This is a genomic window from uncultured Shewanella sp., from assembly GCF_947495455.1.
GTDB lineage: Bacteria > Pseudomonadota > Gammaproteobacteria > Enterobacterales > Shewanellaceae > Shewanella.
Window position 1 is genome coordinate 1 of record NZ_CANLZC010000010.1, and the last position, 84,710, is coordinate 84,710.

At 40.6% G+C, this 84,710-nt stretch carries 92 protein-coding genes and 1 pseudogene; 61 read left to right on the forward strand and 32 right to left on the reverse strand.

Translation table 11 applies throughout. The features are described from left to right. A partial coding sequence (locus tag Q0791_RS04610; protein WP_299003488.1) for a hypothetical protein occupies window positions 1-87 on the forward strand: 87 nt, incomplete at its 5' end. A gap of 72 nt (window positions 88-159) precedes the next feature. Here Q0791_RS04610 and Q0791_RS04615 read toward each other — a convergent pair. Continuing rightward, window positions 160-1,551 carry a hypothetical protein gene (locus Q0791_RS04615; RefSeq protein ID WP_299003294.1) on the reverse strand — a complete coding sequence of 464 codons (1,392 nt, stop codon included), beginning with the start codon at window positions 1,549-1,551 and terminating at the stop codon, window positions 160-162. A 339-nt stretch (window positions 1,552-1,890) separates the two neighbouring features. Between Q0791_RS04615 and rpsJ the strand changes: the two genes are divergently transcribed. The 28 genes from rpsJ (at window position 1,891) to rplQ (ending at window position 15,487) form a co-directional block, all read left to right on the forward strand. Beyond that, window positions 1,891-2,202 (forward strand): 30S ribosomal protein S10, encoded by a 312-nt coding sequence (gene rpsJ, locus Q0791_RS04620; RefSeq protein ID WP_005503530.1) that lies wholly within the window; start codon window positions 1,891-1,893, stop codon window positions 2,200-2,202. A 27-nt stretch (window positions 2,203-2,229) separates the two neighbouring features. After that, window positions 2,230-2,868: a 50S ribosomal protein L3 gene (rplC, locus tag Q0791_RS04625; protein WP_299003296.1), complete on the forward strand. Its 639-nt coding sequence runs from the start codon at window positions 2,230-2,232 to the stop codon at window positions 2,866-2,868. Window positions 2,869-2,884: 16 nt separating this feature from the next. After that, entirely contained in the window at window positions 2,885-3,490 is a 606-nt protein-coding gene (gene rplD, locus Q0791_RS04630) for a 50S ribosomal protein L4 (protein ID WP_299003298.1), read from the forward strand. Further along, on the forward strand, window positions 3,487-3,789 hold the full coding sequence (rplW, locus tag Q0791_RS04635; RefSeq protein ID WP_299003300.1) for a 50S ribosomal protein L23: 303 nt from the start codon (window positions 3,487-3,489) through the stop codon (window positions 3,787-3,789). Before rplD ends, rplW begins: the two co-directional genes overlap by 4 nt. A gap of 16 nt (window positions 3,790-3,805) precedes the next feature. Further along, the gene (gene rplB, locus Q0791_RS04640; RefSeq protein ID WP_299003302.1) at window positions 3,806-4,633 is read left to right on the forward strand and encodes a 50S ribosomal protein L2; all 828 of its coding nucleotides are present in this window, start codon (window positions 3,806-3,808) and stop codon (window positions 4,631-4,633) included. Between the two features lie 11 nt (window positions 4,634-4,644). Further along, window positions 4,645-4,923: a 30S ribosomal protein S19 gene (gene rpsS, locus Q0791_RS04645; RefSeq protein WP_299003305.1), complete on the forward strand. Its 279-nt coding sequence runs from the start codon at window positions 4,645-4,647 to the stop codon at window positions 4,921-4,923. A gap of 15 nt (window positions 4,924-4,938) precedes the next feature. Beyond that, window positions 4,939-5,271, forward strand: a complete 333-nt coding sequence (rplV, locus tag Q0791_RS04650; RefSeq protein ID WP_248942525.1) for a 50S ribosomal protein L22 — start codon at window positions 4,939-4,941, stop codon at window positions 5,269-5,271. A gap of 9 nt (window positions 5,272-5,280) precedes the next feature. Further along, window positions 5,281-5,970, forward strand: a complete 690-nt coding sequence (gene rpsC / locus Q0791_RS04655) for a 30S ribosomal protein S3 (protein WP_298773406.1) — start codon at window positions 5,281-5,283, stop codon at window positions 5,968-5,970. An 11-nt stretch (window positions 5,971-5,981) separates the two neighbouring features. Beyond that, on the forward strand, window positions 5,982-6,392 hold the full coding sequence (gene rplP / locus Q0791_RS04660) for a 50S ribosomal protein L16 (protein WP_299003307.1): 411 nt from the start codon (window positions 5,982-5,984) through the stop codon (window positions 6,390-6,392). Continuing rightward, the gene (rpmC, locus tag Q0791_RS04665) at window positions 6,392-6,583 is read left to right on the forward strand and encodes a 50S ribosomal protein L29 (protein WP_012144642.1); all 192 of its coding nucleotides are present in this window, start codon (window positions 6,392-6,394) and stop codon (window positions 6,581-6,583) included. Before rplP ends, rpmC begins: the two co-directional genes overlap by 1 nt. After that, window positions 6,583-6,831, forward strand: a complete 249-nt coding sequence (gene rpsQ, locus Q0791_RS04670) for a 30S ribosomal protein S17 (RefSeq protein ID WP_028767969.1) — start codon at window positions 6,583-6,585, stop codon at window positions 6,829-6,831. Before rpmC ends, rpsQ begins: the two co-directional genes overlap by 1 nt. Before the next feature lie 180 nt (window positions 6,832-7,011). Continuing rightward, complete coding sequence (gene rplN, locus Q0791_RS04675) at window positions 7,012-7,380, forward strand: 50S ribosomal protein L14 (protein ID WP_299003320.1); 369 nt, start codon at window positions 7,012-7,014, stop codon at window positions 7,378-7,380. A gap of 11 nt (window positions 7,381-7,391) precedes the next feature. Further along, complete coding sequence (gene rplX / locus Q0791_RS04680) at window positions 7,392-7,706, forward strand: 50S ribosomal protein L24 (RefSeq protein ID WP_299003323.1); 315 nt, start codon at window positions 7,392-7,394, stop codon at window positions 7,704-7,706. Window positions 7,707-7,718: 12 nt separating this feature from the next. Continuing rightward, window positions 7,719-8,258: a 50S ribosomal protein L5 gene (gene rplE / locus Q0791_RS04685; RefSeq protein WP_299003326.1), complete on the forward strand. Its 540-nt coding sequence runs from the start codon at window positions 7,719-7,721 to the stop codon at window positions 8,256-8,258. Window positions 8,259-8,268: 10 nt separating this feature from the next. Further along, on the forward strand, window positions 8,269-8,574 hold the full coding sequence (gene rpsN / locus Q0791_RS04690; RefSeq protein WP_299003329.1) for a 30S ribosomal protein S14: 306 nt from the start codon (window positions 8,269-8,271) through the stop codon (window positions 8,572-8,574). Between the two features lie 24 nt (window positions 8,575-8,598). Further along, a complete protein-coding gene (gene rpsH / locus Q0791_RS04695) occupies window positions 8,599-8,991 on the forward strand; it encodes a 30S ribosomal protein S8 (protein ID WP_299003332.1) in 393 nt (130 codons plus the stop codon). A 10-nt stretch (window positions 8,992-9,001) separates the two neighbouring features. Then, window positions 9,002-9,535, forward strand: coding sequence for a 50S ribosomal protein L6 (rplF, locus tag Q0791_RS04700; RefSeq protein ID WP_299003335.1), 534 nt, complete (start codon window positions 9,002-9,004; stop codon window positions 9,533-9,535). Between the two features lie 10 nt (window positions 9,536-9,545). Continuing rightward, window positions 9,546-9,896 carry a 50S ribosomal protein L18 gene (gene rplR, locus Q0791_RS04705; RefSeq protein ID WP_299003337.1) on the forward strand — a complete coding sequence of 117 codons (351 nt, stop codon included), beginning with the start codon at window positions 9,546-9,548 and terminating at the stop codon, window positions 9,894-9,896. A 12-nt stretch (window positions 9,897-9,908) separates the two neighbouring features. Then, window positions 9,909-10,412, forward strand: coding sequence for a 30S ribosomal protein S5 (gene rpsE, locus Q0791_RS04710; protein WP_298773389.1), 504 nt, complete (start codon window positions 9,909-9,911; stop codon window positions 10,410-10,412). Between the two features lie 6 nt (window positions 10,413-10,418). After that, window positions 10,419-10,601, forward strand: a complete 183-nt coding sequence (gene rpmD, locus Q0791_RS04715) for a 50S ribosomal protein L30 (RefSeq protein ID WP_299003342.1) — start codon at window positions 10,419-10,421, stop codon at window positions 10,599-10,601. 1 nt (window position 10,602) lies between these two features. Further along, window positions 10,603-11,037 carry a 50S ribosomal protein L15 gene (rplO, locus tag Q0791_RS04720; protein ID WP_299003344.1) on the forward strand — a complete coding sequence of 145 codons (435 nt, stop codon included), beginning with the start codon at window positions 10,603-10,605 and terminating at the stop codon, window positions 11,035-11,037. A 7-nt stretch (window positions 11,038-11,044) separates the two neighbouring features. Next, the gene (gene secY, locus Q0791_RS04725; RefSeq protein ID WP_299003347.1) at window positions 11,045-12,385 is read left to right on the forward strand and encodes a preprotein translocase subunit SecY; all 1,341 of its coding nucleotides are present in this window, start codon (window positions 11,045-11,047) and stop codon (window positions 12,383-12,385) included. Window positions 12,386-12,408: 23 nt separating this feature from the next. Then, window positions 12,409-12,522 (forward strand): 50S ribosomal protein L36, encoded by a 114-nt coding sequence (gene rpmJ, locus Q0791_RS04730; RefSeq protein WP_006083579.1) that lies wholly within the window; start codon window positions 12,409-12,411, stop codon window positions 12,520-12,522. Window positions 12,523-12,632: 110 nt separating this feature from the next. Continuing rightward, window positions 12,633-12,989: a 30S ribosomal protein S13 gene (rpsM, locus tag Q0791_RS04735; RefSeq protein ID WP_299003349.1), complete on the forward strand. Its 357-nt coding sequence runs from the start codon at window positions 12,633-12,635 to the stop codon at window positions 12,987-12,989. A 17-nt stretch (window positions 12,990-13,006) separates the two neighbouring features. Continuing rightward, window positions 13,007-13,399, forward strand: coding sequence for a 30S ribosomal protein S11 (gene rpsK / locus Q0791_RS04740; RefSeq protein WP_012153476.1), 393 nt, complete (start codon window positions 13,007-13,009; stop codon window positions 13,397-13,399). 21 nt (window positions 13,400-13,420) lie between these two features. Then, entirely contained in the window at window positions 13,421-14,041 is a 621-nt protein-coding gene (gene rpsD, locus Q0791_RS04745) for a 30S ribosomal protein S4 (RefSeq protein WP_299003350.1), read from the forward strand. A gap of 24 nt (window positions 14,042-14,065) precedes the next feature. Then, on the forward strand, window positions 14,066-15,055 hold the full coding sequence (gene rpoA, locus Q0791_RS04750) for a DNA-directed RNA polymerase subunit alpha (RefSeq protein WP_299003353.1): 990 nt from the start codon (window positions 14,066-14,068) through the stop codon (window positions 15,053-15,055). A gap of 39 nt (window positions 15,056-15,094) precedes the next feature. Then, window positions 15,095-15,487 carry a 50S ribosomal protein L17 gene (gene rplQ / locus Q0791_RS04755; RefSeq protein WP_298773372.1) on the forward strand — a complete coding sequence of 131 codons (393 nt, stop codon included), beginning with the start codon at window positions 15,095-15,097 and terminating at the stop codon, window positions 15,485-15,487. A 498-nt stretch (window positions 15,488-15,985) separates the two neighbouring features. Here rplQ and Q0791_RS04760 read toward each other — a convergent pair whose 3' ends face one another. Both Q0791_RS04760 and Q0791_RS04765 read right to left on the reverse strand, forming a co-directional pair. Beyond that, window positions 15,986-16,270, reverse strand: coding sequence for a type II toxin-antitoxin system RelE/ParE family toxin (locus Q0791_RS04760; protein ID WP_299003356.1), 285 nt, complete (start codon window positions 16,268-16,270; stop codon window positions 15,986-15,988). Beyond that, window positions 16,260-16,508, reverse strand: coding sequence for a type II toxin-antitoxin system Phd/YefM family antitoxin (locus Q0791_RS04765; protein ID WP_299003359.1), 249 nt, complete (start codon window positions 16,506-16,508; stop codon window positions 16,260-16,262). The genes Q0791_RS04760 and Q0791_RS04765 overlap by 11 nt, the downstream gene beginning before the upstream one ends. A gap of 798 nt (window positions 16,509-17,306) precedes the next feature. Here Q0791_RS04765 and Q0791_RS04770 point away from each other — a divergent pair. The 5 genes from Q0791_RS04770 (at window position 17,307) to Q0791_RS04790 (ending at window position 21,955) form a co-directional block, all read left to right on the forward strand. Next, window positions 17,307-18,284: a transposase gene (locus tag Q0791_RS04770; protein ID WP_299003362.1), complete on the forward strand. Its 978-nt coding sequence runs from the start codon at window positions 17,307-17,309 to the stop codon at window positions 18,282-18,284. Between the two features lie 551 nt (window positions 18,285-18,835). After that, window positions 18,836-19,627, forward strand: coding sequence for a protein kinase (locus Q0791_RS04775; RefSeq protein WP_299003366.1), 792 nt, complete (start codon window positions 18,836-18,838; stop codon window positions 19,625-19,627). 1 nt (window position 19,628) lies between these two features. Then, window positions 19,629-20,372 carry a protein phosphatase 2C domain-containing protein gene (locus Q0791_RS04780; RefSeq protein WP_299003369.1) on the forward strand — a complete coding sequence of 248 codons (744 nt, stop codon included), beginning with the start codon at window positions 19,629-19,631 and terminating at the stop codon, window positions 20,370-20,372. A 479-nt stretch (window positions 20,373-20,851) separates the two neighbouring features. After that, window positions 20,852-21,178 (forward strand): hypothetical protein, encoded by a 327-nt coding sequence (locus Q0791_RS04785; RefSeq protein ID WP_299003372.1) that lies wholly within the window; start codon window positions 20,852-20,854, stop codon window positions 21,176-21,178. Between the two features lie 81 nt (window positions 21,179-21,259). Beyond that, window positions 21,260-21,955 (forward strand): YafY family protein, encoded by a 696-nt coding sequence (locus Q0791_RS04790; RefSeq protein WP_299003375.1) that lies wholly within the window; start codon window positions 21,260-21,262, stop codon window positions 21,953-21,955. A gap of 165 nt (window positions 21,956-22,120) precedes the next feature. On the opposite strand, the gene Q0791_RS04795 is transcribed toward Q0791_RS04790, so the two are convergent. The 3 genes and pseudogenes from Q0791_RS04795 to Q0791_RS04805 form a co-directional block, all read right to left on the reverse strand. Next, window positions 22,121-22,591: a hypothetical protein gene (locus tag Q0791_RS04795; RefSeq protein WP_299003377.1), complete on the reverse strand. Its 471-nt coding sequence runs from the start codon at window positions 22,589-22,591 to the stop codon at window positions 22,121-22,123. Window positions 22,592-22,653: 62 nt separating this feature from the next. Further along, on the reverse strand, window positions 22,654-24,612 hold the full coding sequence (locus Q0791_RS04800) for a S8 family serine peptidase (protein WP_299003379.1): 1,959 nt from the start codon (window positions 24,610-24,612) through the stop codon (window positions 22,654-22,656). A 525-nt stretch (window positions 24,613-25,137) separates the two neighbouring features. Next, a pseudogene (locus Q0791_RS04805) lies at window positions 25,138-25,700 on the reverse strand (transposase); the annotation flags it as partial. A gap of 329 nt (window positions 25,701-26,029) precedes the next feature. Between Q0791_RS04805 and Q0791_RS04810 the strand changes: the two are divergent. Next, a complete protein-coding gene (locus Q0791_RS04810; RefSeq protein ID WP_299003382.1) occupies window positions 26,030-26,707 on the forward strand; it encodes a hypothetical protein in 678 nt (225 codons plus the stop codon). 344 nt (window positions 26,708-27,051) lie between these two features. On the opposite strand, the gene Q0791_RS04815 is transcribed toward Q0791_RS04810, so the two are convergent. The 3 genes from Q0791_RS04815 to Q0791_RS04825 all read right to left on the reverse strand — a co-directional run bounded on the left by Q0791_RS04815 (window position 27,052) and on the right by Q0791_RS04825 (window position 31,171). Continuing rightward, on the reverse strand, window positions 27,052-28,245 hold the full coding sequence (locus Q0791_RS04815; RefSeq protein ID WP_299003384.1) for a YbfB/YjiJ family MFS transporter: 1,194 nt from the start codon (window positions 28,243-28,245) through the stop codon (window positions 27,052-27,054). Window positions 28,246-28,421: 176 nt separating this feature from the next. Beyond that, window positions 28,422-29,417 carry a hypothetical protein gene (locus Q0791_RS04820; protein WP_299003386.1) on the reverse strand — a complete coding sequence of 332 codons (996 nt, stop codon included), beginning with the start codon at window positions 29,415-29,417 and terminating at the stop codon, window positions 28,422-28,424. Window positions 29,418-29,881: 464 nt separating this feature from the next. After that, window positions 29,882-31,171, reverse strand: a complete 1,290-nt coding sequence (locus Q0791_RS04825; protein ID WP_299003388.1) for a DEAD/DEAH box helicase — start codon at window positions 31,169-31,171, stop codon at window positions 29,882-29,884. A 356-nt stretch (window positions 31,172-31,527) separates the two neighbouring features. Between Q0791_RS04825 and rarD the strand changes: the two genes are divergently transcribed. After that, window positions 31,528-32,454 carry an EamA family transporter RarD gene (gene rarD, locus Q0791_RS04830; RefSeq protein WP_299003391.1) on the forward strand — a complete coding sequence of 309 codons (927 nt, stop codon included), beginning with the start codon at window positions 31,528-31,530 and terminating at the stop codon, window positions 32,452-32,454. Here the strand turns inward: rarD and Q0791_RS04835 are convergent. Then, on the reverse strand, window positions 32,437-33,381 hold the full coding sequence (locus tag Q0791_RS04835; RefSeq protein WP_299003394.1) for a carbohydrate kinase: 945 nt from the start codon (window positions 33,379-33,381) through the stop codon (window positions 32,437-32,439). The two genes, rarD and Q0791_RS04835, sit on opposite strands and share 18 nt — an antisense overlap. Beyond that, a complete protein-coding gene (locus tag Q0791_RS04840) occupies window positions 33,378-34,610 on the reverse strand; it encodes an AGE family epimerase/isomerase (RefSeq protein WP_299003397.1) in 1,233 nt (410 codons plus the stop codon). Before Q0791_RS04840 ends, Q0791_RS04835 begins: the two co-directional genes overlap by 4 nt. A 189-nt stretch (window positions 34,611-34,799) precedes the next feature. Here Q0791_RS04840 and Q0791_RS04845 point away from each other — a divergent pair, with 189 nt between their 5' ends. The 5 genes from Q0791_RS04845 (at window position 34,800) to Q0791_RS04865 (ending at window position 41,464) form a co-directional block, all read left to right on the forward strand. Next, a complete protein-coding gene (locus tag Q0791_RS04845; protein WP_299003400.1) occupies window positions 34,800-36,065 on the forward strand; it encodes a sugar MFS transporter in 1,266 nt (421 codons plus the stop codon). A gap of 98 nt (window positions 36,066-36,163) precedes the next feature. Then, window positions 36,164-37,720 carry an MFS transporter gene (locus tag Q0791_RS04850; protein ID WP_299003403.1) on the forward strand — a complete coding sequence of 519 codons (1,557 nt, stop codon included), beginning with the start codon at window positions 36,164-36,166 and terminating at the stop codon, window positions 37,718-37,720. Window positions 37,721-38,060: 340 nt separating this feature from the next. Further along, on the forward strand, window positions 38,061-38,519 hold the full coding sequence (locus tag Q0791_RS04855) for a hypothetical protein (protein WP_299003406.1): 459 nt from the start codon (window positions 38,061-38,063) through the stop codon (window positions 38,517-38,519). Window positions 38,520-38,543: 24 nt separating this feature from the next. After that, window positions 38,544-40,433 (forward strand): hypothetical protein, encoded by a 1,890-nt coding sequence (locus tag Q0791_RS04860; RefSeq protein ID WP_299003409.1) that lies wholly within the window; start codon window positions 38,544-38,546, stop codon window positions 40,431-40,433. Between the two features lie 191 nt (window positions 40,434-40,624). Then, window positions 40,625-41,464, forward strand: a complete 840-nt coding sequence (locus Q0791_RS04865; RefSeq protein WP_299003411.1) for a fumarylacetoacetate hydrolase family protein — start codon at window positions 40,625-40,627, stop codon at window positions 41,462-41,464. A gap of 75 nt (window positions 41,465-41,539) precedes the next feature. On the opposite strand, the gene ccmE is transcribed toward Q0791_RS04865, so the two are convergent. Genes ccmE through ccmA form a run of 5 tightly spaced genes read right to left on the reverse strand, consistent with a single transcriptional unit; the run spans window position 41,540 to window position 44,316 of the window. Beyond that, window positions 41,540-42,025 carry a cytochrome c maturation protein CcmE gene (gene ccmE, locus Q0791_RS04870; protein WP_299003414.1) on the reverse strand — a complete coding sequence of 162 codons (486 nt, stop codon included), beginning with the start codon at window positions 42,023-42,025 and terminating at the stop codon, window positions 41,540-41,542. Further along, on the reverse strand, window positions 42,022-42,222 hold the full coding sequence (ccmD, locus tag Q0791_RS04875; protein WP_299003417.1) for a heme exporter protein CcmD: 201 nt from the start codon (window positions 42,220-42,222) through the stop codon (window positions 42,022-42,024). The genes ccmE and ccmD overlap by 4 nt, the downstream gene beginning before the upstream one ends. Beyond that, window positions 42,223-42,969, reverse strand: coding sequence for a heme ABC transporter permease (locus Q0791_RS04880; protein WP_299003421.1), 747 nt, complete (start codon window positions 42,967-42,969; stop codon window positions 42,223-42,225). 1 nt (window position 42,970) lies between these two features. Next, window positions 42,971-43,657 (reverse strand): heme exporter protein CcmB, encoded by a 687-nt coding sequence (ccmB, locus tag Q0791_RS04885; RefSeq protein WP_299003424.1) that lies wholly within the window; start codon window positions 43,655-43,657, stop codon window positions 42,971-42,973. 8 nt (window positions 43,658-43,665) lie between these two features. Beyond that, window positions 43,666-44,316 (reverse strand): cytochrome c biogenesis heme-transporting ATPase CcmA, encoded by a 651-nt coding sequence (gene ccmA, locus Q0791_RS04890; protein ID WP_299003427.1) that lies wholly within the window; start codon window positions 44,314-44,316, stop codon window positions 43,666-43,668. A 527-nt stretch (window positions 44,317-44,843) separates the two neighbouring features. Here ccmA and Q0791_RS04895 point away from each other — a divergent pair. After that, the gene (locus Q0791_RS04895; RefSeq protein WP_299003430.1) at window positions 44,844-45,143 is read left to right on the forward strand and encodes a c-type cytochrome; all 300 of its coding nucleotides are present in this window, start codon (window positions 44,844-44,846) and stop codon (window positions 45,141-45,143) included. A 58-nt stretch (window positions 45,144-45,201) separates the two neighbouring features. Here the strand turns inward: Q0791_RS04895 and ccmI are convergent, their stop codons facing one another. Beyond that, a complete protein-coding gene (ccmI, locus tag Q0791_RS04900) occupies window positions 45,202-46,422 on the reverse strand; it encodes a c-type cytochrome biogenesis protein CcmI (RefSeq protein WP_299003432.1) in 1,221 nt (406 codons plus the stop codon). 423 nt (window positions 46,423-46,845) lie between these two features. Here ccmI and Q0791_RS04905 point away from each other — a divergent pair, with 423 nt between their 5' ends. The 3 genes from Q0791_RS04905 to nrfF are packed head-to-tail and all read left to right on the forward strand — an operon-like array spanning window position 46,846 to window position 49,881. Beyond that, entirely contained in the window at window positions 46,846-48,828 is a 1,983-nt protein-coding gene (locus tag Q0791_RS04905) for a heme lyase CcmF/NrfE family subunit (RefSeq protein WP_299003433.1), read from the forward strand. A gap of 13 nt (window positions 48,829-48,841) precedes the next feature. Further along, window positions 48,842-49,396, forward strand: a complete 555-nt coding sequence (locus tag Q0791_RS04910) for a DsbE family thiol:disulfide interchange protein (RefSeq protein ID WP_299003435.1) — start codon at window positions 48,842-48,844, stop codon at window positions 49,394-49,396. Window positions 49,397-49,431: 35 nt separating this feature from the next. After that, window positions 49,432-49,881 carry a heme lyase NrfEFG subunit NrfF gene (gene nrfF, locus Q0791_RS04915; RefSeq protein ID WP_299003490.1) on the forward strand — a complete coding sequence of 150 codons (450 nt, stop codon included), beginning with the start codon at window positions 49,432-49,434 and terminating at the stop codon, window positions 49,879-49,881. A 160-nt stretch (window positions 49,882-50,041) separates the two neighbouring features. Here nrfF and trmL read toward each other — a convergent pair whose 3' ends face one another. From trmL to Q0791_RS04930, 3 genes are all read right to left on the reverse strand, one after another. Beyond that, complete coding sequence (trmL, locus tag Q0791_RS04920; protein WP_299003437.1) at window positions 50,042-50,503, reverse strand: tRNA (uridine(34)/cytosine(34)/5-carboxymethylaminomethyluridine(34)-2'-O)-methyltransferase TrmL; 462 nt, start codon at window positions 50,501-50,503, stop codon at window positions 50,042-50,044. Between the two features lie 207 nt (window positions 50,504-50,710). After that, on the reverse strand, window positions 50,711-52,078 hold the full coding sequence (locus Q0791_RS04925) for an ATP-binding protein (RefSeq protein WP_299003438.1): 1,368 nt from the start codon (window positions 52,076-52,078) through the stop codon (window positions 50,711-50,713). Continuing rightward, complete coding sequence (locus Q0791_RS04930) at window positions 52,078-52,761, reverse strand: response regulator (RefSeq protein ID WP_299003440.1); 684 nt, start codon at window positions 52,759-52,761, stop codon at window positions 52,078-52,080. The genes Q0791_RS04925 and Q0791_RS04930 overlap by 1 nt, the downstream gene beginning before the upstream one ends. 287 nt (window positions 52,762-53,048) lie before the next feature. Between Q0791_RS04930 and Q0791_RS04935 the strand changes: the two genes are divergently transcribed. From Q0791_RS04935 to Q0791_RS04945, 3 genes are all read left to right on the forward strand, one after another. Then, the gene (locus Q0791_RS04935; protein ID WP_299003441.1) at window positions 53,049-53,531 is read left to right on the forward strand and encodes a Spy/CpxP family protein refolding chaperone; all 483 of its coding nucleotides are present in this window, start codon (window positions 53,049-53,051) and stop codon (window positions 53,529-53,531) included. Window positions 53,532-53,949: 418 nt separating this feature from the next. After that, window positions 53,950-54,591 carry a porin family protein gene (locus Q0791_RS04940; RefSeq protein ID WP_299003443.1) on the forward strand — a complete coding sequence of 214 codons (642 nt, stop codon included), beginning with the start codon at window positions 53,950-53,952 and terminating at the stop codon, window positions 54,589-54,591. A 265-nt stretch (window positions 54,592-54,856) separates the two neighbouring features. Further along, window positions 54,857-55,432, forward strand: coding sequence for an outer membrane beta-barrel protein (locus tag Q0791_RS04945; protein WP_299003444.1), 576 nt, complete (start codon window positions 54,857-54,859; stop codon window positions 55,430-55,432). A 146-nt stretch (window positions 55,433-55,578) separates the two neighbouring features. Here the strand turns inward: Q0791_RS04945 and glnG are convergent, their stop codons facing one another. From glnG to Q0791_RS04965, 4 genes are all read right to left on the reverse strand, one after another. Next, window positions 55,579-56,985, reverse strand: coding sequence for a nitrogen regulation protein NR(I) (glnG, locus tag Q0791_RS04950; RefSeq protein ID WP_299003446.1), 1,407 nt, complete (start codon window positions 56,983-56,985; stop codon window positions 55,579-55,581). 69 nt (window positions 56,986-57,054) lie between these two features. Further along, on the reverse strand, window positions 57,055-58,107 hold the full coding sequence (glnL, locus tag Q0791_RS04955) for a nitrogen regulation protein NR(II) (protein WP_299003450.1): 1,053 nt from the start codon (window positions 58,105-58,107) through the stop codon (window positions 57,055-57,057). 160 nt (window positions 58,108-58,267) lie between these two features. Next, on the reverse strand, window positions 58,268-58,786 hold the full coding sequence (locus Q0791_RS04960) for a DUF4124 domain-containing protein (RefSeq protein ID WP_299003453.1): 519 nt from the start codon (window positions 58,784-58,786) through the stop codon (window positions 58,268-58,270). A 184-nt stretch (window positions 58,787-58,970) separates the two neighbouring features. Continuing rightward, on the reverse strand, window positions 58,971-60,128 hold the full coding sequence (locus Q0791_RS04965) for an iron-containing alcohol dehydrogenase (protein ID WP_299003455.1): 1,158 nt from the start codon (window positions 60,126-60,128) through the stop codon (window positions 58,971-58,973). A gap of 309 nt (window positions 60,129-60,437) precedes the next feature. On the opposite strand from Q0791_RS04965, the gene Q0791_RS04970 reads away from it, so the two are divergent. After that, window positions 60,438-62,060 (forward strand): diguanylate cyclase, encoded by a 1,623-nt coding sequence (locus Q0791_RS04970; RefSeq protein WP_299003456.1) that lies wholly within the window; start codon window positions 60,438-60,440, stop codon window positions 62,058-62,060. 14 nt (window positions 62,061-62,074) lie between these two features. Here Q0791_RS04970 and Q0791_RS04975 read toward each other — a convergent pair whose 3' ends face one another. Next, window positions 62,075-64,234 carry a carbohydrate-binding family V/XII gene (locus Q0791_RS04975; protein ID WP_299003457.1) on the reverse strand — a complete coding sequence of 720 codons (2,160 nt, stop codon included), beginning with the start codon at window positions 64,232-64,234 and terminating at the stop codon, window positions 62,075-62,077. Window positions 64,235-64,480: 246 nt separating this feature from the next. After that, complete coding sequence (glnA, locus tag Q0791_RS04980; protein ID WP_299003459.1) at window positions 64,481-65,890, reverse strand: glutamate--ammonia ligase; 1,410 nt, start codon at window positions 65,888-65,890, stop codon at window positions 64,481-64,483. A gap of 952 nt (window positions 65,891-66,842) precedes the next feature. On the opposite strand from glnA, the gene typA reads away from it, so the two are divergent. Continuing rightward, on the forward strand, window positions 66,843-68,660 hold the full coding sequence (typA, locus tag Q0791_RS04985; RefSeq protein WP_299003461.1) for a translational GTPase TypA: 1,818 nt from the start codon (window positions 66,843-66,845) through the stop codon (window positions 68,658-68,660). A 124-nt stretch (window positions 68,661-68,784) separates the two neighbouring features. On the opposite strand, the gene Q0791_RS04990 is transcribed toward typA, so the two are convergent. Continuing rightward, window positions 68,785-69,003: a hypothetical protein gene (locus tag Q0791_RS04990; RefSeq protein WP_299003463.1), complete on the reverse strand. Its 219-nt coding sequence runs from the start codon at window positions 69,001-69,003 to the stop codon at window positions 68,785-68,787. Window positions 69,004-69,085: 82 nt separating this feature from the next. On the opposite strand from Q0791_RS04990, the gene Q0791_RS04995 reads away from it, so the two are divergent. The 6 genes from Q0791_RS04995 to Q0791_RS05020 all read left to right on the forward strand — a co-directional run bounded on the left by Q0791_RS04995 (window position 69,086) and on the right by Q0791_RS05020 (window position 74,549). Beyond that, entirely contained in the window at window positions 69,086-69,964 is an 879-nt protein-coding gene (locus Q0791_RS04995; RefSeq protein WP_299003465.1) for a virulence factor BrkB family protein, read from the forward strand. Between the two features lie 70 nt (window positions 69,965-70,034). After that, window positions 70,035-70,472 carry a D-aminoacyl-tRNA deacylase gene (gene dtd / locus Q0791_RS05000; protein ID WP_299003467.1) on the forward strand — a complete coding sequence of 146 codons (438 nt, stop codon included), beginning with the start codon at window positions 70,035-70,037 and terminating at the stop codon, window positions 70,470-70,472. Between the two features lie 34 nt (window positions 70,473-70,506). Further along, complete coding sequence (locus Q0791_RS05005; RefSeq protein WP_299003469.1) at window positions 70,507-70,689, forward strand: hypothetical protein; 183 nt, start codon at window positions 70,507-70,509, stop codon at window positions 70,687-70,689. Between the two features lie 42 nt (window positions 70,690-70,731). Then, window positions 70,732-71,325 carry an FMN-dependent NADH-azoreductase gene (locus tag Q0791_RS05010; protein ID WP_299003492.1) on the forward strand — a complete coding sequence of 198 codons (594 nt, stop codon included), beginning with the start codon at window positions 70,732-70,734 and terminating at the stop codon, window positions 71,323-71,325. 294 nt (window positions 71,326-71,619) lie between these two features. Then, window positions 71,620-73,764, forward strand: coding sequence for an LruC domain-containing protein (locus Q0791_RS05015; protein ID WP_299003471.1), 2,145 nt, complete (start codon window positions 71,620-71,622; stop codon window positions 73,762-73,764). Window positions 73,765-73,775: 11 nt separating this feature from the next. Continuing rightward, complete coding sequence (locus Q0791_RS05020) at window positions 73,776-74,549, forward strand: hypothetical protein (RefSeq protein ID WP_299003473.1); 774 nt, start codon at window positions 73,776-73,778, stop codon at window positions 74,547-74,549. Between the two features lie 47 nt (window positions 74,550-74,596). Here the strand turns inward: Q0791_RS05020 and Q0791_RS05025 are convergent, their stop codons facing one another. Next, window positions 74,597-75,595, reverse strand: a complete 999-nt coding sequence (locus Q0791_RS05025) for a glycosyltransferase (RefSeq protein ID WP_299003475.1) — start codon at window positions 75,593-75,595, stop codon at window positions 74,597-74,599. 55 nt (window positions 75,596-75,650) lie between these two features. Continuing rightward, window positions 75,651-76,238 carry a 16S rRNA (guanine(966)-N(2))-methyltransferase RsmD gene (rsmD, locus tag Q0791_RS05030; protein ID WP_299003477.1) on the reverse strand — a complete coding sequence of 196 codons (588 nt, stop codon included), beginning with the start codon at window positions 76,236-76,238 and terminating at the stop codon, window positions 75,651-75,653. Window positions 76,239-76,449: 211 nt separating this feature from the next. On the opposite strand from rsmD, the gene ftsY reads away from it, so the two are divergent. From ftsY to rpoH, 4 genes are all read left to right on the forward strand, one after another. Then, entirely contained in the window at window positions 76,450-78,306 is a 1,857-nt protein-coding gene (ftsY, locus tag Q0791_RS05035; RefSeq protein WP_299003478.1) for a signal recognition particle-docking protein FtsY, read from the forward strand. Window positions 78,307-78,354: 48 nt separating this feature from the next. Further along, complete coding sequence (gene ftsE / locus Q0791_RS05040; protein ID WP_299003479.1) at window positions 78,355-79,029, forward strand: cell division ATP-binding protein FtsE; 675 nt, start codon at window positions 78,355-78,357, stop codon at window positions 79,027-79,029. A 60-nt stretch (window positions 79,030-79,089) separates the two neighbouring features. Next, complete coding sequence (gene ftsX, locus Q0791_RS05045) at window positions 79,090-80,061, forward strand: permease-like cell division protein FtsX (protein ID WP_299003480.1); 972 nt, start codon at window positions 79,090-79,092, stop codon at window positions 80,059-80,061. Window positions 80,062-80,371: 310 nt separating this feature from the next. Beyond that, on the forward strand, window positions 80,372-81,229 hold the full coding sequence (gene rpoH, locus Q0791_RS05050; RefSeq protein ID WP_299003481.1) for an RNA polymerase sigma factor RpoH: 858 nt from the start codon (window positions 80,372-80,374) through the stop codon (window positions 81,227-81,229). A gap of 49 nt (window positions 81,230-81,278) precedes the next feature. Here the strand turns inward: rpoH and Q0791_RS05055 are convergent, their stop codons facing one another. Beyond that, window positions 81,279-81,707 carry an Lrp/AsnC family transcriptional regulator gene (locus tag Q0791_RS05055; RefSeq protein ID WP_299003482.1) on the reverse strand — a complete coding sequence of 143 codons (429 nt, stop codon included), beginning with the start codon at window positions 81,705-81,707 and terminating at the stop codon, window positions 81,279-81,281. A gap of 152 nt (window positions 81,708-81,859) precedes the next feature. Between Q0791_RS05055 and yjeH the strand changes: the two genes are divergently transcribed. Beyond that, window positions 81,860-83,101, forward strand: a complete 1,242-nt coding sequence (gene yjeH / locus Q0791_RS05060; RefSeq protein WP_299003483.1) for an L-methionine/branched-chain amino acid transporter — start codon at window positions 81,860-81,862, stop codon at window positions 83,099-83,101. 387 nt (window positions 83,102-83,488) lie between these two features. Here yjeH and Q0791_RS05065 read toward each other — a convergent pair whose 3' ends face one another. Further along, window positions 83,489-83,956 (reverse strand): TerB family tellurite resistance protein, encoded by a 468-nt coding sequence (locus tag Q0791_RS05065; protein ID WP_299003484.1) that lies wholly within the window; start codon window positions 83,954-83,956, stop codon window positions 83,489-83,491. Between the two features lie 43 nt (window positions 83,957-83,999). Next, window positions 84,000-84,554: a DUF2780 domain-containing protein gene (locus Q0791_RS05070; protein WP_299003486.1), complete on the reverse strand. Its 555-nt coding sequence runs from the start codon at window positions 84,552-84,554 to the stop codon at window positions 84,000-84,002. Window positions 84,555-84,710: the final 156 nt, after the last annotated feature.

Consider the following 84,710-nt stretch of genomic DNA (forward strand, 5'->3'; position numbering starts at 1 on the left):
ATCGCGATGGACGAAGGTTTACGCTTCGCTATCCGTGAAGGTGGTCGTACAGTAGGTGCGGGTGTTGTAGCTAAGATTGTTGCTTAATCGCGACTCATCTTACTGAACAAAAAAGGCAGCTTAGGCTGCCTTTTTTGTTTTTATGCTTTTTACGATGCGTTATTCGACTGGCTGAGTTAAAGCAAAATCAATTCTGATGGATTGACCTTCTTGATAGATAAGCTCATTTTCTGGCTCAGCCGAGCGGCTTTCTTTAGCGATTTGTCCTCGCCACTCGGGTAATGTTAAATAACGATCCACTTTCGCTAATCTGATACTGACTTTTTTGTGTTCTATGGCATCAAATTTCGCTTGAATGTCATGAGGCAGTTGTAGTGAGGGAATAAGGCCTGCACGTCCAGCATGGATAGACCAAATGTTATCACTGTCAGAGGCAAACATAGTACCATCATGCAGCTGCAATTTAGTGGATGATATAGTGCTGCCATAAGCACTAAAATCAAAATCAATTGTATCCGCATCTAATTTTAATTGCAGTGCTATATGCTCCACCTCCTGCAAAAAGTTCTCATTGGCCGTTAATAATTCAATAGGCTGAGTATCACCGCTACTGTCGATAGATTGATGTGAAGCGATATTAATATTAGCGTGGGAATCTAAAATGCTCGATGCTTGACCATCATGGGTATAGAGCATCGACGTGAGATTTAACTCTGGATAGATGTAGATAGGCTTGTCATGACTGGAGCTATGTTGGCTAGTGTTCCATGAATAATTACCGAATTGATAAAAGCCAGTGTAAGCCACAAGAAAGCTGGACTCGGTTGGGGGTGTAGTTTTAACTTCAATGCCTTGGGTAAAGTCATCTAAGGTTAAGGCTTGATCATCGTCTTGTGAGAATGACACATGAGCTACATGGGTACTAAGGCCATGGTTATCGATGAGTGTGAGTTCGGTCGGTGAATTGGCACACCAACTGACTTTCGTCGCACTGTATTGGGATGTGGGATTGAGTGGCACACTCATGTAATTTCTGTTGGCAGTGAAATCAACGGATTGAAATTCACCGCTGTCATACAGCTCACTAATATCAATTTGAACTTCATTGCACTCACAACCAATATCATTATTAATATAATGAATTTGCTTACCTAAATCACCTGCTGTGACATTGAGATAGCTATTCACTGTAATACCGACATCAAGATCATTAGGATCTGTGTAGGTGAGTTGAGTGATGTGTTTGTTAGCTGCAGTCCATTCAATTTCAAGGTGTCCGTTTGCATCAGTTTGATGTTCACTTAGAATTTTACCATTCGCATCGTGTACCAAGAAAATAGCGCTAGTATTTGGGCTTGTGATATCACATTGATTGGATCTCAGTGCATCTAAGGTTAAATAAACAGGAGAGGGGGAGTTGTCTGTATTGTCTGTTGCATTCTCTGTTGATTGATCATGACTTGAATCGCTGCCACCACAGGCGGTAACAAAGGCTGCTAACAAACTGCAGGCTGCTAACAAACTGCAGGCCGCTAATTTTAACATATACATAGTGTATTTTTTTGTTGTTTTTGTGTAAAAAAGGTTGCGCACTATATAAGGTCAAAGTGATTGATTCAAGCCCTGCTACTGGCTTTTATCATTTGAAGCATTCTGCACAATTTAAGCACAATGCTTAATTATTGACAATTTGCTTGCTCTTAACACAAAACTGCGTATAATGACCGCTCGCCTTAACCATTAGGCGAATTAATCAGTCAAGAAAAGCTTGACGTAAAATACAGCGGCTCCAATTGTGAGTCGAACGGTTAAATCATCTCGCTCTGCTTTTCCAGAAAGGAAGAAGCTAGAGGGTGATTTTTTATGTGTCCATTTTAGGAGCTCTGGTCAATGCAGAACCAAAGAATCCGTATCCGCTTGAAAGGATTTGATCATCGTTTAATTGATCAGTCTACTGCGGAAATCGTTGAAACTGCTAAGCGTACAGGCGCACAGGTACGTGGTCCAATCCCACTACCAACGCGTAAAGAACGTTATACCATTTTGACTTCTCCACACGTTAATAAAGATGCGCGTGATCAGTACGAACTTCGTACTCACAAACGTCTTGTTGACATCGTAGAGCCGACTGAGAAGACTGTAGATGCATTGATGCGTCTAGATCTTGCGGCGGGTGTTGACGTTCAAATTAGCTTAGGTTAATTGAGATCCTTAGAAGAGGTTTGAGAGATGGCTATCGGTCTTATCGGTCGTAAAGTAGGTATGACTCGTATCTTCAATGAAGATGGGGCGTCTATACCTGTTACAGTAATTGAAATCGCTGCTAACCGCGTTACCCAAGTGAAAACTTTGGAAACTGACGGTTACCGTGCACTTCAAGTTACTACTGGTACCAAAAAAGCTAATCGCATCACTAAAGCAGAAGCAGGTCACTTTGCTAAGGCGGGCGTTGAAGCCGGTCGTGGTTTGTGGGAAGTGCGTTTGGCAGATGGTGAAGGCGAAAGCATTGAAGTTGGTGCTGAGCTAAATGTAGATATCTTCGCTGATGTAGCGAAAGTTGACGTAACAGGTCAATCAAAAGGTAAAGGCTTCCAAGGCGGTGTTAAGCGTTGGAACTTTAGAACACAAGATACCACGCATGGTAACTCACTGGCACATAGATCCAATGGTTCTATTGGTCAAAACCAAACACCTGGTCGCGTTTTCAAAGGTAAGAAAATGTCGGGCCACATGGGTGCAGAGCGCGTTACGACACAGAATCTTGAGATTGTTCGTGTTGATGCTGAACGTAACTTGCTTTTGGTTAAGGGTGCGGTTCCAGGTGCCACTAATGGCGACCTGATCATCAAGCCTGCAATTAAAGCTTAGGTCTGAGGAGATAGTAATGGAATTGGTATTGAAAGACGCACAGAGTGCTCTTGAAGTTTCCGAAACTACCTTCGGCCGTGACTTTAATGAAGCACTGGTTCATCAGGTAGTTGTAGCATATGCTGCAAACGCGCGTCAGGGCACTCGTGCTCAAAAAACTCGCGCAGAAGTTGTTGGCTCTGGTAAGAAGCCTTGGCGTCAAAAAGGAACTGGCCGTGCACGTGCTGGTACCGTTAAAGGCCCAATCTGGCGTGGTGGTGGCGTAACATTCGCTGCTAAAACACAAGATCACAGCCAAAAAGTTAACAAAAAGATGTATCGCGGAGCGCTGAAAAGCATTTTCTCTGAATTGGTACGTCAAGAGCGTCTAATTGTTGTTGAGTCATTTGGTGTTGAAGCTCCTAAAACAAAAGAGCTGAAAGCAAAATTAGCCACAATGGACTTACAAGATGTATTAATTGTGACGCCAGAAGTTGATGAGAATTTATTCTTAGCCGCTCGTAACTTATACAAAGTTGACGTTCGCGATGTTGCTGGTATTGATCCAGTTAGCCTTATCGCTTTCGACAAAGTACTTGTTACTGCTGATGCGATTAAGCAAATTGAGGAGATGCTAGGATGATAAGCGAAGAACGTTTGCTAAAAGTTATTCTAGCGCCACACATCTCTGAAAAGAGCACTGTTAGTGCTGAGAAGAACAACACGGTTGTTTTCCGTGTCGCTATCGATGCGACTAAAGCTGAAATTAAAGCTGCAGTAGCCACGTTATTTGAAGTTGAAGTTGATTCAGTTCGCACTTTGGTTAACAAAGGTAAGACTAAGCGTCACGGTGCTCGTATGGGTCGTCGTAGCGATTGGAAAAAAGCCTATGTGACTTTAGCTGAAGGTGCTGACATCGATTTCGTCGGCGGCGCTGAGTAAGCAAAGGAGAATTATCATGGCAGTTATTAAGTGTAAGCCAACCTCTCCAGGTCGTCGCCACGTAGTTAAAGTGGTGAACAGCGATTTGCATAAAGGTAAACCTTTTGCAGGCCTGTTGGCGAAAAAATCAAAAAGTGGTGGCCGTAACAATACCGGTCGTATCACTGTCCGTCACGTAGGTGGTGGTCATAAGCAGCATTACCGTATCATCGATTTCAAGCGTGATAAAGATGGTATTCCTGGTAAAGTTGAGCGTTTGGAATATGATCCAAACCGCACAGCAAACATCGCATTGGTACTTTATGCTGATGGTGAGCGTCGCTACATTCTTGCTGCTAAAGGCATGAAAGCAGGTGATGCAATCCAATCAGGTATTGATGCTGAAATCAAGACTGGTAATGCTCTGCCTCTACGTAATATCCCTGTGGGTAGCGTAGTGCATGCAGTTGAAATGAAGCCTGCTAAAGGTGCTCAAATCGCTCGCTCTGCAGGTGCTTACGTTCAAGTTGTTGCTCGTGATGGCGCATATGCCACTCTACGTCTTCGCTCTGGCGAAATGCGTAAAGTGCCTGTTGATTGCCGCGCGACATTGGGTGAAGTTGGTAATGCCGAGCATATGCTACGCCAGTTAGGTAAAGCAGGTGCTAAACGCTGGAGAGGCGTACGCCCAACAGTTCGTGGTGTTGCAATGAACCCAGTAGATCACCCACATGGTGGTGGTGAAGGCCGTACATCTGGTGGTCGTCATCCTGTGTCTCCATGGGGTCAGCCTACTAAGGGTTATAAGACTCGTAGTAACAAACGCACCGACAAGTACATTGTACGTCGTCGCAATAAAAAGTAAGAGGATTCGCCATGCCACGTTCTCTCAAGAAAGGTCCATTCATTGACCTGCACTTGCTGAAGAAGGTAGAGAAAGCGATGGAAGCGGGAGACAAGAAGCCTATTAAGACTTGGTCTCGTCGCTCTATGATCATCCCTAATATGATTGGGTTGACCATCGCTGTCCATAATGGTCGTCAGCATGTACCTGTGTTCATCACTGACGAAATGATCGGCCACAAGCTTGGTGAATTTTCACCAACTCGCACTTATCGCGGCCATGCTGCTGATAAGAAAGCGAAGAAGCGTTAATACGGGAGGAATAAGATGGAAGTTTTAGCTAAACATCGTTTTGCCCGTACGTCGCCTCAAAAGTGCCGTTTGGTTGCAGATCAAATCCGAGGCCTGCCTGTTGCTAAGGCTCTCGAAATTTTGACTTTCAGCCCTAAGAAAGCCGCTGTACTTGTTAAAAAAGTACTTGACTCTGCTATCGCTAATGCTGAGCACAACGAAGGTGCTGACATTGACGAACTAAGAGTTGGCGCCATCTTAGTTGATGAAGGTCCAACCATGAAGCGTATCATGCCACGTGCTAAAGGCCGTGCTGATCGTATAATCAAGCGTACCAGCCACATTACTGTGGTTGTATCAGATCGCTAGGAGTTAGCAATGGGACAGAAAGTACATCCTAATGGTATCCGTCTGGGTATCACTAAGCCTTGGATCTCGACCTGGTACGCTGATAAATCAGACTATGCCAAGAACTTGAGCAGTGACTGGGAAGTGCGTAAGTTTCTAGAAAAGAAACTTAAGCAAGCTTCGGTCTCTAAAATAGTTATCGAGCGTCCAGCTAAAAGTGTTCGTGTGACTATCCACACAGCCCGTCCAGGTGTTGTGATTGGTAAGAAAGGCGAAGACGTTGAGAAGCTACGCAACCAAGTTGCTAAGTTGACTGGTATTCCAGCTCAAATCAACATCGCTGAAATCCGTAAGCCAGAGCTAGATGCGAAGTTAGTTGCCGAAGGCATCGCTTCTCAACTAGAGCGCCGTGTTATGTTCCGTCGTGCCATGAAGCGCGCTGTACAAAATGCAATGCGTCTTGGTGCTAAAGGTATCAAAGTTGAAGTGAGTGGCCGTCTAGGTGGAGCTGAGATTGCACGTTCTGAGTGGTATCGTGAAGGTCGTGTACCTCTACATACTCTGCGTGCTGATATCGACTATTCGACAGCTGAGAGTCACACTCAATACGGTGTGATCGGCGTTAAAGTTTGGGTCTTCAAAGGTGAAGTTCTAGACGGTATCGTTCCTCAGCACGAAGAGCCGAAACAGCAGCCTAAGCGTAAGTCTCGCGGTAAATAGGAGAGCCGGCAATGCTGCAACCAAAACGAATGAAGTTTCGTAAAATGTTCAAAGGCCGTAACCGCGGTCTAGCGAACGGCACTGAAGTCAGCTTCGGTGAATTCGGTCTGAAAGCCGTTGGTCGTGGTCGACTAACTGCACGTCAGATTGAATCTGCGCGTCGTGCGATGACACGTCACATTAAACGTCAAGGCCAGATCTGGATCCGCGTTTTCCCTGACAAGCCAATTACCTCTAAGCCACTTGAAGTGCGTATGGGTAAAGGTAAGGGTAACGTTGAATATTGGGTTTGTCAGATCCAACCAGGCAAGGTTCTTTATGAAATGAATGGTGTTCCTGAAGCGTTAGCGCGTGAAGCGTTTGCTTTAGCTGCGGCTAAGCTGCCTCTGAAGACCACCTTCGTAACTAAGACGGTGATGTAATGAAAGCGAGCGAACTAACAGAAAAGAGCGTTGAAGAATTGAACGCTGAACTGCTTGGTCTGCTGCGTGAGCAGTTTAATCTGCGTATGCAACACGCCACTGGTCAGTTAACTCAGACTCATCAGCTTAAAATCGTGCGTCGCAACATTGCGCGCGTTAAGACCATTATTACTTCTAAGGCGGGTGCATAATGTCTGATAAAATCCGTACTTTGCAAGGTCGTGTACTTAGCGACAAAATGGACAAGTCCATTACTGTTGCTATTGAGCGTAAAGTGAAACATCCTTTATACGGGAAGTTCATTAAGCGTACTACAAAGATCCATGCACATGACGAACAAAATCAGTGTAATGCTGGCGATATCGTGACTATTCGCGAATGCCGTCCGCTGTCTAAGACTAAGTCTTGGACCCTGGTTGAAGTAGTATCAAAGGCCTAATTTCGATTAGGGAAAATAGTTAAACGGCTCCTTTTCCGGGGTCGTTTATTTTTTAGTACTATCTATTCCTAATTTCGGGTGTTATACTTGCGCGCCTTTTTCAGAAAAATTATTGAAAAAGCGTGTAATAATTAGACCCAATTGTTGGGATTATGAAGTAACGATAGCGGAGCACTTAAAATGATCCAAATGCAATCGGCTCTTGAAGTCGCTGATAACAGTGGCGCTCGTAGAGTTCAGTGTATTAAGGTCTTGGGTGGCTCTCATCGTCGTTATGCCGGAATCGGCGACATCATCAAAGTTTCTGTAAAAGAAGCAATTCCTCGCGGTAAAGCGAAGAAAGGTGATGTGTATAACGCGGTGGTAGTCCGTACTAAGAAAGGCGTACGTCGTCCAGATGGTTCTGTCATTCGCTTCGATCGGAATGCAGCGGTATTGCTTAACGCAAACCTAGCACCGATTGGTACTCGTATCTTTGGACCAGTGACACGTGAATTGCGTACAGAGCAATTTATGAAAATTGTCTCATTGGCACCAGAAGTACTGTAAGGAGCTTCAAAATGGCAGCTAAAATACGTCGCGAAGACGAAGTAATTGTACTAGCAGGTAAAGACAAAGGAAAACGCGGTAAGGTTTCTCAAGTTCTTCCTACTGGTAAGTTGATTGTTGAAGGCATTAACCTTGTTAAGAAACACCAAAAGCCAAACCCACAACTGGGTGTGACTGGTGGTATCATCGAGCAAGAAGCCGCGATACAAGCATCAAATGTTGCGATCTTTAACTCTGCCACTGGCAAAGCGGATCGTATTGGTTTCCGATTTGAAGACGGTAAAAAAGTCCGTTTCTTTAAGTCGAACAGTGAACTCGTTAAGTAATTGGAGTAAACGATGGCGAAACTGCATGATAAATATCAAGAGACTGTTAGTCCTGAACTGATGAAAAAGTTCGGTTTTACCAGTGTCATGCAAGTCCCTCGGATTGAAAAAATCACCCTAAACATGGGTGTTGGCGAAGCTGTAGCAGATAAGAAAGTGATGGAGCATGCGCTTCGTGACATGACTGCTATTGCTGGTCAAAAGCCAGTTGTGACTGTCGCTCGTAAGTCAGTGGCTGGTTTTAAAATCCGTGAAGGCTACCCTATCGGCTGTAAAGTAACTCTGCGTGGCGAACGCATGTGGGAGTTCTTTGAGCGTTTAGTAGATATCGCAATCCCGCGTATTCGTGATTTCCGTGGCCTGAGTGTTAAATCATTCGATGGTCGTGGTAACTATGCGATGGGTGTACGTGAGCAAATCATTTTCCCTGAGATCGATTACGATAAAATCGATAAGATCCGTGGAATGGATATTGTGATCACGACTTCTGCGAAGAATGATGAAGAAGGACGTGCTTTATTAAGCGCATTCAACTTCCCATTCAAGAAATAAGGGTAGCGTAATGGCAAAAAGTTCAATGAAAGCACGTGAAGTAAAACGTGCCAAGCTCGTGGCAAAGTTCGCTGAAAAGCGTGCGGCACTTAAGGCTATCATTAGCAACCCAACAACGTCTGATGAAGATCGTTGGGATGCCGTTCTTAAGCTGCAAGGTCTACCACGTGACTCTAGCGCTGCGCGTCAACGCAATCGTTGTAGTCAAACGGGCCGTCCACATGGTGTTTTACGTAAGTTCGGCTTAAGCCGTATTAAATTACGTGAAGCAACTATGCGCGGTGAGGTTCCTGGCCTTCGCAAGGCTAGTTGGTAAGCACTTGTCACGGAGTAAGCTAATATGAGCATGCAAGATCCTATTGCGGATATGTTAACACGTATTCGTAACGGCCAAGCTGCTAACAAAGTATCTGTGAAGATGCCTTCAGCTAAGTTAAAAGTCGCTATCGCGAAAACACTTAAAGAAGAAGGTTACATCTCAGACTACGCCGTAGCAGATGAAGCTAAGCCTGAACTGGAAATTACGCTTAAGTATTTCCAAGGGCAACCAGTCGTTGAGACTATCCAGCGCGTTAGTCGCCCAGGTCTTCGTATTTACAAAGGTAAAGACGAACTTCCTAAGGTGATGGGCGGTCTAGGTGTCGCAATTGTTTCCACTTCTAAAGGCTTGATGACCGATCGTGCCGCCCGCCAAGCAGGCATGGGTGGTGAGGTTATCTGCTACGTAGCGTAAGGAGTTAGGTATGTCACGTGTTGCAAAAGCACCCGTATCTATTCCAGCTGGCGTAGAGGTGAGCTTGAAAGATCAAGAGATTACCGTTAAAGGCGGCAAATCTACTTTGACTCGAGTGATAAACAGTGCGGTAAACCTTGTTGTTGAAGGTGATAAAATCACATTCAATCCAGTTGAAGGCGTTCAAGGCGCTTGGGCACAAGCAGGTACTGCGCGTGCACTGGTTAACAACATGGTTATAGGTGTGTCTCAAGGTTTCGAGAAGAAATTACAGTTAATTGGTGTTGGTTACCGTGCGAAAATTGCTGGTAAAGGCATTGATTTGACTTTAGGTTTTTCACATCCTTTAGTACATGAACTTCCCGCAGGCGTTACTGCAGAATGTCCAACTCAAACTGAAATCGTACTGAAAGGTGCTGATAAGCAGTTAGTAGGGCAGGTTGCTGCAAACATTCGCGGCTATCGTCCACCAGAGCCTTATAAAGGTAAAGGTGTTCGTTATGCTGACGAACAAGTACGCCGTAAAGAGGCTAAGAAGAAGTAGGTAACGCGATATGGATAAGAAAACATCTCGCTTACGTCGCGCAACTCGCGCTCGTAAGAAGATCCAAGAGCTGGGCGTTAATCGTCTGGTTGTACATCGTACACCACGTCATATCTATGCACAGGTCATTAGTCCTACTGCACAGGTGTTGGCGACAGCTTCTACTGCTGAAAAAGCGGTAACAGAGCAACTAAAGTACACTGGTAACGTTGATGCGGCTAAAGTAGTAGGTAAAGCTATTGCTGAGCGCGCTGTTGAAAAAGGTGTTACTAGCGTCGCTTTCGATCGTTCCGGTTTCAAGTATCATGGTCGTGTAGCAGCTTTAGCTGATGCCGCTCGTGAAGCTGGCCTCCAGTTCTAAGGGGTTATAAGAATGGCTAAATTTGAAGCTCAACAGAAAGACGACCTGCAAGAGAAGTTAGTTGCAGTGAATCGTGTTTCTAAAGTTGTAAAAGGCGGACGTATCTTCAGTTTCACTGCATTAACTGTAGTGGGTGACGGTAACGGTAAAGTCGGTTACGGCTATGGTAAAGCGCGTGAAGTGCCTGCCGCAATTCAAAAAGCAATGGAAAAGGCTCGCCGTAACATTGTTAACGTTGAATTGAATGGTGGAACTTTGCACCACCCTGTTAAAGGGCGTCACACAGGTTCGCGTGTTTACATGCAACCTGCATCTGACGGTACTGGTATTATTGCCGGTGGTGCTATGCGTGCCGTATTGGAAGTAGCAGGCGTTCATAACGTACTGTCGAAAGCATACGGTTCTACTAACCCGATCAACATCGTTCGCGCAACTGTCGATGCGTTGGTGCACATGAAGTCACCATCACAAATCGCAGCTAAGCGTGGCCTGAATGTTGATGAACTTCGAGGTTAATACACCATGGCTACGAAAACGTTAAAAGTAACTCAGACTAAAAGTGCAATTGGACGTTTGCCTAAGCATCGTGCCACATTGACAGGTCTTGGTTTACGCCGTATTAATCATACTGTTGAATTAGAAGATACGCCTTCTGTTCGTGGTATGATCAATAAGGTTTACTACATGGTTTCGGTGGAGGAATAAGATGCGTCTAAATACTCTATCACCTGCAGCAGGTTCTAATAAGACTGCTAAGCGTGTAGGTCGCGGTATTGGTTCTGGCCTAGGTAAGACAGCCGGTCGTGGTCACAAGGGACAGAAGTCTCGCTCAGGTGGCGGCGTTCGTGTCGGTTTTGAGGGTGGTCAAATGCCACTTAAAATCCGTCTGCCTAAATTTGGTTTTACTTCGCGTAAAGCGTTAGTAACATCAGAAATTCGCACGAGCGAATTGGCAAAAGTTAACGGTGATGTTATCGACCTTAATGCGCTGAAAGATGCGAATTTAGTTACTCGCAACATACAGTTTGCTAAAATCGTTCTTTCAGGTACCATTGAACGCCCAGTGACCGTAAAAGGTCTTAAGGTAACTAAAGGTGCTCGTGCAGCGATTGAAGCTGCCGGCGGTAAGATCGAGGAATAATACGTCGATGGCAAAACCAGGACTTGATACAAAAAGCACGAAGGGTGGACTCTCTGAACTGAAAGCTCGCCTCCTGTTCGTGATTGGTGCAATAATCGTCTTCAGGGCGGGATCGTTTGTACCGATTCCTGGTATTGACGCCGCTGTATTAGCAGAGCTGTTCAATCAGCAAAAGGGAACCATCCTAGGCATGTTTAACATGTTCTCGGGTGGTGCCCTTGAACGTGCTTCTATCTTTGCATTGGGTATTATGCCGTATATTTCGGCATCGATTATCATGCAATTATTGACTGTGGTTCATCCTGCTCTCGCTGAACTTAAGAAAGAAGGCGAATCTGGGCGAAAGAAAATCAGTCAATATACTAGATACGGCACTTTGGTTCTGGGCACGTTCCAGGCAATTGGTATCGCAACTGGGTTACCTAACTTAGTCCCAGGTTTAGTGGTAAACTTAGGCTTTAGTTTCTACTTTGTTGCTGTTGTGAGTCTAGTCACAGGAACCATGTTCCTGATGTGGTTAGGTGAGCAGATTACCGAGAGAGGCATAGGGAATGGTATCTCGATATTAATTTTCGCAGGTATTGTTGCCGGTCTACCATCTGCTATCGGCCAAACGGCTGAACAGGCGCGTCAAGGCGACTTGAATGTACTAGTATTGTTGTTACTTGCAGTGATTGTTTTTGCTGTAACTTACTTTGTGGTATTCGTTGAGCGTGGACAACGTCGTATCGTTGTTAACTACGCCAAACGTCAGCAAGGCCGTAAGGTGTTTGCCGCACAAAGTACGCATTTACCACTGAAATTAAATATGGCGGGTGTGATCCCTCCTATTTTTGCGTCCAGCATCATTTTGTTTCCAGGCACACTGGCTCAGTGGTTTGGTCAAAGTGAGTCCATGTCATGGTTAAGTGATTTTTCACTGGCTGTGTCACCAGGACAACCGCTGTACTCATTATTATATGCGACAGCAATTATTTTCTTCTGTTTCTTCTATACTGCGTTGGTATTTAACCCGCGCGAAACAGCAGATAACTTGAAGAAGAGTGGTGCATTCATTCCCGGGATACGTCCTGGAGAACAGACTTCGCGTTACATTGATAAAGTGATGACTCGTTTGACATTAGCAGGCGCGTTATACATTACCTTTATCTGTTTAATTCCGGAGTTCATGTTAATTGCGTGGAAAGTACAGTTCTATTTTGGCGGTACTTCACTACTGATTATGGTAGTCGTAATCATGGACTTCATGGCTCAAGTTCAGACTCATATGATGTCTCATCAATATGATTCTGTAATGAAGAAAGCTAACCTAGTGAACAAAGCGAATCTCGATCGCTTTGGTCGATAAGCTAGCTTTTACGGAGTGATGTAATGAAAGTTCGAGCTTCCGTGAAGAAGATCTGCCGTAATTGCAAGATCGTAAAGCGTAGTGGCGTTGTTCGCGTGATTTGTGTTGAACCTAAACACAAACAGCGTCAAGGCTAACAAAATTGGTCAGCCCCGTTCGGGCTGATCAAATATTATTTGCTAAATAGTCGTCTGTCGAGTATCCTACCGGGCTTTTCACAGATGACCTTTAACTTAAGGAGTGCATAGTGGCCCGTATCGCTGGCATTAACATTCCTGATCAAAAGCACGCAGTCATTGCATTGACTGCTATCTACGGCATTGGTCGTACTCGCGCACAAGCTATTTGCGCGGCTACTTCAATCGCTGAAGATGCTAAGATCAAGGAATTGAGCGAAGCTCAAATTGATACTCTACGCGAAGAAGTTGCCAACTACATCGTAGAAGGTGATTTACGTCGTGAAGTTTCCATGAACATCAAGCGTCTTATGGACCTTGGTTGTTACCGTGGCCTTCGCCATCGTCGTAGCCTGCCCCTTCGTGGGCAACGTACTAAGACCAATGCGCGTACGCGTAAAGGTCCACGTAAACCTATTAGAAAGTAACGGGAAGGTAAACCAATATGGCTAAAGTTCCGTCACGTTCTCCGCGTAAGCGCGTACGTAAACAGGTTGCTGATGGCATGGCGCATATCCATGCGTCTTTCAACAACACAATCATCACTATTACCGATCGTCAAGGTAATGCACTGTCTTGGGCAACATCAGGTGGTTCAGGTTTCCGTGGTTCACGTAAATCTACTCCGTTTGCTGCACAGGTTGCTGCTGAGCGCGCAGGTACTGCTGCTCAGGACTACGGTGTGAAAAACCTAGAGGTTTTTGTGAAGGGTCCAGGTCCAGGGCGTGAATCAGCGATTCGTGCACTAAACTCGGTTGGTTATAAAATTACCAATATTACCGATGTGACGCCTATCCCTCATAATGGTTGTCGTCCTCCTAAGAAACGTCGCGTTTAATAGGATAGTTGGAGAAAGAACATGGCAAGATACTTGGGTCCCAAGCTCAAGCTCAGCCGCAGAGAAGGTACAGACCTTTTCCTAAAAAGCGGTGTGAGAGCAATTGATTCGAAGTGTAAGCTTGAAACTGCACCTGGACAACACGGCGCTCGTAAGACCCGTTTGTCTGAGTATGGCGTTCAGCTACGCGAGAAACAAAAAGTTCGTCGTACTTACGGTGTGCTAGAGAAGCAATTCCGTAATTACTACAAAGATGCTGCACGTATTAAAGGCAATACAGGTGAAAACCTGTTACAACTTTTGGAAACTCGTCTAGATAACGTTGTTTATCGTATGGGTTTCGGTGCTACACGTGCTGAATCACGTCAGCTAGTTAGTCATAAGTCAGTTATGGTTAACGGCAAGGTTGTGAACATTCCATCATTCAAAGTGTCTGCGAATGATGTCGTGAGCATTCGCGAGAAGTCACAGAAGCAAGCCCGCATTAAGGCTGCTTTAGAAGTGTCGGCTCAGCGCGAAAAGCCAACATGGGTTGAAGTAGATACCACTAAGATGGAAGGTGCTTTCAAGCGCATTCCTGAGCGTAGTGATTTGTCTGCGGATATTAACGAACAGCTGATCGTCGAACTTTACTCTAAGTAAAGTTAACACAAAAGAGAGGACACAATGCAGGGTTCTGTTACAGAATTTCTTAAACCGCGTCTCGTTGATATCGAGCAGGTTAATCCAACACGTGCCAAAGTGACACTGGAGCCTCTAGAACGCGGCTTTGGACACACTTTAGGTAACGCGTTGCGTCGTATCCTATTGTCGTCAATGCCAGGCTGCGCGGTTACCGAAGTAGAGATAGATGGTGTACTGCACGAATATAGCAGCAAGGAAGGCGTACAAGAGGATATCCTTGAGATCCTTCTAAATCTAAAAGGTTTAGCTGTAGTGATCGAAGGGAAAGACGAGGCTATGCTTACGTTAAGTAAGTCAGGCGCAGGCCCTGTTACTGCAGCAGATATCACGCATGATGGTGATGTCACTATCATGAATCCTGACCATGTTATCTGTCATTTAACAGGTAATAATGATGTCAACATGCGGATCCGTGTCGAACGTGGTCGCGGTTATGTGCCAGCATCAGCTCGCGCACAAACTGAAGACGATGATCGTCCTATTGGCCGTTTGTTGGTGGATTCTTCGTTTTCTCCTGTTGCACGTATCGCCTACAATGTAGAAGCGGCTCGTGTTGAACAGCGTACTGACTTAGACAAGCTTGTGATCGACATGACTACCAATGGTACTCTTGATCCTGAAGAAGCTATTCGTCGCTCAGCCACTATTTTAGCTGAACAGCTAGATGCGTTCGTTGAACTTCGTGATGTCACTGAGGTAGTTGAGAAGGAAGAGAAGCCGGAATTCGATCCGATTCTGTTGCGTCCTGTCGACGATTTAGAGCTAACTGTACGTTCGGCTAACTGTTTGAAAGCCGAGGCGATTCATTACATCGGAGATCTGGTACAGCGCACTGAAGTTGAGTTGCTGAAAACACCTAACTTGGGTAAGAAATCACTTACCGAAATTAAGGATGTATTAGCGTCTCGCGGACTGTCGTTAGGTATGCGTCTAGAAAACTGGCCTCCAGCCAGTTTAGCAGACGACCTTTAAGTCCAGATTTGTACAGATTTAGGTAATAAGGATTAGGTCATGCGCCATCGTAAGAGTGGTCGTCAACTAAACCGTAACAGCAGTCATCGCCAAGCTATGTTCCGTAACATGGCAAGCTCATTAGTTCGTCACGAAGTGATCAAAACTACTGTAGCTAAAGCGAAAGAACTGCGTCGCGTAGTTGAGCCTCTGATAACACTTGCTAAAAGTGATAGCGTTGCAAATCGTCGTTTGGCGTTTGCTCGTACTCGCGACGCAGAAGTCGTAGGTAAGCTATTTAATGAATTGGGTCCACGCTTCCAGGAACGTCCTGGTGGTTACACCCGTATCCTTAAGTGCGGTTTACGTACTGGTGATAAAGCGCCTATGGCGTATATTGAACTAGTAGGTCGTGCTGATGTTGCTGAAGCTGACGTTGAAGTCGCTGAGTAACTAAGGATTTCCTATAAAAAAGGTCGAGCTATGCTCGGCCTTTTTTTATGCCAAAAATTTATCATTGCTTCGAATGAAGGCAAGGGACATTTTTATTCCATTAAGTGAAGCTTAATGGAAGATCGTGAGTTTGCCGTTAACCATAACCTCATTGGTATTAATTGCTACCACAGGTTAAGGTCGTGAGTTCCCACTCACACTGGGGCAAGAAGGACTGCTCGTCCTATCCTCCTTGCATCCACCATGACGCCCGACGAAGTTAAGCACCTCTATATTGTATTAAAGTCATCGTTATCGCCTCATATTCGTCGTCCTGACTCAACTAAGGCTATTTCGGGATCCCTCCCTCAATCACACGATGACTGATAAAATATCTTCGGCAACTTCGATGGGGGATCTTAAAGCGAAAATCAAAATCAGGGTGTTGCTTCGATTTAGCTATGATTTGGAAGAGAAGGTTGGTATTGGGTGAGGAAAATAATATAGGAATGATCTGCCCTATAAGCGTTTTATCGCTTTTAGATACACATCACTTCGCTCGCGTTTGCCGACAGCGAGTACGGTAACAATGATGCGTTTATCTTGAACTTGGTATACCAGACGATAGCCTGATTGTTTTAGTTTTATCTTATACAGATTATCACCACCTGAAAGCTTAGCGGCAGGGATATGGGGGTTGATTAAGCGCTGGGCTAATTTTTTCTTAAATTGTTGTTGTAAAGTCGGGCCAAGTTTTTGCCATTCTTTGAGTGCACTCTTTCTGAATTCGAGATCATAGCTCATCAATATTGACCGCAATACTTTCTTCAGATTGACGCTCTTTTGCAATAATAAGCAGCTCAAGATCTTCGATTTTATCCATCATCATTTCATAAGCTTCAGCGGGCACACAATAGAATGCTGGCTCATTTCTATTTAGCACTGCCACAGGCTCGCCATAAGCGCTTGTCGCCACTTTCATTGGATTGGCTTTTAATTCGGTAATGCTGGCAGCCACATCAGCTAAAATTCGAGTGGTCATTAAGTCGCTCCTTTAATGGTGCTTTAAATCAATCTTTAAATCGGTCTTTGTCTCGGTCTTTATATTGTTCATTTTAGCGGCAAGTTAATAGGAGCACAAGGGGGACTTAGGTGGAGGGTTAGCCAGCGCTGCGGCCTTCTGTCAAAGATCACTGAAGGCTGATGACACTTTTTATGGCGTTAGTGGGTATGGGTTAGGTGTGTTGTTAGTCGAAGTTTCATTGCCATTAATCGCTTGCAGCGGGCTTATGTGCAGATACATCTGTAGCACGCTATAAACTCATCCCTGAGCGCTCTACGACTTCATCCTTGAAGCCGAAGGCGTACAGCTGCATCTACACGGGGTTGAACAGCAAAGATCAAAGCTGAGGGGGGCTTCGGTGACAGGTGTAGAGTGTGTTGTTAGTCGAAGTTTCATTGTTATTAATCGCTTGCAGCGGGCTAAAGTCGTGGATTCCCATCCCTTCTTGTAATCGAGAGTGGGATTAGGAGGACTGCTCGTCCTAATGAATATCCTTATTCAAAAACCAGTTCGACAAAATATGTCCCTATACTATAGCCAGTTCAACATCCGTGTTTCTCATTCATTGATTCATGGCGTTGCCATATTCACCCTGTCTCCCGCTCAGAGGAATTAGCAACGGGAATTAGCAAAGACAGCCATTGTTAATAGTATATTTCAAGATCTCTGACTAAGCTTAAGAATTAGCAACAAGAATTAGCAAAGACAGCCATTGTTAATAGTATATTTCAAGATCTCTGACTAAGCTTAATGGACTAGTGGATGTTGGAGGTTACTATGCCCCGCCCAAGAAGAACGTTAATTAGTATTGAGGATACCCCTTACTACCATTGCTGTAGCCGTGTCGTTCGACGAGCTTTTCTATGCGGTGATGATAAATACACTGGCAAAAACTATGATCATCGCCGCAGTTGGGTGGAATCTCAATTACTTAAATTGGTAGATATTTTTGCAATTGATATTGCGGCTTTTGCAGTAATGAGTAATCATTTACATGTGGTGCTATATATTGATATAGACAAAGCCAGTAACTGGTCAGATAGAGAAATCGTTGAGCAGTGGCATCAATTATTTAATGGCACAGCTATCACTCAGAAGTTTGCTAAAGGTGAAGTTATTGAAGCTCATCAAGTCACTCAATTAAAACATCAAATAGCGACATATCGTGCTCGATTAAGCGACATAAGTTGGTTTATGAGGTGCCTTAATGAACCAATAGCAAGGCAAGCTAATATTGAAGATAACTGTACAGGCCACTTTTGGGAAGGACGTTTTAAAAGCCAAGCCTTACTCGATGAAGCGGCACTGCTTGCTTGTATGGCCTATGTAGAGTTAAACCCTATCCGTGCAAAAATGGCGACTACGCCAGAACAATCGAACTACACAAGTTTAAAGCTTCGTATAGAAGCTGCTCTAAAAGGAGAGCAGCCTAAACAACTGCTCCCCTTTATTGGCAATGAACGCCAACTGCAACCTAAAGGTATTGGTTTTGGGCTGAAAGACTATCTCAATCTTGTTGATGAAACTGGCAGAGTGATCCGCTATGATAAGCGAGGAAATATATCAGCTAATGCAGAGCAGATCTTAGATAGACTCAACATTCCAACCGAGAATTGGTTAAAAATCATTACTGAATTCGGCACATTGTTTCATGGACCTGTAGGTACACTGCAAGAACTCAGCCGTTACTGTAAGCATCTAGATAAACGCCGACGGCACTTTTCAAGCAGCTGCCAATATATACAACCAAACTAGGCCATCTGACCTCAAGGCTCCTCAGATAAACATCTGAGTTAACACCTCACATCCTAAAAGTAACCATTTCAGTCTATTGAGTCTATTTCAGCCCAAATTTTCATCATATCTTTTGCTAAGTTAGTCCCAAGATATGATTTTACCCTTCTAATCATTAAGAGCCTCTTTTAAGCCAGTTATCATCTTGATTATTAATGATTATTAATGGCTGGCTTAGTTAAACTACTGGAACCCAGTAATATTAAATTTCCATGATGTTAGATAAAGCCAACCGCACTGAGTTCATTTATGTGTTGTTTGGGAATCCCTGTAGCAAAAGTAAAATCAAATATATCAAGTGCTTTGTTGGCAGGAAAACCCGCGATATGAGCATATACATTACTGGTTTGTTTATCATGATAAGCTTACTCAGTTTTTAGTAAAGCCAATAAAAAATTAAAGTAAATGCAATTTAAAAATATTGTTAATATGAACGGTGTTATTAGTAGTCAATTAGCTGTTTTAGAGTTATGCTGCGAAGCTATAACAATATCTAAATAAAGGCTTTTATAGTGGATGAGTGTGGAAATTACTATCTTAAAGATGGGATAACAAGATTGGGTAGAGGTGGTTTTGGGGAAGTATTTCCAGTTACTGTCTATAACAGAACCAAGACCCACGAGAAAGAGTATGCAAGAAAGTACTTTTCTCCAGTTGCAGAAAATAATACAACTCCTATAAGGCTAATAGCAGATCTTCGAAAAAGATTCTTAGTGGAGATCAAAACTCAATGTTATTTGAACGCTCTTAATTATGATGTTATTGCCCCCATTGTCCTTTTTAATAATCAAGGATCAAAGCCTTATTTTGTGATGGAATTAGCTGAATGCAATTTACAGACTTCGATTGAGCAGGGAATGAGTGATACTGATCAGGTTGACGCTATTCAACAAATATTGAATGGTATAGAGCTAATACACTTAAACCAGTATATACATAGGGACCTTAAACCAGGGAATATCCTTAAATATAGTAATGGTAGATACAAGATTACGGATTTTGGTCTAGTGAAAGATCTTGATGATGTTCGAGCTGAAGTAAAAACGCGATTTGATCCAAAAGGACTTGGAAGTGATGGTTATCGTGCGCCAGAAATTACCGATAATGGTATTTTTTCCGTGCAATCTGATATCTATGCAGTCGGGAAGATCATCAGTGATATTTATGGAAGAACTGCACCAGAGGAGATTAACTTAATCATAAATAAGTGTACGTCATTTCTTCCAGAGTATAGGTATAGTTCTGTTGATGAATTGCGCGAAGATTTTGTTGCCGCAGTAAATCAAGTAGTGGAGGCGGCTTAAAATGTATGATGAGATTGAAGTAGGAAGTTTTAGTCATTCAAAGCCAGGTAAATCTATCAATGAAGATACCTTATTGCTTCCTAGCTATGATTATTTTTCAAATGTTGTGTTTGCAGTGGCTGACGGTGTGGGCTCAACAACTGGTGCAAATCAAGCTTCTGCTTGTGCGATCAATGCAGTATCACAACTTCTTAAAGAGAAAGACTTTTCAGTAGAATCTGCATTATATAGAGTAAAGAGTTCAATTGATAAGCTATCGCTTAACAATGCGAGCTTATCTGACTCTGCAACTACTTTGACTTTAGTTCAGGTTAGGCGAGATAAAGTAATAATAGGACATATTGGTGATTGTCGAGCTTACGTGAAAAAAGAGAGGAAGCTTATTCAACTAACAAAAGATCACACTAGATACCAAGAAGTTCTCGATTTTGGAGAATATACCCCAAAAATGCTGGGACCTCATAAGGAGAGATTATCTAGTGTTATTACAAAAGCTCTTTCACGACAGGTTGATTTAGATTTTGATTTGTTAAAAATACCTATAACTGAATTTATTGATGGTGATTCTATAGTCATTTCTCTCATGTCTGATGGAGCATATGAGCATTGGCATAAGAGAGCTAGGTTTTCAGAATCAACTATGAACTCACCGGCTGCTTTTGTGAATAGCTTAAGAAAGAGAATAGAAAAAAAACCTACTGATGATTATTCTTGCCTGAATGTAAAGTTAAAAGTTAAAAGTTAAAAGTTAAAAGTTAAAAGTTAAAAAATCAGCAATGATATGGACGCTTCCGTTGAGTCAAGCTTGTTTTAACTTTCAGAGAGCTAAAGAAACCTAGCCAAGGTATTAATAGACCTTGGTTATTAAAATTTAATCCATCTTACGAACTCAGTTTTGGTCACAGATCTCGATACTGATGACTTATGCTAGCTTAAAACGATTGTACTGCACCTAGCTAAAGACAGGCTGCAATCACAAAGTACATCTGAGTGAGCATCCCAGTTAACGCTTTTCATTGAGTATAAAACAGATAAAGTTGCCCTAGGTATCAAGGGCTGGCTTTTACTATTCCAATTAGCTATCACTCCTAAAACCCTACTGACACATCCTGACAGTCTTTCTTTGTATGCTGTTTGTAACAGCTGGTTATAACAGCTTTTTATAACAGCTTTTTATAACAACTGGTTTATAAGAAACCACATAAACAATACAAGGAAAGCAAAATGACGAGTGTTATCGAAATCGTGTGTTTTACCGTGATCCCTGGAACGACGGAAGCGGATCTAGTGACTGCGACCCAATGCAGTCAAACTTTTGTTGCGACCCTTGCGGGGTTTCAATATCGATCGTTAAGTTATCATTTAGACTCACAAACGTGGACAGATGTCATTTATTGGGACAGTATGGACAGTGCCAAGCAAGCCTGTGAGCAGTTTAAGGCCCATCCGGATTGCCAAGCCTTTATGGCACTGATCGATCCTAAAACCATTAACATTGAGCATCAAGAGATCAGAATGTCGGCGTTAGCACAAGAGCTAATATCGAATTGATCATCACAATTAATTGATCGTAATCTTAATGATTGACGATCCACTAAAATAACATTCTAAAGAAGGCCGTGGAGCTAAGCTGTGACAAAATCGGAACGATTGTTAGCATTATTGACTTTATTGCGTTCAAAGCGCTATGCGGTCACGGCTGCGACCTTAGCGGCCGAATTAACGGTGAGTGAGCGAACCATTTATCGTGATATTCAATCTTTAGTGAATACTGGCGTGCCCATTGAAGGTGAAGCTGGTGTGGGTTACTTGTTGCAGTCGGGCTCGCACCTGCCGCCTTTGATGTTTACCGATCAAGAGTTAGTGGCATTAGAGCTGGGTATGCGTATGGTGCGAGCTTGGTCTGATGATGAGCTGGCCACTGCCGCTAAGAGTGCGTCCAATAAATTGGTATCAATATTACCGGATAGATTAAAGCAGCAAGTGGAAAGTTTCACCTTTGTGGTGCCTGAGGGGTTTGTCAAATCCAATACTGCGCATATCAGCAAGACCTTACGTCATGCTATTGATGGTTATTTAAAGGTCAAGGTGCATTATATTGATGCGAATGAGCGTGTGACAACTCGATGTTTGCAGCCTTTGGGGCAAATATTTTGGGGGCATTTTTCAGGAGAAAGCATATGGACTTTAGTGGCTTGGTGTGAGCTAAGAGATGCCTATCGCCATTTTCGAGTCGATCGCATTCAGGCTATTGACGTGCTGAATGAGGTGTTTGAGATCAGTGCCACAAAGTCCCTAGAGGATTATACTCAGCAGCAAAAAGGGTGATCCTTTCATTAATTTCGATAACGTGTATTACGATCTGCTTAATTTATGGCAATGATTGTTTAGCCATATAAGAGTCGGGGTTTAGTATATTGTAAAAGCCCAAACGATCCGTTGAGGCTTTTATATTTTGCTTATGTGTGTGATGTTGTTTTCATGAAAGGGTGTTTAATTGGGCGTATTATATTTTCCGGTTTTATCCACTTGTACCCAGATCACATCCTGTTGCTGCTTAATTTCATCTCTGAGTGCAAAAAAATCAACTAAACTGGTGTTCAGCGGCACAGAGATAAGTAGTAGCTGTCGATTATTTTCCCATTCCAGCTCTACCTTAAATTGAGATAGAAAAGCCTGTGCATTTACACCTGATTGCAATTTAACCATTAGCTTTCCTGTGAGCGCTGTTTCAGCCAAGCTTAATGTGGTGTTTTCTGAATTTAGCTCATTTTTGTTGAGTGTATTTAATTCATCATTTTTTTGTGTTGAATAAAATGCGCTGGGGTTGGCTGCTTCATATTGTGCCTTGAGTTTAGCATTTGATAAAAAATTCGCCGAGGCTGTTTGTGTTATTTCATCCGCTGCTGCATTACTCGCTATGGCTATATTGATCAGCATTAGGGTTTTTATTAAATTTTTCATATTTGTCTTTAAATCAATGGATCTTTGATAGGATCGTAAAAGGTTAATGGAAAAAGTAATTGTTAAGTTCCAGTAGTACTGTGACCATGAAAGCGAATCGACCATTGATTGAAGGTACCGTTATCTTCATTTGGAAAATATTCCACAGTACCACCAAAGAGATAGTCCCAAACGTAATCCATCCATCCGGGTTGTTTTTTCTCTACTTTGGTGTATAAATCGCCACTATTGACGTCAATCAATCTAATGATCCAATCACCTTGAGTGGATTCGCCATAAAATGCATTCGATAACATGGGAGTGTCTTCATAACCATTAACAAAGTCATCCCAGTCATAGGGATCACCTTGATAAACATAGCCATTATAAGGTGTCATGAGTACGCTACGTGTGCCTGAAGGTGAGGTCAGTTCCACAGCCAGATCGGGCAGACGCCAATGTTTTGCCGTTAACTCAATTTGCACTCCCTCAATTGACCAATCTTTTGCAACTGTAATGGTGTGACTCACACCTGTGATGTCTCCGTCAGGGATCTTGGCATGAAGGTTTTTAGAGGTGTGCCATTTAGAGACTTTATATTCTCCTAGATTTTCATGGTAGTTGAGTGCCATAGCAACGGCGTCACTAACATTGATGCGGCCAAATCCATAATAATCATGAAAATGGAAACCAGCAGCATTGGTTGTCCAGCCGGGTAAGGCTATGTATTCATCATTACGGCCATTAGGATCAATATGGATTGTTTTTGGCGCAATGTTTATATCTACTTGCGTTGCTGTTGAGGCTAAAATATGACGAATATCACGCCATGTTAGTGAAGGGTTCGCTCCCCAGATGACGGCAATGGCGCCGCTAACGTTAGGAGTAGCAGCTGAGGTGCCATTCATATGGGCGGTATAATTACAGTCACTGTTAAACGGGTGGCTACCATCGTCAAATGAGGTTAATAAATCCAATTTGGCAAATTGATGAGAAAACCCGGTATGACAGCCTTGTCGATCTGTGGTTAAAATGGCAGGCTGTTTAACACCAAACTCTCCGCCAGGAGCGCTAATAAAGACATTGGCTCCAGCACTACTATAACTAGTATGTCTCCCTTCAGCGTTGAGTGCACTTACAACTAGATTATAAAAATTAGCTTTAGCAGGTGACATATTAGTATTATGAAAAGGCAGGCCATAATTGGATGCTTCAGTTGCAGGGCTGAGCTCTGCATCTGACGTATTAATATAATGAAATGAGTTGCCAGCAGATTTGATAAATAGACTTCCCTTACCGTCAAATGATAGCGTTGTTACGTCCTTTAACACTTCATTTTCAGCATGGTTAAAGCGGGTCGGAAAGGGTTGTACTGAACCATAACTTTGATTAAAAACTTGGGCTTTTTTGCTTTCTTTTCCCATACCATGACTGAGTTGAAAGTCGACAAACCCTTGATGGCTATCCATATAGTTAAAGCCAATTAGCTTGGCTTTTGGTGCGACGCCACGGCCACCAATATTATTCCAACCTTCAGCTGCAATGATCCCCGCAACAGCGGTACCATGTGAGCTTGATGTGTCATTTGGAGTTGGATCATTGCTTCCGGTATTAAGATTATAAGAGCCACTCTGTAGGATATTATTTTGTAAATTAGGGTGAGCGATTTCAATGCCATCATCTATAACGGCAACCGTGATCCCTTCCCCGTGAAAGCCTTGTGCAATGGCTTCATTGACATTCATATCTTCACCAATAGAGCCGCCTTTTTTGGCAAAGTTTTTTTGTCCTGTATTATGTAAATGCCATTGCTGCTGATACAAGGGATCGCCCGCGTCGATTTCAATGATTAGGCTATATAAGTGTGTGTGATTATGACTTTCGACTTTATAATTAAGATATTCAGTGCCTTGTGCTTGGGTGGCTAGGTATCTAAATTGTCCAGATTGCTTATTAATAATGGTAAAATTACCATATTTCGCTTGTGAGTTGGCATCAAGTGAAAAAATGACATCTGTTTCTGTGCTATCTCTTTTTAACATTCCATATAAATAAATAGATTGTTTAGCTTTAAAGAAGTCGCCTATTTGATTGTTATTATCGATGCAAGTGTTAGAAAATATCGATCTTGGTTGTTTATTGTCTAATGTACAGCTTGATATTTTATCATTTGCTTCACAAGGGGGAAGTAACAAAATTGAAAGAAGAATAGTGTAGGAACTAATATATGGTTTAATGGACTTGATTAAAGGTTGCATTCAATAAGACTCTGTTATTTATTGTTTTTAAATAAATTAAAAATACCGAAAAGGACATGTACATTAATTGAAAGTTCTATTATTTAGATATTTTCAATTATTTTTGTTGGGATATGACTTATCGTTAATATAATATCGTAAATTTAAAAAAAAGTTCTTTCATTTGAACTTTAGTATTAATCTGGTTATATTTTCTTTTAATGTCATTTTTATTATTGTTTTTTATAAAATCTATCATTTTTATGATTAAAGTAACTTTTTAATTCTTGTTTTGAATTTTATTTTAAATTTGACAGTTTCTTTTTTAGGAAGCTTTTTTATAATATAACGACCAACTTGATAGCCTTCTTTGCGTAATCTCTTCACCATTTCACGGTTCCCTAGACTGCCTCGACTTTTCTTAAATAAATGCCGAACACGGCGATAACGCATTAACGTATCAAGGTTTATCACCTTCGCAGGGCTTTTATACTAATCGTAATAGCCAGATTTACTGACATTCATCACACGGCATAACAGCGCTACAGGAAATTGATTAGCGTGTTTTTTAACAAACTGAAATTTTACTTCATTTCTTTTGCAAAGAAGGCGCTTGCCTCGGTGTGTCCCTTGGGTATTTTTAGGATTTCTTTCTCCATGCGTAATTATTTGTTTTCTTTACGCAATCATTTGAGTTCATCACGCTCAGACTCTTCTAAAGTCAATCCTTGTTGCTTGGATTCATATTTTTCTTTCTAGGTATAAAGCAGACTTGTCCCCACGCCAAGTGACTTGGCAGCATCTGCAACACTGTAGCCTTGCTCTAGCACCATCAAGACTGCTTCATCTTTAAATGCTTGTGGGTAACTCTTATGTGACTTCTTCAAATTCATATAGATCTCTTAATTTATTAACGGTACTGTCTCAAAATTAAGTGTCCGATGGGATTAGACCAGAACAACGATTAGCGTAAGTTTGAGCGAGTACAAGTCAGTGCTAAGGGTTAAGAATGACCAGCTGGATCTATTTTGTTACAGAATGCCTATTCGGTTTTATTTAAAGCATATCCAATGCCACACATAAATGGCCAATATTCATCTTTTCTGTCCATCTTTACAGAATCTTTACTCAATTTTTTATAATGCGATATATATTTGGAATTTTTAACTTGAGCCGCTTGATATAGTGTCACTCAATCGACTTAAGTATATAAGATATCAATATGGAATTTTCCCCAATTCAGTTAACCTCAGGGCAAAGTATCAGTAGCCGTGCGCTTGAGTGGACTGCTAGTGATTCATTAATCAAAAATAGTGCGCAAGCCTTGATTAACGCTTTTGATCAATTTTTAACAAACTATTCTCCTTGGGCACCTCATGATCAAGAATATCATCAGGCGATGTCGGCTTTTACTTATCTGGCTCATCTTAATAAAGACATTGAAAGTCGAGCACTTAACGACGATGATCATAAAAAAGTGATTGACTCTGTTTGTACCTTGGCCGAATTAGGAGTGTTTAAAGGCTCTCATCATGTTTTTAATTCAAATGCGGCGATGAGCTTGTCTTTAAGTACGACATCAGATGGAGATTTGACCTTTCAATTACACGACGCAGATGAACATTATGTGATGGACAATTCTCCATTACTCAATATTTCTGTGCGCTCTGATAGAGGGTTAGTTGCTGACAATGCAGATCAAGAACAGGGAAGTAATTTAACTAAGTTACAAGATCTTATACGACAAGATCGGATTATGTTTTCTCCCAATAACCCAAAGCTAGATGACTTACCTAAGTTTAAGCCGCCTGTTATTGAAATCGATGCGAATGGGCAAGAAGTGGAGATTATTTCAACCGAAACAGCATATAAGCCTTCGCCTATGACACAGTTTGTATAGTATAAGCTGAAATCATGGTGCAACAGATAAGGTTAAAATGATCGGAAAAATAGACCTGTATCTGACTTAGATACTTTTGATATACGAGCTCATGGTTGTTCATTCACATCCATGTGAGCAGGTCATTTTTTCATCCGTAAACATCAGGTGAGGGAGGTAGAGCGACGTTTGAATCCAAGCCGAGAGTCACTATTAACTTCAATCATCAGCGACTGCCATGGATGGTAGGACTGCTTGTTAATGCATGAAGTAATTAATAACCTTGCCTATAGCATGTTGAACTTCCACTCAAAAGATCACTTATATAATTGAATTGGTATTAGAGTGATACGTGAAGAGTGCGCTTATTGTGATGACTCTTGAGTGTTAATTGTTTTAGGCAGGCACAAGTAGCACACTAAAGACAAGGTTAAAGCTAGCGCGCCAATTTTAAATAGGGTGACATAATTAAGATTCAAGCTGAGTCCATAAGAGTAAGTGTAAGTGGCAATAAATTGTGATGAAGCGTAGCTAAGTGTCATCAAGGACCAATATTTTGCATGTAAGCTTATCCCGATGAGTTGACCTACAAACAATGACATTAAGGTGACCATAGCCATTAGGTAATAACCAGAGAAAAAGGTACAAATTACTAACCATGTGACAGATGGGATCCAAATCATCAATAGTATACTGATTATGCCAATGAGGCTTGTGAGTACGACGGCAAAGTAATTATTGAGTTTATGGTGAATTACCCCAGCTGAAATGGCACCCAAAGCACAACCTATACCAAATAGTGAAAAGAGATAACTGCTAATCGCTAAACTGGTGCCAAGTGTGTGATGAGCGTAGACAGAGAGGAAAAGCAAGCTAGGTGTCGAGCCTATGCTGTATAAAAAGTAACCTGTGAGTGCAAGGAGTAAATGTTTTCGTTGGTAGCTTGTCAGTGAATGGTAAGAGTGTAGACTCTTTCTTTTTTGGGGGAGGGCATTCAAACATTTTTTGAGTGATACTAGGCATGAAAATAATGTGAGTATTGCTAATCCTAACCAAATGTCAGAAACTCCGCCCCAAGAAAAAAAGAAAGGGATTAATAAACTGCAAATAAAGGCGCCTGCGCCTATACCAGAAAACATAATACCGCTTGTGATGGCTTTTTGCGATTCTGACAAGTTAGCGAGTATCAGGCTAGGTGTCATTATCATTATGATGCCATTATTAAGCCCTAATATAAAACGCCAGGTTTTTAGCCACCAAAAGCCGAAGTCAAATATACAAGCTGAGGTCGCGATAACATAAAGACATAATAAGCTTACCATGAGAATACGAGGGTGAATTATCTGGTTGAATTTATGAGCAATCAAGGCGCCAACAAAATAGCCTAATAAGTTAGCCCCTGCAACGTAGCCTGCTTGTGAGTGTGTTAGCCAGTGTTCATGAACTAAGAAAGGGATGACTGGCGTGTAGGCAAAACGATTAACGCCCAGCGCCATAAAAAATAAACAAAAACCTGACAGAAGAGTATAAATATTGGCGTTCGGTTGACGGAGTGACATAACTTTTTTGAAAAGGAATAATAGTTGAATATAGTCCCTTAAATAATGTTTCGTATACAAAAGGCGTTAAAAATCGTTGAAAATGAAAAAAGCCCCTCGTTGCCATTAGTAGGAATAGCGAAAAGGGACTTGTGTTTAAGTGACTTTTGTTTAAAAGAGTTTGTTTAAAATGGAGGTTATTGATTAATTAGGCATTCTAAATTATCAATCACGGGGCCGATATTGTGTAGATACAAGCTGTGACTGCTTAAATATTCATACCAATCATTTTGACCTTTACAAAAAGGCAAAGTGTAAATCTCGCCAAGTTGAGCAGGCATGTACCAGCCAAATAAAGAGGTTAATGCTTCACCTTCTAAATTAACGTTGATGATAGATTGATTAGCCGCTTCATCGAATTCATTCTGCGTGCTAAACCCACGAGAAGTCATGATGTCTTCTCGAGTCCCCGAACCTAAGCCTAAGGCATTAAAACCATAAGCTTTAGAATCTGTTAGCATGGCAGCATACTGTGCCAAGCCGCCACCGAGTGAAGTACCTGTAATAATGAGGTCTTTGCTTGGATAAGTACTCTTGATACTGACTGCCAGTGCTTTTGCTTGTTTAAAATCGGCTGGGATTCCACCGTTGACTTGCTCATAAACAGAAGCGCTGTTAATGACACCTCTTTCTGTGCGGCCGTAAATTGACACTCGCGTATCTGATCCTGCAAAGGCCAATATCACACGATTATCATTATTGCTTAAGGGTAATAATACTGTCGCCATTAAACCTGTGTTTTCGTCAATAAACTTGTATTGTTCTTTTCCCTCTGCAGTGACACCCACAAAGGCCGGGAAAACGACATTCTCATTAAGGGGAGAAACACTGGCTAAAATAGCAGCCTCATCGTCATCGATGCGTTTAAAGTCTGTTTCGTTACCTTTAATATTGGCGACGGAAACAAAGGCTGCCTTTGCCATTTTTGCAAAAGCAAGGGCATTCTGAGCCTGTGTTTTATCGATAATTTGTTCTTGTTGAGCAGCTTTGGTATTTTCTATTTGCTCTATGCTAGTGAAGTAGTCTACGTCAGTATAAGTGGAAGTGCTACTCGCAACAGATGAAGTGCTAGCAATAAGGCTAGCCGCGATGAGTGACAATGATGTGCGAAGTTTATATTTATTTAGATTCATTTAATAACTCATAAAGATTAGTGATTAATGAAAATTAAAAATTAATACCTAATGGGTATCAATTTAAAAATGAGATTTCCATTCTCTATTCTCTATTATTTATTACTTATGTTAGAGGTGTTTAATTTTCATTGTTATTGAGTTAGTTAGGATAAATTGCATTGAATGTTTTCAGGTATCAGGTGAAATACTTAGTTGTGTATCATTTAAGGTATTTATATAAAGTTTTTTCGCATCATTGTATTTCATTACAACTTTAGATTAATAATCTTTAGTCTTGTTATTAGTCTTTAGGTTTATAGTCTTTAGTTTTATAATCTTTAGTTTTATAATCTTTAGTTTTATAATCTTTAGTTTTATAATTTTTAGCTTATTATTAAATGTTCATAATGATAGGGATCGATATTATTAATATGACGTTTTAAAAGCACCAATATTATTATTGGTGCTTTTTTAAATATGCCTTAACTTTTTTTACCCCAAGGGTTAATGGGAAGGGGGGGCTGATTGTTTTTTGTCTTTTTCTTTGCTGAAGACGGTCTTTGTTTTGGCGCGGTCTTCTCTTTTTGAGGGGGCACTTTTTTATGCTTTGGCACATAATTTAAAATTGAGATAGGCACCACTTTCTTAGGGGAAAAGCCCTCAATTTCTTTACGCATAATGAGGTGACCTAACTTGCTTTCGATGGCACATAAGTTTTTAAAATCATCTTTTGAGACTAAGGATACGGCTTCTCCTTGATTACCTGCGCGTCCGGTTCGGCCTATGCGATGAATGTAATCATCAGCAGGATAAGGTAAATCATAATTGACAACTCTTGGTAGGTTATCAATATCAATACCTCGCGCTGCAACGCCTGTGGCAATCAGTAGGTTTATCTCACCGCTTTTAAAGTTGGCTAAAATGTTTTCACGTATCCCTTGGCTACGGCCGCTGTGTATGCACTCGGCTTTAATACCACGCTTTTCTAGCTGACTTACCAGTTTTGCCGCGCCTTGTTTAGTTTCAATAAAAATCAGTGTCTGTTGCCAGTTTTGTTCATTGATAAGGTGGCTCAATAAGGCTGATTTTTTATCTTTATCAACGGTGACTAACCATTGATCGATTTGTGGACCCTTGGCTTTATTCACGACTGAAATTTCGACGGGTTTGGCAATAGTGGTTTTGGCAAGGGCCTTAATTTGAGGAGAAAGTGTGGCTGAAAATAATAAATTTTGCCTATTTTGAGGCAGTTTATCCATGATTTTATTGATATCTTCAATAAAGCCCATGTCGAGCATTCTATCGGCTTCATCTAAAACTAAGATTTCCAGCTCGTCAAAATGTATGGCCCTTTGAGTGTACATATCAAGCAGTCGGCCTGGAGTCGCGACTAAAATATCAACCCCTTCAATCAGCGCTTGTTTTTGCGGCTTAGTATCAACACCACCGTACATGGCTAAAGAGGTGAGATTAAGCGTTGAACTGTATTGTTTAATATTGATGTCCACTTGCACAGCAAGCTCCCGTGTGGGAGCGATAATTAATGCACGTACGCGTTTTTTTCGTATTGTTTCTGCATGGCGCAATTTTTCAAGTATAGGTAACACAAAGCTTGCTGTTTTGCCTGTGCCTGTTTGCGCGGCAGCGATGACATTTTTACCCGATAAGATAACAGGAATGGCTTTTTCCTGAATGGGAGTGGGGGCGGTATAGCCCTGTTTAGTAATGGCTGTGATGATTGGATCACTTAATCCCAGTGTAGAAAAAGGCATTTTTATCTCAATAGGTTGTTTAATGATAAGTTTCTAATGCTATTCGCTGTTTGTATCAAAAAAGCGCAAAAGCACGAACCGAGCGTAGCATTATATCTGACTCATTAGTTTTTGATAAATGAATTCATAGGTGATTGGAGTTCGACCCATAAAGCTTCATGAAAGATAACTATGTTTCATTAATGATCGATTAAGTGATTTTTTTGTTACTTATTTAGTATGTGTTTGTGGTTCTAATTCTATGTTTTTTAAATGATTAAAATGATTAAAATGATTAGTAATAAATAATCTATAAATGATGATTTTGTATAAGAATAGACTTGCAATGTCATACCCTAAAGCGTAAAAGCTTTTTTATGTTGTGGTTTTATGGGTTGATGTTTGCTATGAATCGTTCTTTGCAAGGTAATTTGATTGCGATTTCCGCTTTTGCTGTGTGGGGGCTAACACCATTGTTTTATGGCGTGCTCGACGGTCAAAATACGTTTGAATTACTTGCGCATCGCATTATATGGTCTGTTCCTGTGGTTTTTCTGTTCAGCTATTTGATGAATATACGATTTAATTTTAGTCGAATTTTGGCCGACCAAAGGTCTTTATTTTATAGTTTTTTAGCCGCTTCGGTTATGTGTGTGAGTTGGTATGCATTTATTTATGCTGTGACACATAAGCAAGTGTTGACGGCAAGCTTAGGTTTTTTTATTAATCCATTGATCACTATTGCACTTAGTATCCTTTTGCTCAAAGAAAAACCTACAATGGGGCAAGTGTTAGCGATTGTGTTGAGTGTCTTAGGGGTGGGGTATTTGATTTTAACCACAGGGCAACTTCCTATTTTGGCATTGTTGATGGGTGGTTTTTTTGCTTTGTATGGTGTGTTAAAAAAACAGGTTCATTATGATGCTATGACTTCTGTAATGGTGGAATCTGTCGTATTGCTTCCTTTTGCATTAGGCTTTTTTGCATATCAAGTCGCAACTGGATCCAGTGTGTTTATGCACAGCTCGCCGATGACGCAGCTTTATTTCATGTTAACGGCGCCAGTGACTTTAGTGCCTGTTATCTTATTTTCCTTGGCACTAAGGCGAACTTCATTGACGGCCATTGGGTTTATCCAATATTTGGAGCCGAGTTTACAGTTTATTTTAGCCACTTGGATATTTGGCGAAGTATTAGATATGCATAAACTGGTGACATTTGTGTTTATCTGGACTGGGCTTTTGTGCTGCATGATAAAGTGGCCTGTAAGACAGGTTCACGAGTCGTTAAAGATCAGCAAATGATGGTAGTGAAGGAAAGGCGCCTTTTCGAGTGCAGGCGATAGCGCCGCATTGTGTCGCAAACTGCACTATGGAGTGGAGTTTAGTCTCATCTGTGATGATTTCTTTAAAGTTATGCTTTATTAGGTATTGATTAAGCTGATAAAGCATACCACCAACAAATGCATCACCCGCCGCGGTAGTATCGACAACCTTAATTGTCGGTATTTGGCATTCTCCTAGAAAGTTGGCAGTGTAATACCGTACAGGTAGATGACCGTTACTGATCATAATGATGGATACGCCCTGTTTGAAACACTGATCAATAAAGGCTGATTCGTGCTGTTCTTGACTGTGGGACAATAAAAAATCCAGCTCTTCTTGTGACAGTTTTAATACATCACAATGGCAAATGCATTGCGATATTCTTTCAAAAGCTAATGTACTATTTTCCCATAAATTTAAGCGTAAGTTAACATCAAAGCTGCGTAAACACTGATGTGTTTTTGCTAAGGTTAGACCATGTAAGGTTGATCGATAGATATTTTTTTCGGTGAGACTATTTGAACAAATATGAAAAAGCTGGCTTTGAATAAAAGCATTGGTGTCAAAATGTTCCACCTTAAATAAAAGATCGGCAGCTGGGGGGCGGTAAAAATTAAAACGACGTTCACCACTGGCATCCAAAGAGATAAATGCCAGTGCCGTTTTGGCCTGAGCAGTTTGCAGACAATAATCTGTGTTGACCTTGTGTTCATTGAGAGCATGAAGAAGGTAATCGCCAAACATGTCTTGTCCAAACATACCACAGAATGCACTTTTTCCACCTAATTTGGCATAAGTAACAGTGACATTTGCTGGAGCGCCTCCGGGATATTTTGTAAAGGTTTCAGGTGTATCGCCATTCGATAAGAAATCAATTAAGGCTTCTCCAAATGCAAGTAAACTCATAAAGCTGATTCCTTGAGTTTTATGGCTTTGATTACTTCATAACAGGAGCCCATGGTGTGATAGTCTGTTTTGCCTCCAGCTGGGCTTTTTATATCACTATAGTGATTATTTTTCGCATCTAATATGAAATACCAAGCGCCATATTGATGATCGACCATATGTGTCCAACAATAGGACCAAATCTTCTGATACCAGTGCCAGTAGCTGTTTTTACCTGTTGTAAGGGCAAGCAAGGCGGCAGCGGCAAAGCTTTCTGCTTGCACCCAAAAGTATTTGTCGCTGAAGCAAATTTCTTCGTTTGGCGCAAAACCATAAAAAATACCGCCATTGAGATCATCCCAAGCGATTTCCATTGCTTTATTAAATAAGAACTGGGCTCGTTCAATCATCCAGTTTTCAGCTTGGTGCCGATATAAAATGCACAGTAATTTTGCCCATTCGGTTTGGTGGCCGGGTTGGTAACCCCAAGGGCGATATAAATTAGCTGAATCGTCTTGATTATAATGCCAATCAATTTTCCAATTCGAGGTATAGTGTTCCCAGATGAGCCCATCACTCATAAAGGCTTGCCTTACCGTTATGTTGTGAGCGATTAAATAGGCACGTTGTAAAAATTTGGGATCGAGTGTGACTTCAAAGGCAGTGAGCATGGCTTCACACATATGCATATTGGCATTTTGACCTCTATAATCGCTGAGTTGTGTGAAATTTGCATTATATTCATCTCGATATAAACCAAATTTTTCATCCCAAAAATATTTTTCGAGTTGTTGCCAGACTTGTTCTATTTTATCTTTTGAAGCAGTGATACCGGCTTTAAAGGCGAGTGAATGACTTAATAGCACAAAGGCGAGTCCATAACAGTGATTTGTATCGTCAGTGACCTTGTTATTGAATAATTGCCATGCATAGGCTCCAGTTTTGGGGTTTTTATGTGTGGTTTCGATGTAATCAATGCCTTGCTGTATTACCTTTAAATATTCAGTCTGGTTAAATTCAATTGCTGCCATGGCATAGTTAAAAACAAATCGACAGCTTGAAACTAAATGACGGTCTTTTTTGTTGTATATGTTGCCATTATTGTAAAAGTTTTGAAAAAAACCATTATTTATGTCAATACAATTGGGGTGGTAAAAAGCCATGGTTTGTTTAATGTGATCTTGAAGAAAGTGTAAGTTTTTAAAATCAGGAATTGGTACATCTTTATATTTATCTTCTTGTTTATTCATGGTTTTATTCGCTTTTCTAATCAGGGTTAATATGTGTTTTATTGATTAAATTATGTCCACCCTCATTATTTAAACGGTTTTAGATTGACTTGACATCATAGCCTAAATTGCTAGTGTGCGTTAATTAACAAAAACTAATGGCTTCTTATTAAGTCTGATTCTATTATTAATTCATTAACACACTGGAGTATGCTTGTGGCTGGAATTCCTACTTTTTCATCATCTGATCAGTCTCAAGAATCTAGATTGCTTGATTATCGACTTCCTTTAGCTTCTATGTGTGTCTTATTCTTTTTCATTGGCTTTATTACCGTATTAAATGATGTGTTAATTCCACATTTAAAGGAAATGTTCTCGTTAAATTATACTCAAGCCATGCTGATTCAATTTTGTTTTTTTAGTGCTTATTTTATTGTGTCTGTGCCAGCGGGTTTATTAGTACATAAAGTTGGATATAAAAGCAGTATGATTTTTGGTTTATTGACTACCGCGTTAGGGTGCGGGCTTTTTTATCCGGCAGCGTCTTTACATGTTTATGGATTATTTTTATTGGCGCTATTTGTACTCGCCAGTGGGTTGACTATTCTACAAGTGTCCGTTAACCCCTATGTTGCCGCTTTAGGCCCTGAACGCCTAGCTTCGAGTCGGCTTATTTTAGCACAAGCATTGAATTCATTTGGAACGACTATAGGACCATTTTTTGCCGGAATGATGTTGCTGTCGGTTTCAGGGATTGCTGCGGGATCCGAAGCGGTTAAAACACAATATTTGATGTTAGCTGGGGTGCTTATCCTTGCATCTTTTATTGTAAAAAAATTGAAATTACCTGAGATACATGAATCCAGTCATACGGTTGAGGTCAATGATGGCAGAACGATATGGCAAGCAAAGCAAACACTGTTTGGTGCATGTGCTATTTTTTTCTATGTCGGAGCCGAAGTGGGAATAGGCAGCTTTCTTATTAATTACTTTGAGCTACATCATATTGGTAATATGTCTGCAGCCAGTGCAGCACATTTTGTTGGATATTATTGGGGAGGCGCTATGATTGGGCGCTTTATCGGCGCTGTGGTGACTCGAGTGGTTAAGCCGCAACTTGCTCTTATGTTTAATGGCTCTATGGCGATTTTACTCTTGTGTGTGTCAATGAACACTAGTGGTTATCTCGCTATGGGATCCATTTTGGCCGTTGGGTTATTTAATTCTATTATGTTTCCGACTATTTTTTCTTTGGCGATTAAAGGGCTTGAGAGGCATACTAGCCGAGGTTCTGGCTTGGTTTGTTTGGCCATTGTGGGCGGGGCTGTTATGCCTTTGGTTCAAGGGGCGGTCGCAGATATTACCGATGTACAAGCCAGCTTTATTATTCCGGCATTAAGTTATTTAGTGATCATTGGATTTGCGATGAGTGCGCCTAGATTAACGGAAAAATGGCGTCAGTTAAAAGTAAATTAACCTGTTTGGCCATATTTTCATGCATGTCAGTACAGCTTAGCATTTGCCAATCAACTACACTGATAATTATGTAAGTGCTGAGTTTAAGTAGGCGGAATATGACAACACCTGTGACTAATGAAGAAAGAGATCTATTTCGTTACCGTTGGTGGTTGCTTTCAGGTTTAGGCCTGGGATTGATGATCATTAATCTTGATGTCACGATTATTAATTTGGCTTTGCCTGTGATCGGTGATGTTTTTTCAGCGACTTTGTCTCAGTTACAGTGGGTTAATAATATCTATTTAATTGCCATGGGTGGCCTGATGATCACCACTGGCAAGTTGGGTGATCGTTTTGGTCATAAACTGACAATGATGTGGGGTGTGACAATTTTTCTTATTGGCTCCTTGATTGCCAGTGTTGCGCCTAACCTCTGGATGATTATTCTTGGTCGATTTGTACAAGGTGTAGGAATGGCTGGAACCTTTGGAATGGTTTTTGTCCTTGCTACCGGACACTTCCCTAAACACCAACAAGGCTTGGCTGTGAGTATTATGGTTGTATTTACGGCACTAGCTCAGTCATTAGGACCAACGCTTGGTGGATTAATTGTCGAGCATTGGGGCTGGCGTTGGGCTTTTTTGATCAATGTGCCAGTGTGTTTATTGTGTTTGCTAATCGTATTTCTGACAGCAAGAAACGATAAGGGAAACAGACAAGTTAATGTTCATATGCCTTCGAGCTTTCTCGTTTTAGTGGCTTTTTTATCGATTTTATACGCTTTTAATATTGTCTCTTTGACAGGCTTTTTCAGCTTATCTTTTTTAATTCCTTTTATTGTAGGTGGCCTATTGTTGGCAACGACTTTATGTTGGCAACGCTTTTTAGCTCATCCACTGATAAACTTGGTACTTTTTAAACAAAAACTATTTTTAGGGTTACTCATTACTCGAGCTTGTTTTCAAGTCTTATTTGGATCTTTTCTATTTATTTTACCTCTGTATTTAGAAAATATTTTAAACTTTACACCTGCAACAGCGGGACTTGTCATGTTGATCATGACAGGTTGCTTATGTTTGTCATCTATAACAGCAGGCCAGCTTAACAGTCGTTTTGGACCATTACCTTCTATTGTGGTTGCTCAGTTTATCGGGTTTACGGGGTCGATGCTTTTGGTGTTTATGCCTGAAAAACTCTCTTGGTTGTATTTAGCCTCGGGAATGGTGTTTATTGGGATTACTGTGGGTCTCATGTATGCTTCAACCAATTTAGCCGCTGTTCAAGTGGCCCCTAAGAGTGAAAAAGGGGCTTCCTATGGTTTGTTTATTTCTCATACTTATTTGTGGTATGCCTGTGGCATTGCCGGTGCTGGACTCTTAGTGAGTAGTGTTTCTATTAATACATTTATGTCTTTTGCTGCGAGCGAAATGACAAAAACAGGCTCTCCAAGTATAGAGCAAGTGTTACCTTTTATTACGGGAGCTCAGCCATTGGATAAAATATTAGCCCTATTTAGTGATACAAGTGTTCACTCGTCAGTACTTGTGTGGGGGAGAGATGCTTTCCATAGTGGTTTTCATGCTTTGATGTTGGTTTATTTGTTTTTATCTTTTATTGGATTGTGCGCTAGCTTACTTTTTAAAAATACTTCTCATTTATTAAATACCGATTAGTGTATATTTTGTTTTTATGTTTAAATCTTTTGTGAGAAATTGTTTTTAAGTGTTGCTTTTATTTTTATAAATGTATCTTGGTATATAATCAATATTCTGTTAGTTTTTTATTTTTATGGTATCTATTACATTCATATTGTGAACTGTTGGTTTTTTGATGGCCTTTTAGGCCGTTTAATCACAAAAATATCTTGTTAGCCAAGTTGTAAATTTAAGAATAAGGCTAAAGTCTATTTTTAAATGTTAATATCTAATAACAAATACCTTTTCGATTTTTTGATTTTAGTAACCATCTGTTTAATATGGTTATAATGTCTAAACTTCACGATTAATTAACCCTATGTTTGATGCTTTTTTTAAATATTTTTTTAATGTTTATCCTATCTCACCGCCAAAACTTGATTCTAATGGCGGGTTTGTCATTGCATTAGATAATGACATTGACGTTTATATTTCTCCTCATAAGGGGAAAGCGCAATATATTCATTTGGCATGTGAAGTATCAGCAATTGATAAAGAGAATGTAGAAAGAAAGTGGTTAATGGATATTCTGTGTGCGCAGTATGCTAATCAACAGCCTATCGCTTGTTATTTTGGCATCAATGAGCAGCAGGATTCGTTGCTGTTATTGCAACACATTGATCTTTCATTGGGTCAATATGAGCTGGTGTTAGAACAGATCATCATTTTTGCCAAGATGTCTAAATATTGGCAACAGAAACTATTGCAGAATGAAAGTGATATGTCTGCAATAGACAAACCCTCATTGAATACCTTTAATTTAATGAATCTTGCTTAAGTATAAAATAACGAGATATTTTTGATGCCGACAATAACTACTGGGCCCGTTTTAAGTTCAGCGGATCAATTTAATTCCCACAAGACGAATGAGATAAAGTTTGATGATCATACCTTATCAGTTAAGTCCACAGGGGCTGAATTAACCCAAAAAATGAAGAAAAGTGATCTTCCATTGAAGATAGAGAGTGAAAACGATCCCGCTATTTTGAGTGCTTCTACAGGAAAAGTGAAAAGTAAAAAAATCACATTAAAGGAAGATATCACTCAAATTACCGCTGTGGTGGCTAACTTATTTCTTTTGAAAAGTAAGGGATGCAAGCATATTGATGCTGAGTCGAAAAAAGCTTTAATCAATGTGGCTAAAAAATTGCAGTTGGATCCCTTAGACATTAAAAAAACCTTGGAAGGAAAAGTACGCGGTAGTGAATTAGAACAGATTTTATGTAAGTTAGTAAAAAAATCCACTAATCAAGTGGATTTGCGTACTGTTATTACTGATTTATTAAATAAGCCGAGTTTATCTGCAAAAATGACTGGCATAAAATTGCAAGCGTATTTATTAGAGTATCAACACGGACATGAAAAGAAGTATTTTCATAAAAAAGATAAAGCTAAGATTAGCGATATTGATAAAAAGGTGGAAAAACTGAATGATATTAGTATTGAAAATCAAAAGGTTAAAGTCAAAAAAATAACTGAGGCCATGAGGTATGTTGCTGATGAGCTGTTCACTGAGTTAAAAACGCAACAAAAAGATTGGCAAGACTCCAATATACAAAGGATCCGTGAAACCTGTTTTGAAGGTTTCACGAAAAAGGTGTCGGCAGCACTATGGAAGCCTGTTTCATATTCGACAGGGAAAGAGGAATTTGGCGAGATCATGAATGTGCTATTTTTTGCGAGTTTTGCAGGTAGCACCTCGACGAATTTAGTTAATCTTCAATATGGTAATGAACTCAATGCTAATCAATTAGCATTAATGGAAACTCCATTAGCGACATTGAACGAGAGGGGGACACAGCATAAATTAGCCAAGGGAGATTTAGGAGGGCATATGGCCATTTTTAGCCCTCTTGGAACGGGATTAATTAATCAAACTTTTCAACACCAAGTTATTGATGCAATTGGTTATCAAGTCACACGTCCTTCATTACATGTTAAGGCTGATGTCGGTCAAATCACGACACTACAGCAAGCTTGCGAAACCTATTTATCTGATAAGGGGTTGACTGGGTTACCAGGAAAAAAAGCCATTTTGTGGAGCAGTAATAAAGGCTTATTAAAAACAGGTAATGAACAGTTATTCAGTCAGGATAACCTTAGAGGTTTGGCTAGTGCACTTCAAAATAAAGGTTATAAGCATCTGATTATTGTCGGGGATAAAGCCGCCGATCTTGCTAATGGCACAATGCTTGATAAAAAAGGGCAGCCCATGAAAGATAAAAAGGGAGAGCAAGTTAACATTGATCATTTAGGCCTTGGAAAGCATGAAAATAAAACGCCAAATAATCTAATGAATATTCAAGCTGCTATGGGAAAAGAGATAAAGGTTCATGATTTGACTGAGATGTGGAAAGCGCCAGCATTAGCTGCTATCGAGGGACAAAACTATATAAAACAAATTGCAGTGTTTAAGGAGCTTCAAGCGGAAGGCGTGGATTTATCATTTGGCAATCGTTCTGGTGGAATGGATTTAATCATGCTCTCAACCGGTATTGGTGGGGTTGTGTATGATGATGATCCAATGAGTCATCGATATTTTAATATGACGTCAATTGCGCCGCATATGCAGCAAATAGCGATCGATGTTGATCATAGTGATTTTGCTCATAAAGTGAATCAAGCAAGAGCGGGCGATTTAGAAGCTAAAATGGATGCAGCGACTCAAGCCAGTGCTGCATATCAAGTTTAGCGATTTTATAACAAACTAACGCAGTTGGGTTGAGCTGCGTTATGTATTGTTAAGTTTGCCAAATTGAGATTTTTTAGTTATAAGCGTTACTATATTTTTTATAACAGCTTACAAAGCTAAATGAAAATTAACTGTTACCCCGTGCCATGATGAACAATACTTAAGATCAATTTTGGTCGGAGTAAAGCAGAATGAAGTTAATGCGATTTGGCCTTAAAGGTCAAGAAAAGCCAGGTGTGATCATTGATGATAAAGCTTATGATTGCTCACCTTTAGTGGACGACTGGCAAGGTAAAACTTTATCAAAGATTGATCGAGCTGCAATATTACAGCAAGTGAAACAAGGTAAATTGGTTCAGATTGGTGATACAGTGCGCCGCGCTCCTTGTGTTGCAAGGCCGCCAAAATTAATAGGAATAGGATTAAATTATTTAGATCATGCGAAAGAATTAGGCTTAACTCCCCCAGATGAGCCTTTGGTTTTTTTAAAAGCGAGTAATATCACAGCAGGCGCCTTTGATGATCTTTATCTGCCTCCTCATTCAAAGCAGGTGGATTGGGAAGTCGAATTGGGAATTGTCATAGGGCAAGACGCGTTTAATCTTAATAATCTTACCGAGGCTGAAGATGCCATTTTAGGCTATACCATAGTCAATGATATTAGTGATCGGTATTGGCAATTTGATAGGCAAGGCCAGTGGACGAAAGGGAAATCTTATCCGGGTTTTTGTACTGTGGGCCCTTGGATGTCTTTTAAAGAAGATGTGCAAGTTGATAATCTCACGCTTTCATTGTCTGTTAACAATCAGCAAAAACAATCGAGTAATACCAATCAACTGGTGTTTAGTCCTGCTCAAATAGTGCATTATTTGTCGCAATTTATGGCGCTTGAACCGGGGGATTTAATTTGTACTGGTACGCCTGGAGGCATAGGTTATTCTTCGACTCCTCAGCAATTCTTACATGCAGGGGATATCATTACCGCGAGCATTGAAGGTTTAGGCCAGTTAGAGCAACGCTGCTACAGTTAGATGAATAAGTAGATAGTGCTTTTATTTCCGTACTCATTGAAGCCCCCGAGTCTCAAATGAATACGGAGATAGCTATTATTGTTGACTTAACTGCTCACTGCTATAGTCGAGTTTCTTATATTTTTTCCCCATGGCTTCGGCTACTTCTGGTGGCATGTAGTTCTCATCATGCTTAGCTAACACTTCTGTTGCTTCCACGCGATTTGCAGACATTAATACCCCTTGGGCGACAATGCCTTGACCTTCTCTGAATAAATCGGGTAATAAATCATCATAGGTGATAATCACTTCACCACCTGAGCCATCGTGTATGGCAAATTCCACATAGAGGCTATCTGGATCCCTTTTCATCGAGCCTATAGTGACCATGCCGCCAACACGGATCCGTTGACCAAGCTCGGGTTTGATACCAGTATCTTGTTTACCGTGTAAAATTTCTGAAGGGGTGAAAAACAGGTTCATATTACTGTTGAGTGCGTACAGTAATAAAGAGGTGACAGCTGCCACACCAGCAATAAGCGTCACGGCTAATGTGAGTCTTTTTTTGCGTCTTGAATTCACTGTTTATTACTCCGTCTGGCTTTTAATAATTGTTCTCTTTGTATTTTTTGGTTGATATGTTTAAACAACTGTTTCTTTTTGACCTTACTAAAGATGATCAGTAATCCAAAACAAACCAAGGTAACACCATAAGATAACCATACATAAAATGCATAGCCTCCCATGTTGAAAAAATCGCTAATACTATCAAATTGCATTTAATGGGATCCTTCTATTTGAGCAAGTTCTCTGACCCAAGGGCGCATGCTGTTTCTAGTAAGAATTTCAGTACGAAAACGCAGTAATGTGATAGCGCCTAAGAGTAGCCCAAAACCAACAATATTGATGAGTAATGGATAGAGCATATCATTAGATATTGTTGACTCTTCAGTAATTTTAATCGTTGATGGTTGATGTAATGAGCTCCACCAATCGACAGAGTATTTAATAATAGGAATATTGACGACACCGACAATGGCCAAAATACCAGCGGCTCTCGCTGCAAGGATTTTGTCTTCAAATGAAGCGTAAAGTGAAATAACGCCTAAGTACAAGAAGAGTAAAATGAGCTCTGATGTCAGTCTTGCATCCCAAACCCACCAAGTGCCCCACATAGGTTTGCCCCAAGCAGCACCTGTCACTAATGCAATTAACGTCATGACAGCGCCGACGGGGGCGATGGACGCGGCAACCCAATCAGCCGATTTTATTTGCCAGACGATACCGACAAAAGAGGCTGTGGCCATGGCCATATAAGCCGTCATCGACATGGAGGCCGCTGGCACATGGATGAAGATAATACGATAGCTATCACCTTGCTGATAATCGCTGGGTGCGAAAAGTAGACCCCAAATCGTTCCCACACTAACAAACACTATGGCCAAATAACTAAACCAAGGTAGCAGGGTATTTGATAAACGGTATGCCTTTTGAGGATCGGCATATGAATGTAACCATTTCCACATATTAATTAATACTCACTCTTAATGAGGCACCAATTGCAAAAGGGGCCAAAATCAATGATGTTATTAGCATTGCGCCTATGATGGCGAGCTGCCCGTTATAAACTAAATTCATGCTTGCCGCTTCTATTGCGCTGGTTGAAAAAATTAAAACAGGTATATATAAAGGTAAAATCAGTAAGCTGAGCAAAACACCACCCTTAGAAAGTCCTACTGTTAATGCAGCGCCAATGGCACCTAATAGACTTAAAATGGGAGTGCCAAGTGCTAATGTAAGCAATAATGCGCTATAACTATGGGGCTCAAGGTGCAAGAGTAATGCTAATAAAGGGGCGATAATGATGAGCGGCACCCCGGTCAGTATCCAATGAGCAATGACCTTTGCAGAAACCAGTAGTGTTAGAGGGTGAGGGCTAAGTAACATTTGTTCAAGGCTGCCATCAAGGTGATCGGCTTTAAATAGTCGCTCCAGTGATAACATTGAAGATAATAAAGCGGCGACCCAAATGCATCCCGGTGCAATTTTACTTAAAGTTTGTGGTTCTGGGCCTATGGCCAATGGAAACAACACTATGACTAAAATAAAAAATAAGAGAGGATTGAAAATATCATTACGATGACGCACCGCAACGTGTAAATCACGTAAGAGTACGGCTAGAAATGCACGGGAGTAATTCATGTTTTTTTGCATAACATTTCTCATAGCATATGATAATCGAGTTGGATTTTTTTCAATGTCTGCGAGTCGATAAGACTCATATCTTGGTGTGTGGTTAAAATCACGCACCCTCCTCGGTTAGCATGCTCAAGAAACAAGCTTTCTAACTGGCAGACGCCTTTTTTATCAATGGCAGTAAAAGGTTCATCTAAAATCCAAATATTGGCATTATTATGCCATAAGCGCCCTAACGCAGTGCGACGATGTTGTCCTGCCGACAAATGCCCCGTTAAACTGTCCTCAAAACCGAAAAGGCCGACTTTATTCAAAATATCAGCTGAGTCAAAATTCTGATACCCCATCAGGGTGAGGTTAAAGTTGAGGTTTTCTGTTGCAGTCAGTTCATTTTTTACACCGGGTAAATGCCCTAAATAGAGTAAGTCATTTTGGTAGTCTTCTCGACAAGATGAAATGGGTTGCTGTTTAAAAAATACTTCACCGGAATAGGGGCGTGATAGGCCTGCTAAAATGCGTAAAAGACTGGTTTTCCCCGCACCATTTGGGCCTTCGATCTGAACGATATCACCTCTGTTGATATCGAAACTGAGCTCATCAAATAAGATTCGTTCTTCTCGAATACAGGTGAGCTTTGTAGCACTAAGGAGTGTTTTATGTTTTGTCGGTACTACCACGCTATCACCTAATGCAATCATGCTATTTATATTATTATTTCTTTCATAGTCTTAACTCATATCGTGAGTGTAAAACATGAGACGATTTATTGACCTAACGTCCTTATTTCCATTTTATTTATTGTTTCATCGTTGCTTATGGAATCATGCGTGAATCCAATTTAGAGCGATATTAACATAAATAGGCCAAGGGGTTTAGTATTGGTTAACTTTGTGTGTCGAATATTTGATCTGGATATCTTATTGCGCTTTTCATTTTTGATTTTCGGCGTTTTAAAGCAAGATCTCACTCTTCAGTAAGCTCACATCTGTTATTTAGTGATGTCTAATGTGCAATTGTAGCGGTATTTTTGTACTGAAATCGAGATCTAGGTGGCATTTTGGTCACAAAAAGGTGAGATTTGTTACTTTTTATAGTAGGCTTGTCGCGCTAAAAAAGAGTCCGCTTCAATGGGATCGAAAGATCCAAATTTAATATTAAAAGGCGGCGTTGGGCTTTGTATGTATTTGCATTAGGAAGATAAATCATGAAAAAACGGTTAGCTATGACTGCTGTAGCAGCATTAACCTTGTCCGCTAACGTTTTCGCTCAAACAGGCGAAGAAGTGTATAACAAGGCATGCCAAGTATGCCACAGCATGGGTGTTGCTGGCGCACCAAAAGTGAATGACGCTGCTGCATGGGAACCTCGTTTAGCTCAAGGTATTGATACATTAATCGCTACGGTTAAAGCGGGTAAGAATGCGATGCCACCAGGTGGAATGTGCATGGACTGTACAGATGAAGATTATAAAAATGCCATTGAGTTTATGTCTAAGGCAAAATAATCCTTTGATGACTTTTTTAATGTAAAAAACCGGCAATAGCCGGTTTTTTTGTAATTTTCTATTTTACAAGCGTATTCAGTGTGAGCTCTACACTTTCTCCAACTTGTGCATTGAGGATCTGGCCCTTGAGATCGCCGACTTGAGGTTGGAGTTGATTGTGTTTCGATAACACGGCGATAATTTCAAGTGTTTCTCCTTTTGTGAGTGCTCGCTCACCAATTTTATCATCATTGCTTAGTATGACTTGTTTAGGAAGGGAATTGGCTGATATTTTTGTGGCCACTAAGGGCGTTTTAGGTGGTGTTAGAGTACGAGCAAAAATGAAGAGTGTATCATCAGCTTTAACATGGGATCGTAAGGTATCATCCACATTGATATTGATTGTCAGTGACGTATCGGCAGCATTGTCACTTGTGATTGGTGTCGGTGAGTCGTCAAGCTGTATCTTAGCATTATTAATGGCGTTAGTGATGGCTTCTCTATCTATATTGTCTTGATTTGTATCGAGAATAAGCTGCCATGCATCAATGGAAGCTTGGTATTGTCCATTAAGAAATGCATCCATTCCCACCAGTAATAAAGTGGAAGGATCGGTAGGGTCGAGTGTTAACGATTGTTTAATCAATGCTTGAACTTCTGGTGTGAGTTGCTGCTGAGCATCGTAGTACATTGCTGTGGCCTTAGGGCCAAGTAACTCTGCATGAACCCCTGCTAATGCTATGGCTTTATCAAAGGCATTGATTGCATTTTTATATTGATTGATTGCCATGTAAGCATGACCTAAGCTAAACCATAATTGACTGTTATCTGGCTGTATTTTGGCTTGTACTTGCATCATCTCAATACGTTCGACTAAGCTTAAAGGTCCTTTTTTATGGCTTTGAAGAGAATTGGCCCATTCAAGGGTTTGATAGGCACCAATAGAGGAATAAAGGTAACCTGATATACCGATAACTAAGAGGGTCATTAAACTAGGCCAAAACAGGCCTTTAGTTTGAGTATGAGGGAGTAATGCCTCATCCTCCCCTTGCTTAATGTCTTGTAGTAGGCCTATTTCAAGTTCTTGTTTGAGAGAATCAAATTCTTTTTGATCTAATAAGTTATCTTTTAATTCTTGTTCTAATACTTGTATTCTCTGATTAAATAAAGTGAGGTTAGTTTGGTTACGAACGGTTTTTGTTTGTGTTTTCAATAGCGCCGATTGACGAAAATGGGGTAACCAGATCAATAGGATACTGACTAATATGAATAACGCTAAAAAAATCCATAATGTGGTCATTATTTTATTTCGCTTAAATTTGAGTGATCAAAAGGCGGTTGAACCGCTGAACTGGTTGCCGATTATACATCCATTACACACTAATATAACCTTAATTTCTCAGTCTTGAGTTTTGCTTCACACTTTCCAGTGGAAAACCATTGTTATTTCGCCATGGATATGAGACGGAGCACGCAGTTTTTTGCGAAATAAGCAGACATAGGGCGTGACAAACACTAAAATAGCGCAAATTAACACCCACACGAATTCGTTAACGAGCCGATAGAGAGTCGCTGTTTTTGGTTAACAATTGAGTAACTCAATTGTTTGCGCATTGACTCTATTGACTTCGGCATCAATTAGAAAGTGGGAAGCAATAATGATGGATGTCGATTGGTCATCTTTTGTTGAGCAAAGACTATTCAATATGAAAGAGGTAACAGCATGATCCCAGAACTTGGCCACTTTTCGCTGATTTTAGGCTTGGCGTTTGCCTTGCTATTGGCGACGGTTCCATTAGTGGGTGTCGCCCGCAAAGATCAATATCTTGTCGGTTACGCACGTCCTTTAACCTATGGCATGTTTACATTTATTAGCTTTGCTATTTTGGCTTTAGGTTATAGTTTTGCTGTCGATGATTTTTCAGTTGCTTATGTGGCTAATCACTCTAATTCTTTATTGCCTTTTTTCTTTAAATTAGCCGCGGTTTGGGGCGGTCATGAGGGTTCTTTGCTGTTTTGGGTGTTTGCTTTATCGGTTTGGACCGCTGCCGTGGCTTTATTGAGCCGGAATTTAGAGGCCGCTTTTGTCGCTCGAGTGTTGGCAGTTTTAGCCATCATTATCGCCGGTTTTACTTTTTTTATGCTGCTCACATCGAACCCTTTTGAGCGTTTATTTCCCATGCCAATGGAAGGGCGTGACTTAAACCCTATGCTGCAAGATGTGGGACTGATTATTCATCCACCTATGCTGTATTTAGGCTATGTGGGTTTTTCGGTGAGCTTTGCTTTTGCTATTGCAGCTTTGATGAGCGGGCGGCTGGATTCTGCATGGGCTCGCTGGACACGTCCTTGGACGTTAACGGCTTGGGTTTTCTTAACTGCAGGTATTGCGTTAGGATCTTGGTGGGCTTATTACGAACTCGGTTGGGGAGGCTGGTGGTTCTGGGATCCTGTTGAAAATGCATCCTTTATGCCTTGGTTAATTGGTACGGCATTATTACACTCGCTCATTGTGACTGAGAAACGGGGAACCTTTAGAAACTGGACCGTTTTATTGTCTATTTTTGCTTTTTCTTTAAGTTTATTGGGGACCTTTATTGTTCGTTCTGGAGTGTTAACCTCAGTGCATTCCTTTGCCTCCGATCCTAGCCGAGGCATGTTTATTTTACTCTTGCTTGGGATCACTGTGGGCGGCTCATTAACCTTATTTGCGTTGAGAGCGAGTAATATGAAAAGCCCTGCACGCTTTGAGTTAAATTCAAAAGAGACCATGCTATTGGCTTGTAATCTTATTCTCACCGTAGCGTGTGGAACGGTATTATTAGGGACCTTGTATCCACTGATTATTGATGGCTTGGGCATGGGTAAAATTTCTGTGGGCCCACCTTATTTCAATGCCGTATTTGTTCCTATTGTATTGGTACTGTTTGGGATCATGGGAATAGGTCCGATTATTCGCTGGAAAAAATCCAAAGCGGGTGAATTGCAAAAGCAATTATTCCTGCCAGCAGTGATGGCTTTATTGACAGGAACAGCTGTGCCTTTCATGGCCGGTGGAGCGTTTAATTTTTGGGTGATGTTAGGTATTAGCGCTGCGACTTGGGTGACACTTGCCACACTAAAGGCGGGATATAATTTACTGAAAACCAGCCAAGGACACTTGCAATGGAATCGTTTAACCGGTAGCCAATGGGGAATGTTAATTGCTCATATTGGTATCGCGGTATCCATTGTTGGCGCGACTATGGTGTCAAATTATTCCATCGAGAAAAGTGTGCGTATGGGACCTGGGATCACTCAAGAACTTGCGGGATATGAGTTTAGCTATCTTGAAACAAAAGCGGTTCCTGGGCCTAATTATATGGCGCAGCAAGGTCAAATTCGAGTATCGAAAAATGGCAAACCGGTGGCATTATTGCAACCTGAAAGGCGACAATACACGGTTCAGGTCATGAGCATGACTGAAGCGGGGATTGATTGGGGGATATTTCGTGATCTTTATATTACCATGGGCGATCCGATAAACAGCAGTGAGTTTGCGGTTCGTTTAAACTATAAACCTTTTGTTCGTTGGCTATGGTTTGGTGCAATTTTCATGGTGATCGGTGGTTTGTTAGCGGGATTGGATAAGCGCTATCGTCAACGTAAAGCGAAGGTTAAAACAGAAGCTGTGACTCCAGTTGATAATACCTTAGTGACAGTATAATAGGCGAGGCGAGATGAAAAAATTAATATTATTTATTCCATTAGCCGTATTTTTAGTGATGGGTGTTCTTTTGTATCGCGGATTATTTCTCAATCCGCAAAAACTGGATTCTGTGCTGGAAGGTAAGCCCGTTCCTTATTTTCAGTTACAGGATTTATATGACCCTGATAAGTTGATCACTAATGATAATATTAAAGGTCAAGTTGCTTTACTGAACGTGTGGGGAACTTGGTGTCCGTCCTGTATGTATGAACATCCGTTTTTAATGGGCTTAGCAAAGCAAAATATTTTACCGATTTATGGCATTAATTATCGTGATGAGCGAGAGGCGGCGATACAGTTACTAGCAAAAGACGGCAACCCTTATGTATTGAATGTGTATGATGATAAAGGACGCTTAGGTCTAGACTTAGGAGTGTATGGCGCGCCAGAGAGTTTTTTGGTGGATCATAAAGGCATTATTCGTTTTCGCTTTGCAGGGCCTATTGACAATAAGGTTTGGACTGACACTTTATTGCCTATGGTGAAGCAGCTCCAAGCTGAGGCGAAAGGGGCATCGCGCTTATGATAGTATTTAATGTGCGATTCTTATTACTGAGCTTGATGCTGTTTCTAGGTCTGAGCACATTAGCACGGGCGACTCCTGTTGATACTTATCAATTTCAATCAGAGGTGAATCAAGCTCGCGCACTGTCCATTGCCAATGAACTGCGCTGTCCACAGTGCCAAAATCAAAATTTGATCGATTCAAACTCCCCTGTTGCTCAGGATCTGCGTTTAATTGTTTTTGAGATGGTGGATGCAGGTAGAAGCGATCGTGAAATTATTGAATTTATGACCAGTCGTTATGGCGAGTTTGTTCTCTATAAGCCCAAAATGGAGCCTAAAACCTATTTACTTTGGTTGGGCCCTTCTGTTTTGCTGATTATGGCTTTATTGATTGGTTTTCTGTTTATCCGTAGACATAGTGCTAAAGCGAATACTGCTCAAACCATGAGTGAGGATGATCACAAAGAGCTGGACGCGCTGCTTAAGAAAAATAAAGACTCGTAATGGAAAAGAGGAATAAGCTTCCTCTTTTCATATGATGGGTTATATTTACCTAGTGTAACAATGTCAAAACCCCTGAAGGTGCAATTTTTATGATTAATGACATCAGGGGAAGTATGATATCGCGGTATTCAGACTGCGATATCATCTTGTAGGAAAAGTATTATATCCCCTCATAATCTAATTGGCGCCAAGCTTCATAGCTAATGATGGCGACAGAATTAGACAGGTTTAAACTTCGGCTATTTGACATCATAGGGATTCGAAGGCGCTGCTCTAAAGGGGTGGCATTAATAATGTCCATAGGAAGACCACGAGTTTCAGGGCCAAAGAGTAAAACATCGTCTTTTTTAAAGCGAATTTCTGAATGTGGTCGACTGCCTTTGGTGGTGCAAGCCATGATACGCTTACCTGCCATGGCCGTTAAGAAGTCATCGAAATTAGCGTGACGAGTAATATTGGCTAAATCACTGTAATCTAAGCCTGCACGTCTGAGTTTTTTTTCTTCTAAATCAAAACCTAATGGTTCGATCAAGTGTAGCTGGCAACCATTATTAGCGATTAAGCGAATGATATTTCCAGTGTTAGGAGCGATTTCTGGCTCGTATAGCGCAATATGGAACATGACTACTTAGCTTTTAAAAATTGAAAGCTGATTATAGCAATAGCGTCATCAACTTTAAACCAGCCCGTTAAAGCCTCGGCTTCTATCTTGTATCATTCTAAGCATTTCGGCTCTTTATGCCTTTTAAAAAGAGTACGCCTTAAAATCGTGACTTTTACGCACTCAGAAAACAGGTATTTTGAAATATCACTGAGTGCTTGATTGGCCTTATCTGGGAAGTGATATGGTCACTTTTAAACCGTGGGGCTTAATATTTTCAGCTTTTATTTGGCCATCATGGGCGGTCACTCCTGCATGAGCAATCGCTAGACCTAATCCCCACCCACCGGTTTCTCTTTCCCTTGCAGACTGAGGGCGATAGAAAGGTTTAAAAATGGCTTCAAGATCGCTTTCATTGGTGATACCTGGACCATCGTCAAAAATTTCTATATCGACAGTATGGTTATCTTGTTTCGCGCAAATGGTAATGCTGTTTTTGGCGTACCGTATCGCGTTACGCAGTAAATTTTCGACCGCGCGAGATAGAGGTTTAGGATGAAGGGGTAAACGAATTGACTCTGGAATGGCAATGTTTAATTGCTTATGTTGTTGCCCAGCTTCAAATTCGGCATCATCAAGGACTTGCCCCAGTGTTTCAGCTAATTCTAAGGGAATTTTTTGTTCTTGGGTGTTGAGTTTGACACGTGAGAGCTCTAATAATTCCGCAATCATTTTTTCTAATTGCTCAGCTTCATAGCCAATACGGATCATTTCTTGGGTTTCTTGACCTTTTTTTCGATTGAGGGCAAGTGATAACTGTAGTCGAGTCAGTGGAGTACGGAGTTCATGAGAAATATCACTGATGAGCCTTTGTTGTGTTTTTATCATGTCCTCAACGGCGTCAGCCATTCCATTAAAGGCTTTGGCAAGTTGACCAAATTCATCTTGTCGTAGGGTTGTTTCAACATTAACTCGACTGCTTAAATCACCTTTTGCTAATGCATCTGCACTCAATTTTAATGAACGTAAAGGTTTACCTAAATGCCAAGCTAACAGTCCACACAGTAGGCCAGAAAGAAAAATAGCGAGGCTTAAGGTTAATAATTTATTGTCGGTAAAAAAGAAAAACCAAGGGCGCGGTCTATGGTCGGGAGCATGGCCGTAAAGTGAGTATTGCTCCCCAGCAGCATAGAATTGATAAGGGCCAAACATGAGCTCATCTTTAAATTGGTATTGAATGGGACGATCTGAGTTGTCTGCCATCAAGACGAATCGTCTTAACATTTTAGAGTTCTTGGCATTATTTAATAGCTTGCCTTGCTCATTGATAACAAATAAGCGAATGGGCTTGCCTTGAGGATCTCGAAAACGATTAATACCTTGCCAAGCTTGCTGGGAGCTCAATAGTTCAGGATTGTCAATAATTCGGTTGGCGACTGTGGCTAAAATATGATGGAACGGCGGTGGGATCGGTACGCCTGCATCATGTTTTTGCTGAATTAAAGGTAAGATCCCAACAGTTGCTATGATAAGGGAACTGCAGATCCAAAAACTCAGTAACAGTTTGACAAATAAACTATTGGGTATACTTTTCATTAGGGGAGCCAAATATAACCTTTACCACGAATTGTTTTCACCCTAGGTCTTGCATCTTTACGTTCTGGCATTTTTTTACGTAAATTGGATAAATGCATATCAAGGCTTCTATCAAACGGCATTAATTTTTTACCCAGTACGCTTTCGCTTAATGTTTCCTTACTGACAAGTTCTCCAGTGTGCTGAACAAGTTCATAGAGTAAGCTAAATTCTGTTCCTGTGAGTAAGATCAATACATCTTGGCAGTATACTTCCTGCCTCGCTGGATCGAGCTGTAAATCACCGAATTCTTGAATACTTTTTGGGTTATCTTGAGGAAGAGAATGGGTGCGACGAATAATGGCGCGAATTCTAGCCACTAATTCTCTGTCATTAAAAGGTTTGGGTAGATAATCATCTGCGCCTATTTCTAAGCCAACAACACGATCTATCTCATCTCCTCGGGCTGTCAGCATTAGTACTGGAGTTTGTTTTTTCTGGCGTAATGCTCTTAATACTTCAAAACCATTGAGTTTTGGCAGCATAACATCTAATAAAATGAGATCAAAATCTTGTTCGAGAGCCAGATCTAACCCTACTTGTCCATTATGAGCTAGAGTGAGTTGAAAACCTTCTAACTCTAAGAGTTGTGCCAGTAATTCAGATAGACCTAAATCATCATCAATTAATAAAATGCGGTTCATATGCCTCCCTTAATATTGACACTGTTCAAGTGACTGAATGGACTAAGATGCTACTCAGTATACTGTGTTGGGTGTCAATTGTAGTCTTCTTGTGTAAGTCTATGTAAATATTGAGATCAATATCACTTTTATTGATTAAATTTAGTGGTTATTTCCTCCAATTTACAGTCTTTTACCTCAGTTATTCCCATATTGACATAAGCGTTGACTATACTAGGTAACAGATAAATACAGCTCAATTATTAGTTAGTATTTAGTAACAGGACTTAAACTAAGAGGTTATAAACATGAAGTCAAAAACAGTAACAGCAGGTCTATTAGCGGTTTTAGCAACGACTACTTTGATCTCCAGTGTAGTCAATGCAGAAGACAGTAGCAATACACTAACTGAGCAAAAGACAATGAAAGGCGATCATGGCCCTGATCGTAAGTTAAAGGGTATGCTGCGTAACTTGGACTTAACTGATGCACAAAAAGCGCAGGTGAAAAGTTTAGTTCAGGCAAATAAAGCAGCTAAGAAAGAGAACCGTCCTTCAGAAGAAGAGATGAAAGCGAGAAAAGCCGAGGCATATGCGTTAATCACAGCGCCAACTTTTGATGAAGCAAAAGCCAAGCAGTTTGTTGGAGTGGAAGCGACAAAGCGTGAGAATGCGGTTGTCGATATGCTGAAGTTACAAAATCAGGTATATCAAATTCTAACGCCAGAGCAAAAGGTAAAATTTAAAGAAAATTTCGATAAACCTCATAAGATGAAGAAAAAGCATCATTAATCGACTCGATAAGCTGTTATGAAGATCGAACTTGATAGGCCCCATTTTATTTTGTAAATGGGGTTTATTTTATGCAAAGGATTAATTAACACTTGGTATTAATAAAAATTAATGTTTTAAAGTAAACTAAAAGTTGAACTTTAAATATAGTGATTAATTTCATTATGTTATGATTTTCATCTGTTATTTTTTTATTAGTACACCTTTGTTAAGCTCGTATTCAGTTTTATTTTTTATTATTTTAAATCATAATATTAAATTAACTTCGCATTGTTTTAATAATGTTGCTAAATTTGTTTTTTTCATTTTTATTTATGATATACCTCCTAGTACTTTAGTCGATTAAGCCTATTTATTCGTTTTTCTCAGTGCTAATCTCCGCCGCCTTAAAATGAAATTATTTTTTACGGGATGCGTAATGAAAGCTTTCTCAAGTGCTGCAGTATTATTATTAACTTTAGGTTGTACCCATACCGTTATGGCTGATACCAGCGATAGGGGTTTTTATGTGGGTGGAGATATTGGTCGCACTCAACTCAAATTTGGCTCATTTGATGAATCAGCTACTAGTATTGGTGTTTATGGTGGCTATCATTTCAATGAGTGGTTTGCCATTGAAGGTCATGTTTTTGGAACGGGCGATTATGATACTGGCTTTGAAGGAATGAGTGGTACTTATAATGGCAATACTATCACTTTGAATAAAGCAGAGTTGTCGGCTTCAGGATTATCTATTGCGCCTAAAGTGACTTGGCAGATCAATGACACTTTTTCAGCTTATGCCAAAGCGGGTGTTACGTATATGAATATTAGTTCTGAGCTAAGTGGAACGTATAACGGTCATTATGGCAGTATTAGTGCCGATTATGATGGCTGGGGCTATGTATTGGGTGCTGGGGTGACTGCGGCAATTACTCCGCATTTAGTGGTTCGTTTAGGTTATGAGTTTATGGAAGCGGATTTAGACTCTGATGATAGACTTGCTCAAGTTTTTAATGCAACAAAAATGGACGATACTAAATTGTCTCAATTCAGTGTAGGTCTGCATTATCAGTTCTAGAATTATATCGCCTATTATTGAGCGTTAATTGCTAAGTCATAAGCTGTTTTATTTTTAGTGAAATATTAAGTCGAAGAAAAGTGATGTTCTTCGGCTTTTTCATTTTTTGTGAAAAATATTGCCGACTTTAACGAGTGGTTATTTTCATTTTCTTTCTGTATTACTCTCATTTTTATTTCAGTATTTTTTACATAAAACTCGATATTTTATCAAGCTTAATCTATTGTTTCTTGAGTGCTCTTTAGTTATAACACAAGGAATAGTGATGAAAAAAATACTGTTATTAAATTTATATCTATTACCCCTTTTGGTTCTGGCTAAACCTCAATATCCAGGTTTCTATGTGGGTGGGGATATAGGGACAACACGGATCAGTTTTGATGATATCAGTGATGGTAGCGACTCTGCTGTGAGTTTTGGTGCTTACGCTGGCTACAATCTCAATGAGTGGTTTGGTATCGAAGGACATGTATATGGCACAACAGATTTTAGTGACTCGCAAGGGCAGGATATCTATGCTGGAGTCTTCTCTATAACGCCTACTTTCACACTTAATTTTAATGATATGTTTTCAGGTTATTTGAAAGGTGGCATTTCTTTTATTGATATTAGAGTTGAGCAAGACACCCCTTACTGGGGAACATATATTGATGATTTGACTGGGGTGGGCTATGTGCTCGGTGCGGGTGTGGATGCAGCGGTATCGGATTATATTGTGATCCGTTTAGCCTATGAATTTACTTCAGGTGATTTAGAATTCGATGATAATGGCTTTTATTATGATGACAGTTATCAAACGAACCTTTCTCAATTTAGTTTAGGTGTGCATTATCTTTTTTAAATGATGATTCTGTTGGTTATAAAGATGTCGGTACTGATTTATCACAAGTCAGCTTAGGCATGCATTACCAGTTCTAGATTGTTCTTCATTGAGTTGATTATATAAAAATAAAGGGATCGCCATGATCCCTTTTGTGTTGTGCCATTTTATTCTATGGATAACTCTTTTAATTTTCGCGTTAATGTATTTCGGCCCCAGCCTAAGCGTTTGGCGGCTTCTTGTTTGTGGCCATTGGTATGTTTTAAGGCGGTAGTCAGTAATATGCGTTCAAATGTGGGCTGTATTTGAGTGAGTAAATCATTGTCTCCGCGACTTAAGCGTTCATCAATAAGTTGAGTCAACGCCTGCTCCCAATCTTGAGTGAGATTATTTGTCGTATCAGTGCCGGCTTTATCTAACAATTCTGGTGGCAGATCTTGCGGTAATATTTCTTGTCCTGAAGCCATTACCGTCAACCATCGACAGGTGTTTTCCAGTTGCCTGACATTACCAGGCCAAGGAAGTTGTGCTAATTTTGTCGCTGCTTGTTCCGTTAAGGTTTTGGTTTCAACACCCATTTCTTTGGCTGCATTATGGAGGAAGTAATGGGCTAATTGTGGAATATCTTCTCGGCGATGAGATAATGTGGGTAGATGAATACGAATGACATTTAAACGATGAAAGAGATCTTCTCTAAATTCGCCGTTGGCTACTCTTTGTTCTAAATTTTGATGGGTTGCTGCGATAATACGTACATCAACTTTTACGGGGTCATGGCCGCCGACGCGGTAAAATTGGCCGTCGGCAAGCACTCTCAATAGACGTGTCTGAACATCAATTGGCATATCACCGATTTCATCAAGAAACAGAGTGCCAAGATTGGCTTGTTCAAATCGACCTTGACGGATCCCTTGTGCACCAGTGAAAGCGCCTTTTTCGTGGCCAAAGAGTTCAGATTCAATGAGATCTTTGGGGATTGCAGCCATATTGATGGCAATAAAAGGTTGTTTTTTTCTTGGGCTATGCTTATGGAGTGCGCTTGCTATGAGCTCTTTTCCTGTTCCTGATTGGCCATTAATGAGCACACTGATAGATGAGCGAGATAGTCGACCTATGGCGCGATACACTTCTTGCATAGCGGGGGCTTCACCAATAATTTCTGGTGTGTTAATGATAGGCTCTTGCTGTTTTTTATTGTGTTCTTGGTCATTTGAATGGCTTAGAGCCCGTTCGATTAATGCCGTTGCTTCATCAATATCAAAGGGTTTTGGAAGATATTCAAATGCACCTGCTTGATAGGCACTGACCGCACTGTCTAAGTCTGAATGTGCCGTCATGATGATGACTGGAATATGAGGGTAATGGCTTTTAAGCCGTTCGAGTAAGGTTAAGCCATCAGTCCCTGGCATACGAATATCGGAAATAATGACTTGTGGTTGGCTCATTTCCAGAGCTTGCCATAAGGATTCTGCGGCAGCAAAGCTTGCACAAGTCAGTGGAATGCTCTGTATTGCACGCTCAAGAACCCAGCGTATCGAAGTGTCATCATCTAATATCCAGACTTGTTCTGTCATGTTTGTGCCTTAATGTTACAAATTTCTGATGGGGGCTGATAATACAATGGCTCAGTTATATTGCTGTCGCTATACATTACTTTGTTGAAGTACGGGCAGTAATAAAATAAATTGTGTGCCTGAGTGGCTGCTATGGCAGTCAATTCTTCCTCCATGTAGGCGAGCAATATTATGAGCGATAGAGAGGCCAAGGCCTGAGCCATGTTCTTTATCGGTCACCATAGGATAAAAAAGAGTATCGATTAAATTAGGATTGATCCCAGGGCCATTATCGGTAACGCTCAATGCTAAAACTAATTTATGTCGAAGATTGCCTATGGTGACTTGGTGTTGAGTACGAGTCTGAATATGAATGTTTCCTTGCTTATCTTTCAGGGCTTGAACGGCATTTTGAACAATATTCAATAGCGCTTGTTGTAGCTGCTCTGGATCCATGCTGAAACTGGGGATCGAAGGATCATAATCTTGTTGTATTTGAATATTGTTTGGCAGTGTAATTTTAATAAGAGAAAGGACTTTTTGAATGACCTCATGAATATTAAAAATTCCCTGTTCTGTTGGCCGTTGAGGGCCTAATAAACGATCCACTAGATTGCGCAATCTATCAGCTTGTTCAATAATGAGATTGGTAAAGTCATTTTGCGTACTATTGGATAATTCCCTAGATAATAACTGTGCCGCGCCTCTTATTCCTGCAAGTGGGTTTTTGATTTCATGAGCGAGATTGCGTACTAAGAATTGAGCGGCTTGTTGTTGAGCATCTTGGGATAATTGTTGGTGGATCCTTTGCTGTTGATCGACCAGTCTTAATTCTAATAAGGCCGTGTTTTTCTCTTCTTCAAAGGGGCTTAAACTAATATCAAGGGTATGCTGTTTTCCATCAAGTGTTGTGAGTGAGACACTATTAACCGTTAATCCTTGATGATTTGTGATGGCATTTTGCCACAGTTGAGGGTCTATTCCGATAGACTGATAGTGTTCAGTTAACGCGTGTTCAAATAATCGATTATGGCTAATTTTAAATAATTGTTTAGCGGCAGTATTGGCATAGAGGAGTTTTAGTTCTCGATTGATAACAAGGACTGCTGTGACGAGATGATTGAGTAATTTGTGATTATTCATTGAAAGTGCCCAATTCATTGCCCCTATTAAGTGCATTCGGTGTAGATATTTTGATAATGCACCACAGTGGTGCATTCCGCAAGCTCCCTTGCGATGCTTGATATTTGTTTATGTAGATATAATCTATTGAACTAAAATAAATAATAGATTTGTATCAGACTTATGATGGCTTATTTTTAATGCTTCGGTGTAAAAAAAAGGTTCTGGGCAGACTTGAAGCAAGTATTTTGCCGTTTTTATCGATTAATTTAATGATGACTTGATGTTCTCCTCGATTAATGTTGCTAAGTGAAAAGACGGTGGAGGTTTGTGGTTCTCCAAATACCTGATTATCTAGGTAGAGTTGTAATGTCAATGCTGATTGAAGCTTAGGTTTGATTTGAGCGATAACGGATACATTGCCATTGTTATTGCGTATTGTTTCTTCTTCTATGGGTTTGATGATGGTGAGCTGGTATTGAACCGATTTGGATGGAGTGGGTGACGTGTTTGTTGGAATACCAGGAACAGGAGGAAGGCTCACATGGTTTTCGGTATTTTCTTTGAACTTAACAGGATTAGCATTATTAATCGGTTTGTCGGTGTAATGTATTTTTCCATTTTTATCGACCCATTTGTAGACAGTGCTATAAGCCATTGAGCTTAAGCATATCAATAGGAATAGGCTGAATAATCGCATTGAATTAGGTTCTCAAAATAACCGAATATTGAGTAGCTTAGCTTGTTTATTTAAAAAAAGCAGGGTGTTGAAGGTTTTTTACCCTCAATTATCATAATCGAATGATAATTGAGGGTAATATTTATCAGTTAATAATACGTGTGCGCTTTATTTCGGTAAAGTACACACATCACGAGTGTAATGCCTACAAATTACGCTCTAAAATATGGCGACTCTTTTCGAGATCTATGTCTTGGTGTTCGCCTAAAGCGGTCATTCCGTGACGTTCTAATTGCGTAATGATTTCTTCTACGTGAGTGTAGTTGAGATCGTAATCACTTAAACGGGTTTTAATGCCCATGTTCTCAAAAAAGGTGCGAGTTTTGGTAATGGCATCATCAATGCGTTGGTTTTCTGTGCCTTGAGTGATGTTCCAAACACGCTCAGCATACTGTAATAATTTTTCTTTTTTCGATTCCCGTTGGCAATCGAGTAGGCCCGGCAAGATAATAGCGAGTGTTCTTGCATGGTCGATATCATAAAGTGCCGTGAGCTCATGGCCTATCATATGAGTTGCCCAATCATGAGGGACACCTCGGCCAATGAGTCCGTTAAGTGCTAAGGTAGCGACCCACATCAGGTTCGCTCTTATATCATAATCAGTGGGATTGCTGAGGGCTTGAGGTCCTAACTCAATTAAAGTTTGTAATAATCCCTCAGAGAACCTGTCTTGTACTGGTGCGTTAACGGGATAAGTCAGGTATTGCTCGATAATATGAACGAATGCATCAACAACACCATTAGCCACCTGCCTTTCGGGTAAGGTAAAAGTTTTACTCGGGTCTAAAATAGAGAATTGAGGGAAGACATGTTTGCTCATAAAAGAACGTTTAGATTGAATCTCTTTACGTGTGATAACACTACCACTGTTCATTTCAGAGCCTGTAGCCGGTAAGGTTAATACACAACCAAAAGGTAAAGCTTGAGTGATGTTATTGCCCCAGTTGAGCAATATATTCCAAGGCTCTCCGTCAAATAAGGCGGCTGCAGCAACAAACTTAGTGCCATCGATGACAGAACCACCACCTACAGCAAGAAGGAAGTCGATATTTTTTTCTTTGATGATATCAACAGCCTGGATCAGTGTTTCATAGGTCGGATTCGCTTCAATACCACTAAATTCGGTAATATTTCTATTGCCTAAAGCTGTGAGTACTTCATCTAATGTGCCCGTTTTTCTTGCACTATTGCCGCCTAATAGAATCAACACTCGTGCATCACTTGGAACCAGTTTGTCTAATTCTACTATTTTGTTTTTGCCGAAGCTGATATGGGTTGGATTACAATATTCGAAATCTAACATGCTACATCCTTTATTTATAATTTGACTATTGTCTTTTTAGGTGTTGATTATTCTTGTTTTTATGTTGTTTTAGTTCATTCCATCTCTTTCTCTATTTTGAGAGATTAAGGCGTGTTCGAAGTTAATGATTTGCTGTTTTTCCGTGAGGGAGTGTTCTTCATCGAGTGAGGCTAATTCAAAACAGATCAGTCGTCTAGCGTTTTTATTGCCTGTGATGAGGACATAGAGCGTGAAGTTATTCAGAGTAAGTGGAATGAGGCAGCTATACTTTAGTGTGTGACTTGATGAATTAAGAGGAAAGGCTGTCTAATGATGAATAATCAGCAGACTATCAATCATAAATTACCTCATACCGTTACCCATGAAGTCAGAGGGTTATTGCATTGTTGGCGTGAATTTTATTTTTCGCCTAATGATAAAGAAATGACTAATTTAAGTTTGTCACAGCATGAGATCGATACACTTATTGAAAAAGTGCATGGTTTATTTGGTCAAGTCAAACAAATTGAATCCGCTGAATTGCTAGATAAAGTGATAAAAATTCAACTGCAGTTAAATAGTTTGCAGCAGATGAATCGAAATTTAAAGTTTGAAGAGTTGGTTTCTCTAGATTATAACATTAATGTACTGGCTAAACGGGTGCTGCGCCATGATGATACGTTCGATCCTGCGCCTTATATTCCTCACAAGCATCCTATTTTACTTGCATTAAATCAAGAGTTAGCTGAAAAACTGGCTGAGCAGCTTGTTTTTTTTGATGTTTATTGCAAAGTCATTAAAGATAAAAAAGATTTCATTACTCGTTCGCAGCAGTTTACAAAAAGTGCAATTATCATTGATGTTAATTTTGCTGGAGAAGGAGTCGGTATTGAGTTGATGAAAAAGCACCAAGCCAATGTGCCCAAAATTTTTATTACCCATCAAGAAAATGAATCCATCGAATTAAGACTGTCGGCTTGCCAAGTTGGTGGCTCAGGTTTTTATGTTCGCCCTACTGTGGCACAACTATTACGTTCAGTGGAACAATTTTATTCGAGTTCATCATTAAAACCTTATAAGGTGTTGATCATGGATGACTCTCGTACTCAGGCCTTGTTTTGTGAAAACGTATTAAATCGTGCGGGAATGATGACACAGGTTGTGACACAGCCCTTAACAATATTGGAAGTGATGGAGGAATTTGAACCTGAGTTAATTCTAATGGATATGTACATGCCTGGATGTACGGGAGTGGAACTTGCGAGCGTGATTCGGCAACAATCGGCATATTTACGTTTACCTATTTTATTCTTATCCGGTGAGAATAATAAAGATATTCAACTTAACGCAATGAAATTAGGGGGGGATGACTTTCTCACGAAACCCGTAGCGCCGGAACATTTAGTGTCAACGGTGCAAACCCGTTGTGAGAGAGGACGAGTACTTAATGATCTGATTATTCGTGACAGTTTGACTGGATTATTCAATCACACTCATATTCTCGATAAACTCAAACAAGCCTGTCGTTATGCTAAAGAGCAAAAAGAAGCATTATGCTTCGCTATGGTAGACATAGATCATTTTAAGAAAGTGAATGACAGTTATGGCCATACTGTTGGTGATAAAGTGATTTCCACGCTTTCTTTATTTCTTAAGCAAAGATTAAGAGGCAATCATAGTATTGGTCGCTATGGAGGAGAGGAATTTGCTATTGTTTTTCCAAGAACGAGAGAATATGAAGCCTTGTTTGTCATGAATGAAATTAGAGAGGCATTTAATCAGTTGGAGCACAGTAGTGAGCAAGGTGAATTTAAAGTCAGCTTTTCGGCGGGAATTTGTCAGTTTTCGGGAAATAATGAAGACATGATTATTGAGCAGGCGGATGAAGCCCTTTATGCAGCTAAACATAAAGGGCGCAATAACATTCAATGTTATCAATTTGACAATAAATAACTACTTACAAATAACTACTTACGTCCTCGCTGCAATCGTCCTTGGCCTTGAAAATTTTGGCGAATATGGCGAGAGTGATTCAAACTGTTTCTGTCTATTCTTCGATTGTTCATTTGTTGTTTAATATTATGAGATAACCCACTGGGATTATTGGAATGATGTTGAACTTTGTTTATGGCATTATTTTTTTGAGTTTGAGAGAGATGGGGTTGATTGCTTAAGTTTTTCCATTGTTGGTGACTTCTGCTTTGCCATTGACCATTATGATTACGAGCGACGTTTCCGTTTTTGTCTGAAAAAACATTATTTTTTCTGGTTGCACTATGAATCGCTTGAGTAAAGTTTCTATTTAAAGTGGATCGACTGGCATTTCTGACTCTGTTTTGAGGATGATTATAAATATTATTCTTCGCTATATGGTTAGCTCGTATTTGATTGTTGATATTGGTTCTGTTACCAAAGTTGATGTTGTTACCAATATTGATCCTGCCAGTATGAATATTAATATTACCGTTATTGATAAAAACGGGAGAACGATATCCACCTCCGTGATAGCCTCCAGCATAATAACCTCCACCCCATGCGGCGCCCCAAGCAAAGCCTGCCCTGTAGAAACCATAACCCCAAGACATGCCATAATTCCAACCTATTCGAGGGTTATAGCCAACGTAAATGCCCCAAGTGACAGGTCTTGGATAATAATAAGGTCCCCAACGTGGTGGGTAATACCAGCCCGTACCGTACACGGGAACGCCATAGTAAGGATAGGACCAGAGATAGCCTGAGGTATAACCCACATAGACAACATCAGGCGTTGAATCATAAATCTGCACATAGGTGGTGTTATAAACGGGCGAACTGGGGGGAATTTCGGCAATTTCTTCATTGGGAATGTGAGTAGCAACGCTCCATGGGCCTGTGGGTGATGAGGCAGTAAACCAAACGCCATTATTGACAACATAAAATTGATTATTCACCCTTAATACTTGTGAGTCAGTATTAACGGCATAGGCAACTTGAGTGCCTGGGATCATCTCAAATGTAGGCTTCCCGTCATAAGTGACTTTAGTGGTTGTCCCCTTGCGTTTAATGGCTGCAGTTTGAGGGATTTTTGCATTAATGACAGCTTCATTCGCTTCAGTGGTACCAGCAATAGACACTCGAACGCCACTGATATCAGAATCTGGTGGTATGTTGCTAAAACTTTCAGGTAATTTATCTGCTCTTACAAAAGTCCAAGGCCCAGATTCTTTAGCGGCACTATACCAACGACCTGACAGTAATACATACATTTTGTTGTTAGAGGTATCTCGTATCCAAGGCACTTCAGTATTGGTCACATAGAGTAATTGCCCAGAAATTAAGCTTTTCCATTTAGGTTGACCTTGGGTTGAGATGAGCTCAGTTGGCGTTGTCGTTGCATAAATTGCAGGAGGTGTGCCTGTGGTTGATGAGGTCGTTTCGGATTTTGGCATTAATTTGACGAGATCTGCTGGTGGTTTACGGGTAAGTGTCCATGGGCCAAGTGGATCATTGGCCTCATACCAAAAGCTACCGCTGCTAAGGTACAGTTTCTTTGTTTCTTTATTGCGTGCAACGGCAAAAGGAGTATTAATGACTCTTTCGTATTCAGTATCATTAATAGCGCGATAAATCGGTGCACCATCATAGCTTAATAAAATGGTCAGCTCTTGTTTAAAGATAATGTTTGGCGCAGTGTTTTTCAGTTCTTGTAAACTCTTTCTTTCTTGCTTTGAACTCGTCAGGCTTGCGCTTAAGCTTTCCATAGATAGTTGAAAAAGAGTAGATTTAAGAGCGTTTTGTACAATGTTATTGAGTTTTTCGGTATTTTTTATGTCATCTGGCCATTTTATCTGAGTGACGTCAACATCTCTAATTTGAGCGGTTTCTGTGCCAGTATCCACTCTTGCTATAAACCAAAAAGCACCAAAAGTGGGAGTGTTTTGACCCGTTAACTCAAGTGATAATGCCGCTTTTCCTTGAAGTGTATTACCAGATAGCGAATCCGGTTGCAGTTGATAAACGACAATCTTCCCTTCTGGTACTGTGATCTCTTGTGGCCAATCAGTGGCGAAGGCCGTGAGTGGTAATAAGCTGAAAATAAACATGCCTAGTATTGTTGATTTAAAAAAGACTAATCGCTGTTTTATCATGACGACTCCCTGCTGGTATTGGGTTCATTATGATGAAAAATGGCTCTGATATGTCAGTCCGTTTTAAAGAGACGTTTTTGGGCTGGCATGATTATTTTTCATTTGATTAATTGACATAAACTAATTGAATGGCGACTTACTCAAGTGTAGTCAGTGATAGAGGGGAGGACAAAGGAGAGAAGGGGATAAAAAACCGCCTCTTGTTTGAAGGCGGTTGAGGACCCAGTGTTTAAAGCTAGGATTGAACTACAGGCTGTAATAAAGTTCAAATTCTACTGGATGAGTAGTATTGTTAACTTTTTCAACATCTTCTTGCTTCAATTGAATATATGAATCGATGAAATCATTACAGAAAACGTTACCACGCGTTAAAAACTCACGATCAGCATCGAGACAGTCAAGCGCTTCTTGTAACGAGGTGGCGACTTGTGGTATTTCTGCGGCTTCCTCTGCGGGTAAATCATAGAGATCTTTGTCCATTGCTTCCCCTGGATGGATTTTATTTTGAATACCATCTAGACCTGCCATTAACATGGCAGAAAAAGCAAGATATGGATTGGCCATAGGATCGGGAAAGCGGACTTCAATACGGCGTGCTTTTGCACTCGGCACCACCGGAATACGAATCGACGCTGAGCGGTTACGTGCAGAGTACGCTAGCATGACAGGGGCTTCAAAATGCGGAATTAAACGTTTATAAGAGTTCGTTGCTGGGTTTGTAAATGCATTAATGGCTTTTGCATGTTTAATGATCCCACCAATATAAAAAAGAGCTGTTTCACTTAAACCGCCATATTTATCACCAGCAAAAAGGTTGACCCCATCTTTAGCTAACGATTGATGTACGTGCATACCACTACCATTATCACCGACAACCGGTTTTGGCATAAATGTCGCTGTTTTCCCGTAAGCATGTGCAACATTATGAATGACGTATTTTAGTACTTGTACTTCATCAGCTTTTAAGGTCAGTGAATTAAAACGCGTGGCTATTTCATTTTGACCCGCTGTAGCGACTTCATGGTGATGAGCTTCAACGATTTGCCCCATTTCTTCAAGAACAAGACACATTGCACTTCGTAAATCTTGAGATGAATCCACTGGTGCGACAGGGAAATAACCCCCTTTTACGCCTGGGCGATGGCCAGTATTACCTTCTTCATAACTTTTCCCTGAATTCCAGCTGGCTTCTTCAGCATCGACTTTATAGAAGCAACCTGACATATCAGCGCCATATCTAACATCGTCAAATAAGAAAAATTCAGGTTCTGGCCCCACGAGGACAGTGTCAGCAATACCCGTTGAGCGCATGTACTCTTCGGCTTTTTTAGCAATAGAGCGAGGATCGCGATTGTAGCCCGACATGGTCGTGGGTTCTAAAATATCACAGCGTATATTGGCTGTGACATCAGCAGTAAAAGGATCGAGCACAAAGCTACTGGGATCAGGCATTAATACCATGTCAGATTCATTAATGCCTTTCCATCCAGAAATGGATGAGCCATCAAACATTTTGCCGTCTTCAAAAAAATCTTCATCAACTTGATGAGAAGGAATTGAGACATGTTGCTCTTTACCTCGAGTATCGGTAAAACGCAAATCAACAAATTTAACTTCTAATTCTTGTAATTGCTGTAAAACTGATTCAGCTGACATTATATAAAGTCTCCGAGTTGGGTAAAGTCACACTCTAATTTCATTGGCATCATATTTTTGGCTAGATGCGGTTTGAAGGACTAATTGCGAGAGCTATGCCAAGTCTATAACAATATGATTTTAAATAGATATGTAATATTTACCGAGCTAAAGGGGTCATGATTAGCACCATGATGGTGCATTGCTTGCACATTGTTGGTGCTTTAATCGCATCATCTCAGTGCATTAAATAAACTAAGGTAAGGGAATAATAGGAAAGAGTAAATACTCTATAACTCATCATCTTACTCTAATGACTTTTATCGAATAGCGAACGATATCGATGCGGCTGTAAAAAGTTATTTTATCAGACAGGTAAATGATCATGTATTGTGCAACTTATGTGACTTCGTTGTGCAATTGCAAATCATTTTGACTTATACCAATTCCATTATATAAGTGATCTTTTAGCGGGAATTCAACATGCTGTAGGCAAGGCAGATGATTGAAGCTAATAGTTATTCTATATCGAAAGCAGCTAACGTAGCATAAAGTATGTTGAAACCCGCACAAAGTGAGCTGCTCAGACATTCCACTTCTGCGTTGCATTCATTTGAAAGGGAATCACCATTACTGCATAAATGCGCCTTGAATTGAAAAGCCTGAGAAGCTCTGAATTGATCATCTATATAATGGAATTGGTATTAAATATTGTCTGACTTGAATACTGACTTTTCATGAAGTATTACGAGTATTAACAGAGTATAAATAGAAGATTATTGACTCAATGTGCGCTTAGATCAGAATAAAAGCGGCTAAAAAAGCAAGTTTATTGTGATTGGTTAAAAATAATCCTGTGAGATTAGTCTAGCCTAGAGTAGAATAGCACGCTTTTTATCGTAACGAATAAAATGAAGCGCATTTGTTTCGTTATAATAACCCTATATTTATCCCGATGGTAAGAGGTTTAGCCGTGTTAGAGAATTTACGTAACATCGCCATTATTGCACACGTTGATCATGGTAAAACTACCTTGGTTGATAAGCTGCTGGCGCAGTCAGGAACCCTTGAGTCTCGAGGAGAAGCCACTGAGCGGGTGATGGATTCAAATGATCTTGAAAAGGAGCGTGGGATCACGATTCTGGCCAAGAACACTGCCATCAAGTGGAACGATTATCGTATTAATATCGTTGATACGCCAGGTCACGCCGATTTCGGTGGTGAAGTGGAGCGTGTTCTTTCAATGGTTGATTCAGTTTTATTGTTGGTCGATGCTGTCGATGGCCCTATGCCACAAACGCGTTTTGTAACTAAAAAAGCGTTTGCTCAAGGTCTTAAGCCAATTGTTGTTATTAACAAAATCGACCGTCCTGGCGCGCGTCCTGATTGGGTGATTGATCAAGTATTTGACTTATTCGACAACTTAGGTGCGACCGATGAGCAGCTAGATTTCCCTATTGTTTATGCGTCAGCATTAAATGGTTTTGCTTCACTTGACCCAGATGAGACAAGTGAAGATATGACGCCGTTGTTTGAAACTATTGTTGAAAAAGTATCTTCACCTGATGCGGATGCAGAAGGCGATTTCCAAATGCAGATCTCGCAACTGGATTACAACTCATATGTAGGTGTTATCGGTGTTGGCCGCATCAAGCGTGGAAGCGTTAAAACGAATCAGCAAGTGACGATAGTGGGTGCTGATGGTAAGAAACGCAATGGCAAAATGGGCCAAGTACTAGGTTACATGGGGCTTGAGCGTCATGAAGTGGATGTTGCGAATGCGGGTGATATTGTTGCCATTACAGGTCTTGGTCAGCTGCAGATTTCAGATACTGTTTGTGCGACAACTACGGTTGAAGCATTGCCGCCGCTTTCGGTAGATGAGCCAACATTAACCATGACCTTTCAAGTGAATACGTCACCTTTTGCTGGTAAAGAAGGTAAGTACGTGACTTCACGTAATATTCTTGAACGTTTAGAACAAGAACTTGTTCATAACGTCGCACTTCGTGTTGAAGAGACTGACAGCCCAGATCGTTTCCGTGTATCAGGTCGTGGTGAGCTTCACCTTTCTATTTTGATTGAAAACATGCGTCGTGAAGGTTATGAGCTCGCGGTATCTCGTCCAGAAGTTATCGAGAAAGAAATCGATGGCGTACTCTGTGAGCCCTATGAAACATTAACCGTTGATGTTCAAGAAGAACATCAAGGTAGCGTGATTGAAAAATTAGGGATCCGTAAGGGTGACATGAAAGACATGCAGCTTGACGGTAAAGGTCGTGTTCGCATCGACTTTATTATTCCAAGTCGTGGCTTGATTGGCTTTCAAACAGAATTTATGACTTCAACCTCTGGAACGGGCTTAATCTATCACTCTTTTGATCATTATGGTCCTGTTAAAGGTGGAGACATAGGTCAACGTCCACAAGGGGTGCTGATCTCTAATGCTACAGGTAAGGCACTGACCTTTGCCTTGTTTGGCTTGCAAGATCGTGGTCGCCTCTTTATTGGCCATGCAACTGAAGTTTATGAAGGTCAAGTGATTGGTCTACATGCACGCGCCAACGATCTAACGGTTAACTGCTTAAAAGGTAAGCAGCTGACTAACATGCGTGCTTCTGGTACGGATGAGGCGCAAGTATTGACACCGCATATTGAAATGACACTTGAGCAAGCGCTAGAGTTCATCGATGATGACGAGTTAGTTGAAGTGACACCAGAGAATATTCGTGTTCGTAAGCGCTATTTGACCGAAAATGAGCGTAAGCGCCATAATCGTGCCAGCAAATAATCTATCTGTTTATTCTTGTTTTCTTTTATAGGGACAAGAATAGAATCAATAGTTAATAAGCCTAGGGTGGAAACACACTAGGCTTTTTTTTGTCTCTTTTGTAAAAGATAAGCCATTGTGGAATTTAACTTTTATAGGTTGCGGCATCCACAATGCACCAAATATGAAGAAGTACGCCGACGATACCGGGAATAATAAAAAACCACATCGCGTAACCTGCGCCAATAAAGACAAAAAACAATAGGGCGGCCAAAACACGTCCTTGCACGAGTTGTCCAAGTCCGGGAATGAAAAAGCTAGCAATGGCTGCAATGACATTACCTGCTGAACCTTGTTGAGACATAGATCTACCTTTGTAATTTGTTAATATAAACTGATACGGTTAAAGATACTTAAGCAGCTAGGGCAAAAGCAAGAGAAACCTTATGAAAAAAATGACAAATATTAAAAAGCTTATTAGTCTCTTTCGAGGTTTTTGGGACTTTTGTGTACATTTATTTGAAAGATTAAAAACCGATCAAGTCAATATTCGTGCAGGGCACTTAGCTTATGTGACCTTACTGTCATTAGTGCCTTTAGTCGCTGTTATGGTATCCATGCTATCCGCTTTTCCAGTATTTGTTGGTCTTAGAGATGAAATAGAAGGCTTTGTTTATAAAAACTTTTTACCTGCGGCTGGTGATACTGTTCAAGTGTATTTAAATGAATTTGTTGAAAATGCCTCAAAGGGGACAACAGTCGGAATTGCTGTATTAGTGCTGGTGGCTATCCTTCTGATTTCAGCCATTGATAAAGCGCTTAATAGTATTTGGCGAACTAAGGAAAAGAGGCGCAGTGTTGTGTCTTTTTCTATGTATTGGATGGTGTTGACCTTAGGTCCTGTATTAGTGGGGGCAAGTCTAGTGGCCAGTTCCTATATTGTCTCACTTAAAATTTTCAGTGATACGGATCTTGTCAATGTGGCTCCTTTGGTCAAGCGCTTACCTATGTTGTTTTCTATGGCCGCATTTTTATTGTTGTATATGGTGGTTCCTAATCAAAAGGTGAAGTTTATTCATGCGTTGTTTGGTGCGTTTGTTGCAGCTCTTCTTTTTGAATTAAGTAAAAAAGGCTTTACTCTGTATGTCACTCAGTTTCCAACCTATGAAGCCATTTATGGCGCGCTAGCTTCTATTCCTATTTTATTTGTATGGGTTTATTTATCTTGGGTGATTGTATTAATTGGCGCAGAAATTACCGCGGCTTTGCCAGAGCATATTGATCAACAATTGCAGAAACTTATTGCAGAAGGAGATGAAGAATAAGCAGTATCACGGGTATAGATAGTGAGTGAATTTTAAAGTACCAATGTAATAATAGAAGTGAAAAATAACAATGATTGCGTTAATTCAAAGAGTTAAACAGGCAAAAGTGGAAGTTAATGGCACAACTTGTGGTGAAATAAAACAAGGTTTATTAGTGCTGTTAGGTGTAGAGAAAGATGATACTCAAGAAAAAATGCAAAAGCTGGCTAAAAAAGTGATGCAATACCGAGTGTTTTCAGATGAAAATGGCAAGATGAATTTAAATTTACAGCAAGTGTCGGGGGAGCTGTTAGTTGTTTCCCAATTTACGCTTGCAGCGAGTACGCAAAAAGGATTGCGCCCTAGTTTTTCAAGTGCAGCAAGTCCTGAGCTAGCTGAAGCACTTTATAATGATTTTGTTGTATTTTGTCAAAGTGAGGGGGTCAAGACTCAAACGGGACAATTTGCTGCGGATATGCAAGTCTCTTTAGTGAATGATGGGCCGGTAACTTTTAACTTACAAGTATAACGATTTGGCTTTTATGAGTTTATAGGGAGAATGAATGAGCGTCGAAGTCATCGATATTAAAGGATTATTAAAAGCATTAACCTTTCGAATTTTTGAGTTATTCATAGATATTTTATGCGCTTTTATTCGACTTTATTGGTATTTAAAATGGAGCCTGAGTAAAGAGAAGTGGTCTCTTTATAGTCAGTATCACAGGTATTATACCCAAGCTAATTGATTTATGTATTGTCATCTAGCATGAGTATCAATGGAGTCAATGATGTCTAAAGTCTTAGTATTAACTTCAAGCATATTAGGAGAACATTCTCAATCTCATAAACTGATTGATTATGCAATTGAGCAATTATCAGGTCAAAATGTGAATATGACCATTAGAGATTTAACAAACAGTCAGCTACCAGTGTTGGACGGTGAATTGGCGATGGCCTTAAGAGGGGCTGAAAGTTTAAATACTCGGCAACAAGATGTGCTATCTTTGTCAAATAGTTTAGTGAAAGAGTTAAAAGCACATGACAAAGTGATTATTACAGCCCCAATGTATAATTTTACCATTCCTATTCAATTGAAGCAGTGGATTGATCTTGTTGCTAGAGCGGGCGTCACTTTTAAATATACCAATGAAGGGCCCGTCGGATTATTAACGGGTAAAAAAGCCATTGTCATTACCACTCGAGGTGGTGTGCATAAAAATAAGGCCAGCGATCACCTCGCTCCTTATTTGAAAACGGTGCTAGGGTTTATTGGGATCACAGAGCTTGAATTTATTTACGCAGAAGGCTTATCTATGGGAGGAACAATTGCTCAAGAAAGTATAGAAAAAGCCCAATTTGAATTAGATTTATTACTCGCTTAAATTGACATTATGCCTTATGACATTTAAATCAAATAAGGCATAGCAATATAAAGCAAACAGCAGGCACGATATAAGAAAATACGATCTCATAGGTATCAATAAGAAGTCCTTGCACCATAGTGGTTAGGGCACTTTCTAACTTAAGAAAATGAATTTCATAATATGCATTGCAAAATGCAAATAATCAGTTTGCTTATTTTTTCTTTTTACTCATTAACTTGAATTTTAAGGTTTTTATTTTTTGGCATAGCTTTTGCTTTTATGTTGACTAACTGTGTCAGCGAAGGAGTTGCTATGTTATTTTCAAAACAAATTTTATTTACCCTTACTTTGGGGATCACTTGTTCTGGGATCCTATATGCGGCACCTTTTGAGGAGTGCCCAACCAAAGCCTTTATTATTCAAAAGCCCTCATCCTTACCTAAAAATTTTGGTGTTGATTTAGGCACGGGGAGCTATACCATTTTATCTAATGACATGGGAAGCGGTGCTGCATTTAACGGTGTTGGTTTTAATAAATTTGATCGTTATTTATATGGATGGGATTACGCCAGTGGTTCACTGGGTAGAGTGGGGACAGATCATCAAGTTGTGGCATTGGATGTGAGTAAAGATGGTGCTTCAGCCAGTGCAGGCAATTTTTTTGTAGGCGATGTGGCATTAGATGAAAATGCTTGGTATGGATACCGGAAAAATAAAGGGCTATTTAAAGTGACTTTAGATGATCCGGATAATTATGAAATGACGTTAGTTGCAGGCAGTCAATCTAACGCGACTTATAATATTACAGACTTTGCTTTTCATCCTGATAATGGATATTTATACACAGTCACTAATGGTACAAATGCAAAACTATTAAAAATAGACAAAGCTTCGGGGTCAGCTGAGGATTTAGGGACCGTTTTAACAGCCACACAGCGAGGCTTTACATTTGGTGCTCAGTTTTTCGATGTAAATGGCAATCTGTATATTAGTAACAATTCTGATGGCAATATTTACAAAGTCTCTGATTTAGATGGTGAGCCCAGTGTGAGTGGCATTTTTGCTTATGGGCCCTCTTCTACCAGTAATGATGGCGCAAGGTGTGCATTAGCCGACGTGCCTGTTGGAGATTCTGTTGATTTTGGTGATGCGCCAGACTCTTATGGCAGTAATATTGCGAGCAACGGTGCTCGCCACAAGATTGTTTCAGGTATTCAGTTAGGTTCATTAATTGATAATGAAGGTGACGCTTATGCTTATCCTCTTTCTGATGATGTCAGTGATAATAGTGATGATGACGATGGTATTACTATGCCTACGGGGTTTGAAGTGGGTGAAGATACGGTATTAGTTGTTGATGTCGTAGGGAATGAAGGTTATCTCAATGCTTGGATTGACTTGAATCATGATGGAGACTTCGATAGTGACGAACAAGTTATCGCCTCTGAATATATGGACGAAGGTGAGAATATTGTCATTATTCAAATACCAAGCTGGGTTGAGGCAGGTGAGACTTGGGCACGCTTTCGTTTGAGTACTACGCAAAGTTTAGGGGCGACAGGTGGTGCAGCAGATGGTGAAGTCGAAGATTATCCTATCACGATAACAGAAACTGGAGTCACAACGGGTTATTATCCTGTTGGAACGCAAGGTGTGGCGACGATTGTCTATGAAGATCTCTATCCACTTGAAGGGGATTATGATTTTAACGATGTGGTAATGGAAGTTAAAATTAATGAGTTTGAAAAAGACGGGAAGGTTAGACGAGTTAAAATAGAAGTCAAAGTATTAGCTGTGGGAGCAACATTTCATAATGGTTTTGGTATTCAATTGCCCGGTATTCCACGCTCTGCGATAAAAGAGTCTGCGATCCGCTGGGATTTAGATGGCGTAAATCAATCCCATGCAATTCTTGAAGAAGGGCAAACTAATGCCGTCTTTATTTTTACCGAGGATGTCCATTCTTACACTACCGTTCCCTTTGGCTGTGAATTTCTAGGTACACAATTAGGTTGTACTCAAACTGAGCATCCGACTTGGACTCTGACGATTCCTTTTGAAACGCCAATAGACAGTAATGACATGCCTGAATTGCCATACGATCCGTTTATTTTTGCTAATCCTAATCTTCCACATGGTTGGTTACCAGAAGCGGTACTGGGTGGTAATCCTGGTCGTGCTTTAGAGGTGCATCTTAAAAATAAAGCGCCTACGGATAAGTTTGATACGCGGTTATTTGGTACTGGAGATGATGCATCAAACCCCAGTGAAGGACTTTATTTTCAAAATGCGAATGGCATGCCTTGGGCATTAATTATTCCAGAAAGATGGTCATACCCAGTTGAAAGAATACCGTTAAATGAAGCCTATCCAGAATTTGTTGATTATGCATTGGGTAACGGTAATGCCAATTGGTATCAAAATGCTGACACAGGTTTAATTATTCCAAACAAGTAGAGGGAATGACGATGAATAATTCAATGTATAAAAGAGTATGTATTGTAGGCTTATTTTCCCTACTGGTTGCTTGTGGAGGCGGAGGAGGCGGGGATGATTCTAGTTCTTCCAGTTCTTCAACTACGGCGAGTGATAATGGCTCTGCAGCGGCAAGTTCCACAGGTGATACTAGTACAACTAGCGCGACTGATGATAGCTCAACAAGCACAACCGTGGCTACTGATACCAGTACAACTAGCGCGACTGATGATAGCTCAACAAGTACAACTATGGCTACTGATACCAGTACAACTAGCGCGACTGATGATAGCTCAACAAGTACAACCATGGCTACTGATACCAGTACAACTAGCGCGACTGATGATAGTTCAACAATTACAACGGTGGCTGCAGATCTTGTCGAAGAAGAGCCTGCAGAGGTGACTAATGATGAGCAAGCTGCGGTCGATATGACATCATTAAGCGAGTTGGTTGTTGATTCGAGTAATGAGTTGCTCTCTGAGTATACTTTGTTTGTAGGTATAGATACGGGAAATACTGATAGAGCCTATGTCTCTATTTGTGAGGAGTTTGTGACCAAGGATGAAGGTGGTTATAAGGTTGATTACGATACTTGCCTATTAAGAGGGCCATTAAATGAAGGCGTATTGGCTGCGAACCTTGTATTGGGGAGTGCGCAACAGGAATTGATTGTTGCTATTTGGACCTTTGATGGCAGTCAACCGACTTATCATGTATGGAATTATGATGAAAACTCAAGCAATCAAAGTTTGATGATCAACTGAACCTGTTAGCTTTTAAAAAGGGGAAATGATTTTCTCCTTTTTAATTGTTATTTTTTCAAAGTGTTTAATAAATTTTTCCACTGACTCAGGGTTTCATTCCATTTTTGCTGCATTTGAGAGCGCTGTTTTGGTGTCAGCGTATTGGGAGGGGATTGAATACATTCAAGTATTGATTTAGCGATGGATTCGGCAGACTGTTCAAAGAGGCCTTCATTTTGCTGATTATCAAGTAAGGCGCTTTGCTCATTGAGGCCATCAACGCCTGAATGAAGGATAGGTTTTCCTGCTGCCATTGCTTCTTGAAAGACGAGGCCAAAAGGTTCCCATCTTGATGGAATAATGATGGCATCGCATTGGTTAAGAAAGTCAGGGATATTGTGACAAACACCAATAAATTGAACATTAGCCAGTGACGATGCCTGCTTTTTAAGTGCATCTTCCTGTTCTCCAGAGCCTGCAATTTTCAGCTGAATATCTTTATGTTGAATGAGCTTCATGGCGTTGATGAGAGTATCGAATCCTTTTTGTGTATGCATTCTGCCATAGGCACCGAAAATATAAGTTTTTTTGACTTTTTTTATCCCTAAGTGAGTGAAGGGATGTAAATCCTCCCCCTGTTTTAATATGAAGAGTTTATGAGGAGGGATAAGATTATGTTTTTTTATCCATTGAGCTTGAGATTGAGAGACTGAGATAATTTTAGTCATTATGCTATAACTGAGTTTTAGCATAAGAAAAAAACGTTTAGGCTTAGTGATTTGCTGTTTTACGAAGCCATCGCAATAATGATGCTCTTGATAAATAAAGGGTGTATGTAAGTGGCGTAATTTGAGTAATAACAGTTTAGGCAACACATGCCAACTTAATGCTTGATGAAGGCATAAAACATCAGCCTTGTAGTGAATAAAGGAATACTGTTTGAGATTGATGATTTGAATATCAAAGTCAAAATCATCGACTAATGTTGATGCTTGCAAGCTCCTCAGTGCTGATTGAATGCCACCAAATTGAGCGTCATTAATTAAATGCAGAACTTTGGGGCGCATAAAGTGATGCCCTAGACTTAACATGTTTTAAGTCTAGGAAAGTATAAAGCCAATGTCAGTTTGTGTTTGTTGATTGAAATAAACGATAAGTGACTTGTCCGGCAACTTTTTCTTTAAGTGGCATCCAGTGTGGTGGAATATTGAGTGACGATAGTGCGACTTCTGTTTCGGTTTCTAGATAAATTAATGCATTGGGTGCGAGCCATTGGTGAGTATTGAGTTTTTGAATGCATGGCTTTGCAAGCTGTTGTCGAAAAGGGGGATCGATAAAAATAATATCAAAGGGTTCAGTAGGTGCGGTGTTGAGTAGGGTGAGTGTGTCACCTTTAATAACTTGACCTTGTTCGCATTTGAGTGTGGCTAAGTTTTGCTGTAATTGCTTAGCGGCGGAGGCTTGCAGTTCAAACATTTGTGCAAAATTGGCATAGCGTGATAAGGCTTCAAAACTTAATGCGCCGCTTCCTGTGAAGCAATCTAGTACTCTGGCGCCAGCCAAGTCGGCACTAATCCAGTTAAAAAGCGTTTCTTTGACACGATCTGTGGTTGGGCGTAAGCCTTCTAAATCATGAATGGGTAAACGACGTGATCGCCATTGTCCTGAAATGATACGAACTTGACCCATCTTTGGTTTTTTTTTGGTCATTTGGCCCTCATGATTTTGCCTGAAGAAAGAAAGTGGTAGACTGTCACGCTTTGATTTAAAGTCGTTATTTTATATCAAAGTGGGCATAAAAGGTGAGATACCGTCGTTTTGTCGATTAACATCTCTATTTTAATGTGTCATTGAGGTGTTTTTTAGGCGTCTTTTACCCTAATTGCATTATATATTCGTTATTTGAGCACTGGTATCTAACATGGCAAAAAAAGGTTTTTTTTCTTGGTTTCGTAAAGATAAAGCTAAAGATGAAGTCAAGAAGGTAACAACAGAAACAGTAGTAGAAGACAAAGTACAAAAAGTACAAAATGAAAAAGCGGCTGAGGAACAAGCGCGCCAAGCTTTAGAGAGTGCAGCGCAAAAAGCCGAAGAAGAAAGGCTAACTGCTGAAAAAGCGGCGGTTGAGGAACAAGCGCGCCAAGCTTTAGAAAGTGCAGCGCAAAAAGCCGAAGAAGAAAGGCTAATTGCTGAAAAAGCGGCAGCTGAGGAACAAGTGCGCCAAGCTTTAGAAAGTGCAGCGCAAAAAGCCGAAGAAGAAAGGCTAGCAGCAGAAAAAGCGGCGGTTGAGGAACAAGCGCGCCAAGCTTTAGAAAGTGCAGCGCAGAGAGCCGAAGAAGAAAGGCTAGCAGCAGAAAAAGCGGCAGCTGAGGAACAAGCGCGCCAAGCTTTAGAAAGTGCAGCGAAGAGAGCCGAAGAAGAAAGGCTAGCTGCCGAAAAAGCGGCGGCAGAAGAGCAAGCTCGATTAGAGGTTCAGAGAGCCGAAGAAGCAAGACTCGCTGCAGAAAAAGCCGCTGCTGAGGAACAAGCTCGATTAGAGGCGCAGAGGGCCGAAGAAGCAAGACTAGCTGCAGAAAAAGCAGCTGCTGAGGAGCAAGCTCGATTAGAGGTTCAGAGAGCCGAGAAAGAAAGACTCGCTGCAGAAAAAGCCGCGGCTGAGGAGCAAGCTCGATTAGAGGCGCAGAGAGCCGAAGAAGCAAGACTCGCTGCAGAAAAAGCGGCGGCTGAGGAACAAGCTCGATTAGAGGCGCAGAGGGCCGAAGAAGAAAGGCTGGCTGCAGAAAAAGCCGCAATTGATGAACAAGATATTCAGCCAGAGCCACAGGCTAGGCCGGAAAAAACAGGTTTTTTTGCGCGCTTAAAGCGCGGACTCAAGCGCACCAGTGAAAATATTGGTAGTGGTTTTATAGGGCTTTTTCGTGGTAAAAAAATCGATGAGGATTTATTTGAAGAGTTAGAAGAGCAGTTATTAATTGCTGATGTGGGTGTTGAAACCACAACTCGCTTAATTGATTCTCTAACGGAGCAGGCGAGTCGAAAGCAGCTAAAAGATGGCGAAGCCTTATATGATTTGCTTAGAGAAGAAATGCAAAAAACCTTAGAGCCTGTGTCTGTGCCCTTAGTGCCTGAAAATAATGATGGGCCTTTTGTTATTCTAATGGTAGGTGTCAATGGTGTGGGTAAAACAACTACCATAGGCAAATTAGCGAAACAATATCAAGCACAAGGTAAGTCAGTTATGTTGGCTGCTGGAGATACCTTTAGGGCGGCGGCAGTGGAGCAATTACAAGTGTGGGGGCAACGTAATGATATTCCTGTGGTTGCTCAACATACGGGCGCAGACAGTGCTTCTGTATTATTTGATGCGTTGCAGTCGGCTAAAGCACGTAATATTGATGTCTTGATTGCCGATACCGCAGGCCGATTACAAAATAAGTCGCATTTAATGGATGAACTCAAGAAAGTTGTTCGTGTCATGAAAAAGCAAGATAAGAATGCGCCTCATGAGGTGATGTTAACCCTTGATGCCAGTACGGGACAAAATGCAATTAGTCAGGCTCAATTGTTTAAAGAGGCCGTAGGTGTGACAGGGATCACTATGAGTAAGTTAGACGGAACGGCAAAAGGTGGGGTCATTTTCGCTATTGCAGATAAATTTGGTATCCCCATTCGCCATATTGGAGTGGGGGAACAAATTGAGGATCTACGCCCCTTTAATGCCAAAGACTTTATTGATGCTTTATTTAGCCAAGAGAGTACGGATAATCTCGACAAGTAATAAGCCCATTATGTGTCTAAATAAAGGACAGGCTATCTAGGAGAATGAATGATTCAATTTGAGCAAGTCAGTAAAGTTTATGCTGGTGGTCAAAAAGCGCTATCTGATGTGAGCTTTCATTTAAAAGTGGGAGAAATGGCTTTTTTAACTGGGCATTCTGGCGCGGGAAAAAGTACCTTGCTCAAATTAATCACAGTCATAGAAAGAGCGAATGGTGGTCGTGTTGCGATAAATGGCCATGACATAGCGAAAGTGAAGCGATCCCAAGTGCCTTATCTTCGTCGTGATATTGGAATGATTTTTCAAAACCATCATTTATTGATGAACAAGAGTGTGTTTGACAATGTCGCTTTACCTTTAATGATTGAAGGCTTTTCTCATAGTGAAATTCGTAAACGGGTGGCAGGTGCATTAGACATGGTGGGCTTGTATGGCAAAGAAAGGCATCAGCCCATCATGTTGTCTGGTGGTGAACAACAAAGAGTGGGCATTGCTCGTGCGATTGTCAACAAGCCGCCTTTGTTATTAGCCGATGAGCCTACGGGGAATTTAGATCCCAAGTTATCCATGGATATACTAGGTTTATTTGAGACTTTTAATAATGCAGGTACGACAGTGCTCATTGCCACCCATGATTTGGGATTAATTGCGAGAATGAAATACCGTACTTTGACCCTAAAACAAGGAAAAATGTTAGGGGCACAAGAGCTAGAGCATCAATAATTAAGTTATTTTGTTGTATCAGTAAAGGAAAATTACTGTGATGTTGAAAGGAATGTACTTATGACTCAATCTAAACCTATCTCGCTTAATCGCAGTAAACTTCCTTTATCGGGCCGTTTTATCATGTTTTTTGTGCGCCATATTCAACACGGCATGACGAGTATGGGGGAGCTATGGCGAAATCCAGTGTCATCTGTGATGACTATGCTGGTCTTAGGCTTGAGTTTAAGCTTACCTGCGGCATTACAAGTCTTGGTGAAAAATGCCGAGGCGATTACGCATTCATGGAACAGTGCTGCCGAAATATCATTGTTCATTGACGATCAGCCCAATGACAAGGTTATGCAAAGTTTATTAACACGTATTCAGGCTTATCCTGAAGTCAGTGAGATTAATTTCATTGATCGTTCGCAAGCTTTGGCTGAGTTTCAACGTCTCTCTGGTTTTGGAGAAGCCTTATCTTATTTAGATTCTAATCCTTTACCAGCGGTGATTACCGTTATTCCGACTTTGCATTATTCGAGTCCAGAAGGGGCGAGAATGTTGTTGACCAAATTAGAGCAAGAGCCAGAAGTGTCTTTTGGGCGCTTGGACATAGAATGGTTAGAGCGTTTACAAGCGATATTAAATTTACTTGAACGAACTGTGTTAGCGATTGCCACTTTGTTAGTGTTAGCGGTGGTTTTAGTGATAGGTAATACCATTCGACTTGCGATTATGAACAGGCAAACAGAAATTGAAGTGATGAAGCTGGTGGGGGCGACAGAAGCCTTTATTCGGCGGCCTTTTCTTTATACGGGGATTTGGTACGGTATCATTGGCGGCGTATTGGCTTGGTTAATTATTAATGTTTTAGTGTTATATTTGTCATCAGCACTGGGAGAGCTGTTAGGCTTGTATGGCAGTGAACTTAAAATGCAGTCATTAACTTTTCCAGAATTAATACAATTGGTTATATTGGCTTCTTTTCTTGGCTGGTTAGGATCATATTTATCTGTGAGGCAGCATTTAAAAGCGATTGAACCTTCTTAGTATTATTGAGTCTATAATGTACATCCCTGTGACTTAAGATGACACGGGTATATTGATTTAGCTATACATGAATGAGACTTCATTTGCATTTGAACCATCTTGCTGCAAAAATAAGCGCGGTAAAAGATAGCTGCTAATGAAAATGAAGATCTATATCACATAGTGTAATAGACTATTTGAGTATAATTAAGTGGGATTTACTTAGTAGAATAGTTGACATATTCTGTCAGATAGTCGATAGTTCTTCAGTCTGCTAAAAGTCTTTAGTGAAGCAGTGTATCGATAGGTTTAAGTACAGTTAGGAGCGTGAATGACTGATCAAACGCAAACAATGGCACTAATGGTTCCTCAAGGTAGCGGTAGCCTAGAGTCTTATGTTCACTCGGCCCAAAGTATTAGTATGCTTGAGCCTGAGCAGGAATATGAGTTGGCGAAGCGTCTTCAAGAAACCGGTGACTTGCAAGCGGCAAAGCAGTTAATTATGTCTCATTTGAGATTTGTTGTTCATGTCGCTAAAGGTTATTCTGGCTATGGGTTACCCCAGGCAGACTTAATCCAAGAAGGCAATATTGGTTTGATGAAAGCGGTGAAACGCTTTGATCCCGATGTTGGTGTGCGCTTGGTGTCTTTTGCTGTACATTGGATAAAAGCTGAAATACATGAATATGTCTTGAAAAACTGGCGTATTGTTAAAGTGGCAACAACGAAAGCCCAGCGAAAGCTTTTTTTCAATTTGCGAAAAGCAAAAAAACGTTTAGGTTGGTTTAGTGACGATGAAGTGACTATGGTGGCCGAAAATTTAGGTGTGTCTAAGGCTGATGTGACCGAAATGGAGTCGCGAATGGCGGCACAAGATCCCGCGTTTGATTTGTCTACTGACAACGACGATGATCATGATTTTGCCCCTATGCACTATTTAGAAGATCATTCATCGGACCTTGCTTCACAAGTTGAAAATGATAATTGGGACTCTGAAAATCATTCCCGTTTGTTGTCAGCCATTAAAACTTTAGATGAGCGTAGTCAGCATATTTTGCAAGCCCGTTGGTTAAACGATGAAAAAACAACGCTGCAAGAATTGGCTGAAACTTATCAGGTATCTGCAGAGCGGATCAGACAGCTTGAAAAAAATGCGATGAATAAACTAAAAGGTCGAATGGAAGCCTAACCATTCGATTTAATCCAAAAAAACCTGCTATGGCAGGTTTTTTTCGTTTTTAACCTTGATTATCTATCCATTCACTCATGACCACATGGGTTTTTATTTTAATAATATCGGTTTGTGCATCAATATATTCTCTGATTTCATGGAGTCTTTGCATTGATTTTGCTTGTACATAGACTAATAAGTCCATATCGCCAGTGATCCCACGGCAGGTAATGACTTCAGGAATGGCTTGAAAAACATGGATCACATCCGCACAGCGTGGGCAATGATGTTGAATTTCAAAGTAAGCCGATACGCCTGTTTTTTGAGATTCACTTAACAGCACTTGGTAGCCTCGAATAATCCCTGTTTGCTCCATTTTTTTTATTCTGTCGGATACGGCTGAACGTGATAAATTCACTTGCTCAGCAATGCTTGAGATGCTTTGTCTAGCGTCTTGTTTGAGTGCATTCAAAATGGCAGAGTCAAATTTATCCATGTGAGTATTTCAGGCAGAATGTGGCAATATTGAGAGAATTCCGTCATTTTAACGGAAATGCTGTGAGTATGACAGAGTTGAGCGTCAGACTTTAGAGAAGAGGAAGTTTATAATAGACAGATTATCAATCTGTTAAATAGTGTAAAAAGTCAATGAAAGGAAAGATTGGATGTTGGCAAGGTGCGGGCCTGATGGCCACCACTTTGCTAGGGACAGGCGTATTTATTTTACCGCAATTGACCATAGAGGCGGCTGGGAGTGGAGCATTAATTGCTTGGGCATTGCTCACTGTGGCAATTATTCCAGTGACTTTGGTATTTGGGCGTCTAGCAAGTGTTTTTCCTCATGCCGCAGGCCCCGCATACTTTGTCGAAAAAGCATTTGGAAAGAGTGCGGGACGAACAATTGGGCTCATGTTTGTTCTGGTTGTGCCATTAGGCGCCCCTGCTGCAATTTTAATGACTTTTCAATTTGTGAATGAGTTAGTGGTGTTGTCGGGTTGGTCTCAGGTGGGGGTAGAGTTATTATTGCTCAGTGTGCTGTTTTTGCTTAATCAAAAAGGGATTCAGATTTCAGCAAAAATGCAGTTTATGCTGACGTTAGGCGTTGTAGCGATTGTCGTTGCCTTGTTTGGCTCAGCTGGGGAGACCATAGGTGATATCAAAGCGATGCATATAGAGCCTGATGTTAATTCCATTGCAATTGCAGCCAGTATTGCTTTTTGGAGCTTTTTAGGTGTGGAAGCCATGACACATTTGGCGAATGACTTTCGTAACCCTAAAAAAGACATGTTGCCAGCAATGATGATTGGCACTGTGTTAGTCGGATTAGTTTATTTAGGTTGTACGCTATTGTTATTAAAAGTGCCGACCGATAGTGGTGTTGCTATGGTGGGAGTGATTAACCAGGCTTTTGGTGGTTACGGGGCGCAAATTATTGGCATATTGGGTGTTGCAAGCGGTTTAGCGACAGTGAATGTTTATACTGCAAGTGTCTCGAGACTTATTCATAGTTTTAGTACAGAAGGCGTATTACCTAAGTATTTTTCGACATTAAATACGAATGGTTTACCCGTCAGAGCATCAAATACAGTATTGGGCGTTATGGCTTTTGTGATTGTGATGACTTATATGACAGGGCAGGAGCTAGAAGATCTTATTTCGTGGACAAATGGCGTTTTTGTGATCATTTATTTGGCTTCTATGTTGGCGGCAGGACGATTACTGAATAAAAGTTATTGGCTAATAGTCTTGCTGAGTAGCTTTTTCTGTCTAGCTCTGGCTGTTGCGTTAGGTGCTAGTATGTTTTATGCGGTATGTTTGCTTGTGCTCTTGTTTGGCAGTTTGGAGTGGCGTAAACAGCATAATAAGCGCAGGCAGGCAGCTTTAGCTTAATGTCTAAGTTAGCTTATAAAGCCACATCAAGTGGCTTTTTAGTTATACCAATTCCATTATATAAGTGATCTTTCAGCGGGAATTCAACATGCTGTAGGCAAGGTCGTTAATTGCTCCTGCATTAACAGACAGTCCCACCATCCATGGCGGTCGCAGCTGATTGAAGCTAATAGTTATTCTCGGCTTGGGTTCAAACGTCGCTCTACCTCCCTCATCCATGAGGTCGTATATCGAAAGCAGCTAACGTAGCATAAAGTATGTTGAAACCCGCACACAGTGAGCTTCTCAGACATTCCACTTCTGCGTTGCATTCATTTGAAAGGGAATCACCATTACTGCATAAATGCGCCTTGAATTGAAAAGCCTGAGAAGCTCTGAATTGATCATCTATATAATGGAATTGGTATTATTATCTTTAAGTGCAAGATTGCGCATTTGTATGAGCTCACTGTGTTTTAAATACAGTAATTCAGCCATTCTGCGGATCAATTGATCTTCGTATTGGCATAAATGACCATCTGCATAAGCTAAGCGCCACATGGCTAAAATCAATTGCTGTTTTTGTTCAATGGAGAATTGATCATTAATTTCTGAAGTAAACTCAAAAAGAGAAGTGCTTTTTTTCTGTTTACGTTTGGCATCGTTAATGAGCGTATTGACTTCATCTTTGTTTAACTTTAGCGTTTTGGCAAGCAGCTCAGGGAGTAAATTGGCTTCCTCAGCAGAGAAAGAGTCATCGGCATAGATGACTTCTAAGAGTAAGCATGCTGCAGCTAAGTTCAAGTGTTGAGCTTTCTCTTCTGGGGAAAGCTCCTGAGTATGAAAATTTAAGAACTGCTTTAATTTCTCTATCATAGTGATACTCAATGTTAAAACGATTAATGGTGCATTGGTGTCGTTATTTCAGATCGAGTGGATCTTGTGTCACTGTTAAAGGAGTCAAAGCTTTCATGAGTAAGTCAGAACTGCCTTTGCTACCATTGGTATTTAAATAGTCTTCAAGAATATCCATCATAGGATCAACCAGTCCTTTGGACAAGCCTAATTGATCAAAAGCACTGTATACCATGAGTCCTCCCTTTGCTGTAGGGCTGAGGTTGCCTAATTGATTATTGAGAGTGGATAAGGTTGAGGTATTATCCACTTTAGGGGCTGCTTGAAGTAAACTATTAATGTTGGGAATAGAATCAGCTATAGGGCTAAAGCTGTTTGCTCCCATGCTTGCTTTAGCCATCGACAGTAGGCTGCCCAGCCCACCTTGAGCTTGTGTTTGGGTTATCCCTAATTGTTCCATTGTCATTTGAACCAGATCTGATTGGTTTGAGTTATCTGCTACCGATGTTTTATCGGCTTGAAGCACAGTGTTGCTCAAACTTTCAAGTTGTGATGCATTAGCCGTGAAGGAAAAAAGGCAGAGGAAGAAAGCGAGAGGTAAATGAGATAAAGGTTTCATTGGTGGCCGTCCTGTTTCATTGGATACTTATAATTTTAGCTTTTTTGTGCTCTTAGAGAATTTTTTTACATTAAGGTCGCTAGGGCCTAATACTGGTCAGTTAAGAGCTAATATAATTTTAGGGAGTAAGTTCTTGGCCTATGTTTGACCTCCCTT

What these genes read in the sequence shown, in the direction of transcription:
- Q0791_RS04615 (WP_299003294.1), bottom strand. Translation starts at nt 1,551, where the DNA reads ATGTATATGTTAAAATTAGCGGCCTGCAGTTTGTTAGCAGCCTGCAGT.
- rpsJ (WP_005503530.1), top strand. Translation starts at nt 1,891, where the DNA reads ATGCAGAACCAAAGAATCCGTATCCGCTTGAAAGGATTTGATCATCGT.
- rplC (WP_299003296.1), top strand. Translation starts at nt 2,230, where the DNA reads ATGGCTATCGGTCTTATCGGTCGTAAAGTAGGTATGACTCGTATCTTC.
- rplD (WP_299003298.1), top strand. Translation starts at nt 2,885, where the DNA reads ATGGAATTGGTATTGAAAGACGCACAGAGTGCTCTTGAAGTTTCCGAA.
- rplW (WP_299003300.1), top strand. Translation starts at nt 3,487, where the DNA reads ATGATAAGCGAAGAACGTTTGCTAAAAGTTATTCTAGCGCCACACATC.
- rplB (WP_299003302.1), top strand. Translation starts at nt 3,806, where the DNA reads ATGGCAGTTATTAAGTGTAAGCCAACCTCTCCAGGTCGTCGCCACGTA.
- rpsS (WP_299003305.1), top strand. Translation starts at nt 4,645, where the DNA reads ATGCCACGTTCTCTCAAGAAAGGTCCATTCATTGACCTGCACTTGCTG.
- rplV (WP_248942525.1), top strand. Translation starts at nt 4,939, where the DNA reads ATGGAAGTTTTAGCTAAACATCGTTTTGCCCGTACGTCGCCTCAAAAG.
- rpsC (WP_298773406.1), top strand. Translation starts at nt 5,281, where the DNA reads ATGGGACAGAAAGTACATCCTAATGGTATCCGTCTGGGTATCACTAAG.
- rplP (WP_299003307.1), top strand. Translation starts at nt 5,982, where the DNA reads ATGCTGCAACCAAAACGAATGAAGTTTCGTAAAATGTTCAAAGGCCGT.
- rpmC (WP_012144642.1), top strand. Translation starts at nt 6,392, where the DNA reads ATGAAAGCGAGCGAACTAACAGAAAAGAGCGTTGAAGAATTGAACGCT.
- rpsQ (WP_028767969.1), top strand. Translation starts at nt 6,583, where the DNA reads ATGTCTGATAAAATCCGTACTTTGCAAGGTCGTGTACTTAGCGACAAA.
- rplN (WP_299003320.1), top strand. Translation starts at nt 7,012, where the DNA reads ATGATCCAAATGCAATCGGCTCTTGAAGTCGCTGATAACAGTGGCGCT.
- rplX (WP_299003323.1), top strand. Translation starts at nt 7,392, where the DNA reads ATGGCAGCTAAAATACGTCGCGAAGACGAAGTAATTGTACTAGCAGGT.
- rplE (WP_299003326.1), top strand. Translation starts at nt 7,719, where the DNA reads ATGGCGAAACTGCATGATAAATATCAAGAGACTGTTAGTCCTGAACTG.
- rpsN (WP_299003329.1), top strand. Translation starts at nt 8,269, where the DNA reads ATGGCAAAAAGTTCAATGAAAGCACGTGAAGTAAAACGTGCCAAGCTC.
- rpsH (WP_299003332.1), top strand. Translation starts at nt 8,599, where the DNA reads ATGAGCATGCAAGATCCTATTGCGGATATGTTAACACGTATTCGTAAC.
- rplF (WP_299003335.1), top strand. Translation starts at nt 9,002, where the DNA reads ATGTCACGTGTTGCAAAAGCACCCGTATCTATTCCAGCTGGCGTAGAG.
- rplR (WP_299003337.1), top strand. Translation starts at nt 9,546, where the DNA reads ATGGATAAGAAAACATCTCGCTTACGTCGCGCAACTCGCGCTCGTAAG.
- rpsE (WP_298773389.1), top strand. Translation starts at nt 9,909, where the DNA reads ATGGCTAAATTTGAAGCTCAACAGAAAGACGACCTGCAAGAGAAGTTA.
- rpmD (WP_299003342.1), top strand. Translation starts at nt 10,419, where the DNA reads ATGGCTACGAAAACGTTAAAAGTAACTCAGACTAAAAGTGCAATTGGA.
- rplO (WP_299003344.1), top strand. Translation starts at nt 10,603, where the DNA reads ATGCGTCTAAATACTCTATCACCTGCAGCAGGTTCTAATAAGACTGCT.
- secY (WP_299003347.1), top strand. Translation starts at nt 11,045, where the DNA reads ATGGCAAAACCAGGACTTGATACAAAAAGCACGAAGGGTGGACTCTCT.
- rpmJ (WP_006083579.1), top strand. Translation starts at nt 12,409, where the DNA reads ATGAAAGTTCGAGCTTCCGTGAAGAAGATCTGCCGTAATTGCAAGATC.
- rpsK (WP_012153476.1), top strand. Translation starts at nt 13,007, where the DNA reads ATGGCTAAAGTTCCGTCACGTTCTCCGCGTAAGCGCGTACGTAAACAG.
- rpsD (WP_299003350.1), top strand. Translation starts at nt 13,421, where the DNA reads ATGGCAAGATACTTGGGTCCCAAGCTCAAGCTCAGCCGCAGAGAAGGT.
- rpoA (WP_299003353.1), top strand. Translation starts at nt 14,066, where the DNA reads ATGCAGGGTTCTGTTACAGAATTTCTTAAACCGCGTCTCGTTGATATC.
- rplQ (WP_298773372.1), top strand. Translation starts at nt 15,095, where the DNA reads ATGCGCCATCGTAAGAGTGGTCGTCAACTAAACCGTAACAGCAGTCAT.
- Q0791_RS04760 (WP_299003356.1), bottom strand. Translation starts at nt 16,270, where the DNA reads ATGAGCTATGATCTCGAATTCAGAAAGAGTGCACTCAAAGAATGGCAA.
- Q0791_RS04765 (WP_299003359.1), bottom strand. Translation starts at nt 16,508, where the DNA reads ATGACCACTCGAATTTTAGCTGATGTGGCTGCCAGCATTACCGAATTA.
- Q0791_RS04770 (WP_299003362.1), top strand. Translation starts at nt 17,307, where the DNA reads ATGCCCCGCCCAAGAAGAACGTTAATTAGTATTGAGGATACCCCTTAC.
- Q0791_RS04780 (WP_299003369.1), top strand. Translation starts at nt 19,629, where the DNA reads ATGTATGATGAGATTGAAGTAGGAAGTTTTAGTCATTCAAAGCCAGGT.
- Q0791_RS04785 (WP_299003372.1), top strand. Translation starts at nt 20,852, where the DNA reads ATGACGAGTGTTATCGAAATCGTGTGTTTTACCGTGATCCCTGGAACG.
- Q0791_RS04795 (WP_299003377.1), bottom strand. Translation starts at nt 22,591, where the DNA reads ATGAAAAATTTAATAAAAACCCTAATGCTGATCAATATAGCCATAGCG.
- Q0791_RS04800 (WP_299003379.1), bottom strand. Translation starts at nt 24,612, where the DNA reads ATGTTAAAAAGAGATAGCACAGAAACAGATGTCATTTTTTCACTTGAT.
- Q0791_RS04810 (WP_299003382.1), top strand. Translation starts at nt 26,030, where the DNA reads ATGGAATTTTCCCCAATTCAGTTAACCTCAGGGCAAAGTATCAGTAGC.
- Q0791_RS04815 (WP_299003384.1), bottom strand. Translation starts at nt 28,245, where the DNA reads ATGTCACTCCGTCAACCGAACGCCAATATTTATACTCTTCTGTCAGGT.
- Q0791_RS04820 (WP_299003386.1), bottom strand. Translation starts at nt 29,417, where the DNA reads ATGAATCTAAATAAATATAAACTTCGCACATCATTGTCACTCATCGCG.
- Q0791_RS04825 (WP_299003388.1), bottom strand. Translation starts at nt 31,171, where the DNA reads ATGCCTTTTTCTACACTGGGATTAAGTGATCCAATCATCACAGCCATT.
- rarD (WP_299003391.1), top strand. Translation starts at nt 31,528, where the DNA reads ATGTTGTGGTTTTATGGGTTGATGTTTGCTATGAATCGTTCTTTGCAA.
- Q0791_RS04835 (WP_299003394.1), bottom strand. Translation starts at nt 33,381, where the DNA reads ATGAGTTTACTTGCATTTGGAGAAGCCTTAATTGATTTCTTATCGAAT.
- Q0791_RS04840 (WP_299003397.1), bottom strand. Translation starts at nt 34,610, where the DNA reads ATGAATAAACAAGAAGATAAATATAAAGATGTACCAATTCCTGATTTT.
- Q0791_RS04845 (WP_299003400.1), top strand. Translation starts at nt 34,800, where the DNA reads ATGCTTGTGGCTGGAATTCCTACTTTTTCATCATCTGATCAGTCTCAA.
- Q0791_RS04850 (WP_299003403.1), top strand. Translation starts at nt 36,164, where the DNA reads ATGACAACACCTGTGACTAATGAAGAAAGAGATCTATTTCGTTACCGT.
- Q0791_RS04855 (WP_299003406.1), top strand. Translation starts at nt 38,061, where the DNA reads ATGTTTGATGCTTTTTTTAAATATTTTTTTAATGTTTATCCTATCTCA.
- Q0791_RS04860 (WP_299003409.1), top strand. Translation starts at nt 38,544, where the DNA reads ATGCCGACAATAACTACTGGGCCCGTTTTAAGTTCAGCGGATCAATTT.
- Q0791_RS04865 (WP_299003411.1), top strand. Translation starts at nt 40,625, where the DNA reads ATGAAGTTAATGCGATTTGGCCTTAAAGGTCAAGAAAAGCCAGGTGTG.
- ccmD (WP_299003417.1), bottom strand. Translation starts at nt 42,222, where the DNA reads ATGCAATTTGATAGTATTAGCGATTTTTTCAACATGGGAGGCTATGCA.
- Q0791_RS04880 (WP_299003421.1), bottom strand. Translation starts at nt 42,969, where the DNA reads ATGTGGAAATGGTTACATTCATATGCCGATCCTCAAAAGGCATACCGT.
- ccmB (WP_299003424.1), bottom strand. Translation starts at nt 43,657, where the DNA reads ATGCAAAAAAACATGAATTACTCCCGTGCATTTCTAGCCGTACTCTTA.
- Q0791_RS04895 (WP_299003430.1), top strand. Translation starts at nt 44,844, where the DNA reads ATGAAAAAACGGTTAGCTATGACTGCTGTAGCAGCATTAACCTTGTCC.
- ccmI (WP_299003432.1), bottom strand. Translation starts at nt 46,422, where the DNA reads ATGACCACATTATGGATTTTTTTAGCGTTATTCATATTAGTCAGTATC.
- Q0791_RS04905 (WP_299003433.1), top strand. Translation starts at nt 46,846, where the DNA reads ATGATCCCAGAACTTGGCCACTTTTCGCTGATTTTAGGCTTGGCGTTT.
- Q0791_RS04910 (WP_299003435.1), top strand. Translation starts at nt 48,842, where the DNA reads ATGAAAAAATTAATATTATTTATTCCATTAGCCGTATTTTTAGTGATG.
- nrfF (WP_299003490.1), top strand. Translation starts at nt 49,432, where the DNA reads ATGCTGTTTCTAGGTCTGAGCACATTAGCACGGGCGACTCCTGTTGAT.
- trmL (WP_299003437.1), bottom strand. Translation starts at nt 50,503, where the DNA reads ATGTTCCATATTGCGCTATACGAGCCAGAAATCGCTCCTAACACTGGA.
- Q0791_RS04925 (WP_299003438.1), bottom strand. Translation starts at nt 52,078, where the DNA reads ATGAAAAGTATACCCAATAGTTTATTTGTCAAACTGTTACTGAGTTTT.
- Q0791_RS04930 (WP_299003440.1), bottom strand. Translation starts at nt 52,761, where the DNA reads ATGAACCGCATTTTATTAATTGATGATGATTTAGGTCTATCTGAATTA.
- Q0791_RS04935 (WP_299003441.1), top strand. Translation starts at nt 53,049, where the DNA reads ATGAAGTCAAAAACAGTAACAGCAGGTCTATTAGCGGTTTTAGCAACG.
- Q0791_RS04940 (WP_299003443.1), top strand. Translation starts at nt 53,950, where the DNA reads ATGAAAGCTTTCTCAAGTGCTGCAGTATTATTATTAACTTTAGGTTGT.
- Q0791_RS04945 (WP_299003444.1), top strand. Translation starts at nt 54,857, where the DNA reads ATGAAAAAAATACTGTTATTAAATTTATATCTATTACCCCTTTTGGTT.
- glnG (WP_299003446.1), bottom strand. Translation starts at nt 56,985, where the DNA reads ATGACAGAACAAGTCTGGATATTAGATGATGACACTTCGATACGCTGG.
- glnL (WP_299003450.1), bottom strand. Translation starts at nt 58,107, where the DNA reads ATGAATAATCACAAATTACTCAATCATCTCGTCACAGCAGTCCTTGTT.
- Q0791_RS04960 (WP_299003453.1), bottom strand. Translation starts at nt 58,786, where the DNA reads ATGCGATTATTCAGCCTATTCCTATTGATATGCTTAAGCTCAATGGCT.
- Q0791_RS04965 (WP_299003455.1), bottom strand. Translation starts at nt 60,128, where the DNA reads ATGTTAGATTTCGAATATTGTAATCCAACCCATATCAGCTTCGGCAAA.
- Q0791_RS04970 (WP_299003456.1), top strand. Translation starts at nt 60,438, where the DNA reads ATGATGAATAATCAGCAGACTATCAATCATAAATTACCTCATACCGTT.
- Q0791_RS04975 (WP_299003457.1), bottom strand. Translation starts at nt 64,234, where the DNA reads ATGATAAAACAGCGATTAGTCTTTTTTAAATCAACAATACTAGGCATG.
- glnA (WP_299003459.1), bottom strand. Translation starts at nt 65,890, where the DNA reads ATGTCAGCTGAATCAGTTTTACAGCAATTACAAGAATTAGAAGTTAAA.
- Q0791_RS04990 (WP_299003463.1), bottom strand. Translation starts at nt 69,003, where the DNA reads ATGTCTCAACAAGGTTCAGCAGGTAATGTCATTGCAGCCATTGCTAGC.
- Q0791_RS04995 (WP_299003465.1), top strand. Translation starts at nt 69,086, where the DNA reads ATGAAAAAAATGACAAATATTAAAAAGCTTATTAGTCTCTTTCGAGGT.
- dtd (WP_299003467.1), top strand. Translation starts at nt 70,035, where the DNA reads ATGATTGCGTTAATTCAAAGAGTTAAACAGGCAAAAGTGGAAGTTAAT.
- Q0791_RS05005 (WP_299003469.1), top strand. Translation starts at nt 70,507, where the DNA reads ATGAGCGTCGAAGTCATCGATATTAAAGGATTATTAAAAGCATTAACC.
- Q0791_RS05010 (WP_299003492.1), top strand. Translation starts at nt 70,732, where the DNA reads ATGTCTAAAGTCTTAGTATTAACTTCAAGCATATTAGGAGAACATTCT.
- Q0791_RS05015 (WP_299003471.1), top strand. Translation starts at nt 71,620, where the DNA reads ATGTTATTTTCAAAACAAATTTTATTTACCCTTACTTTGGGGATCACT.
- Q0791_RS05020 (WP_299003473.1), top strand. Translation starts at nt 73,776, where the DNA reads ATGAATAATTCAATGTATAAAAGAGTATGTATTGTAGGCTTATTTTCC.
- Q0791_RS05025 (WP_299003475.1), bottom strand. Translation starts at nt 75,595, where the DNA reads ATGCGCCCCAAAGTTCTGCATTTAATTAATGACGCTCAATTTGGTGGC.
- rsmD (WP_299003477.1), bottom strand. Translation starts at nt 76,238, where the DNA reads ATGACCAAAAAAAAACCAAAGATGGGTCAAGTTCGTATCATTTCAGGA.
- ftsY (WP_299003478.1), top strand. Translation starts at nt 76,450, where the DNA reads ATGGCAAAAAAAGGTTTTTTTTCTTGGTTTCGTAAAGATAAAGCTAAA.
- ftsE (WP_299003479.1), top strand. Translation starts at nt 78,355, where the DNA reads ATGATTCAATTTGAGCAAGTCAGTAAAGTTTATGCTGGTGGTCAAAAA.
- ftsX (WP_299003480.1), top strand. Translation starts at nt 79,090, where the DNA reads ATGACTCAATCTAAACCTATCTCGCTTAATCGCAGTAAACTTCCTTTA.
- rpoH (WP_299003481.1), top strand. Translation starts at nt 80,372, where the DNA reads ATGACTGATCAAACGCAAACAATGGCACTAATGGTTCCTCAAGGTAGC.
- Q0791_RS05055 (WP_299003482.1), bottom strand. Translation starts at nt 81,707, where the DNA reads ATGGATAAATTTGACTCTGCCATTTTGAATGCACTCAAACAAGACGCT.
- yjeH (WP_299003483.1), top strand. Translation starts at nt 81,860, where the DNA reads ATGAAAGGAAAGATTGGATGTTGGCAAGGTGCGGGCCTGATGGCCACC.
- Q0791_RS05065 (WP_299003484.1), bottom strand. Translation starts at nt 83,956, where the DNA reads ATGATAGAGAAATTAAAGCAGTTCTTAAATTTTCATACTCAGGAGCTT.
- Q0791_RS05070 (WP_299003486.1), bottom strand. Translation starts at nt 84,554, where the DNA reads ATGAAACCTTTATCTCATTTACCTCTCGCTTTCTTCCTCTGCCTTTTT.